Origin of the sequence: Lacibacter sp. MH-610 (assembly GCF_045780045.1) — a bacterium.
Lineage (GTDB): Bacteria > Bacteroidota > Bacteroidia > Chitinophagales > Chitinophagaceae > Lacibacter.
Map to the genome: position 1 here is coordinate 1,900,258 of NZ_CP116002.1, position 115,343 is coordinate 2,015,600.

94 protein-coding genes, 2 tRNA genes and 1 pseudogene (2 of these 97 only partly in view) are annotated in these 115,343 nt (G+C 40.4%); 67 read left to right on the top strand and 30 right to left on the bottom strand.

Going from position 1 to position 115,343, the window contains the following annotated elements; translation table 11 throughout:
- Both PDL71_RS08755 and PDL71_RS08760 read left to right on the top strand, forming a co-directional pair.
- Positions 1 to 936 carry the 3' portion of an Mrp/NBP35 family ATP-binding protein gene (locus PDL71_RS08755; protein WP_407528178.1) on the top strand. The gene continues 162 nt to the left of window position 1, outside the view, so only the last 936 of its 1,098 coding nucleotides appear in the window; its start codon lies off the left edge, out of view; its stop codon occupies positions 934 to 936.
- Between the two features lie 227 nt (positions 937 to 1,163).
- A complete protein-coding gene (locus PDL71_RS08760; protein WP_407528181.1) occupies positions 1,164 to 1,511 on the top strand; it encodes a hypothetical protein in 348 nt (115 codons plus the stop codon).
- A gap of 68 nt (positions 1,512 to 1,579) precedes the next feature.
- Here PDL71_RS08760 and PDL71_RS08765 read toward each other — a convergent pair whose 3' ends face one another.
- The 5 genes from PDL71_RS08765 to PDL71_RS08785 all read right to left on the bottom strand — a co-directional run bounded on the left by PDL71_RS08765 (position 1,580) and on the right by PDL71_RS08785 (position 7,165).
- Positions 1,580 to 2,251 carry a hypothetical protein gene (locus PDL71_RS08765; protein ID WP_407528183.1) on the bottom strand — a complete coding sequence of 224 codons (672 nt, stop codon included), beginning with the start codon at positions 2,249 to 2,251 and terminating at the stop codon, positions 1,580 to 1,582.
- 66 nt (positions 2,252 to 2,317) lie between these two features.
- Positions 2,318 to 2,863, bottom strand: a complete 546-nt coding sequence (locus PDL71_RS08770) for a transposase (protein ID WP_407528186.1) — start codon at positions 2,861 to 2,863, stop codon at positions 2,318 to 2,320.
- Positions 2,864 to 3,016: 153 nt separating this feature from the next.
- Complete coding sequence (locus PDL71_RS08775) at positions 3,017 to 3,829, bottom strand: alpha/beta hydrolase (protein WP_407528189.1); 813 nt, start codon at positions 3,827 to 3,829, stop codon at positions 3,017 to 3,019.
- Between the two features lie 421 nt (positions 3,830 to 4,250).
- Positions 4,251 to 6,569, bottom strand: a complete 2,319-nt coding sequence (locus PDL71_RS08780; protein WP_407528192.1) for a M1 family metallopeptidase — start codon at positions 6,567 to 6,569, stop codon at positions 4,251 to 4,253.
- A 17-nt stretch (positions 6,570 to 6,586) separates the two neighbouring features.
- Positions 6,587 to 7,165, bottom strand: a complete 579-nt coding sequence (locus PDL71_RS08785) for a HupE/UreJ family protein (RefSeq protein WP_407528195.1) — start codon at positions 7,163 to 7,165, stop codon at positions 6,587 to 6,589.
- A 52-nt stretch (positions 7,166 to 7,217) separates the two neighbouring features.
- On the opposite strand from PDL71_RS08785, the gene PDL71_RS08790 reads away from it, so the two are divergent.
- Positions 7,218 to 7,838, top strand: a complete 621-nt coding sequence (locus PDL71_RS08790) for a DUF6702 family protein (protein ID WP_407528198.1) — start codon at positions 7,218 to 7,220, stop codon at positions 7,836 to 7,838.
- Here the strand turns inward: PDL71_RS08790 and PDL71_RS08795 are convergent.
- Positions 7,828 to 8,148 carry a hypothetical protein gene (locus PDL71_RS08795; RefSeq protein ID WP_407528200.1) on the bottom strand — a complete coding sequence of 107 codons (321 nt, stop codon included), beginning with the start codon at positions 8,146 to 8,148 and terminating at the stop codon, positions 7,828 to 7,830. The genes PDL71_RS08790 and PDL71_RS08795 overlap by 11 nt on opposite strands.
- A gap of 4 nt (positions 8,149 to 8,152) precedes the next feature.
- A complete protein-coding gene (locus PDL71_RS08800; protein ID WP_407528203.1) occupies positions 8,153 to 9,082 on the bottom strand; it encodes a DUF2279 domain-containing protein in 930 nt (309 codons plus the stop codon).
- Between the two features lie 126 nt (positions 9,083 to 9,208).
- Here PDL71_RS08800 and PDL71_RS08805 point away from each other — a divergent pair, with 126 nt between their 5' ends.
- Positions 9,209 to 10,936 carry a phospho-sugar mutase gene (locus PDL71_RS08805; RefSeq protein ID WP_407528205.1) on the top strand — a complete coding sequence of 576 codons (1,728 nt, stop codon included), beginning with the start codon at positions 9,209 to 9,211 and terminating at the stop codon, positions 10,934 to 10,936.
- Positions 10,937 to 10,939: 3 nt separating this feature from the next.
- Here PDL71_RS08805 and PDL71_RS08810 read toward each other — a convergent pair whose 3' ends face one another.
- Positions 10,940 to 11,914, bottom strand: coding sequence for a DUF4421 family protein (locus PDL71_RS08810; protein ID WP_407528208.1), 975 nt, complete (start codon positions 11,912 to 11,914; stop codon positions 10,940 to 10,942).
- 108 nt (positions 11,915 to 12,022) lie between these two features.
- On the opposite strand from PDL71_RS08810, the gene PDL71_RS08815 reads away from it, so the two are divergent.
- Entirely contained in the window at positions 12,023 to 12,688 is a 666-nt protein-coding gene (locus tag PDL71_RS08815; protein ID WP_407528211.1) for a protein-L-isoaspartate(D-aspartate) O-methyltransferase, read from the top strand.
- A gap of 74 nt (positions 12,689 to 12,762) precedes the next feature.
- Here the strand turns inward: PDL71_RS08815 and PDL71_RS08820 are convergent, their stop codons facing one another.
- Both PDL71_RS08820 and PDL71_RS08825 read right to left on the bottom strand, forming a co-directional pair.
- The gene (locus PDL71_RS08820) at positions 12,763 to 15,390 is read right to left on the bottom strand and encodes an outer membrane beta-barrel protein (RefSeq protein WP_407528213.1); all 2,628 of its coding nucleotides are present in this window, start codon (positions 15,388 to 15,390) and stop codon (positions 12,763 to 12,765) included.
- Between the two features lie 142 nt (positions 15,391 to 15,532).
- Positions 15,533 to 16,141 carry a DUF445 domain-containing protein gene (locus tag PDL71_RS08825; protein WP_407528216.1) on the bottom strand — a complete coding sequence of 203 codons (609 nt, stop codon included), beginning with the start codon at positions 16,139 to 16,141 and terminating at the stop codon, positions 15,533 to 15,535.
- Between the two features lie 96 nt (positions 16,142 to 16,237).
- Here PDL71_RS08825 and PDL71_RS08830 point away from each other — a divergent pair.
- Positions 16,238 to 16,311 (top strand) — tRNA-His (locus tag PDL71_RS08830).
- A 64-nt stretch (positions 16,312 to 16,375) separates the two neighbouring features.
- Here the strand turns inward: PDL71_RS08830 and radC are convergent.
- The gene (gene radC, locus PDL71_RS08835; RefSeq protein ID WP_407528219.1) at positions 16,376 to 17,065 is read right to left on the bottom strand and encodes a DNA repair protein RadC; all 690 of its coding nucleotides are present in this window, start codon (positions 17,063 to 17,065) and stop codon (positions 16,376 to 16,378) included.
- 52 nt (positions 17,066 to 17,117) lie between these two features.
- On the opposite strand from radC, the gene PDL71_RS08840 reads away from it, so the two are divergent.
- The 7 genes and pseudogenes from PDL71_RS08840 to PDL71_RS08870 all read left to right on the top strand — a co-directional run bounded on the left by PDL71_RS08840 (position 17,118) and on the right by PDL71_RS08870 (position 22,728).
- Positions 17,118 to 17,333, top strand: coding sequence for a hypothetical protein (locus tag PDL71_RS08840; protein ID WP_407528222.1), 216 nt, complete (start codon positions 17,118 to 17,120; stop codon positions 17,331 to 17,333).
- Between the two features lie 132 nt (positions 17,334 to 17,465).
- Entirely contained in the window at positions 17,466 to 18,419 is a 954-nt protein-coding gene (locus PDL71_RS08845) for a ribose-phosphate pyrophosphokinase (protein WP_407528225.1), read from the top strand.
- Between the two features lie 23 nt (positions 18,420 to 18,442).
- Positions 18,443 to 19,060: a 50S ribosomal protein L25 gene (locus PDL71_RS08850; protein WP_407528227.1), complete on the top strand. Its 618-nt coding sequence runs from the start codon at positions 18,443 to 18,445 to the stop codon at positions 19,058 to 19,060.
- Positions 19,061 to 19,147: 87 nt separating this feature from the next.
- The gene (gene pth, locus PDL71_RS08855) at positions 19,148 to 19,723 is read left to right on the top strand and encodes an aminoacyl-tRNA hydrolase (protein WP_407528229.1); all 576 of its coding nucleotides are present in this window, start codon (positions 19,148 to 19,150) and stop codon (positions 19,721 to 19,723) included.
- Positions 19,724 to 19,846: 123 nt separating this feature from the next.
- Positions 19,847 to 20,458, top strand: a pseudogene (locus PDL71_RS08860) (fumarylacetoacetate hydrolase family protein).
- A 17-nt stretch (positions 20,459 to 20,475) separates the two neighbouring features.
- On the top strand, positions 20,476 to 22,614 hold the full coding sequence (locus PDL71_RS08865) for a thiamine pyrophosphate-dependent enzyme (protein WP_407528232.1): 2,139 nt from the start codon (positions 20,476 to 20,478) through the stop codon (positions 22,612 to 22,614).
- A gap of 40 nt (positions 22,615 to 22,654) precedes the next feature.
- Positions 22,655 to 22,728, top strand: a tRNA-Met gene (locus tag PDL71_RS08870).
- Positions 22,729 to 22,760: 32 nt separating this feature from the next.
- Here the strand turns inward: PDL71_RS08870 and PDL71_RS08875 are convergent.
- The gene (locus tag PDL71_RS08875) at positions 22,761 to 23,597 is read right to left on the bottom strand and encodes an AraC family transcriptional regulator (RefSeq protein WP_407528235.1); all 837 of its coding nucleotides are present in this window, start codon (positions 23,595 to 23,597) and stop codon (positions 22,761 to 22,763) included.
- 119 nt (positions 23,598 to 23,716) lie between these two features.
- On the opposite strand from PDL71_RS08875, the gene PDL71_RS08880 reads away from it, so the two are divergent.
- The 7 genes from PDL71_RS08880 (at position 23,717) to PDL71_RS08910 (ending at position 34,275) form a co-directional block, all read left to right on the top strand.
- Entirely contained in the window at positions 23,717 to 24,544 is an 828-nt protein-coding gene (locus PDL71_RS08880) for a phytanoyl-CoA dioxygenase family protein (protein ID WP_407528238.1), read from the top strand.
- 4 nt (positions 24,545 to 24,548) lie between these two features.
- Positions 24,549 to 25,379: a sugar phosphate isomerase/epimerase family protein gene (locus tag PDL71_RS08885; protein ID WP_407528241.1), complete on the top strand. Its 831-nt coding sequence runs from the start codon at positions 24,549 to 24,551 to the stop codon at positions 25,377 to 25,379.
- Positions 25,380 to 25,394: 15 nt separating this feature from the next.
- Complete coding sequence (locus PDL71_RS08890) at positions 25,395 to 26,894, top strand: MFS transporter (protein ID WP_407528243.1); 1,500 nt, start codon at positions 25,395 to 25,397, stop codon at positions 26,892 to 26,894.
- 121 nt (positions 26,895 to 27,015) lie between these two features.
- A complete protein-coding gene (locus tag PDL71_RS08895; RefSeq protein WP_407528246.1) occupies positions 27,016 to 28,698 on the top strand; it encodes a glycoside hydrolase family 13 protein in 1,683 nt (560 codons plus the stop codon).
- Between the two features lie 10 nt (positions 28,699 to 28,708).
- Positions 28,709 to 30,253, top strand: coding sequence for an alpha-amylase family glycosyl hydrolase (locus PDL71_RS08900; protein ID WP_407528249.1), 1,545 nt, complete (start codon positions 28,709 to 28,711; stop codon positions 30,251 to 30,253).
- A 6-nt stretch (positions 30,254 to 30,259) separates the two neighbouring features.
- Positions 30,260 to 32,377 carry a GH92 family glycosyl hydrolase gene (locus tag PDL71_RS08905; RefSeq protein ID WP_407528252.1) on the top strand — a complete coding sequence of 706 codons (2,118 nt, stop codon included), beginning with the start codon at positions 30,260 to 30,262 and terminating at the stop codon, positions 32,375 to 32,377.
- A gap of 32 nt (positions 32,378 to 32,409) precedes the next feature.
- A complete protein-coding gene (locus PDL71_RS08910) occupies positions 32,410 to 34,275 on the top strand; it encodes a glycoside hydrolase family 13 protein (RefSeq protein WP_407528254.1) in 1,866 nt (621 codons plus the stop codon).
- Between the two features lie 35 nt (positions 34,276 to 34,310).
- On the opposite strand, the gene PDL71_RS08915 is transcribed toward PDL71_RS08910, so the two are convergent.
- Positions 34,311 to 35,573 carry an aspartate kinase gene (locus tag PDL71_RS08915; protein ID WP_407528256.1) on the bottom strand — a complete coding sequence of 421 codons (1,263 nt, stop codon included), beginning with the start codon at positions 35,571 to 35,573 and terminating at the stop codon, positions 34,311 to 34,313.
- 89 nt (positions 35,574 to 35,662) lie between these two features.
- Positions 35,663 to 36,031, bottom strand: a complete 369-nt coding sequence (locus tag PDL71_RS08920; RefSeq protein ID WP_407528259.1) for a hypothetical protein — start codon at positions 36,029 to 36,031, stop codon at positions 35,663 to 35,665.
- On the opposite strand from PDL71_RS08920, the gene dnaK reads away from it, so the two are divergent.
- Positions 36,030 to 37,937: a molecular chaperone DnaK gene (gene dnaK / locus PDL71_RS08925; protein ID WP_407528261.1), complete on the top strand. Its 1,908-nt coding sequence runs from the start codon at positions 36,030 to 36,032 to the stop codon at positions 37,935 to 37,937. The genes PDL71_RS08920 and dnaK overlap by 2 nt on opposite strands.
- A gap of 187 nt (positions 37,938 to 38,124) precedes the next feature.
- A complete protein-coding gene (locus PDL71_RS08930; RefSeq protein ID WP_407528264.1) occupies positions 38,125 to 38,901 on the top strand; it encodes a TIR domain-containing protein in 777 nt (258 codons plus the stop codon).
- Positions 38,902 to 39,928: 1,027 nt separating this feature from the next.
- Here PDL71_RS08930 and PDL71_RS08935 read toward each other — a convergent pair.
- The gene (locus tag PDL71_RS08935; RefSeq protein ID WP_407528266.1) at positions 39,929 to 40,090 is read right to left on the bottom strand and encodes a hypothetical protein; all 162 of its coding nucleotides are present in this window, start codon (positions 40,088 to 40,090) and stop codon (positions 39,929 to 39,931) included.
- A 141-nt stretch (positions 40,091 to 40,231) separates the two neighbouring features.
- On the opposite strand from PDL71_RS08935, the gene PDL71_RS08940 reads away from it, so the two are divergent.
- The 11 genes from PDL71_RS08940 (at position 40,232) to PDL71_RS08990 (ending at position 50,515) form a co-directional block, all read left to right on the top strand.
- A complete protein-coding gene (locus PDL71_RS08940; protein ID WP_407528269.1) occupies positions 40,232 to 40,624 on the top strand; it encodes a YqaE/Pmp3 family membrane protein in 393 nt (130 codons plus the stop codon).
- 207 nt (positions 40,625 to 40,831) lie between these two features.
- Positions 40,832 to 41,662, top strand: a complete 831-nt coding sequence (locus PDL71_RS08945; protein ID WP_407528272.1) for a prephenate dehydratase — start codon at positions 40,832 to 40,834, stop codon at positions 41,660 to 41,662.
- Complete coding sequence (locus PDL71_RS08950; RefSeq protein ID WP_407528275.1) at positions 41,662 to 42,855, top strand: pyridoxal phosphate-dependent aminotransferase; 1,194 nt, start codon at positions 41,662 to 41,664, stop codon at positions 42,853 to 42,855. The genes PDL71_RS08945 and PDL71_RS08950 overlap by 1 nt, the downstream gene beginning before the upstream one ends.
- A 13-nt stretch (positions 42,856 to 42,868) precedes the next feature.
- Entirely contained in the window at positions 42,869 to 43,717 is an 849-nt protein-coding gene (locus PDL71_RS08955; RefSeq protein WP_407528278.1) for a prephenate dehydrogenase, read from the top strand.
- Positions 43,718 to 43,921: 204 nt separating this feature from the next.
- The gene (locus PDL71_RS08960) at positions 43,922 to 44,368 is read left to right on the top strand and encodes an endonuclease domain-containing protein (RefSeq protein ID WP_407528280.1); all 447 of its coding nucleotides are present in this window, start codon (positions 43,922 to 43,924) and stop codon (positions 44,366 to 44,368) included.
- 302 nt (positions 44,369 to 44,670) lie between these two features.
- Positions 44,671 to 45,759: a chorismate mutase gene (locus PDL71_RS08965; protein WP_407528282.1), complete on the top strand. Its 1,089-nt coding sequence runs from the start codon at positions 44,671 to 44,673 to the stop codon at positions 45,757 to 45,759.
- Positions 45,760 to 45,952: 193 nt separating this feature from the next.
- The gene (gene aroB, locus PDL71_RS08970; protein WP_407528285.1) at positions 45,953 to 46,969 is read left to right on the top strand and encodes a 3-dehydroquinate synthase; all 1,017 of its coding nucleotides are present in this window, start codon (positions 45,953 to 45,955) and stop codon (positions 46,967 to 46,969) included.
- Between the two features lies 1 nt (position 46,970).
- Entirely contained in the window at positions 46,971 to 47,315 is a 345-nt protein-coding gene (locus tag PDL71_RS08975; RefSeq protein WP_407528287.1) for an ADP-ribosylation/crystallin J1, read from the top strand.
- Positions 47,316 to 47,319: 4 nt separating this feature from the next.
- Positions 47,320 to 48,627: a 3-phosphoshikimate 1-carboxyvinyltransferase gene (aroA, locus tag PDL71_RS08980; RefSeq protein WP_407528290.1), complete on the top strand. Its 1,308-nt coding sequence runs from the start codon at positions 47,320 to 47,322 to the stop codon at positions 48,625 to 48,627.
- Between the two features lie 23 nt (positions 48,628 to 48,650).
- The gene (locus PDL71_RS08985; protein WP_407528293.1) at positions 48,651 to 50,132 is read left to right on the top strand and encodes a chorismate synthase; all 1,482 of its coding nucleotides are present in this window, start codon (positions 48,651 to 48,653) and stop codon (positions 50,130 to 50,132) included.
- 80 nt (positions 50,133 to 50,212) lie between these two features.
- Entirely contained in the window at positions 50,213 to 50,515 is a 303-nt protein-coding gene (locus PDL71_RS08990) for a DUF952 domain-containing protein (protein ID WP_407528295.1), read from the top strand.
- Here PDL71_RS08990 and PDL71_RS08995 read toward each other — a convergent pair.
- Positions 50,502 to 51,185: a M15 family metallopeptidase gene (locus PDL71_RS08995; RefSeq protein WP_407528298.1), complete on the bottom strand. Its 684-nt coding sequence runs from the start codon at positions 51,183 to 51,185 to the stop codon at positions 50,502 to 50,504. The two genes, PDL71_RS08990 and PDL71_RS08995, sit on opposite strands and share 14 nt — an antisense overlap.
- A gap of 111 nt (positions 51,186 to 51,296) precedes the next feature.
- Here PDL71_RS08995 and PDL71_RS09000 point away from each other — a divergent pair, with 111 nt between their 5' ends.
- From PDL71_RS09000 to PDL71_RS09010, 3 genes are all read left to right on the top strand, one after another.
- Positions 51,297 to 53,003, top strand: a complete 1,707-nt coding sequence (locus PDL71_RS09000) for a murein L,D-transpeptidase (RefSeq protein ID WP_407528301.1) — start codon at positions 51,297 to 51,299, stop codon at positions 53,001 to 53,003.
- A gap of 6 nt (positions 53,004 to 53,009) precedes the next feature.
- Entirely contained in the window at positions 53,010 to 53,432 is a 423-nt protein-coding gene (locus tag PDL71_RS09005; RefSeq protein ID WP_407528303.1) for a septal ring lytic transglycosylase RlpA family protein, read from the top strand.
- A gap of 84 nt (positions 53,433 to 53,516) precedes the next feature.
- Complete coding sequence (locus PDL71_RS09010) at positions 53,517 to 54,848, top strand: OmpA family protein (protein ID WP_407528306.1); 1,332 nt, start codon at positions 53,517 to 53,519, stop codon at positions 54,846 to 54,848.
- Between the two features lie 91 nt (positions 54,849 to 54,939).
- Here the strand turns inward: PDL71_RS09010 and PDL71_RS09015 are convergent, their stop codons facing one another.
- Both PDL71_RS09015 and PDL71_RS09020 read right to left on the bottom strand, forming a co-directional pair.
- Positions 54,940 to 57,351 (bottom strand): transglycosylase domain-containing protein, encoded by a 2,412-nt coding sequence (locus tag PDL71_RS09015; RefSeq protein ID WP_407528308.1) that lies wholly within the window; start codon positions 57,349 to 57,351, stop codon positions 54,940 to 54,942.
- Positions 57,352 to 57,532: 181 nt separating this feature from the next.
- Positions 57,533 to 60,586 (bottom strand): tetratricopeptide repeat protein, encoded by a 3,054-nt coding sequence (locus tag PDL71_RS09020; protein WP_407528311.1) that lies wholly within the window; start codon positions 60,584 to 60,586, stop codon positions 57,533 to 57,535.
- Between the two features lie 218 nt (positions 60,587 to 60,804).
- Here PDL71_RS09020 and PDL71_RS09025 point away from each other — a divergent pair, with 218 nt between their 5' ends.
- The 6 genes from PDL71_RS09025 to PDL71_RS09050 all read left to right on the top strand — a co-directional run bounded on the left by PDL71_RS09025 (position 60,805) and on the right by PDL71_RS09050 (position 66,015).
- Positions 60,805 to 61,200 (top strand): hypothetical protein, encoded by a 396-nt coding sequence (locus PDL71_RS09025; RefSeq protein ID WP_407528314.1) that lies wholly within the window; start codon positions 60,805 to 60,807, stop codon positions 61,198 to 61,200.
- 11 nt (positions 61,201 to 61,211) lie between these two features.
- The gene (locus tag PDL71_RS09030) at positions 61,212 to 61,652 is read left to right on the top strand and encodes a polymer-forming cytoskeletal protein (protein ID WP_407528317.1); all 441 of its coding nucleotides are present in this window, start codon (positions 61,212 to 61,214) and stop codon (positions 61,650 to 61,652) included.
- A 92-nt stretch (positions 61,653 to 61,744) separates the two neighbouring features.
- Positions 61,745 to 61,978, top strand: coding sequence for an AtpZ/AtpI family protein (locus PDL71_RS09035; RefSeq protein ID WP_407528320.1), 234 nt, complete (start codon positions 61,745 to 61,747; stop codon positions 61,976 to 61,978).
- Positions 61,975 to 62,370, top strand: a complete 396-nt coding sequence (locus PDL71_RS09040; RefSeq protein ID WP_407528323.1) for a hypothetical protein — start codon at positions 61,975 to 61,977, stop codon at positions 62,368 to 62,370. Before PDL71_RS09035 ends, PDL71_RS09040 begins: the two co-directional genes overlap by 4 nt.
- Positions 62,363 to 62,995: a SprT-like domain-containing protein gene (locus PDL71_RS09045; protein WP_407528326.1), complete on the top strand. Its 633-nt coding sequence runs from the start codon at positions 62,363 to 62,365 to the stop codon at positions 62,993 to 62,995. The genes PDL71_RS09040 and PDL71_RS09045 overlap by 8 nt, the downstream gene beginning before the upstream one ends.
- Positions 62,996 to 63,075: 80 nt before the next feature.
- Complete coding sequence (locus PDL71_RS09050; RefSeq protein WP_407528328.1) at positions 63,076 to 66,015, top strand: FAD-binding and (Fe-S)-binding domain-containing protein; 2,940 nt, start codon at positions 63,076 to 63,078, stop codon at positions 66,013 to 66,015.
- Between the two features lie 4 nt (positions 66,016 to 66,019).
- On the opposite strand, the gene PDL71_RS09055 is transcribed toward PDL71_RS09050, so the two are convergent.
- The 3 genes from PDL71_RS09055 to PDL71_RS09065 form a co-directional block, all read right to left on the bottom strand.
- Complete coding sequence (locus PDL71_RS09055; RefSeq protein WP_407528331.1) at positions 66,020 to 66,232, bottom strand: hypothetical protein; 213 nt, start codon at positions 66,230 to 66,232, stop codon at positions 66,020 to 66,022.
- A gap of 270 nt (positions 66,233 to 66,502) precedes the next feature.
- Positions 66,503 to 68,572, bottom strand: coding sequence for a penicillin acylase family protein (locus PDL71_RS09060; protein ID WP_407528334.1), 2,070 nt, complete (start codon positions 68,570 to 68,572; stop codon positions 66,503 to 66,505).
- Between the two features lie 193 nt (positions 68,573 to 68,765).
- Entirely contained in the window at positions 68,766 to 70,235 is a 1,470-nt protein-coding gene (locus PDL71_RS09065; RefSeq protein WP_407528337.1) for a hypothetical protein, read from the bottom strand.
- Positions 70,236 to 70,506: 271 nt separating this feature from the next.
- Between PDL71_RS09065 and PDL71_RS09070 the strand changes: the two genes are divergently transcribed.
- The 14 genes from PDL71_RS09070 to PDL71_RS09135 all read left to right on the top strand — a co-directional run bounded on the left by PDL71_RS09070 (position 70,507) and on the right by PDL71_RS09135 (position 92,892).
- Complete coding sequence (locus PDL71_RS09070) at positions 70,507 to 71,667, top strand: 2-isopropylmalate synthase (protein ID WP_407528339.1); 1,161 nt, start codon at positions 70,507 to 70,509, stop codon at positions 71,665 to 71,667.
- A gap of 3 nt (positions 71,668 to 71,670) precedes the next feature.
- Positions 71,671 to 73,071: a 3-isopropylmalate dehydratase large subunit gene (gene leuC / locus PDL71_RS09075; RefSeq protein ID WP_407528342.1), complete on the top strand. Its 1,401-nt coding sequence runs from the start codon at positions 71,671 to 71,673 to the stop codon at positions 73,069 to 73,071.
- 24 nt (positions 73,072 to 73,095) lie between these two features.
- Positions 73,096 to 73,683, top strand: a complete 588-nt coding sequence (gene leuD / locus PDL71_RS09080) for a 3-isopropylmalate dehydratase small subunit (RefSeq protein WP_407528345.1) — start codon at positions 73,096 to 73,098, stop codon at positions 73,681 to 73,683.
- A gap of 13 nt (positions 73,684 to 73,696) precedes the next feature.
- Complete coding sequence (leuB, locus tag PDL71_RS09085) at positions 73,697 to 74,812, top strand: 3-isopropylmalate dehydrogenase (RefSeq protein WP_407528348.1); 1,116 nt, start codon at positions 73,697 to 73,699, stop codon at positions 74,810 to 74,812.
- 248 nt (positions 74,813 to 75,060) lie between these two features.
- Positions 75,061 to 75,963 carry a branched-chain amino acid transaminase gene (locus PDL71_RS09090; protein ID WP_407528351.1) on the top strand — a complete coding sequence of 301 codons (903 nt, stop codon included), beginning with the start codon at positions 75,061 to 75,063 and terminating at the stop codon, positions 75,961 to 75,963.
- 189 nt (positions 75,964 to 76,152) lie between these two features.
- Complete coding sequence (ilvD, locus tag PDL71_RS09095) at positions 76,153 to 77,835, top strand: dihydroxy-acid dehydratase (RefSeq protein ID WP_407528354.1); 1,683 nt, start codon at positions 76,153 to 76,155, stop codon at positions 77,833 to 77,835.
- A 10-nt stretch (positions 77,836 to 77,845) separates the two neighbouring features.
- A complete protein-coding gene (gene ilvB, locus PDL71_RS09100; RefSeq protein ID WP_407528357.1) occupies positions 77,846 to 79,594 on the top strand; it encodes a biosynthetic-type acetolactate synthase large subunit in 1,749 nt (582 codons plus the stop codon).
- 88 nt (positions 79,595 to 79,682) lie between these two features.
- Positions 79,683 to 80,273: an acetolactate synthase small subunit gene (gene ilvN, locus PDL71_RS09105; RefSeq protein WP_407528360.1), complete on the top strand. Its 591-nt coding sequence runs from the start codon at positions 79,683 to 79,685 to the stop codon at positions 80,271 to 80,273.
- A gap of 297 nt (positions 80,274 to 80,570) precedes the next feature.
- Positions 80,571 to 82,094 (top strand): ketol-acid reductoisomerase, encoded by a 1,524-nt coding sequence (ilvC, locus tag PDL71_RS09110; protein WP_407528363.1) that lies wholly within the window; start codon positions 80,571 to 80,573, stop codon positions 82,092 to 82,094.
- Positions 82,094 to 83,350: a threonine ammonia-lyase gene (gene ilvA, locus PDL71_RS09115; RefSeq protein ID WP_407528365.1), complete on the top strand. Its 1,257-nt coding sequence runs from the start codon at positions 82,094 to 82,096 to the stop codon at positions 83,348 to 83,350. Before ilvC ends, ilvA begins: the two co-directional genes overlap by 1 nt.
- A gap of 326 nt (positions 83,351 to 83,676) precedes the next feature.
- A complete protein-coding gene (gltB, locus tag PDL71_RS09120) occupies positions 83,677 to 88,194 on the top strand; it encodes a glutamate synthase large subunit (RefSeq protein ID WP_407528367.1) in 4,518 nt (1,505 codons plus the stop codon).
- 272 nt (positions 88,195 to 88,466) lie between these two features.
- Positions 88,467 to 89,978 (top strand): glutamate synthase subunit beta, encoded by a 1,512-nt coding sequence (locus PDL71_RS09125; RefSeq protein ID WP_407528370.1) that lies wholly within the window; start codon positions 88,467 to 88,469, stop codon positions 89,976 to 89,978.
- Positions 89,979 to 90,199: 221 nt separating this feature from the next.
- Positions 90,200 to 91,603: an ammonium transporter gene (locus PDL71_RS09130; RefSeq protein ID WP_407528372.1), complete on the top strand. Its 1,404-nt coding sequence runs from the start codon at positions 90,200 to 90,202 to the stop codon at positions 91,601 to 91,603.
- A 176-nt stretch (positions 91,604 to 91,779) separates the two neighbouring features.
- Complete coding sequence (locus PDL71_RS09135; protein ID WP_407528375.1) at positions 91,780 to 92,892, top strand: outer membrane beta-barrel protein; 1,113 nt, start codon at positions 91,780 to 91,782, stop codon at positions 92,890 to 92,892.
- 377 nt (positions 92,893 to 93,269) lie between these two features.
- Here PDL71_RS09135 and PDL71_RS09140 read toward each other — a convergent pair whose 3' ends face one another.
- From PDL71_RS09140 to PDL71_RS09160, 5 genes are all read right to left on the bottom strand, one after another.
- The gene (locus PDL71_RS09140) at positions 93,270 to 93,845 is read right to left on the bottom strand and encodes a hypothetical protein (protein ID WP_407520177.1); all 576 of its coding nucleotides are present in this window, start codon (positions 93,843 to 93,845) and stop codon (positions 93,270 to 93,272) included.
- Positions 93,846 to 93,849: 4 nt separating this feature from the next.
- A complete protein-coding gene (locus PDL71_RS09145) occupies positions 93,850 to 94,290 on the bottom strand; it encodes a hypothetical protein (RefSeq protein ID WP_407520179.1) in 441 nt (146 codons plus the stop codon).
- A 243-nt stretch (positions 94,291 to 94,533) separates the two neighbouring features.
- On the bottom strand, positions 94,534 to 95,070 hold the full coding sequence (locus PDL71_RS09150; protein ID WP_407520181.1) for a hypothetical protein: 537 nt from the start codon (positions 95,068 to 95,070) through the stop codon (positions 94,534 to 94,536).
- A 215-nt stretch (positions 95,071 to 95,285) separates the two neighbouring features.
- Entirely contained in the window at positions 95,286 to 96,335 is a 1,050-nt protein-coding gene (locus PDL71_RS09155) for an agmatine/peptidylarginine deiminase (protein WP_407520183.1), read from the bottom strand.
- 67 nt (positions 96,336 to 96,402) lie between these two features.
- Complete coding sequence (locus PDL71_RS09160) at positions 96,403 to 97,278, bottom strand: carbon-nitrogen hydrolase (protein ID WP_407520185.1); 876 nt, start codon at positions 97,276 to 97,278, stop codon at positions 96,403 to 96,405.
- 576 nt (positions 97,279 to 97,854) lie between these two features.
- On the opposite strand from PDL71_RS09160, the gene PDL71_RS09165 reads away from it, so the two are divergent.
- Positions 97,855 to 98,847 (top strand): sodium:calcium antiporter, encoded by a 993-nt coding sequence (locus PDL71_RS09165; RefSeq protein WP_407520187.1) that lies wholly within the window; start codon positions 97,855 to 97,857, stop codon positions 98,845 to 98,847.
- A gap of 11 nt (positions 98,848 to 98,858) precedes the next feature.
- Here the strand turns inward: PDL71_RS09165 and PDL71_RS09170 are convergent, their stop codons facing one another.
- The 4 genes from PDL71_RS09170 to PDL71_RS09185 all read right to left on the bottom strand — a co-directional run bounded on the left by PDL71_RS09170 (position 98,859) and on the right by PDL71_RS09185 (position 103,263).
- On the bottom strand, positions 98,859 to 101,387 hold the full coding sequence (locus tag PDL71_RS09170; RefSeq protein ID WP_407520189.1) for a phosphoenolpyruvate carboxylase: 2,529 nt from the start codon (positions 101,385 to 101,387) through the stop codon (positions 98,859 to 98,861).
- Positions 101,388 to 101,537: 150 nt separating this feature from the next.
- The gene (locus PDL71_RS09175) at positions 101,538 to 101,762 is read right to left on the bottom strand and encodes a hypothetical protein (protein WP_407520191.1); all 225 of its coding nucleotides are present in this window, start codon (positions 101,760 to 101,762) and stop codon (positions 101,538 to 101,540) included.
- A gap of 177 nt (positions 101,763 to 101,939) precedes the next feature.
- Positions 101,940 to 102,503, bottom strand: a complete 564-nt coding sequence (locus PDL71_RS09180) for a GIN domain-containing protein (protein WP_407520193.1) — start codon at positions 102,501 to 102,503, stop codon at positions 101,940 to 101,942.
- A 193-nt stretch (positions 102,504 to 102,696) separates the two neighbouring features.
- Entirely contained in the window at positions 102,697 to 103,263 is a 567-nt protein-coding gene (locus PDL71_RS09185; RefSeq protein ID WP_407520195.1) for a GIN domain-containing protein, read from the bottom strand.
- 249 nt (positions 103,264 to 103,512) lie between these two features.
- Here PDL71_RS09185 and PDL71_RS09190 point away from each other — a divergent pair, with 249 nt between their 5' ends.
- The 10 genes from PDL71_RS09190 to PDL71_RS09235 all read left to right on the top strand — a co-directional run.
- Entirely contained in the window at positions 103,513 to 106,557 is a 3,045-nt protein-coding gene (locus PDL71_RS09190; protein ID WP_407520197.1) for a triple tyrosine motif-containing protein, read from the top strand.
- Between the two features lie 6 nt (positions 106,558 to 106,563).
- Positions 106,564 to 107,691 (top strand): acyltransferase family protein, encoded by a 1,128-nt coding sequence (locus tag PDL71_RS09195; protein WP_407520199.1) that lies wholly within the window; start codon positions 106,564 to 106,566, stop codon positions 107,689 to 107,691.
- A gap of 67 nt (positions 107,692 to 107,758) precedes the next feature.
- Positions 107,759 to 108,394, top strand: a complete 636-nt coding sequence (locus PDL71_RS09200; RefSeq protein ID WP_407520201.1) for a response regulator — start codon at positions 107,759 to 107,761, stop codon at positions 108,392 to 108,394.
- A gap of 134 nt (positions 108,395 to 108,528) precedes the next feature.
- Positions 108,529 to 109,242, top strand: coding sequence for a hypothetical protein (locus PDL71_RS09205; protein WP_407520203.1), 714 nt, complete (start codon positions 108,529 to 108,531; stop codon positions 109,240 to 109,242).
- Positions 109,243 to 109,359: 117 nt separating this feature from the next.
- On the top strand, positions 109,360 to 110,664 hold the full coding sequence (locus tag PDL71_RS09210; protein WP_407520205.1) for a S41 family peptidase: 1,305 nt from the start codon (positions 109,360 to 109,362) through the stop codon (positions 110,662 to 110,664).
- Positions 110,665 to 110,804: 140 nt separating this feature from the next.
- The gene (locus PDL71_RS09215) at positions 110,805 to 111,461 is read left to right on the top strand and encodes a head GIN domain-containing protein (protein ID WP_407520207.1); all 657 of its coding nucleotides are present in this window, start codon (positions 110,805 to 110,807) and stop codon (positions 111,459 to 111,461) included.
- Positions 111,462 to 111,478: 17 nt separating this feature from the next.
- Positions 111,479 to 112,177 carry a hypothetical protein gene (locus tag PDL71_RS09220; protein WP_407520209.1) on the top strand — a complete coding sequence of 233 codons (699 nt, stop codon included), beginning with the start codon at positions 111,479 to 111,481 and terminating at the stop codon, positions 112,175 to 112,177.
- 46 nt (positions 112,178 to 112,223) lie between these two features.
- Positions 112,224 to 113,006, top strand: a complete 783-nt coding sequence (locus PDL71_RS09225) for a hypothetical protein (RefSeq protein WP_407520211.1) — start codon at positions 112,224 to 112,226, stop codon at positions 113,004 to 113,006.
- Between the two features lie 200 nt (positions 113,007 to 113,206).
- Positions 113,207 to 114,646 (top strand): DUF5689 domain-containing protein, encoded by a 1,440-nt coding sequence (locus tag PDL71_RS09230; protein ID WP_407520213.1) that lies wholly within the window; start codon positions 113,207 to 113,209, stop codon positions 114,644 to 114,646.
- Positions 114,647 to 114,685: 39 nt separating this feature from the next.
- Positions 114,686 to 115,343, top strand: partial view of a hypothetical protein gene (locus PDL71_RS09235; RefSeq protein WP_407520215.1) — the 5' portion only. It continues 263 nt past the right edge of the window; 658 of the gene's 921 nt are visible here — the first part of the coding sequence; the start codon lies at positions 114,686 to 114,688; its stop codon lies off the right edge, out of view.

A 115,343-nucleotide genomic window follows, 5' to 3' on the forward strand; every position in this document is an offset into this window, starting at 1 on the left:
ATGGCTACTGCTGCTACCAATGCCGTAAAGCTGATGGTGAACAAAGAAGCCAATGTATATATTCATTTTGCATCCAATACCAGCAGCAACCGCAAAGATCCCAAACAGGTATTGCCGCAGGTAAAAAATATTATTGCAGTGGTAAGTGGTAAAGGTGGTGTAGGTAAAAGCACGGTGAGCGCTAACCTCGCCATTGCATTGGCACAAAGCGGTGCAAAAGTAGGATTGATGGATGCTGATATTTACGGACCCAGCGTGCCTATTATGTTTGGTGTGCGGGGCGAGCGTCCGCTCATGAAAGAAGTAAACGGCAAAGGAATGATTGTGCCGATGGAGAAATACGGTATCCAGTTTATGAGCATCGGTTTGCTGGTTAATGAAAAAGATGCCATTGTGTGGCGTGGGCCCATGGCCAGCAGCGCCATCAAACAATTTGTTACTGATGTAGCCTGGGGCGAACTGGATTATCTTGTGATTGATATGCCGCCCGGCACCGGCGATATTCATTTAACACTGGTGCAAACGGTTCCTGTTACAGGAGCTGTAGTTGTAACCACGCCGCAGGATATTGCATTGGCTGATGCCAAAAAAGCGGTGGCCATGTTCGGACAAACGCAGATTAAAGTGCCCATCATCGGCCTGGTGGAAAACATGGCTTACTTTACGCCGGCTGAGTTGCCCAATAACAAGTATTACATTTTTGGTAAAGATGGCGGCAAGCGTTTGGCAGAAGAGTTTGAATTGAATTTCCTGGGCCAGATTCCTATTGTACAAAGCATACGTGAAGGTGGCGACAGTGGCAAGCCCGTGATGGTAAGCGATGATGCCATTACTAAAAAAGCCTTTGCTGAAGTTACGGCCAATGCAGTACGAAGTATTGCCATGCGTAATGCGGAGTTACCGGCAACTGAGTTATTGACGACGGTAGCGGGCTAAAAGGCAGGACTAAGAGGTGAAGGAGAAAAGGAGGAAAAGAGAAATACATTTCATGAAATGTGCAGAGGAGTTTCATGGCATCAGTGTTGTGTCACTCACTTCATCGTTCTGTTACAATGGCAGCGATGGGTTGTCGTTTGAAGTGTTTTAGTAAAGGTTACAGTACGAGTGTTGAAGATAAAAGAGGAGGGTGGGCTTTGCCCACCCTGTTTTTTATTTCTTATTGATTGGCAGGAAAGAAAGAAACTTTTATTTTAACAGCCATGAAAAGTTTTACAAACGTCAATAGTAAAGTATTTATAGGTTCGTTCGTTCTTATAGTTCTATATACATTTTTAGGTTATTGGGCTGCTATTATAATTGATGATAAAGCTTCTGAAATTTCTATCATAAATTTTTCAGGCAAAAACTTTGATGTATTTGCAAGGTATCCGTTATTAGTATTTTTTATTCCAATACAATCTGGTTCTCTAATGCTTTTCTATTCATTAGTTGATTTTGTAATTTGGGCTTTTTTGATGGAAAGAATTATTTATGTTATTAGAGTAATATTAAAAAAGAATAGAACTTTATAGATTGCCGTATCGGTTGGTGGGGACACCAGCCGATAAGAAACCGATAAGAAAAAACCCAATGTTATGCGTTAGCCATTCTGTCCACTAAGGTATTTTTCAAAATCAAAACTTCCATCGTTAACGTCGTCCACAAATTGTTTAATTGATTTGTTTATTAATTCGATTTTAAAAGGGTCGTGAATTAGTCCGAACACCTGTCCTTTATTGTCAATTGCAATAAAGTTGCCGTCTTCTAAATCCTTTATCTGGTAGTAGCATTTGCCATCAACTTCAAACTCGCTAAGGTTGTACAGGTCTAAATTTGTTGAGGATAGCCCACTAACTAGTTTTTCAATTTTACTGTCAGCTGCAAACTTGCTTTTGTCTTTGCGAAGCTGTGATAAGTCAAAATGGAAATCAGTGAAGTCTAAAATATTTTTCTCAATCTCAAGTCCAACCCAAAGCCCTTCATAAACGGTCAAATTAAGAGAAAACCTGTTGCTATTTTGAATAACTAATATGTTCTGTAATTCAAATTGGTTTCCCTTTACCATCGACTTGTCCGATTGTGAAGGGTCAAAGCTAATTGAGTAATGGTGTCCTTTCAGTGCATGATTTACAGAGAATCTTCTGTAAAGCCCTTTGTGAAGACCGTCTGATAAGAAATGAAATTCACTTGGCAACTGTTTGAATAGTTTGTCAAAAAAGTCAAACGCTCTGCCGTCAATTTTCCAACTTGTCTTTTTGAATAGTCCGAACATCTTAAGGGGTTTTATGGTTGCCTTATCGGTTGGTGTCCCCACCAACCGAAAGAATAAAAGTATGAATCAATCATCATAGTGCGTTAAAATGCCAAATTCATCGTTTCCTGTTAAATAAAAAGAAGCGCTGCTCCATCTGTAATTTTCCGGAGCATCCGCCAGTTGCCATTTTTCCTGTAAAGGGTTGTTATGGATATATTCTAACTTTTGAAAAAATGCTTTTTTGCTCGTAATCGGTATAGCCAACGGGTCCCTTATCCAGAATTGATAGGAACGGTCTTTTTTGTCTGATTGATATTGATTCAATAGTTCCTGATTGGTACTGCGTAAATGCTTTTGAAACTGGTGGGCTGTAAATTTAGCAAAACTGCCTGCGGGACTTTCTTTGCCGTTGAGGCCTTTCATCATCCAGAGCAGATGCAGATGATTCGGCATTATGACATATCCGTAAATTGTTATTAAGTCTTTATCTTTTAAATATTTCAGTGACTGAATACAGGTTAGTTTAAATAAGTCGTCAGCCAATAAATGTTTAAATTCCTGAATGGTATCAGTATAGAAGTAGCATAGTTCGGTATCCATTTGACCTTGCCGGCCATGAATCAGGTGCATAGATTAAAGATACTTCTTTTGAAATTTCGGTTGGTGGGGACACCAACCGATAAGAAAAATTTAAAAAACGTTTTTGAAAAGCCATCTTGTCACTGTTCAACTATTTGTACCTGCCTTCGGGCAGGGAGGTCGTTGTTAGTACAATCCGCTTTTTCATTTATCCTCAAACCCCTTTTTAAAAAACAGCAACTGATAATCAATGGCATTGCTCCAGTAAGCCTTATCGTGTTTGCCGGGTCGTTCAATATAATCATGGTCAATGTTCATGCGTAATAGCTTTTGATGCAGGGCACGGTTTACCTCCAGGAAAAAATCACCCAGACCGCAATCAATAATCAACCTTAGTTCTTTGTTCTTTAATCCGTCTGCAATATTCAGTACTGTATGTTGCTCCCAGTTTTGCCGGCAGCAGGCAGTATCACCCAATCGTTTTTTCAGATCCCAGTTATCGGGGAAGGGCCGTATGTCTACACCTCCGCAAACAGAACCGGCAGCACCAAATACTTCTTTGTTCTTTATGCTCAGGTACAAAGCTCCATGCCCGCCCATACTTAAACCGCTGATGGCCCTGTACTTTTTTTGAGCCGTTGTTTTATAATGCGCATCTATGTAAGGCACCAGTTCCTTTATCATGAAGGTTTCATATTTGAAAGTACTGTCAACCGGGCTATCCAGGTACCAGCTGCCATAGCCGCCATCCGGGCAAACAAAAATCAGTTGCAGTTCATCTGCCTTTTGTTTCAACTGCGGTGCATGATTGATCCATTGGGCATAATTGCCGCTGTAACCATGCAGCAGGTACACCACCGGGAAATTTGATTTGCTTTTTTTGTAAGTATCCGGTGTAATGATGACGCATTTGATTTCTTTTTTCATGCTGTTGCTGTAAACGGCAATGGTATCAACCTTTGAAGCTGAGAGATCAAAAGAGGAAAGAAGAAAAAGAAGCAGGAGGTATGATTTCATTGGTTCAAGTTAATTGAAAATGATGAAAAAAATATTGGATTGCTGATTTGTCATTCATTCAAGTATATCTCCATTTCAGGAGATTTCTCACTTCGCCGCAAGCTGATTATTCTTTGAAGCGTATAATGGCTTCGTTCGAAATGACGTACTAAATGACAAATGATTGGTGACAGCTTCAGGATACAGGAGCCCGATGCTTAATAAATCAATTAATGTTAAACTATAAAACTCCCGTCATGTCGACGTAAGGAGACATCCCTCAAGTATAATGCAGGTTCGGATATCTAGTTCGTCTGAAAGTTATTTGAATTGTATAGGTCACCTCCCGAAATTATTCATAGCAGTGAAAAATCCTGCGTATGATATATAAAAAAAGCACAGAGCATATGCCCTGTGCTTTTAGTTGAATCAATTCGTGCTATTACTGCTTTTGCGCACGCTGCATAGAGTTGCCACCGCCGCTTTGTCCACGGGCTCCGCCACCACCGGTACGGAATAAATCAAAACGGGAAGGCATTTCTTTCAACGGCCACAAACCATTTTCTTCATTAATATCTGCAGTTTCACGCATCGGATCCAAACGGATGCTGGCTACTTCTTTATCCTTAACAAATACTTTGGTCACCTGCTTTTCATTCAGCTTCCAGATGCCTGCAGGAATACGGTCAACTTCCTTCGTGCCATCTTTGAATGTAAACTCAACAATAATAGGCATTACCATACCGCCAAGATTGTTGAAGGTTAATTCATAAAAATTCTTATTGGCCCATTGTGTTGCATTTTCTTTATCTGCATTGGCTGCTATTCCGTTTTCACGTTGCTGTTGTGCATAAATAGCATCTGCATTACGGTTGTAGTAATAAAAATCACGCAGACTGGTATCAGCATCTGTAGCAAACGTAATGCTCTTATCATCCTTGTTACGTTGTTTGCCGATTTGTTCAAACGGTTGTACACGGAACAACGCAGCATTTTGTGCATTGTTCATCTTATACCATTTTACAGTGTCTAATGAAATATCTACAGGATCAGTTCCGTAATACCATCCACGCCAGAACCAGTCTAAGTCCACACCACTGGCATCTTCCATCGTACGGAACAGATCAGCAGGCGTAGGATGTTTGAAAGCCCAGCGGCGTGCATATTCACGGAAGGCAAAATCAAAGAGCTCTCTGCCCATGATCGTTTCACGCAGAATGTTTAAACCGGTAGCTGCTTTGGCATACGCATTGGCACCTACATTCACCACGTTATCACCCATGGTCATAATGGGCTCCAGTTGATCTTTGGGCAAACGCATATAATCAGTAATGAGATGTGCAGGTCCACGACGGCTGGGATAGTTGTTATCAAACTCCTGCTCGGTTAAGAATTGAGTGAAGGTATTTAAACCTTCATCCATCCACCAGTATTGACGTTCATCACTGTTTACTATCATAGGGAAGAAGTTATGACCCACTTCATGAATCACCACACCAATCATTCCGTACTTGGTAGCTTCACTGTAGGTTCCGTCTTTTTCACAACGTCCGAAGTTGATGGCCAGCATCGGGTACTCCATACCTTGTGAACCTTCTACACTTATCGCAACAGGATAAGGATAAGGTGTTGTATGCTTTGAATATACTTTGAGTGTGTGTGCTGTAACTTTTGTAGAGTATTTTCTCCATAGGTTATAAGCCTCTTTAGGATAATAACTCATCGCCATTACTTTTTTGCCGTTCACAAAAGTGGGCATGGCATCCCAAATCAACTTACGGCTGGTTACCCAGGCCACATCACGCACATTTTCTGCTGTGTAGTTCCAGGTTTTTTTATCAGTACTCTTATCTTTTTCGTTGGCAATGGCTTCATTCAATGTTACAATTTCCATTACATCAGTTGCAGTTTGCACTTTGTTCCAGCGCTCCAGTTGTGCAGGCGTTAATACCTGCTTGTAGTTCTGGCATTCTCCGGTAGAAGACACAATGAAATCAGATGGAACAGTGAGCTTCATATTAAAGTTGCCGAAGTTGAGTGCAAACTCAGCACCACCGGTAAACTGCAAATGCTGCCATCCCTGGAAATCGCTATACACGGCCATGCGTGGATACCACTGAGTCATACAGAATACTTTATTTTCATCTTCACCCACAATTTCATAACCACTGCGGCCACCATCTTCACCACGATTCGGAATTTTATAATTCCAGTCGATACTGAAAATAAATTTCTGACCGGGTTTCAAAGCCACAGGCAAATCAATACGCATCATGGTTTTGTTGATGGTATAAGGCAAAGCTTTGCCGGCTGCATCTACCACTTTCGTGATTTTTACACCGAGACCCAGTTCTTTAGCGTTGCGCCAGGGTTCAATACGTTTGAGCTGACTGTTGGTCATGCTTGGGCTCATGCGGCTGCGGTTGGTGAACATTACATCAGCACCTGCTTCCTGGTAGTTGCCATCTAATTGCAACCACAAATAGCTCAACGCATCAGGTGAGTTGTTGGTATAGGTAATGGTTTCGCTGCCGGTTAAAAGCAATTTAGATTCATCCAGTTCTGCAGTGATGTTGTAATCTGCACGCTGCTGCCAGTATTTAGGACCGGGAGCGCCGCTGGCAGTACGGTACTCATTGGGGCTTTGTAATAAATAGCCCAGTTGTTCAAAACGGTTGCCATGGTTGCTGCCGGGATTGCTTAACGGCGGCTGGGCCATTAATCCTGAACTTAACAACAGGCAAAGAAGCAATAAACGCATATTCATAATTAAGAATTTTAAAAAGGTAAACGTTCTAAGACCATTACAAACGATAATCCGAAAATGCCGCCACTCACAAACAGGTTCCATTCTCTCCGTTTTACATTCAAAAACTGAATCACTATAAACGAAAGCAGTACAACAAGTGCTACGATTAAAAGTTGACCTGCTTCCAAACCAATATTAAATGCCAGCAGTTGGGTGATGATGCTTTCATCTTTGCCCAACATACTCTTTAAATAATTGCTGAACCCCATGCCATGAATAAGTCCAAAGATAAGGGCTGAAATATAGCGCCGGCGTGCATGCAACTGATCTGTGCTCTTAGAAGATAAATTTTCCAAGGCGGTAATAAGAATGGTGATGGGGATTAAAAACTCAATCCACGAACTGCTGATGAGAATTTTATTAAACACACTTAAAGCCAGTGTAATACTGTGGCCAATGGTAAAGGCGGTTACGAGAATCAAAATCTGTTTCCAGTCTTTGAGCAGGTAGGGCAGGCATAAAGCCATTACAAAAAGGATATGATCATAACCTTTCCAATCGGTAATGTGATGCATTCCTTCTTTAAAATAAAAGCCAAAATCGCCCATTAAAATACAGTTGGTGATTGAAGGTTGGAAAATATGTCAGAAGTTTGTGTTGATGAAATTTAATGTACGAATTGAGCGAAAATTACACGAACGGCAGGCAATGCAACCGGTAGCCGGTCATAATGAGTCCTTAGCAGGAAAAAAGAGGCAATGGGTTATGAATAAGAAAATGAAAACTATTTGCAGCATACTGGTGTTTTCGGCTATCAGTATATGGCTCACAGCATTTACGGTGCATCCCTATTACATGAGTGTAACGGATATTGAATACCGCCCCGCACAAAAAGAAATACAGATTGCCTGTAAAATTTTTACAGATGACCTGGAAGACGCCCTTAAAGCTGAAACAAAAAAGCCTGTATCGCTAACTGATGGTAAGGATAAAGCTGCCAAACTGGAATTACTACGTAGTTATTTGCAAACTCATTTAAAGCTGGTGATAGATGGAAAAGCAGTGGCTTATGAATTGATCGGTTTTGAAAATGAGCAGGAAGCCACCTGGAATTATTTACTCATCAAAAATGTTTCGGCCTTTAAAGCTGTAACGGTTTATAATGATCTTCTGTTTCAATTACGCACGGGTCAGATTAACATCATTCACTTTAAACATAAAGGAGAAACAAAGAGTTACAGGCTTACGGCTCCTGAGGCACAGCATACTTTTAGCTGGTAAACAGATCCAGGTAAAGTCGTGCAAATAAGAAGAGAATCACAAAGAGGCTTGCCCACAGCAAAAAATAATATACTTCACATTTGATTTGAAAGCGCTGGTGTACTTTGTAATCATATCCCTTTGGTTCCAGTCTGCGTTGCATGAGTGGTTTGAAGGAGATTAATTTGCGCAACAGATCATTTATCATTTGACCGGCATATTCTCTTTTGCTCGGATATTTAAAATGTTCGTAGCCCACCATTAACACTGCACGAAGCAGGTAGATAATCAGAAAAAAGCCAATGGCAATGGCAAACAGTTTTTCCAGCATAGTATCAAAATTGTAGTACGTGCAATTTAATCTTTCCCTGCGAATTAACTTCCACTGCGGGAGCCGGTGTTTTCAAATATTGCAGAAAGTAAATGGGCACACTTGCTGCCGGTGAAGTCTCCAGCCTGGAGAATTGTACATCCGGCGCCAGGTAAAACTGTCGGCTGCGGGTGAACGAAGGGATTTTTTTGCCGCCAATGGAATCAGGATTGTTACGGGCGCCAATCATACCATCGGCACCATAGCCGGCTGCTGCATTGAGCCAAACAGGAAACTTACTGTCTGTTGGTAAAAAGGAGCGGATGCTTACAGAAAGCCAATAGGTTTGACCGTTGTAATCTTTCATTAACCGGCTGGACCAGTTATTACCCAGCAGTTTGGGGTTGTATTTAGCAAAAGGTGTAAAGCTGGCGGAAACTCTCAGGTTAATACGTTGCTCTCCCCACCAATGCTGCTGGGCAGCAAATAAAGCCGCACCGGAAATATTGGCCAGCATATCTCCTTTTGAAAATCCCCAGTCTCTTGAAAATCCATCCAGTACTTCAATAATACTCAGGTAGGCCAGTGATGTTAGGGCGCCGGTAGCGATAGCTGTACTTGATTTTACACCACTCCATCGCATGAGGTCGTGTTGCATAGTGGCAATTGAATAGGCGGTAGTAGCATGACCCATTTTATCAATACCAAACCATTCCCTGTTGTCATTAATAAAATGAAAACGGCTTTTAGGAAATTTTTTGTACCACAGGTAATACAACCCAACAGAAGTAACAACGAATAAAACCGTTTCACCTACCACTACCTTACGTAAGCGTTCCGGTCGGTACACATCACTGGGTGGTAAAAAAGCAGGTTGAGCTTTTACATGTTGCAGGAGCAATGTAAAAAAGCAAAAAAAGAAAACAAGCTTTAGCAGTCTGTTTTTTGAACCCATAGGTAGTTGCAAAATACGGAATTGTAGCCGCCTGCCCTTCATTGTTTTCATGCAGTAAAATAGTAAGCCGGTGTTGATGGAAACAAAGCAGCAGATTAATATATTTGGTTTCTTAAACTAATTGTTATGCAAGCAACGATCCAGGCGAATGTAGAAAAATGGCTCTCCGGTAATTTTGATGAAGCTACAAAAGAACAAATCAAACAACTGCAAACAGCTAATCCTGATGAACTGGCCGATTCTTTTTACCGGAATCTTGAGTTTGGAACCGGTGGTTTGCGTGGTATTATGGGCATTGGTACTAACCGGATGAATAAGTACACAGTTGGAATGGCTACACAGGGTTATGCCAATTATCTGAAAAAAAGTTTTCCGGGTGAAGAAATAAAAGTAGTGGTGGGGCATGACAGCCGTAACAACAGCCGCCTGTTTGCAGAGATTGTTGCGAATGTGATGGGTGCCAATGGTATTAAAGTATTATTGTTTGAAGCCCTGCGTCCTACTCCTGAAATTTCTTATGCCATTCGTTTTCATAAAGGAAAAGGTGGAGTGGTTTGTACTGCTTCTCATAATCCTAAAGAATACAATGGTTACAAAGCCTATTGGGATGATGGGGCACAATTGGTGCCGCCTCATGATAAAAATGTAATTGCAGAAGTAGATCAGATCCATTCAGTGGATGATGTAAAGTGGAGTGGTGGGGAAAGTAACATCACCATCATTGGAAAGGATATGGATGAAGAATATATTAAGATGGTGAAAAGTTTGAGTGTATATCCTGAAGTGATTGCAAGACAACATGATCTCAAAATTGTTTATACACCTATTCATGGTACGGGTATTATGCTGGCGCCACAAGTACTGAATAGTTTTGGCTTTACCAATGTTACCATAGTGGAAGAACAGAGTAAACCCGATGGCAATTTTCCAACAGTAGTTTATCCTAATCCTGAAGAGAAAGAAGCCATGAGCATTGGTTTGAAAAAAGCGCAGGAACTGGATGCAGATATTCTGTTAGGTACTGATCCTGATAGCGACAGGGTAGGCATCGGCATTAAAGACAATCATGGCAACTGGGTGCTCATGAACGGTAACCAAACCGCTGTGCTGGCGTTCAACTATATGATTGAAGCACGCAAGGCCAAAGGCATTGCACAGCCCAATGATATGGTGATCAAAACCATTGTAACTACTGAAATGATTGATGCAATCGCCAAACAAAACAGTGTTGCCTGTTACAATGTGCTGACGGGTTTTAAATGGATATCTTCCATGATTAAAGCAGAAGAAGGAAAGCAGAACTATATTATTGGTGGTGAAGAAAGTTTTGGGTTGATGATTGGCGACCAGGTGCGTGATAAAGATGCCATCAGTGCCGTAGCATTACTCTGTGAAATGGCAGCGTATGAAAAAGACAAAGGCCGTTCACTATTCAGCAAATTGATTGATTTATATGTACAGTATGGTTTTTACCTCGAAGATTTGATTTCCATCACTAAAAAAGGAATGAATGGTCAGAAGGAAATTGCTGAGATGATGGAAGGATACCGCAGCAATCCACCCAAAACCATCAATGGAAGTGCAGTAGTAAAATTGCTGGACTATGAATTGAAGATTGGTAAAAATCTTCAAACCGGCGAAAGCTGGACGATTGACCTGCCCAAGTCAAATGTGCTGCAGTTCATCCTCGCAGATGGGAGTAAAATCTCTGCAAGGCCCAGTGGTACAGAACCTAAGATCAAATTTTATTTCAGTGTGAATGCGCCTTTGCCTTCTGCTGATGACTTTGATAAGGTAATGGCTGAGTTAAAAGCAAAAATCAATGGCATTATCAGTGATATGAAATTGAGATAGGAGTTAAAACCGAAAGCCGAAATTAACCGAGCATTCTCTGTAAGTATTTTTAGCGATGGATTGGTACAGGTAAGATCTTGTATGATCTGTTAAGAATTCCACTGTAGCAAAATATTTGACACTGTTATATCCTGCAGTTGCTTTAAAGCGATAGCCGATATTTAAATTAAAACCATTTTGTTGCTTTCCTGCCTGTTGCAATAAATGATAATCTGCCCCGGCACCTGCAAAAACGGAGGGCGCTGCAAAAAAATAACTGTTTTTAAAAACATAGTTATAGGCATAGCCGGGTTTTAGTTGCAGGGAGAGTAATTGTATTTGTTTTGTTGCAGTCATGTCTCCACGAAAGTGGTACTTGCTTTTTTCAACAGGAATAATACTCTCCGGTGTTTTTATAAGCCTGAAGGAAGGAGTTACTTTTACAATAAAACTACCTGCCCGTTTCAACTGCAACATTTGCTGGCTGTTTGCTGCAATGAATGAAAATTTTGAAGCATTAAATATTCTGTAGAAATGTGCACCGGCATTATAGCTTCTCATGTCAGACCGGGAGTTGTACATCATTCCCATAGTTTCAATCCGCATTAATAAACCCCTGTTGTATCCGGCAAATCCTGTTACGCCCCATTTTGGTTTGAAATAGGAAAGAAAAAAAGAGAAAGCTCTTACATCTGATTCCCTTCTGTTTACTTTATTAAGAAGAGGCAGTGCCACATCACCGTAAAGCGTAATTTTTTTATAACCCAAAACAAAACCACAAAAGGCCGAAGAATTAGGCGAGTAGTTTATTTCAGGAACCTGCCGTTGTTTATTTGATGAAATAAAATCTATGGAGCGTGAAAAACTACCGGCATAAAGCTGCAGAAAATCTTTTTGAGGAAGTGATTTGATAAACGAAGTATCAATCTGCGTACAGGCTGTTCCCGGCCATAATAAGCAACAATATAAAATGAGTATGCCGGGAATGAGTTTTTTCACAATTTAAAAGTAACTGATTCAGCAAGTATGTTTTGGTCGCAGGAATGACAATTTATCTATGTGGTGTTTTGTAATTCTAAATCCTGAGTGCTTATCTTGCATTCGCTTATGAGACGATTTGAAGATACGTACCGTCATAAAGGACTTCGTAAAAAGTTAGTAGAAGTGTTGCGCAGCAAAGGCATTACAGATGAGCAGGTGCTGGAAGCCATCAACAACATTCCACGTCATTATTTCCTGGATACAGCGTTTGATGAAATTGCATACGAAGACCGGGCTTTTCCTATCGGGGAAGGTCAAACCATTTCACAGCCTTATACCGTAGCGTATCAAACACAATTGCTGGAAATAAAACCTTATGACAAGGTGTTGGAAATCGGTACCGGAAGTGCGTACCAGGCATGTGTGTTAGGCGAAATGAAAGCCAATGTTTACACCATTGAACGGCAGAAAAAATTATTTGATTTCAATAAAGCATCTTTTCCATTTTTAAAAAAGTATCTCAACATCAAATTCTTTTTTGGTGATGGATTTGAAGGCTTGCCCACGTTTGCACCTTTTGACAAAGTAATTATTACAGCTGCCGCACCTTTTGTGCCGCCCAAATTAATGAAGCAATTAAAAACAGGCGGTAAGATGGTGATTCCTGTAGATGAAGGCGAGCATCAGCGGATGAAACGGTTAACCAAACGGGACGATGGTGGTTATGATGAAGAAGTATTTGATGCGTTTTCGTTTGTACCCATGCTGGGTGGTAAGCAAAACGGGAAGTAATCTGATCAGCACAATTAGTCAAAAAATAAAAAAACCTGCAACTTCAGTTGCAGGTTTTTCTTTATGGAAAGATGTTAAGGTCTTTGTTGCGGACCCATATCATCCATTTCAACACGGTTGTTCTTACGTTTGAAAAGAGAAGCGTCAAACTTTCCAAAACGATAACTGAAGTTCAAACGCACAAAGGTCGGGTCTCTTCTTCTCCAGCTGTTTTGAGAAAGGGTGGGTGATGTAGCAAATACAATATTCTGACGGGTGCTGAAAACATCACTCCAGTTTAGTGAAACAGAAGCTGTATTTGTTTTCTTGATTTTAAATTCTTTTCTGATGCCCAAATCAACATAATAGTTGGCATCTATATAACCTTGCGTAGTAGCAATCTGGCCACCGCCAAATCCACCGCCACCTCCGAATCCGCCACGGCCACCTCCGCCGCCTCTTCCGCCACCACCACTTGATACAGGAAGAATAGAACGGCTGTTATAGTCGCCGCTTAATTGTGCTGTCCATCCTTTACCAATGCGGAATGTATTGTTGAATTTGATAAAGAAACTGTTTCGCTCGTTTTCAAGTCCGGGTATAGAGTCAACGCCATTGATTTTTGAATAGTAAAAATTAGCATTGTAATTTATTTCCCACCACTTGGTAATAGTGTTTCTGAATACTAATTCAAGACCTGCTGCATAGGCAGTAGTAGCATTTAAGAATGTTGAAATCTGGCGAACTGTATCAGTATTACCCAGTTTTTCAGGTCTGATATAACGTGCAATCAGGTTTTCGGTTTGCTTACCGAATACGGTTAAAAGGAATGTGTTATTCTTTTCACCATACGTTTTTTGATAACTTAACTCCAATGAATTGGTAAATTCCGGTATAAGGTTAGGATTACCTGTTTGTAAGTTAAATGGATCGCTGAAGTCAGTATTGGGTAACAACTGGAAAAAGCTGGGACGGTTTACCCTTCTTGTATAGTTTAACTGTAAATCCTGTTTTCCTTTAAACGTTTTTGAAATAAAGGCGCTTGGAAATAATGCAAGTGGAAACTCATTCTTAAAACGACCGGCCTTGCCTATCTGTTCTCCATCGTAACTTGAACTCTCAACTCTTAAACCAAGCTGGTAGTTAAAGTTTGCTTTTTTGATTTTTTGAGAATAGTTTACATACGCTGCATGTACGTAATCAATGTACTTGAATTGATTGCTTAATCTTGACAGAAACACTCCGTTAAAGGAATTAAACTGAAAGCTTTCAAACCAGCGTACCTGGGAACGGGCACCAGCTTCCCACTTCATATTTTCATTAATGGGGTTTGCAAAATCAACCTGTCCAACAAGCAATTCATTATTTCCTCCACCATCAACACCTTGAGATCCCTTCTTGTTAAGTGGAACCCATGCCGCATTAAATTGTTCAAAGTTGATATTCTGATCATTTTCACTACGGCCTTTGTTGAAGTTGATATCTGCTGTTAATTCTTTCCCGGGCTTTGGGAAATTGTGCTTATAACCTATCTGTCCACCCAGGCTTCTGAATTTATTGATGCCGTTAGCCGTTCTGTATTCATTTGTTATTGCAGATAATGTATCGTAACGGATATTATTCTGATCAAAGAAATCAAAATTACCACCACCAAAGTTGGTTGATATACTGATCGTGTTTCTGTTGTTAACAAAGAAATCAAAACCAGCACGCCCAAAAGCAAAAGTGCCATCACTCGTATTTCTGTTTCTTGTAAAGGCTTTGTTTGCAGGCGTATTACTGAAAGCGGTTTCTTGTCTGTCAGTTTCACCAAAAGAGATGGAGCGTCTTTGATTCACCCCCACATTTGCAAAAAAGTTAATCTTGCCTTGCCTCACATTAAAATCAAATCCTCCATTCAATCTGCCTCGCATATCAACACCGGCACGTACACCGCCGCTATAACCCACTCTTCTGTTTTTCTTTAATACTACATTTATGATGGCACTTTGTCCGCCGCTGGCATCAAACTTAGCTGATGGGTTGGTGATTAATTCAATACTTTGAATTGCATCTGCAGGAATCTGATCGAGTGTTAACACGGTAGGGCGTCCATCCACAAATAATTGCGGCGCATTATTACGCAGTGTAACATTTCCATCCACATCCACACTTACGGTGGGGACATTCCGCATTACATCTACACCGGTACCGCCTTGCGAAACAATGTTTTTATCAACATTAAAAATTTTGCGGTCAATGCCTAATTGCAAAGTTGGTTTTTCACCTGTTACCACTACTTCACCTAATTCTTTTACATCAGCTTCCAGTTTCAGGTTGCCCAGGTCTTTATCAATATTGTTGAGCATCTGGCTCATATCGCCGCCATTCATGTTCAAGCTGAAACTAACTTTCTGTTCAATGGCTTTATAACCGATAGCAGAAATTTTGAGCTTGTATTGCGCCATAATGTTCAACCCTTCCAGGCTGAATTCTCCGTTTGCTTTTGTAAGCTGACCGTTAACAACCACATCTTTTCTTGTTTTGGAAACACTGTCAAATTTGTTTTGGGTGAGTGTTACCGTTGCAGCATCGATGGGTTTACCTGATTTAGTGTCAATGATTTTACCGTAAAAACGGCCCATGTTCATTTGCTGGCCGCCGCCACCGGGTCTTCCACCACCGGGGATTTGTGCATAGGTTGTTGCAGAAATAAGGATGAATAAAATGGTTAGAAATCTCATATCGCTTTTATTGTTGTAAAAATTGGACGCAAATTTCTCTGGTCCATTGTGTGAAATTGGTTTGTTTGGTATGAACGGTATCTATAACCTATTTACGGAAAAAAGGTTGTGTAGATGCGGTTTGATTCTGGATGAGCGGAATTTATGCAGTAAGAAGGGTGATGGCTACCTGCACCAGGCCAATTAAAAAGCCCAGCACACCGCCAATGATTTCAACAAACTTAAATTCCCGGGCCATTACCTGGTACAAAATATCCTCCAGTTGATCTGATGAAAAGTTTTTCACCTTCTCAGTTACTATCTGCTCCAGGTCCAGTTCCTGGCGAAGGGAAGAAGTATAGTTTTTGATAAGTGCCGGAAAAAGTGATTCGAGTTCATTTGTGATGGCTGTCTTTAATTTTTCGATGGTTTTATCGCCAATGAACATACTGATCATGGGCATCGTATCCGCCAGTTTGATACGTAAAAAGTCATCAATCTTTTGTTCTACCATCGGCATCATCTTTTGCAGGTTGGCAGGATTGGTAAGTTTTGATTCAATATCATTAAAAGATAGCAGTTGTTCACTTACTAACTTACCCAGCTTTACAGCAAACTGGTCTTGCCGCTTAGGAAATATTCCCTGGAACGTAATGCCTAACACCTTTACAGGTTGCTTCGGATGAAACAACATTTTAATTGCTACCCAGTTGGTAACCCAGCCAATAAATGCACTTATAACAGGGATCAGTAGTAACCAGTAATTCATCATGTTTTAAAAATTGGCGCAAATGTCGTTGAAATAATTTTGATGCACACTGATTTGTTCAACAATCAGAATTGCCATATTTTTGCAGCCCTGTTTACGGAGACCGTAGCTCAGTTGGTTAGAGCATCAGATTGTGGTTCTGAGGGTCGAGGGTTCGAAACCCTTCGGTCTCCCATCAATTAAACCCGCTTTAGTGCGGGTTTTTATTTTTATAAAATCCACGGCTATTTAACATCATTACAAAAGTCCTTCATCAGCAAAACTGTAATAGCCTTCTTCGCTTACAATTACATGATCTAGCACTGTCATATCAAGCAGGCGTGCTGCTTCTTTTATTTTTTGAGTGAGTTGTTCATCTGCTTTGCTGGGTTTTAAATTGCCGCTGGGATGGTTATGGCATAGTACCATATTTACAGCGTGATGTTCAATTGCTTTTTTCAAAATCACACGTGGGTCAGCCACAGTACCTGTAATGCCACCCTGGCTGATCATTTCAGTGTGTACAATTTTATTAGAACGGTTGAGGTAAGCTACCAGGAACACTTCGTGGTTTTTGTCGGCCAATTGTGCCTGCAGGTAATGGGCAATATCAGCGCTGGACTGAATAACCGGCCGTATAGCTTCTGTAGCCTGGCGGCGACGGCCCAGTTCAAGAGCAGCAGCAATGGTAATGGCCCTCGCTTGGCCAATACCATCTACCTTCATATAATCATGCAGGTTTAATTTGCCCAGTTTGTTGAGATTGTTTTCTGCCAGGTCCAGTACTTCTTTGGCCACCTCTATGGCGCTCTTGGTTTTAGTGCCTGAACCCAGTAAAATGGCCAGTAATTCTGAGTTGCTGAGGGCTGAAGATCCTTTGGTGAGTAGTTTTTCCCGGGGCCGGTCATCAGGCGCCCAATCTTTGATGCTCTTCTTTGGCTGTTGCATCTTCTAATTTAACTACCTAAATTTAATTATCCAATATCCAAAACCAGAAACCATGAATCCCAACCCACAAACCACAGGCGGTTTTTTAAAATCGTCTTTATTTGCCGCACTTATTTTTATTAACTACATCGTATCTATTGCTTTTATTGTTGTAATGCTGTTTCATGCTGTTTACAGCACGCCTTCTTTAAAGGAAGATGCTATTGGCCAAAACCCTTTACAGCAAAGCGTTTCAGGCGAAGCATCCGTGCAGGCTACCTATGAGTAACGATTGATTATTCCAGCGTTCATCCACGGCTTTTCAACAATCAGGCAGCTGAAAAAAACTTAATGGAGGCAGAGCGAAACTGAAAACTTATCTTCGCCGCTCCAAAACGTTTTACCTGCTCAAATTGAAACAATGATGAATCCCGGTATCAAAATTTTCTCGGGCTCCGGCTCCCAATATTTAGCCGAACAGATAGCGAAAAAATACGGTGTACCCCTCGGAAAGTGCGTAACTCAGAAATTTTCTGATGGTGAAATTCAGCCCGCTTTCCAGGAAAGCATCAGGGGCGATATGGTGTTTCTGGTGCAAAGTACATTTGCCCCCTCTGATAATATCCTGGAGCTTCTTCTCATGATTGATGCAGCCCGCAGGGCCAGCGCTTATAAAGTAATTGCAGTGATGCCTTACTATGGGTATGCCCGCCAGGACCGGAAAGATAAACCCCGTGTAGCCATTGGTTCTAAATTGATAGCCAATATGTTAGAGGCAGCCGGTGCCGACCGTGTGATTACTATGGACCTCCATGCCGCCCAGATTCAGGGCTATTTTGAAATACCGGTTGACCATTTGGAATCCTCCTCAATTTTTATCCCTTACATTGAAAGTCTGAAACTGGAAAACCTTACCTTTGCGGCCCCCGACGTAGGGAGTGCCAATCGCATTCGTGAAATTGCCAGTTTTTTTGAAGCAGAAATGGTGATTTGCGATAAGCACAGGAAGCGGGCAAATGAAATTGCCAGCATGGTGGTGATAGGGGATGTAACAGACCGGGACGTTGTGTTAATTGATGATATCTGTGATACAGGTGGAACACTGGCCAAGTCTGCAGCTCTTTTAAAGGAAAAAGGTGCACGCAGTGTAAGAGCTTTATGTACACACCCTGTACTGAGCGGCAAGGCATATGAGAATATTGAAAACAGTGTACTGGAAGAACTGGTAGTGTGTGATACCATTCCGATCAGGCAGCAGAGTTCAAAGATTAAAGTGGTGAGTGTGGCTGAGTTGTTTGCAGTTGCTATCCGCAATGCTTACGAAAATAAAAGTATTACCAGCCTGTTCATGCACGCACAAAGAAGAAACAGTTAAGTAAACAATAAACAATCATAAAAATGAAAACAATTCACATCGAGGGTCACCTGAGGACCGAAAACGGGAAGAAAGCCACCCGTCAACTTCGCTCTCAAGGTAATGTGCCTGGTGTAATTTACGGAGGCTCAGAAGAAGTAAATTTTTACGCACCGGCATCTGCATTCAAATCATTTGTGTACACACCTGATTTCCAGATAGCAGAAGTAAAGGTTGGTGGTAAAACCTACCGCACTATTTTAAAAGATCTGCAGTTTGATAAAGTAACGGATACGTTAGCGCATATTGATCTGCTGGAACTGGTAGAAGACAAAAAAGTAGTTGCTACTATTCCTTTGAAATTTACAGGTTCTTCAAAAGGTGTTAAAGATGGTGGTAAACTCATCACTAAAATGAAAGCTTTAAAAATCAAAACTTATCCTAAGTATTTGAAAGCTGCTATTGAAGTAGATTTAACGCCTTTGGAGTTAAATGGGAATATTCGTGTGGAAGATGTAAAAGCTGAGAATTACGAAGTGATGAACTCACCCCGTATTCCTATTGCATCAGTTGTATTAACCCGTCAGTTAAAACAGGAAGAAGCTGCTGCTGCACCTGCTGCAAAAGCTGCCGCTCCTGCTGCTGCGGCTGCAAAAAAATAATCATTCAAAAAATGATGAAACGTATAAATCCCCCTGTATTGGGGGATTTTTGTTAGTAATGGTTTCGTGCAGATATTTGTGAGCGTTATGAAATATTTAATTGCCGGTTTGGGAAATATTGGTGAAGAGTATGCGCATACCCGTCATAACATTGGTTTTGATGTGGTAGATGCATTGGTAACAAAGCATAACGGCACGTGGCGTACTGACCGGTTAGCAGCAGTAGCCGAAATAAAAATTAAAGGTAAAATACTGGTTTGCATAAAACCTACTACCTATATGAACCTGAGTGGTAAGGCCGTGAAATACTGGTTAGATAAAGAAAAAATACCCGTACATCATTTACTGGTGATCATGGATGAACTGGCTATACCTGTTTCAAAGATTCGGTTACGCCCCGGTGGTAGTGATGGCGGTCATAACGGTCTTACCAGCATCCAGGAAAGTTTGCAATCAACTCAATATGCACGACTGCGGTTTGGTATCGGTAATGATTTTCCTAAAGGTGCACAGGTGGATTATGTTTTGGGTAAATGGTTTCCTGAACAAAAGGAAATTGTTAACCGGAAAATTACAGCCTGTGTTGAAGTAATTGAGGATTTTGTATTTGCCGGACTTGAACGCACCATGAACAAGGCGAATAAAATTGAGATATCACTTTAAATTTCAAGCTTCAAGCAGTAACTTCGTCTTATAACGGGATGTAAATTATTTCCCTGATAAATCCAGTTTCCGCAGGAAGAACCGCACCAAACTGTCATTATAAACCAACAAAACGACAACCAAATGAAAATCTTCTGCGTTGGACGAAACTACGCCGAGCATGCCAAAGAATTGGGGAATGATGTACCTGATGAACCGGTCATTTTTCTGAAACCAAAAAGTGCCCTGCTGCAGCCTCACATGCCTTTTTATTATCCTGAGTTTACTAATAAACTGCATTATGAGGCAGAGATTGTACTCCGTGTTTCTAAAAACGGGAAATACATTCAGGAAAAGCATGCTAATAAATACTACAATGCTTATACCATCGGGATTGATTTTACTGCACGTGATGTACAGAATGAATTAAAGTCAAAAGGATTGCCCTGGGAAAAAGCAAAAGCATGGGATAACTCTGCCGTGGTTGGTAAGTTTATTGACATTGGTGAAAAGTTTGACGCTAATAACATCAACTTCTGCCTGTACAATAACAAACAAATTGTACAGTAGGGAAATACCGGGCAGATGATTTTTACTTTCAATGAAATTGTATCAAATATTTCACAATACTTCTCTTTAAATATCGGCGATCTTATTTTTACAGGAACGCCGGCCGGTGTAGGTGAATGTGTTGTAGGTGATGAACTGGAAGGTTTTATTGAAGATGACAGTTTGCTGGAAGTGTCGATTAAGTAATAATTTTCAATTGTATTTTGAAACCACCTCTACTTGCAGGTGGTTTTTTATTTTACATCCCTTTACTTTGCAAACAATTGTTTGCCCGTAAAATGAATCATGAACTCTTATTAAAAGGCTGGAAACTCATGTGCTATGCACAGCATATGGCTGTTACTTATGAAAACAACCGCAGCATCTGCAAATACGTACATTCTACTTCCCGTGGGCATGAAGCCATACAACTGGCAACTGCCTTTCAACTGAAGCATATTGATTGGGTAAGTCCTTATTACCGTGATGAAAGTTTACTGTTGGGCGTAGGTTTTGAACCATACGAGCTCATGCTTCAATTACTGGCAAAAGCCGATGATCCTTTCACCGGCGGCAGAGAGTATTATAGTCATCCAAACTACAGGGGAAACGACAATCCTAATATTATTCATCAAAGCAGTGCAACAGGTATGCAGGTGATACCTACAACCGGTATTGCACAGGGCTTGAAGTATCTCAAAGAAATCAAATCAAGTCAACTTTCAACTGATGAGAATGGGGAATTGCCTGTTGTAGTTTGCTCTCTCGGCGATGCCAGTATTACAGAAGGAGAGGTGAGCGAAGCTTTACAATTTGCAGTATTAAAAAAGTTGCCTGTCATTTACCTGGTGCAGGATAATAACTGGGGTATCAGTGTAAGTGCAGAGGAAGCAAGAGCGATGGATGCGTATGAATATGCCATGGGTTTTCCCGGTTTGAACCATATCCGTTGTGATGGCAGCGATTTTAAAGAAGCCTATGAAACGATGGAGCATGTGGTGAATTATGTACGCACCCATCAGCAGCCCTATCTGGTACAGGCTTATGTTCCCTTGTTGAACCATCATACTAGTGGTGTACGAAAAGAATTTTACCGAAGCAAGGAAGACCTCGATAAACATTTTGCGGATGATCCTTTTCCCAAATTGAAACAGCTCTGCTTACAGCATGGCATAGGCGAAGAAATTCTTGGAGCCATTGAAGATGAAGCGAAAGAAAAGGTAGCAGATGATTTTGCAAAAGCGAGTGCAGCACCTGAGCCGGATGCATCAAGAGTGGAAGAGCATGTTTTTGTACCCACACCTGTTACAGAAGAAACAGGAGAGCGCTCACCTGCAGGTAATGAAAAAGTATTGATGGTAGATGCCGCTTTATTTGCTATTCGTGAAATCATGGAAGAATACCCCGAAGCATTGTTATATGGCCAGGATGTGGGAAGAAGGTTGGGCGGTGTGTTTCGGGAGGCGGCAACATTAGCGGAGCAGTTTGGTGATCACCGGGTTTTTAATACCGCCATCCAGGAAGCATATATAATTGGTTCCACCGTGGGCATGAGTGCAGTAGGAGCAAAGCCCATTGTGGAAGTACAGTTTGCTGATTATATCTATCCCGGCTTTAATCAACTGGTAACAGAAATTTCTAAATCTTCTTACTTAAGCTGCGGTAAGTTTCCTGTACAAACGCTTATACGTGTTCCTATTGGTGCATATGGAGGTGGCGGTCCCTACCACAGCGGAAGTGTGGAATCAACTTTATTAAGTATTAAAGGAATTAAAGTAGTGTATCCCAGCAATGCAGCGGATATGAAAGGATTGATGAAAGCAGCTTTCCTTGATCCCAATCCGGTAGTGATGCTGGAACATAAAGGTTTGTACTGGAGCAAAGTGCCGGGAACTGAAGATGCAAAATGTATTGAGCCATCAAGGGATTATATTTTACCGTTGGGAAAAGCAAACATTGTTGTTGCGGCTGATGATGAGATGGTTGATGAAGGCGAAAGCTGCTGCATCATTACTTATGGCATGGGTGTGTATTGGGCCAAAGCTGCTGAAAAATATTTTCCCGGTCAGGTTGAGATTGTTGATTTACGAACCTTGTTTCCCTTAGATGAAGAACTTGTTTTTGAAACAGTTAAAAAGCATGGCAAATGTTTGGTGCTTACAGAAGAACAGCAAAACAATTCATTTGCAGAGGCATTGGCGCATCGCATATCCTATGATTGTTTTCAATGGCTGGATATGCCGGTGGAAGTACTGGGTGCTTTGAATCTGCCTGCAGTTCCTATGAATATGGGGTTGGAAGCAGCCATGCTACCCAATGCGGAGAAAGTTCGGGAGCGGGTAAAAAAGCTGCTTTTTTCATGAACAACAAAAGCCTTCAATCCTTATCTTTGCCGCCCAAAATGGCGAGGTAGCTCAGCTGGTTAGAGCGTCGGATTCATAACCCGAAGGTCGGCAGTTCAAGTCTGCTCCTCGCTACAAAAAGGTTCATGAAGCTTCATGAACCTTTTTTATTTTTTACGAAATTGGGATGGTTTGCATTTGTTTTTCTTCAAAAAAACCCGGTTGAAGTAACTAATGTTTTCAAATCCGCACTGGTAAGCAATGGACTGTATGCTCAGTTCTGTTTCAAGCAAAAGCATCATCGCATGTGTTATTCTCAATTCATTTACGTAATCAGAAAACGTTTTACCCATAGCACGTTTAAAGTATTTGCAAAATGCGCTTTCTGATAAATGAATAACTGCTGCTGCTTTTTTTAAGCGGATGTGTGTTGTATAATGTTCCTGTACATATTTAAGCACATTGCTGATGCGGCTGGATTGCTGTAGTGAGGATGGCTGGTAAGCAGATGAGGCCAGCGTTTTTATTTTCAGCTTGCTGATGGTTTGAAACAATTGTAAAAATCCGGTAATAGCTGTAGTGTTGGTATGTTGTGTTAAATACAGTAACTGTTGCAACATGCCTGAAGACGATGTATGTGAAATTTTCAAACCCCTGGAAGCCTGTTTAAAAACTTTACCCAATTCTTCCAGTTCCGGTAAGCTAAGCAGCGTGTCAGCCAGCGTTTTTGGAAACTGAAGTACAATAGCATGGCAGTGCTGCTTTCTCTTTTCTTCACTCACCCAGGTATGCGGTACCTGCGGGCCAATCAATATAAGATCACCTTCTCTGAAGCTTTCAATACAATCACCCACCAACCGCTTACCCCTTCCTTTTATGATATATGTTAGCTCATACTCCGGATGAAAATGCCAGAAAAAATCAAAGCTGGATATTTTTAATTCATAGCATATGAATGATTTGCCGGAATGTAATTGTTGCAGGTTTTGCAGCTTTGCTCTCATAGCATATTTCTTTTTTTATTGTATTTTGTCTTTTAAATGGCAATATAGTATTAAAATAAGACTGAAAGATGTTATTTTCTTACTGAAGCCTGTTCGATTTTTGCTGAAAATATTTATTTATGCATGCCATTCCTTCAACCATTGCGGCTTTTTTACAGAAGCCTTATTCACTCACCGCTGAACAAATTGAATTTTACCAGGAAAACCGTTTTATCAAATTGAAACAGGTGCTTGATGATGCCACTATTTCCTTTTTTAATGATGCCATCAGCAAGCGTGTTGCGATTATGAACAGTGATATAAAACCATTGGAAGAACGAAGCACCTATGGTAAGGCCTTTCTCCAATTGTTCAATTTATGGAGAGAAGATGAAGTGGTGAAAGAGTTGGTTTTAAGTAAACGACTGGCAAAAATAGCATCTGATTTAATGCAGGTTGACGGTGTGCGTATTTATCATGATCAGGCTTTGTTTAAAGAGGGAGGCGGGGGCATCACTCCCTGGCATGCAGACCAATATTACTGGCCTCTTGAAACGGATAAAACAGTTACGGCATGGATTCCTTTGCAGGCTACACCATTGGAACTGGGCCCTTTGGAGTTTAGCGCCGGCAGCCATCAAATAGTGGAGGGACGTGAACTGGAAATCAGTGATGAAAGCGAAGCAGCTATTCAGCAAAAATTAAGAGTCACTGATTTTAAACATGTAATTGAAGCATTTGATTTGGGTGAAGTGAGTTTTCACAGCGGCTGGGTGTTTCACCGTGCAGGTGCCAACACCACCAACCAAATGCGGAAAGTGATGACGGTGATTTATATGGATAAAGATATGAGGCTGAAACAACCTGACAATAAAAATCAAATCAATGATTGGAATACCTGGTGCCCGGGAGCTCAAGTGGGTGAAGTGATTAATACACCGATCAATCCCATCATTTATCAAAACTAAAAATTTGCAGGTAAAATACTGTTGCACTCACTGGGGTTGTGAAAAAGACAAACCCGACATATTTGTTGACAAAGTATTGTCGGCAGGATATGAAGGGATTGAAATTTTTATGCCTTCAACACCGAATGACTTTGCATCGTTATTTATAAAAGAACTTGAAGATGTGAAGCGTATCAATCCTGATTTTATTTTCATTACACAACAACTTACAGTTCCGGATAATGATACAGTTCATGATTATATCAGCAGGATGGAGAAAAGTTTATATGAACTGGCAGCGCTGCAACCCTGTTTTATCAACTCACATACAGGTAAAGATTATTATTCTTTTGATGACAATTGTAGAGTGATTGAAGCCGCTTTAACTATCAGCAGCAAAACAGGAGTTCGTATTCTGCATGAAACACATCGGGGCAGGTTTTCTTTTCATGCATCTTCATTGATTCCATATCTTAAAAAATTTCCAGAACTGGAATTGGTGGGTGACTTCTCTCATTTCTGTACGGTTTCAGAAAGTATGCTTCAGGATCAGGCAGCAATAATTGAAGAGATTATTCCACATGTGTCACATTTACATGCCAGGATTGGACATGAACAAGCGCCACAGGTAAATAATCCGTTTGCCCCTGAATGGGAACATCATTTTGCACATTTTGAAGAATGGTGGTATCGAATTATTGATTACAAAAAACAAAAAGGAGATAAGACTTTTTCTATTACACCTGAGTTTGGTCCTGCGCCTTACATGCCCGCATTACCGTTTACCCGGCAACCTGTAGGAAACCAATGGGAAATAAATAGAAAAATGATGGACTTTCTCAAATCAAAACTTTAAACCTATTAAAGCTAAATGCTTGCCATTCAAAAAAAACTAACAAATTCATTCTATGCATTGCTTAGCTTGCCTGCAACAGCCGTTGGCTTTTGCTTGTCTACGCAGGTAGCAACACTAAGCTGGATATTGAGTTCGAAGTATAACTTACATATTGAAGATGTGGCGCTCGTTTGGCTTGCCGGCCCTTTATCAGGGATAATTGCACAACCCATCGTGGGTATGATGAGTGATAAAAGCTGGTTCATGGGTGGCAGAAGAAAACCATACATTGTCATTGGAGGAATATTGGGTGCAGCCATGTTGTTGGCATTACCACAACTCGGCTTTATCAGTAAGTCAACAGGTGCCACCGTTTTTGTGGTGGCTGTTGTTGTGTCTTTGTTGTTAGACATGAGCATCAATGTAACCTTCAATCCGGCTAGGGCAATTATTGCTGATGTTACACCTGCAGGTAATGAACGCACCAAAGGATATTCGTGGATGCAGGTGGTAAGCGGCACTTTTGGTATTGGTGCTTATTTTATTTCCATGTCGTTTGGCAATATGGCTTTGATTTATGCGGCAGCAGTGGTGGTGCTGTTGTTCTCCATTGTTCCGGTATTATTTGTAAAAGAACCAAGGGTATTACAAATAGCACAAACAACACCCAAAGAAATCAAAAGCACTTCATCATTGATGGATGGTATTAAACTGTTATTGCCGCTTTATGGCTTTATTGTGTTTGGTTTGTTTGTAGTAATCAATAAAATGATTTTACAGGGCGGATGGGATAATATACAAACCAAAGTAATGTATGCCTGTCTTATCGCTACTTTATTGCTGGGTGCATTCACCATCCGCAAAGGGAAGCGGCAACCATCAGACAGCAATGATTTTCAAAAAATATTACTGGCACATTCATTTAGCTGGCTGGGCATACAAAGCATGTTTGTAATGAGTTATTTCTTTATCAGGGAAAAAATGATGCCCGTTCTTGATACATCTGATGTGTTTGCAGATACCTTCTCAAAATTTTTTACAGGTGCGGAGCAAACCAATGAACAGTCTGCCGGCAATATTTTGTCACTGGGATTTTTGCTGTTAAATTTTGTGGGTGCTTTACTTCCGGTATTGGTACTGGAACCTTTAAGTAAAAAAATAGGTAAAGTAAAAATTTATACCATTGCCATTGCCTGTATGGTAGCTGGTTATTTTCTTTTATACCTGGCAGGTACCCGGGAAATTATTTTTTATCTCGGTATGATTATTTGTGGTATTGGGTGGTCGGCTGTTATTTCTATTGTGTTTGCTATTATGACGGAGAAAGTGAATGCCAATAAAATGGGTATGTTTATGGGGGTGTTTAATTTCAGCATTGTGTTACCTGCAATGATGACGCCGGGAGTTTCTAAGCTGGTGAATGATACAGGAGATTATGCCGTATTGTTTCTCATTATCACCATTTGTTTACTGGTTTCGTTTGTATGCTGGTTATTTGTAAACGAGGTAAAACAGGAAAAGATGAATCCGGCATGATTATCCATTTTTAAATATCCGCAACAATAAGGTATATGATTCTATATCGCACAACAGCACAAGCCTATAATAAAAATAAATTACAATAACAGTTCTGCGGGTACAAAGAAATACTGAATATATGCAACATGATATCAACAGACAATGGTGGAAAGAAGTGGTGGTGTACCAAGTGTATCCCAGAAGTTTTAAGGATACGGATGGCGATGGCATTGGCGATTTAAAAGGCATCATTGAAAAACTGGATTATATTAAAAGTTTGGGTGTTGATGTGGTGTGGCTAAATCCGGTATATGAATCGCCTAATGATGATATGGGCTATGATATTTCTGATTACAGAGCTATCATGAAAGAATTTGGCACAATGGAAGATTTTGATATGCTGCTGGAAGGATTGCATGCAAGAGGCATCAAATTAATCATGGACTTAGTGGTGAACCATACCAGTGATGAGCATTACTGGTTTAAGGAAAGCAAAAAATCAAGAAACAATCCATACCGTAATTATTATCATTGGTGGGATGCTGAAAGAGGAAAGCCTCCTTATCGCTGGAGTATTTTTGACCATGAAAGCAATGCATGGAAGTATGATGAAACGACAAACAGTTACTACTTTCATATTTTTAGTCACAAGCAGCCCGATCTGAACTGGGAAAACCCTGACGTAAGAAGAGAAGTATACGAAATGATGAAATGGTGGATGGAAAAAGGTGTAGATGGTTTTCGGCTTGATGTTATCACCTGCATTTCAAAGGATACTTCATTTCCGGTGTTGCCGGAAACAATGCCGGTTGGCGATTGGTTTCCCTATTATGCAAAGGGCCCCAACCTGCATCGTTACTTACAGGAAATGTATGAAGAAGTGTTTTCAAAGTACGATTGCATGAATGTAGGAGAAGCATCAGGCGTAAATATTAATGATGCATTGCTGTTTGTTGATGAAGACCGCAGGGAGCTTCAAACATTCTATCATTTTGACCACACCGGTTTTGGTATCAGTAAGGAAAATTTTATGTATGCTGATGATAACAACAGAGATTTAGTGGAATGGAAAAAGATATTTAACAGGTGGGATAAAGTATTTGAAGAAAAGGGATGGGGTACTATTTACCTGGGCAATCATGATATGAGCAGAATGACAAGCCGTTTTGGAAACGACAGTCATGAATTCAGGGAACTGTCTGCAAAAATGCTGCATACATTTTTGTTGAGCATGCGGGCTACATCGTATATCTACAATGGTGATGAAATTGGTATGGTAAACACCAATCATACCAGTATAGAAAAATACCAAGACCTTTATACCATTAACTACTATCATCAACTAAAGCAAAAAGGGGAAGATTGTCAGGCATTTTTAGCTTCTCATTCCAAGATAAGCAGGGATAACGGCAGAACTCCTTTACAGTGGGATGATTCATACCAGGCAGGCTTTACCTCAGGTAATCCATGGCTTGCTTTAAATGAAAACTACCAGGTGCTCAATGTAGCAGAACAGGAAGCCCGTCCGGATTCTGTATTGCATTACTTCAGGAGCATGATTCAACTGCGGAAAAAAAATAAAACACTGATTTATGGCGCCTTTGAGCTTGTAGATGAGCACAACCGTCAACTCTTTGCTTACACAAGGCATTTAGGCAGCCAGAAGCTATTGGTAGTACTTAATTTCTCCGGGGAAGAAGCTTCGTTGGATACAGAAATTGATCTGACGCACTGTAATATTTTAATTAGTAATTATAGCATGCCCTCTCGAAATAAATTATACAATCCTTTTGAAGCAGTGATTTATGAAATTGAAAGTTAAACTTCGGAAAATGAATATAAAAATAATTGTAGCCTCCCTTCTGCTCATAAGCAGCTTTGAAAGCCCTGCGCAGAAAAAGGCATCGGGAAATAAAGGAGAAATTATCTATCATGTTTTTCAGCGCAGTTTTTATGATGGAAACGGTGATAAGCAAGGCGACCTGAATGGTTTGAAAGAAAAATTACCCTATCTGCAAGACCTGGGTGTTACTTCAATTCTGCTGTTGCCATTATATGCGGCTGATTGTTATCACAACTATTTCGCTAATGATTTTGAAACGATCGATGCTGAGTTTGGTACGATGCAAGATTATATTTCACTTGTAAAGGAGATACACAAACAGGGAATGAAAGTGTATATTGATATGGAAACACAGTATGTAGCTGAAAAACATCTGTGGTGGAAAGATGCTGTGGCAAACCTTAACTCACCTTACAGTGATTACATTTTATTTGAAGATAGCCAGCACCTGATTCCTTCAACTATGGTGTTTGATTTGCGTCAACTTAACAGTTACGATGGTTCTTTTATTAAAGTAACGACCGTGAACCTTCTAAACAGAAATGTGCTTGATTACAATAAGAAGTTATTTTCTTTTTTTGTGGATCCCAATAAGGATGGAAAATTTGATGATGGCGTAGATGGTTTCAGATTAGATCATGCAATGGATCATTTAGACGGGAAACCGGAACTCATGGACTTGTTTACTCGTTTCTGGAAACCTTTATTAACACATTTGAAACAGCTCAATCCAAAACTTAAAAATGTAGCCGAACAATCTGATTGGAGAGATTATGGATTTAGCTATTTTGAAAAAGCAAATGTGGACAGAATGTTTGGCTTTGGTTTGCAAAGAGCAATTCTGTCATTTGATAAACAACAGTTAATACAAAATGCAGATACCATTTTAGCTAAGTGTCCCGCAGGAAAAGATCAAATCATTTTCTTAGAGAATCATGATATGGACAGGTTTGCTTCTTTGGAGCCAAATAGCAAAAAGCAAAAGCTGGCCGCTGCATTACTGCTGCTCATTGGCGGTATTCCATCTATTTACTATGGTCAGGAAATTGGCATGAAAGGAAAAATTGGTTCCTGGGGAAATACAGATGGCAATGATATTCCACGCCGTGCTGCATTTGATTGGTATGCTTCCGGTACTGGTAAGGGAATGGCCATCTGGTACGAACATACAGGAGGATGGTGGGATAATAACCTGCTTATACCCAATGATGGAATTTCTGCAGAGGAGCAAACGAGTAACGATAGTTCCCTGTTCAATTATTATAAAAAGCTCATACGCCTCAAACAAAGCAACCCGGCATTGGCAAACGGGTCATACGAAAATGTCATTAATGACAACAGCCATGTATTTAGCTTTTTGAGAATAAATAAAAACAATAAAGTATTAGTGGCTGTCAATCTTTCAGGTGAAGTACAAACAGCCGGATTTAAAGATTTGTATAAAAACTACGCTGTATTATTTGGCAAGAGCCAGTTCCATCACAAAACAATTCAGTTGAATTCATACGAGGTAGCGGTATTTGAAATAAAATAAAAGTAAATGAAAGTAATAGTAGCTGTAATGGTGATCCTGCTGGCGAACTCCTGTGCATCTCCGGAGCGTACGGATTACACACAATATGTGAATCCTTTCATTGGTACAGAAGGAACAGGTCATACGTTTCCCGGCCCCTGTATGCCATTTGGTATGGTACAACCCGGACCTGATAATGTTGACAAAGGATGGGACTACACCAGTGGCTATCAATACAAGGACAGTATTATTCTCGGGTTTTCACAAACAAGAGCAAATGGCACCGGCATCAACGAATTTGGCGATGTGCTGCTGCAACCTTTTACAGGGGATAAGAAAGAAGATTTTGGTGAAACGTATTTGAAAAAAACAGAAAAAGCATCACCGGGATATTACACTGTTACATTACGTAACAAAGTAAAAGTGGAGTTAACCTGTACAGAAAGAGTAGCACTTCATCAATACACTTATCCTTCAGCAAATGCAAAACTGCTGGTTGATTTGCAACATGGACTTCGATTCCTTACTGATTCATTGGTTTTGGATAGTGAGGTGAAGATAGAAGACAATAAAACCATGAGCGGTTATTGCCATACAAAAAACTGGGTGGAGCGGAAATATTTTTTTACCATTCAATTCAATGAGCCATTCATCACTTCTTTTCAACTGCCACGAAAGGAAAAGGAAGCAGCACCACGTTATGTGCTGAGTTTTGACTTGAAAGATAAAGTCCTGAAAACAAAGATTGCTTTATCAACGGTGAGTGTTGAAGGAGCAAAAAAGAATTTACAAAAAGAGTTGCCCGATTGGAATTTTGATGCTGTTGTTACCAATGCAAAAAAAGTCTGGAACAGTTATTTAAGCCGAATTAAGATAGAAGCACCTCAAAAGCAAAAAGAAATATTTTACAGTTGCATGTATCGTCTCTTTATTCAACCTTCCAACATTGCAGATGTAGACGGTCAATATCGTGGCGCCAATGACTCTATCAGAACAGCAAAGAATGGCGAATATTATTCAACGCTTTCATTGTGGGATACCTACCGTGCTGCCCATCCTTTATACACATTGATTGCTCCAGAAAGAGTGAATGGTTTTATTAATACTATGATTGAGCATAGCAAAACTGCAGGCTTCCTGCCCATATGGACTGCCTGGGGCAAAGACAATTACTGTATGATTGGCAACCATGCCATTCCTGTAATTGCAGATGCATATTTGAAAGGCTTCAACGGATTTGATGCAGAAGAAGCACTACAGCAAATGATAAAATCAACAACAGAAAATCATATCAACAGTAATTGGACTTTATTAAACAAGTATGGATATAACCCTTTTGACAGTTTGGACAACGAAGCGGTATCAAGAACACTGGAACATGGAGTGGATGATTACTGCATTGCATTGTTGGCTGAGAAAATGGGAAAGAAAGATATTGCTGCTACTTATTACAAACGGGCCAGCTATTATAAAAATGTATACGACAGCAGTACCAAACAAATGCGTGGTAAAGACAGCAGAGGAAACTGGCGCACACCTTTCAATCCATTAATGGCAACATCACCTATGAACAACCCCGGTGATTACACCGAAGCCAATGCCTGGCAATATTTCTGGACACCGGCACAGTATGATGTAGAAGGCATGATACAATTATTGGGCGGAAAGAAAAATTTTACTGCACAGTTAGACAGTTTCTTTACCATCAAAGCAATGAATCCAAATAAACATTTGGGCCAGGAAGCCATGATTGGCCAATATGCACATGGCAATGAACCGAGCCATCATATCGTTTATCTCTATGCCTGGTCAGATAAACCGCATCGTACGGGCGAACTGGTGACTCAAATCTGTTCTGAATTTTATAATAATACAACCACAGGTATGATTGGTAATGATGATTGCGGACAAATGAGCGCCTGGTATATTTTTTCAACACTGGGGTTCTATCCTGTGAATCCTTCAACCGGAGAATATGTAGTTGGTAAACCACAGGTAAAGCATGCAGTTGTTTCTTTGAGTGACGGGAAAATGCTGGAAATTAAAAACAGCAACAGCAAAACGATATTGCTGAACAACAGAGCAATCAATCGTTTTAACATAAACTATAAAGAAATTTCTGCAGGCGGGCTTTTAAATTTCTAAATTGCATCTATTCCATCAACGAATATTACATTATGAAGATGATAAAACTGTTTTCCTCTTTGATGCTGGCCAATTTGATTTGCACAACTGCAGTTACTCAAATCAATCATGTAGAACCCCTCAACTGGTGGGTGGGTATGAAAAATCCCAACCTTCAGTTGCTGATTAACGGCAACAACATTGGCGAAACAACACCTGTAATTAATTATCCCGGAGTCACAATTAAAAAAGTCAGCAAAGGCGACAGTAAAAATTATTTATTTATTGATATACTCATCGCCAAAACTGCAAAGCCCGGCATCGTTGGAATCAGTTTTAAAAAGGGTGCAAAAGAAGTGTACAGTTACCGTTACCAGTTAAAAAAAAGAGAGCAGGATGCAGCAGCATTCAAAGGGTTTAATTCTTCTGATGCGGTTTTTTTAGTAGTGCCGGATCGTTTTGCCAATGGAGATTATACCAATGATGTGGTGGAAGGATTAAAAGAAAATAAGATTGACAGAAATTTTGCAGGTGGAAGACATGGCGGCGATATACGTGGCCTCATCAATCATCTGGATTATATAAAGGACATGGGCTTTACTGCCATCTGGCCCACACCCATGCTGGAGAATGATATGGAAAGGTATTCCTATCATGGTTATTCCATTACCAATCATTACAAAGTGGATCCACGATATGGAACATTGGATGAATACAAAGAACTGTCAGCCAAAATGCGGCAGCGTGGAATGAAATTAATATTTGATGAAGTGCTCAATCATACCGGCAGTAATTACTGGTGGATGAAAGATTTGCCTTTCAAAGACTGGATCAACTTTCCACCTCCTCATCCATATACCGGTTCCAATCACCGCCGTACTGTAAACCAGGATTTATATGCATCTGATTACGACAAAAAATTATGGGTTGAAGGATGGTTTGATAAAACAATGCCTGATATGAACGGAAAAAATCCTTTCATGGCAAACTATCTTATTCAAAACACTATCTGGTGGATTGAAACATTGCAATTAGGTGGCGTAAGACAGGACACCTATGGTTACAGCGATAAAACCTTTTTAAAGAACTGGAGTTGTGCAATCATGAATGAATATCCCAACTTCAGTATTGTAGGTGAGGAGTGGAGTACCAACCCTTTAATTACTTCTTACTGGCAAAGCGGAAAGAAAAATCATGATGGATATACCGGGTGCCTGAACACGATTATGGATTTTCCATTACAGGCTGCGTTGGTTCAATCATTAAATGGTGAAGAAGCAGAATCCTATCATACACCTTTTACAAGATTATATGAAGGACTCGCCAATGATTTTGTTTATCCCAATCCCAATCAAATGCTGTTGTTTGTAGATAATCATGACATGGATCGACTGTTTATGCAGTTAAAGCAGGATGTGGCTTTAACCAAAATGGCATTAACCTATTTATCAACCACCCGTGGCATTCCGCAAATCTTTTATGGTACAGAAATATTGATGGATAATACACCTCATCATAAAAACGATGGCCTCATACGTTCTGATTTCCCCGGCGGATGGAAAGATGATAAAGCCAATGGATTTACCGGAGAAGGGTTGAATGCAAATCAGCAATCTGTTCAGGCGTATTTGAAACAATTATTAAACTGGAGAAAAAATAATCCTGTTATTGCCAATGGACAAACAATGCACTTTGCACCTTTTGATGGACTGTATGTTTACTTCCGTTGCAACAAAGAAAAAACAGTGATGGTGGTAATGAATAAGAATGAGAAAGAAACGAATGTGGATACGAAACGCTTTGCAGAAATATTAAAAGGCAAATCAAGTGCTGTAAATATTATAACAGGAGAAACGATTGATGTTGCCAATTCATTTGCTGTACCGGGGAAAAGTGCATTGGTGCTGGAGATAAAGTAATGATAGTAGTCTGGCTACATTGAATGGTCTGACAATTATTTCATCACCACCTGTACCGTTTCCGGGCTTTGCTGTTTGAGTTCAATGATTTTTCCGGAGGTCATCTTTTCCAATAAATCATTATTGTAATGACGAATGCTCAGCAGTGTTAATCCCCTCTCCACCTGCACATCAAAACTTTGGGAAGCGGCCAGCGCCAGTTTTTCGATTTTATCACTTCTGTCATCCATGCACAACTGCAGACTTACTGCATGTGTTTGAATGAGGTTCGGTTTTACTTTCAACTTCGCCATCATCTCGTACAGATCGCTCATCGGTTGCTCACCAATAAATGAGAAATCTTTGGTGTGCAGTTGCAGTAACACCTGGTTTTGCTTCACCACAATAATTGGCGGAAGATTTTTGACTGACTCATTATGGATCACTGTACCGGGCAATGAAGCATCGGCAAAACATTTTACATACAGGGGAATGTCTTTATTCTGCAACGGCTTGATGGTTTTGGGGTGAATCACCTGTGCACCATAGTAAGCCATTTCAATCACTTCATCATAGTTGAGTTCGCTGATGTATTGTGCATCAGCAAACTGTTTGGGGTCGGCATTCATCACGCCTTTCACATCTTTCCAGATACTCAAACTTTCTGCATCCAGCATATTGGCAAAAAGAGCGGCGGAGTAATCACTTCCTTCTCTTCCCAGTGTAGTGCTTTCATTTTCATCCGTACAACCAATAAAACCCTGTGTAATGACAATATCTACATCATCAAATAATGGTTTCACCTGTGCGGTTACCTGCTGTTGTGTAAAGTTGAAATCAATCGTTGCATCACGGAAGTTATCATCAGTGCGGAAAATATCACGAACATCCAGCCACTCATTCTTCAAACCAATTTCATTCAGATAAGCACTTACAATGGCAGTACTCATCAGTTCACCTGTACATACAATCTGGTCGTAGTAATAATCATAATCACGAACGGGTTTATCATGCAGCAGCCATTCCACCTCAGTAAAAAAATCATTGAGCTGCACCATCAACGGATTGAAATGTGTCACCAGTAAAAACTTGGCTTCATCCAGGTGCTGGAGTTTTACAGCACGGTACAATTCCAATGCTTCTTCTTTTTTACCGGCATAAAATGCTTCAGCTACTTTTTCCAGTGCATTGGTGGTTTTGCCCATGGCAGAAATAACGACCATGATTTTTTGATTGGGGAAATGCTGTATGATTTCACCAACGTTTTTGATTTTTTCATAGTTGCTTACACTGGCGCCGCCGAATTTGAAAACCAACATGAGTTGTAATTAATAATTAATAATTGGGTAATGGATGATGCGGGGCAAAGATAGGTGGGGAAGAGAGTTTCACGCAAAGGAGATAAAGTTCACAGACGGGAAAACCATATCACGCCCGCCTGTTCCATTCGGGCAGGCAAAGGCGCAAAGCAGCGGAGGCGCAAAGTAATTGTTGAATCATGTTTCATTTGCTCACGGGCTGCCCCGCTTAGACGTAAATGACCGCTTTTGTTTTGCGGGCATTGAAGGCGGGCGGGGGAAATAGTTGATACCGTTTTGGATGACGAAAGCCCCAAATACAAAAGAAGAACCCAATAGCAGGAACCGAAATCAAAAACCGGAGCCCCCAATAACCCAATACTCATTAACTCAATAACTGTTCCTCTCTGCCAATTTTTCACCTTCACGCCCCATGGCACTATCATTGAGTAATACGGTTGAACAAAAACTTGAATCATGGGAAAGATTATAGGAATTGACCTCGGAACTACCAACAGTTGCGTATCCGTTATGGAAGGCAGCGAGCCGGTAGTAATTGCCAATGATGAAGGCCGCCGTACCACGCCTTCCATTGTAGCATTTTTGAAAAACGGCGAACGTAAAGTGGGTGATCCTGCCAAGCGCCAGGCCATCACCAATCCGCACAACACCATCATGAGTGTGAAGCGTTTTATGGGCCGCCGCTTTGATGAAGTAAATGAAGAAAAAAGCCACTGGAGCTATAAAGTAGCACAGGGTGACAATAATACCGTTCGTATTGACATAGATGGCAGACTTTACACGCCACAGGAAATTTCGGCTATGGTGCTTCAGAAAATGAAGAAAACCGCTGAAGATTACCTCGGCCAGGAAGTAACAGAAGCAGTGATCACCGTGCCTGCTTACTTTAACGATGCACAACGCCAGGCTACCAAAGAAGCCGGTGAAATTGCAGGCTTGAACGTTCGCCGTATTGTGAACGAACCAACCGCCGCAGCCCTTGCGTATGGTTTGGATAAAAAACACAAAGACCAGAAGATCGCTGTGTTTGACCTGGGTGGTGGTACGTTTGATATCTCCATTCTGGAACTGGGTGATGGCGTGTTTGAAGTAAAATCAACCAACGGTGATACACACCTGGGCGGTGATGATTTTGATAAAGTAATTATTGACTGGCTGGCTGCTGAATTTAAAGCACAGGAAAATATTGACCTGCGCAAAGACCCGATGGCTTTACAGCGTTTGAAAGAAGCGGCTGAAAAAGCAAAAGTGGAATTGAGTTCTTCTTCTGAAACAGAAATCAACCTGCCTTACATCACAGCGGTGGATGGAGTACCCAAACACTTAGTATTAAAACTCACACGTGCCAAATTTGAAGCATTGGCTGATAATTTGTTTGAACGTTGTTTGCGCCCATGCGAAGCAGCATTGAAAGATGCAGGCATGAGCATCAGCGAAATTGATGAAGTGATTTTGGTGGGTGGTAGTACACGTATCCCCAAAGTGCAGGAGATTGTAGAAAAGTTCTTTGGTAAAAAACCAAATCGTGGTGTGAACCCTGATGAGGTGGTGGCTGTTGGTGCGGCTATACAAGGTGCGGTATTAACCGGTGAAGTAAAAGATGTGTTGTTGCTGGACGTAACTCCGCTGAGCTTGGGTATTGAAACACTCGGTGGTGTAATGACAACGTTGATCGCCAGCAATACCACGATTCCTTCTAAAAAATCAGAAGTGTTCAGTACGGCTGCCGATAATCAACCTGGTGTACAGATTCATGTTTTGCAGGGTGAGCGCCCGATGGCGAAGGATAACAAGAGCCTGGGTATGTTTTACCTCGATGGTATTCCACCGGCTCCACGTGGTGTGCCCCAGGTAGAAGTGACGTTTGATATTGATGCCAACGGTATTTTGCATGTAAGTGCAAAAGACAAAGGCACCGGTAAAGAACAAAAGATCCGTATTGAAGCAGGCAGTGGTTTGAGTAAAGATGAAATTGAAAAGATGAAGAATGAAGCCAAAGCCAATGAAGCGGCTGATAAAGCGGAGAAAGAAAAAGTAGAAAAGATCAATATGGCCGACAGTTTGATTTTCCAAACGGAGAAGCAGTTGAAAGAATATGGTGATAAGATTGGTGCTGATAAAAAAGCGCCGATTGAAGCAGCGCTCACCAAATTGAAAGATGCACACAAATCACAAGACCTTGCAGCGATTGATGCTGCTACTGCAGAAATGAATACGGCATGGACAGCAGCGAGTGAAGAAATGTACAAAGCCACTCAAAACGCAGAAGCCAATGCAGGTGCCGAGCCAAGTGCCGAAGGTGCCGCCGCAGGCGGTACAAAGGGAGATAATGTGGAGGATGCGCAGTTTGAGGAAGTGAAGTAAGAAGATGAATTATAAAGAGAGCCCTGACGAAAGTTGGGGCTTTTGATTTGTTGTTACGAAATTAGCTTTTTCATGGCGGCGTTTTTGCGTCGCACTCTTGTGCGTTCAGTTTTCTATGGCGACAAAAATTAGAGGCTTGTGATTTTCTTTGAACCTCATCGTAAAAGATATTCGAAATTGAGAAAAAATGATAATAAAAGAACTTCAACTACTATCTGAAGCCTTATGGGAGAGCGTTAAATCTGACCTTAAGTTTTTTTCGCCGATTCAGGTATTTGTAAAAAAGCTTTCTGATATTGATTTCAGCGAACGGTCAAATTTAGATGACATTAAAATGTACGCAGAAAAAATTGAGGAGTTTTTTAATCGTTATCGACCACGTCAAAATAGTGATACAATTTATTTCCCGCCACCTCAAGTTTCAACTAATGATAATACAGTAAAAAGAATTTATAAACTAGTTCAAGAACTATGGAGTTTAGAAGAATCTAAAAAAATTAAAGAGTTTGAAAATGCGAAACCTAATCCACAAAAGAAATCGACAGGAATGGGGCATGTTTTTATAGGACATGGAAGAAGCAAGTTGTGGGCAAGGGTTCAAATTTTTCTAAATGAAGATTTAAGTATAAAAACACTCACATTTGAAGATGAATCACGAACTAGTGAAACCATAGTAAACGTGTTAACTGAGTTTTTAGAAAAGTCCTCATTTGCAATTTTAGTAATGACGGCTGAAGATGAAACAAGTGATGGAAAATATCGAGCCAGACAGAATGTAATTCATGAGGCTGGATTGTTTCAAGGTCGTTTGGGTTTTGACAAAGTCATAATCTTAAAACAAGATGGAGTTGAAGAGTTCTCTAACGTTGCGGGGTTGCAATATATTCCGTTTTCTGGTGATAACATTGAACAATGCTTTTATGAACTACAACGAAAGTTTAAAAAGCTAGGGCTTGTAAAATAGGTTTTTTCGCCTCTGTTGGTATTCCCTAGCTAACTTTAGTCTTTCTTTCAATTTTAAAGTTTCCATCATAGCTGCGTAGAAATAAAAAACTGAAAGCTATCCCCCCGTTCCGTTACGTATAAAGCAGTCTTAGTCATTGATTGCAGGCAGTTTGTCATTAGATTTGTCAACAACTAAAGCTTTCCGGATATTGACGTAATAATGCGTGCAACAAAAATCATATTAATAGTCAATTTTATCGGCCTTTTAATTTTCACAATAGGCTCGTTATGGGGTTTGATATCTATGGTTCAAGAAGAGGGAGGACTTATTGAATTCTTTGGAATCTTCTTTTACTTTTTTTTGTTTCTCTTTTTCGTAGGGTTGTTTATTTTGAATTTTGTTATTTATATGTCAGTTGTTAAGTATGGTGGTCGTTCTACAGCTTTGCTCAGAAACTCTGTAATTATATTGATTTTAGGTATAGTTCTTCCTGTTTTATATTTAATGCTTGTACTATATCTCTCTGGCGCAGGTCTCCCGACCTGATGCCTACATGTTACTTGTATTGAAAAGTAGGTAATTGTAAGATAAGTAACGTCTATGCACAGGTCAGAGACTTTTTAATTAAAAAATATTTTTCGCCCCTGTTGGTATTCCAGTTGAAAAAAAGCACACCGCCGTTGTTGTGTCTTTTGACCAACAACGACCGCAGAGAACCACAGTTAAATTGCAACACTTCAACCCATCTTCATTTCCAGCGATTTTTCGTTTCGCATCATCATTGTACAAATGAGCAACATTCAGCAAGCTTCACTCAAAATGACGGTGTGAGCGTAAGATGAATAGCAATGAGTTTGAGTAGCTGAGCAGCGTCTTAAACGGCATCGTTCACGCACCACATCGGACTGACGTCATGTCGACGAAGGAGATATCTCTGAAAATTAGGAAAGTGAAAAAGTGGTTAAGGAAGCGATACTGCAAATTTGTTTGCAAAAAAATACCCGTCCTGTAAAAGGAACGGGTAAACTATATAAAGCCGTACAGCTTAGATCAGATCCAGCGCTTTGGCAAAATAATAAACGATAAAAGGCAGAGTAGCTGTAATGTAGTTAGCAAAAGAATCAGAAAAATACATTACTACGGTTAATGCTACGAACAGAAAGAATAAAAGCCAGCTGATGGCGGTTGATTTTTTTGTTGTTTCCATTCCTTGAAATTTTTTGCGAAGATAGGGGAACTGCTCCAAAAAAAAAGCTCCGTTTTAAGCAATCGGAACGATTTTTGACAAATCAGCAACTGTAAAAATTGCATTGTAAATTGCAGTATTCGTTAACCAAAACCTTATACAATGAAAAAATTGATTGCCCCTTTTGTTACTTTCTCTCTTTTAATGTTACTGGCTGTTTCGGGTACCGCATCGGTGCCGGTAATAACCCCGGAGGAAACCATCCGCCAGGAGGCCATGAAAGAGTGGAATTCGCTTTCCGCTAAGCAGAAAAGAGAGCGGTATAAAGCGGTGAAACAGGAAATTAAAAAGTATAGAAAAGAAAAACGCAGAACCGGTGCAGCCGATACCGATACATTATTACTGGTAATCCTTGCTATCATACTGCCACCACTGGCTATTTACCTGCACCAGGGTGAAATCAATAATAAATTCTGGTTAGGTTTAATCCTTACCTTGCTGTTTTGGGTGCCGGGCATTATTTATGCGTTAATTGTAATTCTCGGTAATGGGTAATTTCAATTTTTTTTGAGCTAACACTTGTTTTATCAAAATGCTTCTCTATTTTTATCCCATGTTACAAAACAAAGGATATCGTTGGTTTTATTTTTACTTCTTTTATTTTAGAATGAAGCCGGGATTCCTTTGGTTGAAAAAATAGATTTTACAAAACAATCAACATAAAGAGTCCCGGCCAAATGGTCGGGATTCTTGTTTTAAGCCATGGCAAAAGTTACGATACAGGGTTATGAAGGCAGTTTTCACCAGGAAGCAGCACGCAAATTTTTTGGTAAAACAGTGGAAGTGATTCCCTGTGCTACATTCAGAGAGGTGGTGAAGATTGGTGCCAATAAAAAAGAAAGTGATGGCGCTGTAATGGCGATTGAAAATTCTATCGCCGGAAGTATCCTTGCCAATTACAATTTATTGCAAAAAAGCAATTTGAAGGTGGTGGGCGAAGTGTATTTGCACATCAAACAAAATCTACTGGTGAATCATGGCGTAAAACTGGAAGATATCAAAGAAGTACATTCTCATACCATGGCCCTGCAGCAATGCTATGATTTTCTGGATAAGTACAAATGGAAACTGGTGGAAACAGAAGACACCGCTCTCAGCGCCAAACACATTGCCCAGCATAAAAGCAAGCACATTGCGGCCATCGCCAGTAAACTGGCGGGTGAGTTGTACAATCTGCACTTGATTGCCCCCGCTATTCAAACCATGAAAAACAATTACACCCGTTTTTTGATTTTGCAAAGAGAAGACATGGCTCCAAGTATTCAGGATGCTAATAAAGCTTCTGTAAATTTTGTAACTGATCACAGCAAAGGAAGTTTGGCCCGAGTGCTTACCACTATTGCTGAAGGAGGTGTCAATTTAAGCAAGCTGCAAAGTTTTCCTATTCCTGGAAGCGATTTTAAATACAGTTTTCATGCGGATATGGAGTTTGATTCAATGGCGCAGTTTCAAAATGTAATCGAAGCAATCAAGCCTGCTACCGTAACATTGAAAATTTATGGTATTTACAAAAATGGAAAATCAGACAAGTAATGCAAACAGCAAAACGATTAGAAGGAATAGGTGAGTATTATTTTTCGCAGAAGCTGCGGGAGATTGATGAATTGAACAAGCAGGGAAAAAACATCATCAATCTTGGTATCGGCAGTCCTGATCTGCCACCGCACCCTGATGTGATTAAAGTTTTACAGGAAGAAAGTGCGAAGCCCAATGTACATGCATATCAATCATACAAAGGTTCACCTGTGTTGCGCAATGCTATGCGTGACTGGTATCAAAAATGGTACAATGTTGAACTAAATGCTGATGCCGAAATATTACCCTTGATTGGTAGCAAAGAAGGTATCATGCACATTTGTATGACCTACCTGGATGCAGGTGATGAAGCATTGGTTCCTAATCCCGGCTATCCCACTTATATGAGTGCGGTAAAACTGGCAGGAGGTACGGTGAAGCATTATGAATTGAAAGAAGAAAATGATTGGCATCCTTCATTTGATGACCTGAATGCAATGGATTTGAGCAGAGTGAAGCTCATGTTTGTGAATTATCCGCACATGCCCACGGGTAAATTGCCCGATGCTGATTTTTTTAAACAGTTGATTGCTTTTGCAAAACAGCATCATATTTTAATTGTTCATGATAACCCGTATAGTTTTATTTTGAATGAACATCCTACCAGTTTATTAAGTACGGAAGGTGCTAAAGAAGTGGTGCTGGAATTAAATTCACTCAGCAAGAGTCAGAATATGGCGGGTTGGAGAGTAGGCATGTTGTGTGCGGCTAAAGAACGTATTGATGAAGTGCTCAAGTTTAAAAGTAATATGGACAGCGGTATGTTCTTGCCTTTGCAACTGGCTGCTGCCAAAGCATTGAGTCTGGAGAAAGATTGGTACGATAGTGTGAATGCTGTGTACCGCAAGCGAAGAGAAAAAGTTTTTCAATTGCTGGATTTATTGCAATGCAGTTATTCCAAAGAACAGGTGGGCATGTTTGTGTGGGCAAAAACCTCGCCCCAAACCCCTCTCCAAAGGAGAGGGGCTTTAGAACCTCATCCTATTGGCAGAGGCGGTGTATTGAGTGATGAAGTGTTGTACAACAGTAATGTGTTTATTACACCCGGCGGCATCTTCGGAACTGCCGGTGATGGATTTGTGAGAGTGAGTTTGTGCAGTACGGTAGAGAAACTGGAAGAAGCGAAACAAAGAATAATTAATAATGAATAATTCATAATTGATAATGGAAAGAAAGCGAATATCCATAGTAGGAATTGGTTTGATTGGGGGTTCTCTTGCTATTCAATTGCATGAAAAGAAGATTTCATCAAAGTTGATGGGTGTTGATGCCAGTAAAGAACATGAAGCCAAAGCATTGGAACTGGAATTGGTGGATGAAGTGTTGCCTTTAGATGAAGCCATTGAACAAAGCGATGTTGTTGTACTTGCCATTCCTGTTGATTTGATGACTGATTTATTACCGAAAGTTTTGGATAAAGTAACGCATCAGATTGTTTTGGATTTAGGTTCTACCAAATCACAATTGATTGAAGCAGTAAAAGCGCATCCTAAACGTGGAAGATATGTAGCCACACATCCTATGTGGGGTACAGAGTACAGTGGTCCGGCTGCTGCTGTACGTGGTGCATTTGAAAATAAAGCCGTTATTATTTGCAACGAAGAAGAAAGCGATGCCGATGCTGTAGCATGGGTGAAACAGATGTATAAAAAAATCGGGATGCATTTGTTGGGCATGGAAGCAAGGGCGCATGACTTGCATGCAGCCTATGTGAGCCATATTTCACACATTACTTCTTTTGCATTAGCTAATACAGTACTAGAAAAAGAAAAAGAAGACCAGGCGATTTTTGAATTGGCAAGTGCGGGTTTTGCCAGTACGGTTCGTCTGGCCAAAAGTAATCCTGCCATGTGGGTGCCCATCTTCTTACAAAACAAAGAACATGTGCTGGATGTGCTGGATGAACATATTGCGCAATTAAAGAAATTCAGAACAAGTATTGCAGAAGAGAAAAGTAGTGAATTGAAAGGATTGATTGAACATGCGAATGAGATAAGGAGGATATTGAAATGAGTTCTGTCTATCCCCTCCCGGGAGGGGATAGCCCGGCAGTTGAAAAAAATCAGCAATTAAAAAGTTCTTTTACCATATACGGGATTGAATAAACATTGACAAGCAAATAAATATCAATCATGAACCTGTTTATCCCCTCCTTGGAGGGGTGGCGGAGGCTAAAACTTTTAAGATGATGAAATGGGGTGGGTGAAAATGTTACTTATGAATAGAAAAGTAATTCCATACACACAACAGGCATTGGCTCATGCTAAAAAGCTCCGTCAAAACATGACGTACTCTGAAGTAAAATTGTGGATGGAATTACGAAACGGTGGAATGATGGGTTATGATTTTGACAGGCAGAAGCCCATGCTGAACTATATTGTTGACTTTTATTGCAAAGATGTAATGCTGGCTATTGAAGTGGATGGTATTACACATGATGATGAGGAAGTGATTGCTAAAGATGAAATAAGACAAGAAGAAATTGAAATCTATGGTGTTTCTTTTCTACGCTTCAATGCTTTGGATGTGGTGCATGATATGAAGAATGTCTTAAGGACTATTGAAAATTGGCTATTGGAGTATGAAGAAAAGAATGGGTTGAATGAATTTGTAAAAAGAAAAAGGGAGGCACTGAAGTTTCCGAAAGACAGGAAACGAATGTAACCCACCCCAAACCCCTCCCGGGAGGGGATAGCCCAACAGTTGAAAATATTTTGACTTTTGGAATAAGTTCTTTTAACTGTAAAATATAATTGAACAAAAGTTCAAAAGTTGTGAAGTTCTTTTTTAAACAACGGGTAAGTCTATCCCCTCTTTGGCGGGGTGGCGGAGTCTTAAATATTAGTGATGATTGATAGGGGTGGGTGCTGAATAGAATTACTGAACGTACAAGCGAGCGTGGCAACAGAAGCTCAATAGTAGTAATAACGATGACAACATAAAACTTAACTTTACAAACAATAACAATGCAAACTCTCGAAACGACTATGAAAGTAAAAGTTCAGGAATTGTGGGGCAAGCGACCGCTCATCATCAGCGGTCCCTGCAGCGCCGAAACCGAAGAACAACTGGTGGCAACCGCACAACGGTTAGCTGCAACCGAAAAGGTAGACCTGCTGCGTGCCGGCATCTGGAAACCCAGAACCAAACCCGGCATGTTTGAAGGAATCGGCGCCAAAGGATTGCCGTGGCTGCAAAAAGCAAAAGCCGTAACAGGTTTACCAACAACAGTGGAAGTAGCCACAGGTAAGCAGGTACAGGACGCACTCACTTTTGATGTGGATGTATTGTGGATTGGTGCACGTACTACGGTAAATCCGTTCAGCGTACAGGAAATTGCAGATGCATTGCGTGGCGTGGATATTCCTGTGTTGATTAAAAATCCCATTAATCCTGATTTGGAATTATGGAGTGGCGCTGTAGAGCGTGTAGCAAGAGCGGGTATAAAAAATATTGGATTAATCCATCGTGGATTTTCTTCTTATGGCAATACGGAATATCGCAACGCACCTATGTGGCATTTAGCGATTGAAATGAAACGTCGCAATCCTGAGTTGTTATTGATCAATGACCCATCTCATATTTGCGGACGCAGAGATATTTTGCAGGAGACGGCACAGAAAGCAATTGATTTGGATTTTGATGGCTTGATGATTGAAAGTCACATTGACCCTGATAATGCATGGAGCGATGCCAAACAACAAATTACACCCGAACGCTTAGGCGAAATGATGGGTAAAATTGTTTGGCGCAAGGAAGATGCAGCATCAGCAGAGTTTCATGCAGCATTGGAAAAACTGCGTCAGCAAATCAATCAACTGGACGATGAGTTGATGCAGATACTCGGTCAGCGTATGAAGATTGCCGAGCAGATTGGTACGTATAAAAAAGAAAACAACATTACCATTTTACAAACCAATCGGTGGAATGAAATATTAGAACGTGCCTTTAAAGAGGGTGAACGCAAAGGGTTGAGCAAAGAATTCATTACCCGTTATTTTGATGCAGTGCACATGGAAAGTATTAATCATCAGAAGAGGGTGTTGGATAGTTAAGGCACCTCATCCTCCAACTCCTTCTCCCAAGGCTAAGGAGCGGTACAAATGAATTTGGCCAAGCTGTTTGTCATCCAAATCATATTTGGTGCAATTCAGAACAGATGTTGAAATGCTTAATTACAAAAGTCAAATAGAAAAATAAAAGCCCGGCCTCCCTCTGCCTTTGGAGAGGGAGTGAGGGTGAGGTGTTATGAAAAAAACATATACATTTTCCAACTCATCAGTTGACTATTACTTTGCTTATGGCATCAGTCATCTCAAAGAAATAGTTGACGGCAGTAATACCATTCTCATTACTGATGAGAATATTTTCAATGCACACACCAAACGGTTTAAGAATTGGAACACCATTGTACTAAAGCCGGGCGAAGAATATAAAGTTCAAACTACTGTAGATGCAGTAATTGAGCAGTTGATTGAAATGGGTGCTGATAGAAAAACAACTTTGGTAGGAGTGGGAGGCGGTGTTATAACTGACATTACAGGTTACATTGCATCTGTGTATATGCGTGGTGTGAAGTTTGGTTTTATCCCTACTTCTATTTTAGCAATGGTGGATGCAAGTATTGGAGGTAAGAACGGCATTGATGTAGGAGTTTATAAGAATATGGTGGGAGTTATCCGTCAGCCGGCATTTATTCTGCATGATATGGCATTGGTGAATTCATTGCCGGAAGCGGAATGGCAAAACGGTTTTGCTGAAATCATCAAGCATGCCTGCATTAAAGATGTAAAGATGTTTCAGGAGCTGGAAGCCAACTCGTTGAAAAAATACCAAAGCAAAAAAGTCTTGTTGTGTGAATTGATTCAGCGTAATGCATTGCTCAAAACAAAAGTGGTGCAGCAGGATGAGTTTGAAAGTGGCGACAGAAAGCTGCTCAACTTTGGTCATACGCTGGGACATGCCATTGAGAATATGTATGAATTGTCACATGGCCAGGCTATTTCTATTGGTATGACCTATGCCTGTCATATTTCAGAAAAGCTGAGTGACTTTAAACAAACGGAAAGAGTTACTGCATTGCTCAGCAAATATGGATTGCCCACATATGCTGATTTTGATAAAGTCAAAGCTTTTGAAATTCTGCAAAAAGATAAAAAGAAAGCCAAGCTTGAAATGAGTTATTTGCTGCTGGAAAAAATTGGTAAAGGTGTAGTGAAGAATATTCCATTAACAGATTTGAAAACGATTATTGAAAGTTTATAACGTGAATACAACTATACTTTATCGTCCTGTAAATCAAAAAGAATTGGATTTGATTGAAGCATCGGGATGGAAAGAATTTCCTCCACGCTTACCGGAGCAGCCAATATTTTATCCTGTAATGAATGAAGAATATGCAATTCAAATAACAGTTCAATGGAATGTTCCTGCTTACGGCTCAGGATTTGTAACAAGATTTTTTATCGATTCGGATTATGTAAAGAAGTTTAGAGTGGAAAATGCAGGAGGTGAAATACATAATGAATTGTGGGTTCCTTCTGAAGAATTGGAAGAATTTAATAAACATATCGTTGGTAGTATTGAAGTAGTTAAGAGTTTTTATCAGTAATAATATGAATGTAACAATAGCTCCTTCCACCTTATCAGGTATCATACAAAGCAATGCATCCAAAAGTTCCATGCAGCGTGCATGTGCAGCAGCCCTGGTTGCAAAAGGAACATGCATTATTAAAAATCCCGGCAACAGCAATGATGATAAGGCAGCCATGGATATTATTCAAAAGCTGGGAGCAAAACTGGAAATCGAAAATGAGAAGTTGAAAATTGAAAGTAAGGGTGTGCAGCCTTTATCTAATGAAATCAATTGTGGTGAAAGTGGTTTGAGCATCCGCATGTTTACACCACTGGTTGCGTTGAGTGATAAAGAAATTACGATTAATGGTTCCGGCAGTTTGGTTACAAGGCCTATGGATTTCTTTGATGAAATTTTGCCACTGTTGGGTGTACAAATAAAAAGTAGCGGAGGCAAGTTGCCTTTGGTGATTCAAGGTCCCATACAACCGGCAACTATTGAAATTGATGGTTCCTTAAGTTCCCAGTTTCTCACCGGGTTATTGTTAGCTTACGCAGCAAGCAATGCAAGTGATGTAGCAATCAAGGTCATCAATCTTAAAAGCAAACCCTATATTGATTTGACGCTGGATGTAATGAAGCAGTTTGGATTGAAAGTGCCGGAGAATAAAAATTATGAAGAGTTTTATTTCAGTAATTCGGATTTCGACTACGCTCAATCCTCCTACACCGCTTCTTCGACTACGCTCAGGGTCTATACCGTTGAAGGCGATTGGAGTGGTGCGGCATTCTTATTAGTTGCAGGAGCAGTTGCAGGTAACATTATTGTAAAAGGATTGGATGTATTTTCAACGCAGGCTGATAAAGCTGTGTTACAGGCCTTAATGGATTGCGGATGTAAATTGTCTGTACAGGCTGAGCAGATTGAAATTGGTAAAGCATCATTACAACCTTTTCACTTCAATGCCACCGAATGTCCTGATTTATTTCCGCCATTGGTTGCACTTGCAGCAAACTGCAATGGCAAATCCGTAATAGAAGGTACAAGCCGGTTAACACATAAAGAAAGCAACCGTGCTATTACTTTGCAGGAAGAATTTGCTAAGCTGGGTATTCAGATAGACTTGCAGGATGATTTAATGATTGTGCATGGCGGCACAGACATTAAAGCATCAACAGTGCATTCCCGTCACGACCATAGAATAGCCATGGCTTGTGCAGTTGCTGCATTAAATGCAACCGGCGAAGTGGTGATTGAAGAAGCAGAAGCCATCAACAAATCCTATCCTGATTTTTATGAGCATTTGAAATTGCTGGGCGCCAACGTATCTTTACCAATAACGAATTAACTTAATAACTCAATAACTGTTCAGTGAACTCATTCGGAAAATTATTTCGTGTACACATCTTTGGAGAATCGCATGGCGAAAGCGTGGGCATTGTGATTGACGGTTGCCCTGCAGGTTTATCCTTAACGGAAGATGATTTGCTTGCTGATTTAGAAAGAAGAAAAGGCGGCAAACAAAAAGGAACCACACCTCGGCAGGAAGCTGATTATCCCTTCTTCAAAAGCGGAATTTTCAATGGAAAAACAACCGGCTTTCCCATTACGATACTTTTTGAAAATAATAATACACGCAGCGAAGATTATAATAAACAAAGAAGCATTCCACGTCCCGGACATGCTGATTGGGTGGCGCATCAAAAATTTGGTGGCCATGAAGATTACAGAGGCGGCGGCCATTTCAGCGCACGTTTAACGACAGGATTGGTGGCAGCAGGAGCTATTGCAAAAAAGTTGATGAACCACCTCACCCCTAACCCCTCTCCAAAGGAGAGGGAAAATAAACCCTCCGATAATTTTGAATACGTAACCGATACAACAGGGAACTATCATTTCTTAAAAGATTTTGCAAAGGCAAACAGAAAAAATCCAACGTCTTCAGAAGAAGCTTTATGGAATGAAGTGAGAAACAGAAATATTGATGGCTATAAATTCAGAAGGCAACATCCTGTTGCAGGGTTTATTCCTGATTTTGTTTGTTTGGATGCAAAGCTGATTGTTGAAGTTGATGGTGAATATCACTCTAAAGAACAGCAACAGCAATATGATGAAGCAAGAACTCAATGGCTTAATGAACACAAATACAGACTTCTTCGGTTTTCAAATGAAGAAGTAATGGCTGATATTAATCTTGTTGTTAGAAAAATACGAGAAGCGCTTTCCGAAAATGTAGTTCAGTTAATTCAATCGGAGGCAGGCTCTCCTTCTCCTTTGGAGAGGGAGTTGGAGGGTGAGGTGGTAATTGCAGCACGTGTTACTGAAATCGGCGGCGAAACTGATTTGGAAAAAGGATTGCAAAGAGCCATTGATGCAAAAGATTCTGTTGGAGGTATTGTGGAGTGTCGTGTTTCAGGTGTGCCTGTTGGTTTGGGTGAGCCTTATTTTGAATCAGTAGAATCACTCATAGCACAAATGATGTTTACCATTCCTGCGGTACGTGGTGTGGAGTTTGGTACCGGTTTCCCGGCGGCCAAAATGTTTGGCAGTGAGCACAATGATGCTATTGAAGATATGAGCGGTAAAACAACTACCAATCATGCAGGAGGTATTGTAGGTGGTATTACTAACGGAAATGAAATTGTATTTCGCATTGCCATCAAACCTACTTCTTCCACTCCCAAAGAGCAAACAAGTTTGAATTGGGATACGGAGCAACAGGAAGCATTCAGCATCAAAGGTCGTCATGATTTATGTGTGGCACTTCGTGCACCTGTAATTGTAGAAGCAGCTACCGCTATTGTGTTAGCCGATTTAATGTTGCAGGAGCAACATATAAAAAGAGTTTTGTAACCAACAATAAATCTTTTCTCAACGGCGGTTGTGTCACTCACTTGTACATTCTTAATTCTATTCATCAAATCACCGATTGTATGCCCATCATCTATCATATCACAACTTCAGCAGCCTGGAACATTGCGCAACAAAATGGATTTTATGAAGCACCTTCTTTAAAAGACGAAGGATTCATTCATTGTTCACAAGATCATCAGGTAGCAGGAGTGCTGGAGCGTTACTATAAAAACCAAACTGATCTGGTAAAACTGGTAATTGATTCAGATAAACTCACCGGTAAATTTATTTTTGAGTGGAGCCCTTCAACGGCTGACACATTTCCACATGTGTACGGAGTAATCAATACGGAGGCAGTGATTGATGTTGTTAAAGTTGCTTAGTCAAACGATATAATTTCTCAAAACTAAAATCCAGTACTTCATAATTTCTATCGTTTGGCCAGCTGTAATGCCACCACTCGGTTTCAAATAATTTAAAACCATGTTTGAGCATTACGTCTTTCAATAACTTTCTGTTTTGCAAAACAGTTTCAGGTAAAGCTGTAAAAGTATGATGAGCCGTATCGGTAAAATTATCAAAGCCGGTACCCATATCCAGCTCTTTGCCAGTAGTCAAATCAATGATGGTTAAGTCAACAGCCAGGCCTCTGTTATGCCCGCTGCCTTTGGAGGGATTGGCTACGTAACGTTCATCTTTTATTAACTCCCAGAATTTTAAAGTAACAGAGTAGGGGCGGTATGCATCAAATATTTTCAAGCCTAATCCTTTTTGTGCAAGTTCTTTCTGCACGTTTGCTAAAGCATTAGCAGCAGGTAATCGCAGGAAAGTAACACTTGTAAAACGGGGATAGAGCGGTTGCTTTACAAAATTATCTTTGGTACTGTATCGTAAATCATAAACTATAGATGGGATTACTGATTTTAGTTCAATCATTCTTTTATTGCTGTCTGTTTTGCAGGTACTTTTATAAGTACCGGCTTGCCGTATCGTTGCTACCCCGTATTTACCGGTGTGTAACTCTTGAGCAGATACGGTAAATGGCAGAATCAAAAAAAAGCAGAACCTGATTCTTGCTATGTGCAACTGATTTACTATTTTGAATATCTGAAAAGCATCCATTACTTCCTGTGTTGGTGATGGCTGGATAAATGTAATACAAGCATGCGCTACCTTCCAAATATCAGTTATCGGCAGTTAATAACCCTGGTGGTATGGGTTGTTTTATTTACTGCATGTGATAATAATGTTGTACAGGAATCTGAAATTATAGAAGAACCTGAAAAAATGGAAGATGCTGTTGCCCGTAATCTCCGTTCTTTTTTAAACTATGCAACTGACCATGAAGGGAAGCTGGATGATTCACTGCAACTCCATTCCATTGCTTCAGTAAAAGAGTATTACAGTAATACTCAATACAAAAGTTTGTGGAGCCGCCAGGAGCAATTATTACCATTGGCAGATTCTCTGATACAATTGATTGAACAAGCAAGGCTCTATGGTTTGTTTCCGCAAAACTATCATCAGCAACCATTAAAGCAGCTGCAATACCTGTTTGCAAAAGATACAGCAGCACAAACTTCCAGGCGGGATGCGGTTTTGTGGACCCGTGCCGACCTTTTGCTTACGGATGCTTTTTTAACTATCGCCAGGCATTTACACAAGGGGCGTTTGCATACCGACAGCATTTATAAAAATTTTGATTCTACACTTGGCCCTTCTTTTTATCATGCATATCTCAACAAAGCATTTGAGCAGGGCAGGGTTGCAGATCTATTAACCCAGCTGGAACCGAGGCACAAAGCATACCATGAGCTAAAAGCTGCTATCGGCTCATTTCTGGATAGTGCTGATTTTACAAAGCAATACACTTATCTCTCATATCCCTATAAAGACTCAGTAAGTTTTGTGAAAGCATTGGTGAAAAGATTAAAAGAAGACGGTTACATAGATAGTTCTGTTACCCGGCTGGACTCTGCTGCTTTGGCTCAAGTACTTGTAAAAGTGCAAAAGCAAAGAAAGTTAACGGTGGATGGAAAGTTTGGAAACCAATTGGTGTCCTCCCTCAATAATTCTGATATTGAAAAGTTCAATCGTATAGCCATCAATCTTGATCGTTATAAACTGATGCCTGATACTTTGCCCCAGCGCTACATCTGGGTCAACCTTCCTTCTTATTATCTCCAGGTAATGGACACAGATACGGTTGTGTTTGAATCAAAAGTTGTGGTGGGTAAAACCAAAACAAGAACACCTCTCCTCAGCAGCCATATCAGTGATATGGTTACCTATCCGCAGTGGACGATTCCCAACAGCATTATTATTAAAGAAATTCTTCCGGCACTTCGCAAAAACCCCGGCTACCTGGCCCGAAAAGGGTATCACCTGGCCAAATGGGATGGAGAAATGGTGGATCCTTACACAGTAGACTGGACAAAATATACAAAGGGCATTCCCTATAAAATTTTTCAGGGCAGTGGTGACGATAATGCATTGGGCATTATGAAGTTTAATTTCCCCAATAAATATTCAGTTTACCTGCATGATACGAATCAGCGTTACTTGTTTAAAAACGACAACCGCTCTCTCAGTCATGGTTGCGTACGGGTGCAGGAGTGGGAAAAACTGGTTTGGTATATTTACGGGCTTGATAGTACTGGAGCTGTAAAAAACAATGCTAAAACGCTGCCATCAGACTCCATTCGCAGCTGGCTGGTGCGAAAAGAACGGCATGTTATCCCCGTTCGTACCAAACTTCCGGTTTATTTCCGTTATTTTACCGTTGGTGTTAAAAAAGGGAAGCTGGTTTTTTATGCTGATATCTACAATGAAGACCGGCTGGCGAGGGAAGCTTATTTTTCAAGTAAATAATACCAGATGCATCATACAAAAAGCATCTTACTTTTTTTTATTGCACTTGCTTGCTTCCTGCAAAACAGTTTTGCCCAGGATTCAGCAACGGTAAAGAAAACGACCGGGAAGGTTAAAGTGCAGTATGGTATTGCCAGTTTTTATTCCAATAAATTCAATGGGCGAAAAACAGCCAACGGAGAAATCTTCAGCCAGCAAAAGTTAACAGCCGCACACAATTCTTTACCGCTGGGTACTTATGTACGTGTTACCAATCTCCGCAATAAAAGAACCGTAATCGTAAAAATCAACGACCGTCTACATGCCCGTAACAAAAGATTAATAGACCTTACCCGGGCTGCCGCACAAAAGCTGGGTTTTATAAAGAGTGGATTAACAAGGGTTAAGATTGAAGTTTTAGGTAAAAAGCCCCCGGTAAATACTAAGTGAAGCAGGGCCCGCCAAAATTGTGGGTAAATAATTTCATGGGTACCGCCTGTAACTTTATTTTTGCCCCATCCAAAACATTCATTTATGAAAAGATTGTTGATTCTTATGTTAGTGCTGGCCGCAGTTTTGCCTGCTTCAGCACAAAATGACGACCGTAAAAAGCTGCCTCAGTTAGGGTTTCATTTTTCCGGTATTGATTTTCAAACTGCTACTGACTTTCGTGAGAAATCTGTTGCACAGGTTCTGAGATTAGGTAACTGGAAATCTTTAAATCGCTTAAACCCGGCGCTTACCCTCAGTTACACACAAGGTTTAAATAATAACCTTGACTTTATGGGACGTCTTACCGGTTCTTTTTTATCTTATCCTTTCCGTGATATTCCTAACGATGCAACAAATCGTTTTCATATTGAAGCCGATGCGAATGTAAACGTTAAGTTATTGCCTGACAATTTTGCTGTTGTGCCTTACCTCCAGGCTGGTGCCGGTATTGGAACTACCAATAATAAATTAGTTAGCTATATACCCCTTGGTGCCGGATTGCAGTTTAATCTATGGAATGATGCGTTCCTGCACCTCTCTACAAACTATCGTGTTCCTGTTAGTCGTTCAGCTAATTACAGCATTTTCCATTCATTGGGAATTACTTTCCCGGTAGCACAACGTAAAGTAGTTGCTCCTCCTCCACCTCCAACACCTCCACCGCCACCGGATCGTGATGGTGATGGAATCCTGGATGCAAATGATGCTTGTCCTGATGAAGCAGGAATTGCAGCCCTCAATGGATGCCCTGATAAAGACAAGGATGGAATTGCTGATAAAGATGATAAATGCGTGGATGTACCCGGTTTAGCTAAGTACCAAGGTTGTCCTATTCCTGACACAGACAAAGACGGCATTAACGACGAAAACGATAAATGTCCTACTGTTGCCGGTGTTGCCCGTTATGAAGGTTGTCCCATTCCTGATGGTGATGGAGATGGTATCAATGATGAGGAAGATAAATGCCCGGCTGTTCCCGGTGTAGCTTCAAATGGCGGATGCCCTGAAATTAAGGAAGAAGTAAAGCAGAAAGTGGAATACGCTGCCAAGAACATTTTCTTTAACACAGGTAGCGCCCAATTATTGAAAAAGTCTTTCAAACCATTGGATGAAGTAGTAACAATTCTCAACGAAAACCCAACACTTTTGCTGGATATTGAAGGCCACACTGATAATACCGGTAAACCTGAAAAGAACCAGGCCTTATCTGAGGCTCGTGCTAATGCAGTAAAAGCATACCTCACTTCAAAAGGTATTGATGCAGGTCGTTTAACTGCTGCCGGTTACGGTTCTGACCGCCCGGTTGCTGATAACAAAACAACTGCCGGCCGTGCTAAAAACCGCCGCAGTGAATTGAAGTTGCGCAGCTTCTAATAAAATTATTGCAGAATAAAATAAATCCCCCGTTACTCCGGGGGATTTTTATTATTAGTCTGTTTTGTTTACAAAGAATTTTAAGTTTAAACTATGCACCCGGACTTCCCGGTTTAGCTTCCGGTTTCTTCTTTTTAAAGAGGTTATTCAGGATGCCTTTCTTTTCTTTTTCGGGTTTCTTTTCTTCCGGTTTGGGTTCAGGTTTCTTTTCTTCCGGTTTGGCAGAGGGTTCTTTTTTAGCTTCCTGTAAAATTTTTTGTTCGTCTTTGCTCAGTTGGGATTCAGGTCCTATGTTTTGTTCGGGGCTGTACTGCATCTGGTCAAAATCTGAGGAAGTGCCGCTTCCTGCATCCGGGTTTTCTGCATCCGGTTCGTTTCTGTATTTCTCTGCAAAATTCTCGTAGTCCATAAAGGTTTCCACCTTCATACTTTCAGGTTGTACAAACACTGCATCTTTCGAAATGGCCAGCGTTTTATCATTCAGCACACTGCTCATAAAATAACCCCAGATAGGGAGGGCGGTTCGGTTACCTTCTCCCACCATTTTCAAAAAAGGATCATCACAACCTACCCAGCCGCCGGCCAGCAGTTGAGGTGTAAACCCAATAAACCAGGTATCCGTATTATCGTTGGTAGTTCCTGTTTTACCTGCAATTTCGTTGCTCAGGCCCATGCCACGTAAACGTCGTCCTGTACCAAAATCAACAACACCTTTCATCATCTTGGTCATAGTGTAAGCGCTGGCCTCACTCAATACCATTTTTTGTGCAGGTGCATAAGATTCCAGTATGTTTCCGTTTTTGTCTTCTATACGGCTGATAAAAATCGGTTCGGTACTCATACCATTCGTAGGAAACATACTGTAAGCCTGCAGCATTTCATACACACTTATTTCAGCCGCACCCAAGGCCAATGATGGGAATGGTTGCAGTTTGCTTTTGATGCCGGCAGTTTGAGCAAATGTTATCACCGGCTTCACACCAAATTGATTCATAAGATAAGCAGCACCGGGATTTTTAGAATAGGCCAGGCAAACCGCCATCGGCCCGCCACTACCTGTAATGATTTTGCCGCCCAGGTTGATAGGGCCGCTGGGTAATGGTGTTTCCGGGGTAAATCCATTTTCTACAGCATAGGCATATAAAATAGGCTTGAAAGTAGAACCCACCTGCCGCTTGGTATTTAAATTAACGTGATCGTATTTAAAGGTTTTAAAGTTTACACCACCAACCCATGCCTTTACTTCGCCGGTAAATGGATCCATTGCCATGAAACCTGTTTGAATGATCATCTTGTGATAACGTATAGAGTCAAACGGAGTCATGAGTGTATCTGTTTCCCTTTTGTTGTTCCAGGCAAATACCTTCATTCTTGTTTTGGTTTGAAACGATTTGCGGATATCTTCTTCCGCAATACCTTCAGCTTCCATATTCTTCCAGCGATCACTTTCCTTCATGCCACGCTCCAGAATTTTTTCATGTCCTTTCCAAATGCTGTTGGTTTTAATCCACGGAAGCGTCCAGTAGCTTTTTTGAAGCGCACTGAGGTGTTTAGCTACAGCCTCTTCTGCATACAACTGCATACGTGGGTTGATGGTAGTATAAATTTTTAAACCATCCTGGTAAATATTGTAGTTATCACCATTTGCTTTCTTATGTTCCTTGCACCATTTCTTCATATAATCCCGCACCACATCTCTGAAGTAAGGAGCAATACCTGTACTTTCATCCAGCTTTTTATAATTAAGGGGGATGGGTTCTGCTTTTATTTTTTCTGCTTCGGCTAATGCAATAAAATTGTTCTTCACCATTTGATCAATAACCACGTTCCGGCGCATTTGAGAGCGACGGGCATCCCTGCGGGGATTGTAAATGGTATTGCCTTTAAGCATACCAACTAAAACTGCGGCTTCATTAACCGTAAGAAGCGATGGTTCTTTTTGAAAAAATGTTCTGGAGGCGTTGCGGATGCCGTACACATTATCACCAAAGGGAACGGTGTTGAAATACAACGCAACAATTTCATCTTTGGTAAAGTTGCGTTCCAGCTTTACCGCTATGATCCATTCTTTCAGTTTCTGAAGAATGCGTTTTACTATGTTTTTTGTAGAGGCATTATCAGTAAAAAGATTTTTAGCTAACTGTTGCGTAATGGTACTTCCGCCACCATCAGAGCCCAGTTTACCAATAGCCCGTGCAAGAGCCCATCCATCAATACCTGAATGGGTGTAAAAACGCTCGTCTTCTGTTGCAATTAATGCATTAACGGCGTTTTTGGAAATGTCTTTAAATTCTACATTGCTGCGATCCTGCAGGTAAAATTTACCCATTACAGTACCATCGCTGGCAATTACTTCGCTGGCAAGCGAAGCAGAGGGGTTTTCCAACTCCTGCAATGAAGGCATTTTGCCGAATACACCGAAGTTGGCAAGCAATAATATGATTAAAAAGATACCTGCTCCAATAAAAAAGAAACGCCACAGTAATTGAACTGATTTTTTCATACAGTAAAAATATTTTATTTCAAGGCATTCGCATCCGGATAAAATGAGTGCCGGGTTCTGTTGATTCTTTTGCTTTTTTTCTGATTAATGGCAGTGCGTTTAACCAAAACGCAGCATTGAGCTGCAAATTCAATGCCCAACAAATCTAAAACAAATAAGGGTGGGGTAAAGCGAAGAAATCTTAAAATTTATCCTTGATATACTGACGGATAAACAGTTTGTATTCCTCCAGGTTTTTCCTGGTTTTCAGTAGTTCAAGATTCTGTTCTGAAATAACTAAAAACTGGTACTTGGCCGCAGGCAACCAGGGTACAATCTGTTTGGCATTGGCTTTTAATTCATCAAAATAACCCAGCACAGAAGCCACATCAGGGTAGGGGCCTAAATCCAGCCAGCTGTATTCTTCGGCTGCACCTTCGTAAATATTGATACGGATTGTTTCAGCAGCATGTGCTGAGTTGTTATAACGTTGAAATGCAATTTTAGATTCAGAAATATAAACCGGGTCCACTTTATCAAACACCATTAATACCACATAAGGTTCATTGGCATTATACACATAGGCCATTTCTACCTTGGTGTCTTTTAGTGGTTTAATACGGGTGCTGTCAACAGCAGGTTTATTGGTGATGGAAGGTTTAGGCGCTCCTTTATCTTTTGGATCAATTCCGGTTTTCTGTACAACTGGTTTTGGTTTTTCGATAGCGGTTACCTGTGCCGGTTTGTTTTGGATCACCACTTTTGTATCCGGCTGTTGTTTTACCTGTTGATCAGTTTTGTTCACCTTAGGACCTTCATCAAAAGGAATCACCACTTCATCATTTTCACGTACAATATTTGTTTTGGTGAGATAGTCTTCTATTTCTGCACGACGGAGCAGGACGTCTTTTAATATAGCTGCCTTTTCTGCCATAGCAGATCCGGCAAAATTCATTTGCAGTTCAGTAAGCGTATTGATGGCAGCACTGTCATTTCGTTGTCTTACAAAATAAAGTGCTTCTATGTACAGTAGCTGCGGAGTCCAGTAAGATTTACCGTATATGGAATCTGCTTTTGCTTTACGTGTCAATGCCTCTGTAAAATTGCCTTCTATAAAAAGAGTATAGATTTCCTCGTAGGTTCTGTTTTTAAGTTCTTCAGCTGCACTGGGCTTACCATTGGATGTAATCATTAACTCATACTGGCTGTCAGCAAACTTTTCTTTCAGCTTTGAATGGAAGAATTCAGATTTCTCCGGGTTGCCTGCTTTTTTATAGCAGTAGTATAACTCAAATAAAGTTTGTTCTTCCTGCGGATAGTTACTGAAGCGTTTCCAGATTTCTTCAAAAACAGCGGCTGCTTTTGTATAATCTTCTAACTGGTTTTTATAAATCTGGCCTTGTGTAAATAAAGCATCAAGAATCGCTGTGTTTGATTGCTTGAGTTTATCTTCCGTAAGCGGCAGTCGCTCTTTTAATCCTTCAATTGTTAAAGCCTGTTCTTCAGGATTGCTTCCTGTTTCTTCACCTGTTTTAGTTACGGATGGATTGCTGTTGTTAGCAGCAGGTTGATTGGCAATTAAAGCAACAGCTGATTCCCTGCGCCAATTGTCAACGTTTGGCCGTTTGCCCCATCTTGCTATAAACTCATTATACCCTTTGGATTTTTGTACCGCATTATTAAAATACCAGGCATTGCCGGAGCCGGTTGTAGCAAGCACCGGTTGATCATCAGTAAGTGTATTGCCGCCACCTGTTGATGTATAAGCAGCTTCCTCTTCTTTCAATCCACGTTGTTTTCTCAGTTTTTTCAGCAATGTTTTTAAATAAGCGTCCAGTTCTTTTTCCGGCATTTTGGCAATGGCTTGCAGACTGTCCTGTTGTTGTACTGTTTTTATATTCTTTACCAGTTCTTTTAAAATCGTTCTGCGCAGTTCCAGTTTTGCTGCCTGGTAAGCCAATGATTCATCCTGCAGGTTCAGGCTATCATAACAGGCGGCTGCATATTCATAATCAGCTTGCCCATAGGCAATAGTAGCCAGCTTCAGAAACGCTTTATTCTTAAGCGATGCGTGTTCAGTATTATAACGGTTACTTTTTTGATATAGGATTTTGGCACGGGCAGAGTCTTTTAACTGAAGGGCCATACCGCCTGCCGCATAAAACAGTACATCTTCATAGCCATCAAAGCGCTCTCTTTTGGACATTTTTTCAAGATCATTCAATGCTGTTTGCACTGAATTGCCTTCTTCATTCATCACCAGTTGCGATTCGTATATACGGGCATGAATGTAAAGAACGGGGTCGGTTGTATTGGACTTGGCTTTATTGAACCATCGGGAAGCTGCTTCCGGTTGTTTCAACACAGAATATAATTGACCCAGGAGGTATTGCCATCGGGCCAACTCCGTTTTGTTTTCTGCATTCACTAATGCCTTTTCAAGGTAAAAAGCAGTGCTGTCCCATATTCCCTGTTGATAGAACACATAGGCATTTACTTCATCCAGTTGGGTGTGCAGGCGTTTGGGAAACTGAGGATCGCTACGCAGCAGTTTGGTTAAACTCAATGCTTCAGCATATAAACTGTCTTCGGCATAAGTTTTAGCCAGCCAGAAAAGGGCTTCGTTACGGCTGGGTGGTTGGGAAAAGGCTCTATGTACAAGGTTCTTATTTTCTTTAGTGGCAATTTTCAGTTGACCATTTGCCGCATTTTCATTGGCACCAACTACAATGATGTATTCATCTTTTCCTTTGGGGAAATAATTGTAATTAATGAACTGAAAGATGCGGTGGGCACTGTCAAACTTTCGCCAGTAGAAATAACTCTTGCCGATCAGCTGGTAAAGATTATCTACATAACTGTTACGGGTATCATGCAGTACAATACCAGCCGTGGCTTTGTATAAAATGCTGTCCAGTTCAGCCGAGTCGCCTGCAGTTATTTGTGTAGAGAAATTATAAAACGGTAACAGTTCTGTATAATCATCCTTGTGTGCCAGTTTGGCCCGTTCTACAATTTCATTGATTTTACGATTGGCATTATAATAGTAGTTGTAATGCGTTATCATGCCCTGGAACAGGCGGCGGGGGAGTGTAAATTTTTTGGCATCTGTTCTTTCTGCCCCCAGTTCTTTATTACGGTATTTTTCGGGTTTGTTGAGGGGAAGGGTAAAATCAGGTTGGGCCGACGCCGAAAAACAGCTCAGAAGCAGCAGAAAAAATATCCATTTTGGCTGTAACACAAGGGCTTGATGCATCGGGCACCGGTGATTTTTACTATTAACTCAATTCGGCCAAAAATATTTTAATTCATGGGGACTATTATATTTTTTTTGCCACATAGAACTCCCAAACTAAATATTCAATGTTACAGGAGGCTGAATGAACATTTATTTTGGCTCAATTAAGTATAAAATCAAGAAAGATTTTCACATTCAACACTGATTAACCCTTAAATTCGACATTCGCATCCAGTATGGCACGATTATTTGACCCGAACAGTACGCTTAAAAGGCTCCGCAACCGCTACCGCCTGGTTATCATGAATGATGATACCTACGAGGAAGTGGTAACCTTTAAACTGAGCCGTTTAAGTGTGTATATAACCTTCAGTACCATGTTTGTACTGCTGGTAGGTTTAACGGTGGCATTGATAACCTTTACCAACCTTAAATACTACCTGCCCGGTTATGGTACACAAAGCCAGCGGAAGGAACTGATTTTATACAAAACAAAGATTGATTCATTAGAAAGAGCAATGCAGTATAAAGACCAATATCTTGACAACTTGAAAAAGGTATTAAGCGGTGAAATGAAAGCCCTTGATACAGCAACCCTTGAAATACCTCAAGTAGAAAAATCAACGAACTAAACTGAAACCATATGTTTACCAACAAAAGTAACGGAACCGCTAAAGAAGGTTCTACAGGGCTTGCCACCATTATTGCTCCGGGTACGGAAATCACAGGAAACATAGACAGCAAAGGCGACATCAGGGTAGATGGAGTGCTTAACGGTAATATCTCTACAACCGGCAAAGTCATTATCGGCACCGCCGGAAAAGTAAAAGGCGATGTGCAGGCCAATACCGCCGACGTTTTGGGCCAGGTAAATGGCAACGTAACCGTAACTGAACTGCTCTACCTGAAAGGCGAGTGTGAAGTGAACGGTAACATTTATACCGGGCAATTGCAGGTAGATGCTGCTGCCAGGTTTAACGGTGAATGCCATATGGGTGCTGCCGCTGTGGCTAAAAGCACCGCAACGGCCAGCGTGGTAGCTATCAAAAATGAACCCGTGCATGCCGTAGCCAACGATCTGTAACTTAGCTACTGGTTTTGTCAGGGTTTTCCAGGCGGTATTTGTGTTGAAAGCAGTACCAGCTTTGGCAAACTTGTAGTCTGTTCAGTTGATTCATGGAACCATCATCCCATAACAAAAAGCCTTTCCGCAGTAATAAATCCTATTTAATGGAATATGCCGGGCTGGCATCACAACTCATGGCAGCGTTGGGTCTGGGTGTTTTTATCGGATACAAATTGGATGGATGGCTTTCGATTTCTTTTCCCGTTTTTATATGGGTGCTGCCGCTTGTGTTTTTAATGGCTATGTTTGTGAAAATTTTTAAAGACACATCCAGAAAGAAATGAATCGCAAGCGTTTTCTTCCCTTATTAGGTTTGTTTATTGCCGTTACTTCTTTTGCCAATCTTTTCCGTGGTTTTCTGAGTGGAAAAGGCATTGATGCCGATGTGCTGGTAATTGGCAATGCTTTGATCTTTTTGATTTCACTGCTCTCTCTTTATTTTCATATTAAAGGATTCCTGGATAAAAATGTACAGGTGTTTTTGAGGAGTGTGTATGGATCGCTCATGATTAAAATGTTTGGACTGGCTGCTATAGCTGCCGTTTATATTTTAGTGATGAAAAAAGAAGTGAACAAACCGGCTTTGTTTATCTGCATGGGTTTGTATGTTCTTTACACCATCATTGAAATCCGCCAGGTGTTTCACTTGTTGAAAGAGAAAAAGAACAATGGCTAAAAAGGAAGTTCCTTTACATGCATTGGCAGCGTACATGCCCAAAGAAGCACTGGAGCCCGTGCTGCACTACCTGCATCAATACAAAATTCATTTAACCATTACAAGAGAACGCAACAGTGTGTTGGGTGATTACCGGCATGCGGTTGATACAAAAAATCACCGTATCAGTGTAAACGGTAATCTTAATCAATATGCATTCTTAGTTACATTGCTTCATGAAATAGCACACCTGCTTACGTTTGAACAGTTTGGCAACCGCATAGCACCGCATGGCAAAGAGTGGAAGAATGAATACAGTAAGATATTAGCCCGGTTTTTATTGAAGAAAGTATTTCCTGCTGATGTGGAAAAAGCATTGCTGCGTTCCATACAGAATCCATCAGCCACCAGTTGCGGTGAGGAGCATTTGATACGGGTGTTGAAAAACTATGATGAACGAAAGCCGCATGAAGTATTGGTGGAAGAATTAACGACCGGCCAGTTGTTCAAACTCAAAGATGGCCGTGTGTTTCAAAAAGGAGAAAAACTACGTAAACGGCATAAAGCAGTGGATGTAAAAACCGGTGCCGTGTATTTGTTTAGCGGTGTGTATGAAGTGGAGCGGGTGGAAAAGAAAGTTGAATAGTTTTTAGCCAATAGTTGTTAGCCCCTGCGATCTTATCTTCGTGCTGCAATGATGTAAATTTGGAGTGAATTAAAATAGGAATGAAAGCGCAACTGCAACAATTAGCACAAACATTAGAAGGCGAATTATTTACTGATACTACCATCCGTACTTTGTATGCTACGGATGCGTCTGCTTACCGTGAAATGCCTTTGGCAGTTGCTATTCCCAAAACAAAAGATGATATTCTTCAGCTCATTCAATTCGCAAAAACCAATCATACATCCCTCATTCCACGTACGGCAGGTACCTCACTGGCAGGCCAGGTGGTGGGTAACGGCATTGTAGTAGATGTATCCAAGCATTTCACACAAATCATTGAAATCAACAAGGAAGAAAAATGGGTGCGTGTGCAACCGGGAGTGATTCGTGATGAATTGAACCTGTTTCTCAAGCCACATGGTTTGTATTTCGGTCCTGAAACATCTACTGCTAACCGGGCCATGATTGGTGGTATGGTGGGTAATAATTCCTGCGGTTCCAATTCAGTTGTTTATAAAAGTACAAGGGAGCACACAATTGAAGTCACTGCTTTTTTAAGCGATGGGAGTGAAGTGGTGTTTAAAGAATTGAACTTGGATGACTTTCATGCAAAATGTGAGCAACCAAATTTAGAAGGTGCTATTTATAAAAACATCCGCAGCCTGTTAGGTAATTACGATAACCAACTTGAAATTCGTAAACAGTTTCCCAAACAAACGATTGAACGCCGTAACACCGGTTATGCCATTGATCTGTTGCTGGAAACAGCTCCGTTCACCGCAGGGAAAAAAGATTTTAATTTCTGCAAATTGATTGCAGGGAGCGAAGGTACATTAGCCTTCATCACTGAAATCAAATTGAATGTAGTACCACTGCCGCCAAAAGAAACAGGATTGTTATGTGTGCATTTCAATACGATTGATGAATCCCTGCGTGCCAATCTCATTGGTTTGAAATATCAACCCAGCGCCAGTGAGTTGATTGATCATTATATTTTAGAATGCACCAAGAACAATATTGAGCAGCAGAAGAATCGTTTTTTTGTACAAGGCGATCCGGGGGCCATCCTGGTGATTGAATTTGCAAGAGATACAAGGGAAGAAATTGAAGCAATCTGCAAAGAAGTAGAAGCAGAGATGCGAGCTGCAGGTTTAGGCTATCATTTTCCATTATTGTTTGGTGCAGATACAAAGAAGATATGGACGCTTCGTAAAGCTGGTCTGGGCTTACTCGGTAATTTACCGGGTGATGAAAAAGCGGTACCGGTAATTGAAGACACGGCTGTTGATGTAAATGATTTACCTGCTTACATTGCAGAATTCAATGAAGTGCTCAAAAAACGTGGATTGTACAGTGTACATTACGCACACGCCGGAAGTGGTGAATTGCATTTGCGACCCATCATCAATTTAAAAACAGAAGAAGGCAATCAGCTTTTCAGAACCATTGCAGAAGATGTAGCAACGCTGGTAAAAAAATATGATGGTTCTTTAAGTGGTGAACATGGCGACGGACGATTAAGAGGTGAATTTATTGAGCAGATGATTGGTAACAAAAATTATCAATTGCTTAAACAGATCAAAAACACCTGGGATCCGCAGTATATTTTCAATCCCAATAAGATCGTTGATACACCTCCCATGAATAGTATGCTGCGGTATGTACCGGGACAGCAAACACCGGAGTTCAAAACCATTTTCCGTTTTCAAAACCAGGATGTATTGCAGCATGCTGAGCAATGTAACGGCAGCGGAGATTGCCGTAAAACACATTTGAGCGGTGGTACTATGTGCCCGTCGTTTATGGCTACACGCAATGAAAAAGATACCACAAGGGCAAGAGCGAATATTTTACGGGAATTCCTCACCAACAGTAATAAACTGAACCGTTTTGATCATAAAGAAATTTATGAGGTGATGGATCTGTGTTTGAGCTGCAAAGGTTGTAAAAGTGAATGTCCCAGTAACGTAGATGTTGCCAAACTGAAAGCAGAATTTTTGCAACACTACTATGATGCTAATGGTGTGCCCATGCGTTCAAAGATGATTGCCAACTTTACTGCAAGTGCCAGGCTGGGTTCAATTGCACCGGGCTTGTATAATTTTTTTATGAATAATGCAGTAACCGGGACACTTATAAAGAAAGTAGTAGGCTTTGCAACACAGCGTCCTGTTCCTGAATTATCCAAGCGAACATTTAGAAACTGGTTTAAACAGCATGTATCTCAAAAAAAGAAGACTGTTGCTAATCCCCCTTCAGGGGATAGGGGCAAAGTGTATTTGTTTTGTGATGAGTTTACGAATTACAATGATGCGCATATAGGTAAAACAGCCGTATTACTTTTAGAGAAATTAGGTTATACGGTTGAACTGCCCCAGCATTTGGAAAGTGCACGTACATGGTTAAGTAAAGGATTGTTACGTAAGGCAAAAGAAATTGCCAATAAGAATATTGAGTTGCTGAGCAAAATAGTGAATGAAGAAACCCCGCTGCTGGGTATTGAACCATCAGCCATACTTACTTTCAGAGATGAATATCCTGACCTGGCGACAGATGAAAACCTCGCCGCTGCACAATCATTGGCCAGACATGCTATGATGATTGATGAGTTTCTTGAAAAAGAAATAGCCAAGGGCCATATCCGGAAAGAACAATTTACAAATGCTCCGCAATTGATTCAGTTGCATGGACATTGTCAGCAGAAAGCAGTGGGGTCAGTAAGTGCTACGGCTACCATGCTTTCTTTTCCTCAAAATTATAAAGTAGAAACCATCCCTTCCGGCTGTTGTGGTATGGCCGGTTCATTTGGTTATGAAGCGGAACATTATGAAGTGAGCATGAAAATAGGAGAGCTCGTGTTATTTCCTGCTGTGCGTAGTAAAGCGGATAATGTAATAGTTGCAGCCCCCGGTACCAGTTGCCGTCATCAGATTAAAGATGGTACGGGCAAACAGGCTTTACACCCGGTGGAAGTGTTGTACAATGCGCTGCATAAATAAATGCTCATCTCACATTCCACATAATCTTACGGAATTCTGTTACGCCTTCTTTAAAATCTTTTGGATTGTTTGCATGTTTGATGCAGGCTGAATACAATTGCAGCATAAACAAAAGGTCTTTTGCGTTGCTCCTGCTTCGTTTGGCCCGGTAATAAACAGCTTTAGTAGCTTTCGGCGCTCCGGCGCTTAAATTTCTGTGTAGATGTTTTGATTCCATTGTTTCCTGTTTGTACGGTGAGGAATAGTGGTAATCAAAGGACGTGGAAAAGTTGCGTGCAACTTATTTGTTCTTCAAACAGGAATTGAATTAATGATTTTGATTTTGGGTACGGCTTTTACAGGAAGGATGTTAGCTTTATAGTACAAGATTACGCTGACTGTTTTTTCGCTGCAAACAGAATAAGACAATTTTATACACATTGTCAAATTGTGTATTCGGAAAACTACGATTTCGGAAATACTGGCAGGTAGAATTACGAGGATGAGTTTATTCTCCCGGATGATACACCCGTTCTGCTTTTTTAAATACTTCTTCTTTATTCAGTGTCATCTGCTTTGTTTTTTGAAAGCGATAGAGTTCCACCTGGTCATCAAAATGTTTGTTGCCCGGTCTTGCACTGGCACCGTACATGTTTACTGTTTCAATTTGTGGTAATCCGTCTTTTGCAAAACGAATAAACATAATCAATCCGTCACCGCCAACAGATTTGCGTTGGCCATTCTTATACGATTCTGTCCATTGTGGTGATAGCAAATCCGGAAAGCCCCACAACGGATACTCTTTATTGCCACGAACTAATTTCTGTACATCACCTAATACAAGATCATCTCTTTTAAAATACTTCATCATATAATCATATACAGCCTGGTAAGTAGCTACACATTCAGCTTTGGTGAGCGTACGTGCATCCTGTCCATCCATCAGTTGCTTTACATGTTCATACGTAAGCAGGAAGATAGCTGCTCCTTTACTGCTGCTGTCGCCTTTCCGATCCCATTGCTGAAAATGTTTGATGATGTTTTTTAATAAAGGATAATCATCTGCTTTTAACAGGAGCATGGTGTCAATACTATAAGGATACGCTAATTGTTTCGGCAGTTGTTTATCAAATTTCAGTTGCTTAAACCGGTCATAGCTCAGCTTTTCATTATTCAGCATTTCATACATGCGTATGCTTCTGTTGTTGTGATAGAGTTCCCATCCATCCACTTTTGGAAATAAATTAGGATTCAAATTGTCATTCTTTCCACTGGCAGCAAAAGAAGAATGATTGGTATTAAAAAGAATACCGCTTTTGGGATTGATGTATTGCGGCAGTTGTGTAAAGTTTCTGAATTGTGTCCACAGTGTTGCAGAAGAGTTTCCGGGAACTGTTTTTCTCCAATCGTATTGTGGCGCTGCATCACGAACCGGCATCAGGGCGTTGTTTACATAAAATACAGTATCATATTTATCAGCATACATAATATTAAACATGGAAAGCCGCTGATCTTTTATCGCATTATAAAACTTAGTAAAGTTTTTTGCTTTATTCATGTCGTACCATTGTTCCAGTGCACGGATGTCCATATTGGCTCCGAGGCGCATGGAAAAAACACCTTGCTTGTTTTTCATAGTAGCGCCATACTTACTCCAGTACACGGTTCTGGATATGGCAACAGGAACACCTTTGATACGAAGTTTGATTTTCTTTTGCTCCAGGTTCATCCACTGTCCGTCAAATCTGTATTGATTTTTATTTTCAGGATTTATTTCCAGTTGAAATACATCTACACGGTCGCAATAGTTTACCGTATGTGCCCAGCCAAGATGTTCATTCACTCCATGTAAAATGCAGGGGCCACCTGCTAATAATCCTCCGGTTACATTCAAACCTTCTTCACTGCAAATATGGGCTTCGTAAAATGCTTGTGAGCCGGTATTGGGTTGATGTGCATTCACCAGCAAAAAAGCTTCGCCTGTGGTGGTTTTTGATGGATGCACACTCATGGAATTACTTCCTTTGTTGGTGTTGTTGATACCCGGAGCCAGCCAGATTTTATTGGCATAAATCCTTCGCAGCATATCATCAGCACCATTAAAAACAGTGAGCGCTAAAACAGAAGATGCGATGTAATCTTCTGTAGTAATAGGAAAAAGATCTTTGTGCAACCATTCGTTTTTGTGGGATGCAGCATAATCATTGATGCCCTGCACATAGCCTTCAATCAACTTGATAAAAGCGGGTGAGAGTGTATGCCATTTTTCTTTGGTGATTTCCCGGCAGCGGAATAATGCAAACGCATAATCACCGGCTGCACCTGCTTTGCCCAGTACTCTACCCATGAATCCTTTTGCGGGTAACACTACATCCTGCAGACTTTTAAAATCATCTTCTGCCTGTGCCCAGGCCAGGCCGTAAGAAACTTCCGCATCTGATTTGGCGAAAATGTGCGGCACACCAAAACTGTCACGGACAATAGTAATGTTTTTGGGATTGATGGGTGATTGTGATTTCAGGTTTAATACCGGGACAGTAGTGAATACTATAATTAAAAACAAAAGCGGATGTTTCATATTACAAAAGACTTTTAAAAGTTAGTTGCTTATCACTAAAACAGTAAAAAAGGATTTTTTGTTTACGATGTCGACGAATAAGTGCGTCTTGTCGATTTTAAATATTTAATTTACCAGTTTCTATAATTTTACGTCATAGGTGTTTTTCATAGGTTAGCAACGGCTGTCTTTGTCTAAGGATGGCCTATTTTTTTTAATGCTTTAAGCTTTTATTTCTGAATTTCTGACGGATCACATCCTGCACTTTTACGTCTTCAATTTTGCTTTCCAACCAGCTGATAATATCTAAGTACAAAAAGGCCCTTGTTTCAAAGCGGTTGCCTTCATACTTACGGATGCGTTGCAATAATTTTTCAAACGCAGGTTTAAACTTATCAGGCGATAATTTGAATGACTGACGAAGAAAGCTGAATATCTCTTCCTCAACAGCAGTAAGATTCTGCATTTTACCCATAAAACGATAGACGGATTTGATGAGATATTCCAGCAGATCATAATTACCCAGTTCATAATGTGCAATCAGGTGCAGCAGACGTGCATAACACTGAAGGTCTGTACGCAAATCCACTTTCCAGTGAATGATTTTGTTGAGATACTCCACTGCTTTTTCATTATTTCCGCTGCCGAAATACAAACAGGCAATCTTATAATAAAAGACGAGGATCCGATGTCGGTCTAAGTACAATTCGTATTCATCCAGTTTCTCTTCAATATGGGGTACAAGGCGTAACCCTTCTGTAAAAGTTCCTTCGAGGAAATGTTTGTTGATCTTGGCAATGTACAAATACACAAAACACAACATGCGGTAGTTTTCATTTTGCTGTACAACTTTCCGCTGTGTGAATTTTTCAAACTGAAGAATGGCTTCGTTCAGTTTGCTTTCATTTTGCAAATCAAAATGGGCTCCCATCAGATTATGCATTCCTTTGATGTAGTGTGCTGTTTCCGCTTCCAGCATGCCTTCATATTTCTCAAATAAGTCAACCCACTTTTGTGTATAACGATAAAACAGCAAATAATCCTGGCGAATGAATGCCACCCAGCAATACGATTGATACAGGTATAACTGTTCATAAAATCCAACCAAATGATCAGCATGGGGTGGTACATGGGCCTCAAAATATTTTTTTACATCATTTGCCTCTTTTTCATTCCTGGCCACACCGTTTTTGATATACCAACTGTACAATTGGAGTGACAGATCCGAAAGTTGATTGATGAAGTTGATGCGTTCACCTGTGTTTTCAGATTCAGCAGTTAATTCGTCCGCCCTGTTCTGCATACTCCGGGTGATGTACAGGGCTTCAATCTTTTTTTCAAAAAACAATATCTGCTGCAGGTAGGTGAATTGCTGATAGGCTTTTGCCTGTTCCTTCATCTTATCCAGCACTTTCAGACTTTGGAGGTACAATCCTTTATTATACAGGATGCGGGCAAAATCCATTTGCTCATGCAACTGGATGGTAATATTATCCTCCTGCTTAATCAATCGAAGACTGGAAAGAATGAGTTTGTACAGATGGGCCTTTAAATTGGACAGTTGCTGCTTCTTGATGCTTCGGTTTTTGGTGAGAAGGGTAGCTTCGTCATAGTCATTCATTTTGTCCATGGCATCAAAAAGCTGAATCACTTTTAAATCTGCGGAAGCAGAGTTCCTTTTCATGTACAGCTTAAAATTCCGTTTCTCACTCTTTTCCAGTGATTTCACCAGTTGAAAAGTCGTATCTGTGCTTTTGTTGGGCATCGTAAATCAAATCAGCTCAAATCCTTTGCTGGCAATGGTTTCAATAAATGTAAGCGTGGTTATCTGCCGTAAAATACACACAATTATGGTTTGATGCGGGGACGGTATCAAATTAATTTCGGGCAGATAGAGATTTCTTGTTCTTAGCAAACGATTGTAAGCGTTTTCTGCCAATTATTAAACAATCATTATGTCTTCAAAAAAGGTACACATTTTTGACACAACGCTCCGTGATGGTGAGCAGGTACCCGGCTGTAAACTCAACACCAAAGAAAAAGTAGAACTGGCTCTTCAATTGGAAGAACTGGGTGTTGATATTATTGAAGCAGGATTTCCCATTTCAAGTCCGGGTGATTTTGAAAGTGTTTTCCAGATTGCATCGAAAATAAAAGATGCAACAGTTTGCGGTTTAACCCGTGCTGTTCAAAAAGATATTGAAGTAGCCGCAAATGCATTAAAGCCGGCTGTGCGCCCACGCATCCACACAGGCATTGGTTCCAGTGATAATCACATCAAATACAAATTCAATTCTACACGAGAAGAAATACTGGAACGTGCCATTGCGGCGGTTAAGCTTGCCCGTAACTATGTGGATGATGTGGAGTTTTATGCTGAAGATGCCGGCCGTGCTGATCTTGAATTTTTAGCACGTTTAACAGAAGCTGTTATCAAAGCAGGTGCAACAGTGGTGAACATTCCTGATACAACCGGATTTTGTTTACCGCATCAATATGCGGAGAAGATGAGTTATCTTATGAATCATGTTCCCAATATTGATAAAGCGATCCTTTCCTGTCATTGTCACAATGATCTGGGTTTGGCAACTGCCAACTCCATTGCAGGCGCTATTGCAGGTGCCCGACAAATTGAATGTACGATCAATGGAATTGGTGAACGTGCCGGTAATACATCACTGGAAGAAGTGGTGATGACCATTCGCAAACATCCTGAACTTGATTTGTACACTGATATCAATCCCAAATTATTATTGCCCATGAGCCGTTTGGTAAGCGATACCATGCGTATGGTGGTGCAGCCGAACAAAGCAGTAGTGGGTGATAATGCATTTTCCCATTCCAGCGGTATTCACCAGGATGGATTTTTGAAAGAAGCCACTACGTACGAGATCATTGCCCCGGAAGAAGTGGGTGCTGATACTTCTAAAATTGTACTAACGGCACGGAGTGGTCGTAGTGCATTGGCTTATCGTTTCAAAAACCTGGGCTATGGTTTTGACCGCAACCAGGTGGATGAACTTTATGAAAAATTCTTAAAGATTGCTGATTCTAAAAAAGAAGTGGAAGATGCTGATTTAAAAGTATTGGCAGATTCAATCACTGTAGCTGTATAAAATATGGGTCAAACATTATTTGAAAAGATATGGAACAAGCACGTTGTTAAAACAATTGACGGCGGTCCTTCTGTATTGTATATCGACAAACACTTTATTCACGAAGTAACAAGTCCGCAGGCTTTTAATGGATTGAATAAAAGAGGCATTAAAGTTTTTCGTCCGCAACAAACGGTGGCAACGGCTGATCATAATGTGCCAACGCTCAATCAACATTTGCCTATTAAAGAAGAGCTTAGCCGAAAGCAAGTGGAAGCATTGATCAAAAACTGTGCAGAGCATGGTGTTGAGTTGTATGGATTAGGTCATCCATTCCAGGGTATTGTACATGTGATAGGCCCTGAGTTGGGTATTACACAACCGGGTATGACTATTGTATGTGGTGATAGTCACACATCAACCCATGGTGCGTTTGGTGCTATTGCATTTGGTATTGGTACCAGTGAAGTGGAAATGGTATTGAGCACACAGTGTTTGTTGCAAAGCAAACCAAAATTGATGCGCATTAATGTTGATGGCGTTTTGAATAAAGGTGTGGTTTCAAAAGATATTGTGTTATACATCCTTTCTAAAATTTCTGCCAGTGGTGCCACAGGTTATGCAGTGGAGTTTGCAGGAAGTGCTATCCGTTCATTAAGTATGGAAGCCCGCATGACCATTTGTAATATGAGTATTGAAATGGGTGGTCGTTGCGGATTGATTGCACCTGATGAAACAACATTCAGTTACATCAAGGGAAGAAAGTTTGCTCCACAAGGCGAAGCATGGGAACAAAAGTTGAACGAATGGAAAGCTCTGTTTAGTGATGCTGATGCAGCGTTTGATAAAGAATATCATTTTGATGCGGCCGATATTCAACCCATGATCACTTACGGAACAAACCCGGGCATGGGTATTCCTGTTACAGGAACGATTCCTACAACTGAAACCATCAATGAAAATGATAAAAGCGGTTTGAATAAATCACTTGCCTATATGGGATTGGAACAAGGTGCGCCCATCAAAGGACAAAAAGTTGATTATGTATTTATCGGCAGTTGCACCAATTCAAGAATTGAAGACTTAAGAATGGTGGCCTCTTTTGTAAAAGGCAAACAAAAAGCAAGTGATGTGGAAGTATGGATTGTTCCCGGAAGTAAACAGGTGGAAGCACAGGCAAAAGCTGAAGGCATTGATAAAATATTTGAAGAAGCCGGTTTTATGTTGCGTCAGCCCGGTTGCAGTGCTTGTCTGGGTATGAATGAAGATAAAATTCCTGCAGGCAAATATTGCATCTCTACTTCCAACAGAAATTTTGAAGGAAGACAAGGTGCAGGTGCCAGAACATTACTGGCAAGTCCGTTAACGGCAGCAGCTGCAGCTGTAACAGGAGTTGTAACGGATGTAAGAGAATTGTTGAATTGATAACCGGTTAATTGAAAATTAATAATGGCGAAAGCATTTACAACTATAACATCAAGATTTGTTCCGCTTAATATTGAGAATGTGGATACGGATCAGATCATTCCTGCACGTTTCCTGAAAGCAACCACCAGGGACGGGTTTGGGAAAAACTTATTCCGTGACTGGCGTTATACAAATGATGATGAGCAGCAACCCAAAGCTGAGTTTGTATTAAATCAACCGCAGTACAGTGGAGAGATTTTAGTTGCTGCCAAAAATTTCGGTTGCGGTTCCTCACGTGAGCATGCTGCATGGGCGATTGCTGATTATGGTTTTCGTGCAGTGGTCAGCAGCTTCTTTGCTGATATTTTCAAAAACAATTCACTTAACAACGGGTTGCTTCCTGTAACTGTGAGTGAATCTTTTCTGCAGAAAATATTTGCACTGGGCAATGATGCAACAATCACTATCAATTTAGAAGCACAAACCATTACCATTGATGCCACAGGTGAAAGCGAAAGCTTTGAGATCAATGCGTATAAAAAAACATGTATGCTCAATGGGTATGATGATATTGATTACCTGTTAAGCATTAAATCAGATATTGAACAATTTGAATCGATAGAAAAATAAACCTGAAAAATTAATGAACAAGAAGATTGCCATATTAAACGGAGACGGGATCGGGCCTGAAGTAACTGCTCAATCAATTAAGATATTGAAAGCAATTGCAGCACAGTACAATCATGAATTTACATTTCATGAAGCATTGATTGGTGCTGATGCCATAGATAAAACCGGTAGTGCTCTTCCTGAAGAAACAATTGATACGTGTTTAGACAGCGATGCCGTATTGTTTGGCGCTGTTGGTCATCCAAAGTATGATAATGATCCTTCCGCAAAAGTTCGTCCTGAGCAGGGAATACTGGGTATTCGTAAAGCCTTGCAGTTGTTTGCCAATATTCGCCCCATCACAACTTATCCTTCATTACAGCATTTATCACCACTCAAAGCCAAGCAACTGGAAGGTGTTGATTGCATTATCTTCCGTGAGTTAACCGGTGGTATTTATTTTGGTAAAAAGCAAACCAGTGAAGATGGTACTTATGCAAGTGATGAATGCAGTTACAGCAAAGAAGAAATTGAACGTATTGCACACCTTGCTTTTCAATACGCACAAAAACGAAAAAAGAAAGTAACCATGGTGGATAAAGCCAATGTTTTGGATACTTCACGTTTGTGGCGTAAAACGGTGCAGGCCATTGCACTACAGTACGGTGATGTAACGGTTGATTATATGTTTGTTGATAATGCGGCTATGCAGCTCATACTTAATCCCAAACAATTTGATGTTATTCTTACTGAAAATATGTTTGGTGATATCATCAGCGATGAAGCAAGTGTATTGAGTGGTTCATTGGGCATGTTGCCATCTGCTTCCGTTGGAAACGGTACAGCGTTATTCGAACCCATTCATGGTTCTTATCCGCAGGCAGCAGGTAAGGATATTGCTAATCCCCTTGGTTCTATTTTAAGTGCTGCCATGATGCTCGATCATTTTGGTTTGACTGAAGAAGCAAAAGTGATCCGTGATGCAGCTGACTGGACATTACAGAACAATTTTGTTACAAAAGATATTGACCCCGTTAATTTTTATTTCACAAGCACCATTGGTGATTTGATCGCTGATTATGTGAGTGGAAAAATTCCGGGCAGTGTAAAAAAGGAGAATATCGAACTCCGCAAATCAACCATTATTTAACAACGGTTGTTAGCGGTTGAAAAATATTTTTTGAAAGTTCTTTGTATTAATTCAAATTAAGGCGGTATATTCGTTTTAACAACGACACTTAATGTTGAACAACAAATTATATAATATGATTCTTTCCACAGTGATTATTATTGTGGTTGTCATTATTATTCCTGCATTCAACGGAGGTGGAAATTGTATATAAAACGAATTCAAACAAATCATACAGACCCGCCTCCAACGAGGCGGGTTTTTTATTTATGGCAACATACTACAACAACGAAACGATTCTTTTTCTCAATGGAGAATTTGTAAAGGCAGCAGATGCAAAGATGGACTTCTACAGTCAGTCTTTACATTATGGCTACAGTGTATTTGAAGGCATTCGCTCTTACAAAACGGTAAAGGGTGAAACAAAGATCTTCAAAGCAGTAGAGCATTATGAACGTTTGAAAAATTCAGCCGCTGCATTGAATTTGCCTTATCTGTGGACTGCAGATGAATTGATTGCAGCTACTTATGAAACATTGAGTAGAAATAATTTTCAGGATGCTTATATACGCCCCGTTGTATATGCGCCTGCCAATATGAGCTTTGTAAAAAATGAACAATCATTTATTGTGATTGAAGTGTGGGAGATGCAACCTTTTCTCGGCGATAATTTATTAAGAGTGATGACATCTTCTTTTCAACGTCCTAATCCAAAAGCATTTCATATACATGCGAAAGCAGCGGGTCATTATGTGAATTCACTTTTGGCAAGTCAGGAAGCAAAAGCAAAAGGCTATGATGAAGCATTGTTACTGGATATGAACGGATATGCTGCAGAAGCACCGGGCGCAAATTTGTTTTATGAAAAAGATGGAAAATTAGTAACGCCTTCACTGGGTAATATTTTGCCTGGTATTACAAGAGCAACGGTATTGGAGCTCTGTGCTGAGTTGGGAATTGAAGCAGAAGAAAAATTATTTACGTTGGAAGAATTAAAAACTGCTGATGCGGCTTTCTACTGCGGTACTGCAGCAGAAGTGATAGGAATAAAAAGTGTTGATGCATATGAGTTTCCCAAACCATGGAACGATACTGTAAGCAGGAAAATACAAACAGCCTATAAGTGCAGAGTAACAGAAAAGGAATACAAACAAGAACCGGAATTAGTATGAATTGAATAATGTTTATCCCCTCCCGGGAGGGGCGGCAGAGACTTCAACAATCAGGATGATTAAAAGGGGTGGGTTGCGGAATAGAATTACAGAAAGTACAAGAGTGCGACGCAACAGAAGATAAATAGTAGTACAACAGCTAAGTACATAATCCACCTTCGCTAAAGCTATGGCGGATAAAAAATAAAAATGGCAGAACTAAACAAATATTCAAAAGTATTAACGCAGGATGAAACACAACCTGCCGCACAGGCGATGCTGTATGGTATTGGTTTAACAGAAGAAGATTTAAAGAAGCCGCAAATTGGTGTGTGCAGTATGGGCTATGATGGCAATACCTGCAACATGCATCTGAACGATTTGGCAAAAGATGTGAAGAAAGGAGTGTGGGATCAAGAAATGGTGGGGCTCATCTTTAATACCATTGGCATCAGTGATGGTATCAGCAACGGTACAGATGGTATGCGTTATTCATTGGTGAGCCGTGATATTATTGCTGATAGTATTGAAGCTGTTTGTGGTGGTTTTTATTATGATGGCTTAATCGCCATTCCCGGTTGTGATAAAAATATGCCCGGAGCTGTAATGGCAATGGGAAGATTGAATCGTCCTTCAATTATGGTATATGGTGGTACCATTGCTGCCGGTCATTATAAAGGCGAAGAATTAAACATCATTTCAGCATTTGAAGCATTGGGTCAAAAATTAGCAGGCACAATTACGCCTGAAGATTTTAAAGAAGTAGTGAAACATAGTTGTCCGGGTGCAGGTGCATGCGGAGGTATGTACACAGCTAACACCATGGCCAGTGCGATTGAAGCATTGGGAATGAGTTTGCCTTATTCATCATCCAATCCTGCCATGAGTGAAGAGAAGAAACAGGAATGTCTGGATGCAGGCAAGGCGATTAAAGTATTACTCGAAAAAGATATTAAGCCAAAAGACATCATGACGAAGAAGGCATTTGAAAATGCCATTACTCTTATCATGATCCTCGGCGGAAGCACAAATGCTGTTCTGCATTTGATTGCTATGGCAAAAAGTGTGGATGTGGATCTGAGTATTCATGATTTTCAACGCATCAGTGATACAACACCTGTGCTGGCAGATTTCAAACCCAGCGGAAAATTCTTAATGCAGGAATTACATAAACATGGTGGTGTACCTGGGGTGATGAAATATTTATTTAACAAAGGATTGCTGCATGGTGATTGTGTAACCGTTACCGGAAAAACGGTTGCTGAGAATTTAAAAGACATTAAGCCGATTGATTTTGAACAGCAGAAAATCATTTATCCATTAGAGCACCCGCTAAAAGCAACGGGACACCTGCAAATTCTCTTTGGCAATTTAGCTGAGAAAGGAAGTGTGGCCAAGATCAGCGGTAAAGAGGGAGAACGTTTTGAAGGGCCCGCCCGTGTATTTGATGGTGAAAAGGATTTGGTTGCAGGTATTGCGAATGGAAGAGTGAAGAAAGGTGATGTTGTAGTGATTCGTTACGAAGGCCCCAAAGGTGCACCGGGAATGCCTGAAATGTTGAAACCAACAAGTGCGATCATGGGTGCCGGCCTGGGAAAAGATGTTGCGTTGATCACTGATGGAAGATTCAGCGGTGGCAGTCATGGGTTTGTAGTTGGGCATATTACTCCGGAAGCATTTGATGGTGGTACCATCGCTTTGGTAGAAGATAATGATGTGATAGAACTGGATGCCACCAAAAGAACCATCACTTTAAAAGTAAGTAATGAGGTACTTGCTGAAAGAAGAAGAAAATGGCAGCAACCAAAATTGAAAGAAACAAAAGGTGTATTGTATAAATATGCGATGTGTGTAAAAGATGCATCACATGGTTGTGTAACTGACGAAGCTTAAAATCATTTTCATGGAGACACTTGAATTGAAACAACAACAAACAGAAACCAGTAAAACGGTTTCCATCTCCGGCAGCGAAGCTGTACTCGAAGCATTGATCTCTGAAGGTGTAACTACTTTATTTGGTTATCCCGGCGGAGCCATCATGCCTATTTATGATGCATTGTATGATTATTGTGATAAACTTGATCATATACTGGTGCGTCATGAACAGGGAGGTATTCATGCAGCGCAGGGTTTTGCAAGAGCCAGTGGTAAAACAGGCGTAGTGTTTGCAACAAGCGGACCCGGAGCTACCAACCTTGTTACAGGTTTGGCAGATGCGATGATTGATTCAACACCTCTTGTGTGTATCACCGGTCAGGTGTTTGCTCATTTGCTGGGAACGGATGCTTTCCAGGAAACAGATGTGATCAACATTACAACGCCTGTTACCAAATGGAATTACCAGGTAACGGATGCAACTGAAATTCCGCATGTATTAGCCAAAGCATTTTACATCGCAGGTAGTGGAAGACCCGGTCCTGTGTTAATCGATATTACCAAGAATGCACAATTGCAGAAGTTTGATTATGAGGGCTACAAAAAATGTGATCATATCAGAAGCTATCGTCCCAAACCGATTGTTCGTAAAGAATATATTGAAGAAGCAGCAAAGTTGATCAATGAAGCAGAACGTCCATTTGTGATTTTTGGCCAGGGTGTGATACTGGGTAAAGCGGAGAAAGAATTCAAAGCATTTATTGAAAAGGGTGGATTGCCTGCTGCATGGACCATCATGGGGATGAGTGCCATTCCTACTGATCATCCATTAGGAGTTGGTATGTTGGGCATGCATGGCAATTATGGTCCGAATGTATTAACGAATGAATGCGATGTGTTGATTGCTGTGGGAATGCGTTTTGATGACCGTGTAACAGGAAGACTGGATAAATATGCCAAGCAGGCGAAAGTGATTCATCTGGATATTGATCCTGCTGAGATCGATAAGAATGTAAAAGCAACCGTTGGTGTTTGGGGTGATTGTAAAGAAACATTGCCATTGCTCACTGAGTTATTGCAACAAAAAGTATATCCAAGCTGGTTGCAGAAGTTTCATGATTACATGGAGAAAGAGAAAGTAACATGTATAGAACCGGAAATGAATCCTTCCGGTGAAGTGCTTTCGATGGGTGAAGTGATCAAAACATTGAATGAGTTAACAAATGGTGATGCCATTATAGTTACGGATGTTGGTCAGCACCAAATGGTAGCATGCCGTTATGCTAAATATAATCAAAGCAAAAGTAATATTACGAGCGGTGGCTTAGGTACGATGGGTTATGCATTGCCTGCGGCAATTGGTGCTGCTTACGGTGATCCGTCTCGTACAACCGTTGCTATCATTGGTGATGGTGGCTTTCAAATGACGATACAGGAGTTGGGTACCATCATGCAGTTCAAACCCAATGTAAAAATATTAATTCTCAATAACCAGTTTTTAGGAATGGTGCGTCAATGGCAGCAGCTGTTTCATGAAAAACGTTATTCGTTTGTAGATATCCAGAGTCCGGATTTTGTACAGGTGGCTAAGGGTTACGGTATTGAAGGACAAAGTGTAAGTGAAAGAAGTAAATTGAAAGATGCTTTGAAAGCCATGCTTCAATCTAAAGAGAGTTACTTGCTGGAAGTAATGGTAGGAAAAGAAAACAATGTATTCCCTATGGTGCCGCAGGGAAGAGGCGTGGCGGAATGTGTATTGAGTAAGGAAGAAATTTAGGTTTCACACGAAGCAACAACGAATACAACGAAACAAAGACTTTGTGTACTTGGTATCCTTTGTTTCGTTGTGTGAAATAAAAATAAATATGACTAAGAAAGAATTTACGATTACGGTTTACACTGAAAACCAGGTTGGGCTGCTCAACCGCATCGCTATTATTTTTTCCAAGCGAAAAATTAATATCGAAAGTTTGAATACTTCACCCAGTGAAGTGGACAGTGTACATCGGTTCACCATTGTGATTAATGAAACGGAAGAAGTGGTGCGTAAACTCTGCCGTCAAATTGAAAAACAAGTAGAAGTATTAAAAGCGTATTACAATACGAATGACGAAATCATCTGGCAGGAGCTTGCAATGTACAAAGTGCCAACAGATGTAATTGCAGAGCAGGTAAAAGTAGAACGATTGCTAAGTCAGCATGGTGCAAAAGCGGTGGTGATAAGAAAAGACTATACCGTTTTTGAAGTAGCTGGTCAGCGTGAAGAAACGGATAATTTAATTAAGGTTCTGGAACCCTACGGACTGATCGAGTTTGTACGCAGTGCAAGAGTAGCAATTATTAAAAACAGTGAAGGATTTCATAAAAAGCTCAAAGAGTTTGAATACAGTGAACCCGGTGAAGAGGTGATCGAGAATGAGTATTTGAGTGAGAATGAGAAAGTGTTCAGCATGTAAATAGCACCTCACCCTTAATCCCTCTCCGAAGGAGAGGGAAAAGCTTGGCGCAGCCCATGCTTGTTTAAGGGCAAAGTAAAATTTGAGAGTTTGATATGTGGTGATAAGAGAACAAATGAAGATGTGATAGTTAAATAGAATGTAAGAGAGGTGTAGAACCGTCCTTCTCTTTCGGAGAAGGATAAGAGGATGAGGTTGATGAGTAGAACTCAAAACGTACAAGAGTGCGACGCAACAGCAGCTTAATTGATGCTCCGTCGCAGGTAACATAAAAAATAAAAATTTAAAAAAATAACAATGGCAAACTATTTCAATTCTTTACCGCTTCGTGAGCAACTCAATCAATTAGGTGTATGTGAATTTATGGACCGCAGTGCATTTGCGGATGGTGTAAATGTACTCAAGGGAAAAAAGATTGTGATCGTTGGTTGCGGTGCACAGGGTTTGAACCAGGGTTTGAATATGCGTGACAGTGGTTTGGATATTTCTTATGCATTGCGTAAGGAGGCAATAGAAGAAAAAAGAGCTTCCTGGAAAAATGCAACGGAAAATGGTTTTGAAGTAGGTACTTACGAAGAGTTGATTCCTGAAGCAGATTTGGTATTGAATCTTACGCCTGATAAACAACATACGGCTGTGATCAATGCAGTGATGCCCTTGATGAAAAAATATGCAACACTTTCTTATAGCCATGGTTTCAATATTGTGGAAGAAGGTATGCAGATCAGAAAAGATATTACGGTGATCATGGTAGCGCCTAAATGCCCGGGTACGGAAGTGCGTGAAGAATACAAAAGAGGTTTTGGTGTACCTACCTTGATTGCTGTGCATCCTGAAAATGATCCGGAGGGAAAAGGATTGGCACAGGCAAAAGCGTATGCAGTTGCAACCGGCGGTCATCGTGCAGGTGTATTACGTTCATCTTTTGTTGCCGAAGTAAAAAGTGATTTGATGGGTGAGCAAACCATTTTGTGTGGTGTATTGCAAACAGGGTCTATTCTTTGTTTTGATAAAATGGTTCAGCAAGGTGTGGAGCCATCTTATGCTGCTAAGTTGATTCAGTATGGTTGGGAAACCATTACTGAAGCATTGAAACACGGTGGTGTTACTGCTATGATGGATCGTTTGAGTAATCCTGCTAAGTTGAAAGCATATGAGTTGTCAACTGAGTTGAAAACTATTTTACGTCCGCTGTTTCAAAAACACCAGGATGATATCATGAGCGGTCATTTCTCCAAAACGATGATGGAAGATTGGGCCAATGATGATGTGAACTTACTTACATGGCGCAAGGCAACCGGTGAAACTGCGTTTGAAAAAACGACACCTACTGACAGACCTATTGCCGAGCAGGAATACTTTGATCATGGCTTATTAATGGTTGCTTTTGTTCGTGCCGGTGTGGAATTAGCATTTGAAACCATGGTGGAAGCAGGTATTAAAGAAGAAAGCGCTTACTATGAATCTTTGCATGAAACACCGTTGATCGCTAATACTATTGCACGTAAGAAGTTGTATGAAATGAACCGTGTTATTTCTGACACGGCTGAATATGGATGCTATTTGTTTGATCATGCTGCCAAACCATTGCTCAAAGAATTTATGAGTACGGTGAACAAAGATGTGATCGGTACCAACTTCAATGCAGGCAAAGATAATGGTGTTGATAACCGTGCTATCATCGAAGTAAACAAGATCATCCGAAACCATCCTGTAGAAAAAGTAGGAGAGAAGTTGCGGGCTGCAATGACCGAGATGAAAGCCATCACAACAGCAACTAATGAAGTAAAGAAGAAAAAAGCAGAACCTGTTTTAAACTAATGGATACAGCAACACATACCAAACCAGAGCTTCATTTTCACAAAGCTGCTTTGAATTTAAAAAAAGTAGTGGTGAGAACACCTTTGCAGTTGAATCCCAATCTCAGCCGTAAATACCAATGTAATGTGTATTTGAAGCGTGAAGACCTGCAGGTAGTACGCAGTTATAAACTTCGTGGTGCTTATAATATGATGAGCAGTTTATCACTGGAACAATTGCAAAAAGGGGTGGTATGTGCCAGTGCCGGCAATCATGCACAGGGATTTGCATATAGTTGCAAAAAATTGAATGTAAAAGGCGTGGTGTTTATGCCTGTGATCACTCCCAAGCAAAAGATCAATCAAACAAAAATGTTTGGAGATGGTGCCATTGAAGTGCAATTAGTTGGTGATACGTTTGATGATTGTGCCGCAGCTGCAAAAAAGTATACAGAAGAAAATGAGATGACTTTTATCCCGCCATTTGATGATTACAGGATCATTGAGGGACAGGGAACTGTTGGATTGGAAATCTTAGAAGAACAAAGTGATATTGATTATGTATTTGTTTCTGTTGGTGGTGGTGGATTAAGCGCAGGAGTTGGTACGTATTTCAAAACCTATTCACCCAAAACAAAAATCATCGGCCTCGAACCCGAAGGAGCACCTTCCATGAAACGGGCACTGGAAGCAGGTGAGCCTGTTACATTAGAAAGCATTGATCGTTTTGTAGATGGTGCTGCTGTGAAAAGAGTAGGCGAGATTACTTTTTCTGTTTGCAAAGAAGTGCTGGACGAGATGCATTTGGTGGCTGAAGGAAAAGTATGCACTACCATTTTGAAATTGTACAATGAAGATGCCGTGGTGGTAGAACCAGCCGGTGCACTCAGTATTGCAGCATTGGATGATTATGCAGATGAGATCAAAGGAAAAAATATTGTTTGCATCATCGGCGGCGGTAATAATGATATTGACCGCATGCAGGAAATCAAAGAGCGTTCACTTCAATATGAGGGATTGAAACATTATTTCCTGATTCGCTTTGCTCAACGTCCGGGAGCCTTAAAAGAATTTGTGAATTATGTATTAGGCCCCTATGATGATATTGTTCGGTTCGAATACATGCAAAAGCATAATAAGGAAACGGGTCCGGCATTGGTGGGTATTGAATTGAAACAGCGTGAAGATTATGATGCTTTATTGGAGAATATGCAACGTTTTCAAATCAATTATACGGAACTGAAAAACGATGATAACGCATTTGGTTATCTCGTGTGAAGCCCACCTCACCCTTACTCCCTCTCCTAAGGAGAGGGAAAAGCCTGGCACAGCCCACGCTTGTTTATGAGTTTAAGGAAAATGAGTGAGGTTGCTATGTGTTGATAAAAGCGTATAAGATGAAGTGGTAGTTAAATAGAATGGAATAATGATACAGCACCGTCCTTCTCCTTGGGAGAAGGATGAGAGGATGACGTGAGAAAGAGGTGGAGAAAGGGGCTTGTGTTTGAACACCTGTTAGTTGAATAATTCGGTAATTTCCGAACGATTGCCTGCCATATCAGACGTTGTCTGTAACAATATTTATTATTAAACTCTACGAATAAATGGAGAGCAATCAGGGCTTATACAATCCTTCGTTTGAACATGATGCATGCGGTATTGGTTTTGTTGCAAGCATCAAAGGTTACAAATCTCATCAGCATATCAGTGATGCATTGACCGTGTTGGAAAACATGGAACATCGTGGTGCCTGCGGTTGTGAAAACAATACAGGTGATGGTGCCGGTATCATGATTCAAACACCGCATGAATTCTTTTTTGAAGAGTGTTTGAAGATGGGTGTTCACCTTCCCTCTTTTGGTAAATATGGGGTGGGTGTTATTTTCTTACCCAAGGAAATTAAACTTCGGGAAGAATGCCGGGATATTTTCAACCGTACTGCTGAAAAGCTGGGATTGGAAATTCTTACTTACAGAAAGGTTCCTGTAAACCCTGATGGTATTGGCCCAACAGCATTGAGTGTGGAGCCGGAGATGGAACATGTGTTTGTTGCCTGTCCTGATCATATCAACAATCCAGATGAGTTTGAACGTAAGTTGTTTGTATTGCGGAATCATGCAACTCATCTCATCAACAGTACTGTAAAGAAGGATGCAATTGGTTTTTACATTGCATCGCTTTCCTATAAAACAGTTGTGTATAAAGGACAATTAACCAGCGGCCAGGTTCGTGGTTATTTTCCTGATTTGAATAATAAGTGTGTGGTGAGTGCTTTTGGTTTGGTACACAGTCGTTTTGCTACCAACACTTTTCCATCATGGAAGCTGGCACAACCATTCCGATACATTGCACATAACGGTGAGATCAATACACTGCAGGGAAATTTGAACTGGTTGAAATCAAGCGAACATGGTTTTACATCGCCCAACTTTTCTAAAGAGGAAATGGAAATGTTGCTGCCGATTGTAACAAGCGGTCAGAGTGATTCAGCCTGTTTGGATAACATGATTGAATTGCTTACCATGACCGGAAGAAGTCTGCCGCATGTAATGATGATGCTCATTCCTGAAGCATGGGACGGTAATGATCAAATGGATCCGGTGAAAAAAGCATTCTATGAATATCATGCGTCCATTATGGAACCTTGGGATGGGCCGGCCTCTATTTCCTTTACTGATGGTAAAATGATCGGAGCTACACTTGATCGAAATGGTCTTCGTCCATCACGTTATTGCATCACGAATGATGATCGAGTGATCATGGCGAGTGAAAGTGGTGTGCTGCCTGTTGATCCTTCAACCGTTATAAAACGTGGTCGTCTGCACCCGGGTAAAATGTTTGTGGTGGATATGGAGCAGGGTAGAATTATCAGTGATGAAGAATTGAAAGAGAAGATATGTTCCCAAAAACCATATGGCGACTGGCTGAATCAAAATAAAATTCGTTTGGAAGAATTGCCTGAGCCACGTGTTGCTTTTACACACCTGAGTGATGAAAGTATTTTGAAATATCAAAAAGCATTCGGTTACTCAACAGAAGATATTGAAACCATCATCAAACCCATGGCATTGGATGGGAAAGAACCTATTGGTTCTATGGGCACTGATATTCCGTTGGCTGTATTAAGTGATCAGCCTCAGCATTTGTCTTCTTACTTCAAGCAATTGTTTGCACAGGTAACCAATCCGCCCATTGATCCTATTCGTGAACGGATGGTGATGAGTTTGGCAGCATTTGTTGGTAATAACGGAAACCTTTTGCAGGAAGATCCAATGCATTGTCATACAGTAGCATTGAAACATCCGATTCTTACAAGTACTGAACTTGAAAAAATACGAAGCATTGATACAGGTAAGTTCCAGGCAAAGACATTGCAAACGTATTTCCGTGCAGATGGTAAACCTGATTCCTTAAAGAAAGGGTTGGAGCGCTTGTGTCGTTACGCAGAAGATGCGGTGCATGATGGTTTTGAAGTGTTGATTTTGTGTGACCGTGCTGTTGACAGCGATCATGCAAATATTCCATCATTGCTTGCAACTGCGGCTGTTCATCATCATTTAATCCGAAAAGGATTGCGTGGCGAAGTAGGAATAGTAGTGGAAGCTGGTGATGTGTGGGAAGTGCATCACTTCGCCTGTTTGATCGCATTTGGTGCAACTGCTATCAATCCTTATTTGGCATTGGCCAGCATTCGTAATATGAAAGTGAATGGCCAATTACAAACAGATCTTCAATGGGATGAACTGCGATATAATTATATCAAAGCTGTTTGTGATGGAATGCTGAAAGTATTCAGCAAGATGGGCATCTCCACTTTGCAATCTTACCAGGGTGCACAGATATTTGAGATACTTGGTTTGAACCAGGAAGTAGTAGATAAATATTTCACAGGTGCAACAAGTCGTATACAAGGTATAGGACTGGAAGAAATTGCCAAAGAAGCATTGGTAAAGCATTGGTTTGCGTTCAGCAGAAAAGATATTCCGGTGAATCGTTTGCCGGTAGGTGGAATCTATCAATGGAAACGTAAAGGTGAGTTTCATTTATTCAATCCCACCACAATTCACCTGTTGCAATATTCAACAAGAATGAATGACTACGTTACGTTTAAAAAATATTCCAAAGCAGTTAATGACCAGAGTGAAAAAGCAGCTACACTCAGAAGTTTGCTGGAATTCAAACGGAACCGTCCATCTATTTCGATTGACGAAGTAGAACCTGCTGAAAATATTTACAAGCGTTTTGCAACAGGTGCTATGAGTTTTGGTTCCATCAGTTGGGAAGCACATACAACATTGGCGATTGCTATGAATCGTCTCGGTGGTAAAAGCAATACAGGTGAAGGAGGTGAAGATGAACGCCGTTATGAAAAAATGGAGAATGGCGATAGCATGCGTAGTGCTATCAAACAGGTTGCTTCAGCACGTTTTGGTGTTACTAGTTTATACTTAACAGAAGCAGATGAATTGCAAATTAAAATGGCACAGGGTGCAAAGCCGGGCGAAGGTGGACAATTGCCCGGTCATAAAGTAGATGAGTGGATTGGTAAAACAAGACATAGTACACCGGGAGTTGGTTTGATCTCACCACCACCACATCATGATATTTATTCCATTGAAGATCTGGCACAATTGATTTTTGATCTGAAGAATGCCAACCGTGCTGCACGCATCAATGTAAAACTGGTGAGTAAAGCAGGAGTTGGAACGATTGCTGCCGGTGTTACCAAAGCAAAAGCTGATGTGGTATTGATCAGCGGTCATGATGGTGGTACAGGTGCATCACCTGTTTCATCTATCAAGCATGCTGGCTTGCCATGGGAATTAGGTTTGGCAGAAACACATCAAACATTGGTGAAAAATAAATTGAGAAGCAGGGTAGTAGTGCAGGCAGATGGACAAATGAAAACAGGAAGGGATATTGCCATTGCAGCATTGCTTGGTGCTGAAGAGTGGGGTGTTGCCACGGCTGCATTGGTGGTGGAAGGTTGTATCATGATGCGTAAGTGTCATTTGAATACTTGTCCTGTTGGTGTAGCAACGCAAGATCCTGAATTGAGAAAACGTTTTACCGGTAATGCAGATCATGTGGTGAACTTTTTCAGATTCCTTGTTGCAGAGTTGAGAGAGATCATGGCAGAACTTGGTTTCAGAACAGTCAATGAAATGATTGGCCAAGTAGAATGTTTGGAAGTGAGAGAAAATATTCAACACTGGAAATTCAGCAAGCTGGATTTATCGCCGATACTTTACAAAGAACCTGCATCACTTTACACACCTTTGTACAATTGTGAAGAGCAGGACCATGAGTTAACAAAAGTGCTGGATTGGAAATTATTAGAAGCTGCACAACCTGCATTGCAAAGCAGACAAAAAGTGTCAGCTTCGTTCAATATCATTAATACCGATCGTACTACAGGTACAATCCTTTCAAATGAAATCACCAAGATTTATCGTGGAGAAGGATTGCCTGATGATACGATTCATTTCAAATTCAAAGGCACAGCTGGGCAAAGTTTTGCAGCCTTCAATACAAAAGGAATTACACATGAGCTGGAAGGTGATGCCAATGATTATTTCGGCAAGGGATTAAGTGGTGCCAAGCTCATCATCTATCCTGATAAATCGGCAACTTATAATCCTGAAGAAAATATCATCATTGGCAATGTGGCGTTCTATGGCGCTACCAGTGGTGAAGCATTCATTCGTGGCAAAGCAGGTGAACGTTTTGCAGTACGCAACTCCGGCGCCAATGTAGTGGTGGAAAGTGTGGGCGACCATGGTTGTGAATACATGACCGGTGGAACTGTTGTGGTGCTGGGTGATACCGGACGAAATTTTGCAGCAGGTATGAGCGGCGGTATTGCTTATGTGTATGATGTAAAAGGAAAGTTTGCAACCAACTGCAACAAAGAAATGGTTGACCTTGACCCCGTGAGTGAGGAAGATGCAGTGCTGTTAAAACAGATGATTGAAAAACATTTGCAATACACAGGAAGCGCTGTTGCAAAATTTGTTTTGAATGATTTTGAAAATCAATTGCAGCATTTTGTAAAAGTGTTTCCAAGAGATTATAAAAAAGTGGTGCAAGCAAAGGGAAGTGGTGTGAAAGCAAAAGTGTAAAGCCTCCCCAAACCCCTCCGAAGGGGGGCTTTAGAGCTTGAAAGTTTTGATTGATTGATTAAATAATGCGGATTAATGAAGTGAGATTAAAATTGAAAGCAAGTTTATCCCCTCCCTGGAGGGGCGGCAGGGTCTTAAACATGGAGAATGATTGATAGGGGTGGGTGCTCAATAGAATTACTGAACGATGAAGTGAGTGACACAACATAAGTTTAATAGCAGCAATAACGCTGGTAACAAAAAACAAAAAGCTTTAAACGATAAACTTTTTCATGGGTAAACCAACCGGATTTTTAGAATTCACTAGAGAACTTCCTTCCAAAAGAAGTGTGGAAGAGCGTGTTAACGATTATAAGGAATTTATACATCGTTACTCTGATGAAAAATTAAATCAACAGAGTGGACGTTGTATGAACTGCGGTGTTCCGTTTTGTCATAGCGGTTGTCCGCTGGGTAATGTAATACCTGAGTTCAATGATGCAGTGTATCGTAAGGAATGGAAAGAAGCCTATGAAATTCTTTCATCCACCAATAACTTTCCTGAGTTTACCGGAAGAATATGTCCGGCTCCTTGCGAAACAGCCTGTGTGCTGGGCATCAATCAGCCTGCAATTGCTATTGAAGAAATCGAAAAGCACATTATTGAAATCGCTTTTGATAAAGGATTGGTGCAGCCACGCAAGATCAACAAACGTACGGGAAAGAAAGTAGCAGTGGTGGGTAGTGGACCTGCAGGATTAGCGGCTGCTGCACAATTGAATTATGCCGGTCATACCGTAACAGTATTTGAACGTGATGAGCAGCCTGGTGGATTGTTGCGTTATGGTATTCCTGATTTTAAATTAGAGAAATGGGTAGTTGACAGACGAATAAAGTTGATGGAAGAAGAGGGTGTTACATTTAAGTGTCATGCAAACGTAGGTGTGAATGTAAGTGTCAATGATCTGTTACGTGAATTTCATGCGATTGTTTTAGCCGGTGGTTCAACCGTGCCCAGGGATTTGAATATACCTGGCAGAGAATTAAAGGGTGTTCATTTTGCCATGGAGTTTTTAAAGCAGCAAAACAAACGGAATGCGAATTCAGATCCATTCGCCAATGCCAATATTGAAAGCAATGTTTTCAGTGAAGATATTTTAGCAACCAATAAACATGTAGTGGTGATTGGTGGTGGTGATACCGGCAGCGATTGTGTAGGTACCAGCAACCGTCATAAAGCAGCAAGTGTAACACAGTTTGAATTGTTACCAATGCCGCCCAAAGACCGAACTGCTTTTATGCCATGGCCATCTTATCCGATGACGTTGAAAACATCCTCATCACATGAAGAAGGTGCAGACAGAAAATGGGCTGTTGCCACCAAAGAATTTATCGGGGATGAAAACGGACATTTGAAAGCGTTAAAGATTGTGGACCTGGAATGGAAGAGCAGTGAAGATGACCGACCTTCTTCTTTTGTGGAGCGGGAGGGAAGTGAACGTATCATACCCTGTGAGCTGGCATTACTGGCCATGGGTTTTACCAATCCACAGATCAACGGGTTATTGGAGCAGTTAGGTGTTGAGTTAGATGAGCGGAAAAATGTAAAAGCCTCCGAAAAAGAATATAAAACTTCCATTAATAAAGTGTTTGTTGCCGGCGATATGCGCCGTGGCCAAAGCCTGGTGGTATGGGCCATCAGCGAAGGCCGTGAATGTGCCCGAAAAGTAGATGAGTATTTGAGCGGCAGTTCTTTACTTGAAGCCAAAGAGGCTGCCACCCATTTGAGCCTTCAGGAAATTTAGTTTTCTTATTTCTGTTTTCATTCTATCCAAAGTCAGTGATTGTTCATAAATCACTGACTTTCTTGCTTTTAGGTGAGTATGTGTAATTATTTTCAGATAAATATTAATTACTGTAATGTGTAATAAAAGTGAATTAATCTAAAATTAATATTCATATTTTGCTATTGCATTTATTTATTATAAAAAATTAAATGTAAACGACCACTAAAAACTTACCAACTATGATTAAGAAAATTTCAGCAAGACAAATTGCGCCATTTCTGATTCTGGCGGGTGTTGCAATCGCTTCACTATTCATTCCGGCAGCATCTAATTTCGAAGACAAAGCAGGAGTTTACAACTCAGCAGATATTGCGTGGATTATTGTAGCCACAGCTCTTGTATTTTTAATGACTCCCGGACTGGCCTTCTTTTACGGAGGTATGGTGCACCGCAAAAACGTAATCTCAACCATGATGAAGAGCGTGGTTGCTGCCGGTATTGTGGGTGTACTTTGGGTAGTAGTCGGTTTTAGCCTGGCTTTTGGAAAATCTGTGGGCGGTTTTATAGGAGATCCTTCTACGTTCCTGTTCTTTAAAGATGTTACGTCAGGAGCTCCATGGAGTTTAGCACCTTCCATACCACTGGCCTTGTTTGCATTGTTCCAGATGATGTTTGCAATCATCACACCCGGTCTTGTAGTGGGTGCTGTAGCAGAGCGTATCCGTTTTACTTCGTATATCCTTTTTACTGTAATGTTCAGTTTGCTGGTGTATGCACCTTTAGCACACTGGAGCTGGCATCCTGATGGCTTCCTGTTTAAGTGGGGTGTTCTTGATTTTGCCGGTGGAACCGTAGTACATATTTCTGCAGGTTGTGCAGCACTCGCAGGGGCTCTTGTATTAAAGCGCCGTATTGTTCATAAAGAACAAAAGGAAATTCCTCCTGCCAATGTACCTTATGTATTAATCGGTACCGGTCTTTTATGGTTTGGATGGTTTGGTTTTAATGCAGGTTCCTCTTTAGGTGCCAATGCACTTTCAGTTTCTGCTTTTGCTACAACCAATACTGCCGCAGCCGCAGCCGGTTTAAGCTGGATGTTCTTTGATGTTTTGCGTGGTAAAAAACCTTCTGTACTTGGCTTTTGTATCGGCGCAGTAGTTGGATTGGTTGCAATTACACCGGCTGCCGGTTTTGTAGCGATTCCTCAAAGTATATTTGTGGGTGTTGTTGCTGCTATCATTTCCAATATAGCCGTGTACTACAAACAAAAATCAAAATTAGACGATACATTGGATGTATTCCCCTGTCATGGTATTGGTGGTATGGTAGGGATGCTCATGACCGGTTTATTAGCTACCAAAGCAGTAAACGCTGCAGGTAACGATGGCTGGTTCTACGGTAATTTTGAATTCTTCTTTACACAGGTAAAAGCATTGCTCATTGTGGTTTCTTACAGTTTTGCAATGAGCTACGGTATCTTCCGGTTCATCAACTTTATACTGCCATTGCGTGTAACTGAAGAAGAAGAAGTACTTGGCCTGGATGCTACACAACACAATGAAAAGTATTTACAGGGAACATTGCTGGTGGCAAAGAATGGTCAGATGAAAGAAGAAGAAGCCAGCGAGCTCATTTCTGAGTAAAATTTCAAAACAACAATCTTACATTTCAGCAATTACTTATAATCACTGTCCTGGCGGGCAAGTGGTTGCTGAAATTTTATTTTCCAAACATTCTTAATAAAAAAGGTACAGCATTATGATGAGTTGTTGGCGCAACACATCTGCTGTACCCTTATTAACACTTAAAATCTATTACAATGTTACAAAAAATCTTTGCAACAGGATTCGCCCTGTGCACAACTCTCTTCGTTTATTCGCAGGAAAACAGCGTAGCATCAAACCAAACAGTTGCTCCTCCCACAGAAGAAAAAACGGAAACACCCCCTGAAGAAAAAAAACCGGCGCTCACCATTTCCGGTTCGGCTGATGTGTATTACCGTTATGATTTTAAAAAACAGGCCGGTAACAACAGAACCAGTTTTACCAATAGTCAAAATGCATTTTCATTAGGTATGGCTTCTGTCAAACTAGAGCATACAGGTTCTAAAGTAGGCGCTGTGCTTGATCTTGGATTTGGTACACGTGCTACAGAATTCTCTTATAATGAAACAGGCATTTTTGCTGCTGTTAAACAGGCGTATGTAAGTTATTCTCCAGCCAAAGATTTAAAATTCACCGCAGGTGCCTGGGCTACGCATGTGGGTTATGAGCTGGTAGATCCGCAACTGAACCGTAACTACAGCATGAGCTATATGTTCACCAACGGTCCGTTCACACATACAGGTTTGAAGGCTGAATATGCTAAAGGTAAGAGCACCTTTATGGTGGGTGTGAGCAATGCGACTGATTTCCGCATTCCTCCCACTGATCAAATCAATAAAAAGTTTTTAATTGCCCAATACAGCATTGCGCCTACTGATAAACTGAAATTCTATCTCAACTATGTGGGTGGTAAAGCTCCTGATACTTCCATTGTAAACCAGTTTGACCTGGTAGGTACTTATGCCGTAAGCAGCAAATTCAATATCGGCATCAATGGTACGCTCAATCGTTCACAGGGTTGGGATGGCGATAAGAATGCAGATGGACAAAGCTGGTATGGTTTTGCCGGTTACTTCAACTATGACCCCACTGCTGCTTTTGGTTTAACACTCCGCAGCGAATATTTTAATGATGATAAAGGTGTGAAAGGCTTGGGAACCGGAATTTTAGCCAACACCCTTTCTGCCAACTTTAAAGTAGAAGGCTTTACCATTATTCCCGAACTGAGATATGAAAGTGCTGCAGACCCTGTTTATTTTGATTCAAAGGGAATTTTAAATCAAAAAAGTGCTGTGAGTTTTATTCTTGCGGTAGTGTACAAATTTTAATCAATACGTTTTTTTGTTCCCGATATACATAAAGCAATCAATCGTAAACCCTCTGTTTTTACAGAGGGTTTTTTGTAAGAGGTTGCGTAAGTCTGTGGGCTAAATATTTTGTAGTTATAATAGTAATTTAAAGTGACGGGCCTAAGCAGCATGTATTATTTATAACGAGCAGGTATTGCCGATGGTGGGGAATTTTATGTTCGTCCGCCGGAACCGCTGCCTGGCTTTTTGATAAAGTTAAATATTAAGAACTAAAGCCAGGCTTTATTCGTCAAGCCCCGAACCACAGTACAGCAGAATTACCGCTGCTGATTGCTCCAATGTCCAGCCCCACTATTGGCAATACCAATGTTAGGCACAGTAGTTCAATGCTGCCCTTACTGATTTATTCTGTTATAAAGAGTGCCAGTTGAATCAAAATACTGAATGATTGTTTTACTTCCTTGTCGTAAGTATTTGTACTTTATCTGTGAGGATGTGTCGCACTTCTTTTTTTGCAGGCTGTCAACTTTTATTTCTAAATCAAATATTTTAATTCTGTTCAAAGAATCGGAAAGATGCAATTGCAATAGCTGTTTTTCCAAGGAGTCAACTTTGTTTTTTAAGCCATCATCTTTTTCTTTTCCGAAGAAAACACTGAAAATAAAAAGTACAATTCCTAATAAGCAAAATAATGCTTGTCTATTAAAATAGCTTTTTGTATTTGCCAAATTCCAATTGCTGGCAAATCCATCTTTTCTTGCTTTGTCAATCCCTTTGCCACCTAAAAAAATACTAATTACAAATGAAAAGAATGCTCCACCAGCGATTAAATAATAACCCCATCCAACATTTCTTTTATCTATCACAAACGCAGCAAATGTTCCCACAACAGCTATCATAGCTAATGACGCTGCAATAAGTTGAGTACTCAAAGTAACTCCAATGTTTACTGCATCTTTTTTATCGCTCATATTATTACCCCCAGATGTCAAATGCTGTTGTTTTTAATTGTTTCCAAATGCGGTCAATTGTTGCCATAATTTGATGTCCACTTATCTGATTTTCATTTGTATTTAATTCAGGTCCTCCATTTTCTATACTTGTGTTTACAATGGTTTGTATGTCTGATTCTATTGCTTGTTCCAAACTAATTAAATTTCTCTCAGGTTCAACAGAGCCACGATATGTATTACTTTCAATCATCGGTCTAACAATGAGATGATGAAAATTGACAAGGAGAAAATATTTTGCATCAGGTCTTAACAGTCCTCTTGAGTCTGCACGGTCTATAGCTCTCCGAATAATTCTTGCTAAGTCGAATTCATTATATCTTAATGGGCGGCGTCGACGAATATCGGTGTCATAAAGATAGTCGGCAAAAAGGTTGTCATAAATTTGGTTAAATTCTTGTCTCATAAAAGTTGTTTTGAAACGTGATGGTCTTTACTATTGTGCCTAACGTTAAAGCATTTGTGTTTGTGGCGGAATTTGAAATCCGTCTGCCTGGTACAAATGCTGATGTAAAATACAAAAGTTCATTGTTTATTCAATCGCTCAATTTATAACGTCGGACTGGGGCAGAAGCTGATAGTAGCACACAGTTGAAGCGGCGTTATCAGTCCGCCGACATAACACAAATGCATTTGTTGGTGGCATGTGCTATTGCTTCTTTAGACGTCTATAAAGTATTCCGTTAAGTAATAGTGTGCTTGGGCTTTGTGTTTTCTCAAGCAACATAGCTTTATATTTTATGTAGGTATTTTCAATCATTGGCGGCTCAACTATGGTCGTCACTGTGTCAGAAAAATTCGTTTGTGTTGAGTCGGGGTCTTTCACAAGTTTAGGAGGAATGAATTTTATAAATTGATTTGGGCAGTAGTCACACGATAAAAGTGTCAAGTCTGCAAATGTGTGTCCTTTATAAATTCTGAGTTTCCCAGCGTAAGAATAAAAGCCACCATCTGATGCTGAAAATATTGTGTCGTTTTTGTATATGGCAATAGGTGATTGCTCTAAGTAAACACTGTCGCCCTTAAATGTCAACTCTGATAAATGATACCATTTATATTGCGGTTTGTCCGGACTACAACAGTGGGTCATAGGTACTGCTCCAATGAATGTTCCTTTTGGTTTAAGCTGTCCAAAAACCTGTGTCAAAAATAAAGATATAAATACTGTCAGAATAAGTTTAGCCATATTAGGGTGTGTCAAACAGCATTGCCACCAACACTAAATTATGCGCCACTCCCTACATTTCCAAATTTTACAAATCATTGATTCTCATGTTATGTCATGTCGCCTTTTCAGATTGTAATGTTACAAAAGGCGACATGTCGCTTTTGCTTTTCATGTCGCCTTTCCCCAAAAAATCGCCAAACTTCGTCTTTATATTCCATCACAATTCCATTTGCTCACACCATCGGCTCCTGCTGGCTTAAGCAATGAAAACTACCCAATCCCCAAATGATTTCAGTGGAGTCAATACCCACCACTTCCCGTTCAGGAAAACATTGCTGAATGATTTGTAAAGCTTTATCGTCTTTGTCGCAACGGAAGGTTGGAACGATCACAGATTGATTGGCAATGTAAAAATTAGCATAAGAGCAGGGGAGGCGCTGGTCTTCATATACTAATTCATCCGGCATTGGTAATTCAAAAATATTCAATTGTTTGCCGTTGCTGAGGCGCATTTCTTTCAACTGCTTTAAATTGTGTTGAAGCAACTCGTAATTCTCATCATTTTTATTTTCTTCAATCACTGTTAATACGGTGTCTTCGTTTACAAAACGAACGGTATCGTCAATATGTCCGTCAGTATCATCTCCTACGATGCCTTCATCAATCCATAAAATTTGCTCCACTCCGTAATAGTTCATCAGGTATTCTTCTATCTGCGATTGATTCAAGTGTGGATTGCGGTTGGGGTTTAACAAACAGGCTGTTGAAGTCATTAAAGTTCCCTTTCCGTTAAACTCCACCGAGCCACCTTCCATTACAATGCCGGGATGGTACACTGGAATGTTGTAATGCTTACCAATCAATGTAGGAATCACATCGTCCAGATCAAAAGGTGGATACTTGCCGCCCCATGCATTGTAACCCCAATCCACAATTACTTTCTTTTGCTCCGCATTGGGGTTAATCAGAAATGCAGGTCCATGATCACGACACCAGGCATCGTTGGTGGGATGAAAAAAGAATTCAACCTTACTCAGATCCACTTCTGCTTTTTGCAGATGTGTCAATGCAAATTGTTTCATGGCTTCATCCGCCACATTAATACGCACCAGTTCTCCTTTGGTTAATTCTTTTACAAACTGAGCATAGTAAGGAAAAATGGTATGAATCTTTCCCGGCCAGCTTGCTTCTTTGTGCGGCCAGCTGAGCCAGGTGGCAACATGCGGTGCAAATTCAGCGGGGAAATAGTAGCCTGATTGTTTGGGAGTAAGTTTTGAGTTCATAGTGAATAGTTCATGGTTCATAGTTTATTGGTGATGATTGATGGTATTGCTATCAACCATGAACATTTCAATCTTCATCAATAAATCGTTTGGTAATGGGTTGATAGGAATCAATTCTTCTGTCTCTCAAAAACGGCCAGTGTGTACGATAGCGGTCGCTTTTGGTAAGATCCAGTTCTTCTACATGCACTTCTTCTGCATCATGTGAACCTTTATAAAGTAATGTGCCGAAGGGATTACTTACAAACGAGCCACCCCAGAATTTCATAGCACCGTTTTGTTCAAGGCCCACACGGTTTACACTTACCACATGCACACCGTTAGCTACGGCATGACTGCGTTGAATGGTTTGCCAGGCATTGTATTGCTCTGTATTGGTTGCTTCATCCTGCGATGTAGCCCAGCCGATGGCGGTGGGATAAAATAAAATCTCCGCACCCATGAGTGAAGTAATGCGTGCCGCTTCAGGATACCATTGATCCCAGCAAATTAAAATGCCGATGGTTGCAAATTTTGTTTTGAATACTTTGTATCCCAAATCACCGGGTGTAAAGTAAAATTTTTCGTAGTACGCCGGGTCATCCGGAATATGCATTTTGCGGTATTTGCCGAGATAGGTTCCATCAGCATCCAGCACAGCGGTGGTATTGTGGTATAAACCCTGTGTACGTTTTTCAAACAGGGAAGCAATGATTACCACGCCGAGTTCTTTGGCAACTACACTTAATGCATCTGTACTTGGACCGGGGATGGCTTCTGCCAGCAGAAAGTTGTCATAATTCTCTTCATCGCAGAAATAGAGCGAAGTAAAGAGTTCCTGCAGGCAAACGATCTGTGCACCTTTAGCTGCTGCTTCTCTTGTTTTTGTAATTGCTTTTTGCAGGTTCTCTTCTTTATTAGCGGTACAACTCATTTGCACCAGGCCTACTTTAACTTTACTCATGGGTGAAAATTGAGGGGCAAAAATAAGTTTTCTTGTTGTCACTTTTTGTTTGCCAAAAAAGTAACCAAAAAGGGCCCCGAAAACCAATATACAGCCAGGTTTTCGGATTGAGCCTTGATAGGGCTTTTGTACTACTGTGATGAATTGCAGATGAATTTTTTTGTGCATCTTATGTGCCACAGTATGATGAAATGCGGTTTTTATAATTTTTATAAAACTTGGCCATTCCTAAATTTATGAGATGTCTCCTTCCTCGATATGACGACACTCTGGTTATTTGAGAGGTATCGAAAGTGAAAGTGTGAAGAATCCTATGCGCAGGAGCTTTTCATAATGCCCAGCCGTCATTTTGAACGAAGCCATAGTTCTCTTTCAAAGAGTTTGCTGTAACGGCGGAGTGAAAAATCCCGGAAGGATAAGAGAGAATGAGTTTAATTAACTTGTTTACTTAAAGTGAGAGGTAGTTCGTGGGGACACGAACCATGGCGATGGGCTCGTTGAGTTGTAATCATTGATAAATTATTAGATGATCGTCTTTAGCAGCCATATGCTATCTTTAAAGTAAACAGCTGCATTATGTTGATGGTATCTGGTTTTATTCTCTGTGCTATCGTTATTTTTTTAGCCGGTAAAAGACTTACTTTTTATGGGGATGTACTGGCTGAAAAAACCGGGCTTAGTAAAGGATGGATCGGTTTGATATTAATGGCTTCTGTAACATCCTTGCCGGAACTTATGGTTGGAATCAGTTCGTCTGCAATTGTTCAATCTCCGGATCTGGCAGCAGGTGATGTTTTTGGAAGTTGTGCATTTAATTTGGGCATTCTGGCTATGCTGGATGCATTTATTCCCGGAAAAAAATCACTTTCCGGTGTTGCATCACCTACACATATGCTTAATGCAGCATTAGGAATTGTGTTAATTGCACTTGCAGGCTTAGCGCTGTTTCTTCCGGACGATATCTATCTTGCGCCGTGGATTGGTTTTTCAAGTATTGTTTTCATCCTTGTATATTTTGCGTCTGTAAGAATCATTTACAAAAATGAACAGCATCATCTGTCAGATTCTGTACAGAGTATGCATTTTGTTAAAAGTTCATTAACCCTTCGTGCTGTAGTTGCACGTTACCTGTTTCTTGCTTTGGTTATCATTGCTGCAGCTTTGGCTTTGCCCTACTTTGCAGAGCATATTGCAGAAATGAGTGGATTAAAAGCATCCTTTGTAGGAACTTTTTTTCTGGCGCTGTCCACATCTTTACCTGAAGTGGCAGTTTCTATTGCTGCAGTCCGTTCCGGCTCTATTGATATGGCGGTAGGCAATCTGCTAGGTAGTAACATATTTAATGTGTTTATCCTGGCAGTCGATGATTTGTTTTATACCAAGGGTTTGTTGTTAAAAGATGCCTCAGATATTCACCTTGTATCTGCCTTTAGTGTTATACTCATGACGGCAGTTGTTATCATCGGGTTGAGCTATAAGGCCAGGGGAAAACGCTTTTTACTTGCCTGGGATGCTTTTTTGATTTTTATCATTTATATGCTCAATCTGCTGTTACTTTCTTTTTTATAATTGGTTTATCCCTACGCCGAGTTTCTTGCTGCATTAATAATTCCAAAGCTGCAACGCATGATTAATTTTTCATACACCTGCTGCTGTGGTGAGTTAATGAGTTGCTCCTGCATTTGCCGCAGTGTAGCAATGGCATACTGCTGTATGGTGAGCAGTGGTAATACAATCCGTTCCCGCATTTGTACGGAAAGTTGTTCTACAGGATATTCTTCCATCAGTTCTGTATGTCCGCTCAGTTGCAATACCATTTGCCGGGTGAGTTGATACTCATCATGAATCATGTTCCAGATTTCACCATGCTGCGGATGGTTCATTAAATGGGCCGTAAGCGGAAAGAAACATTTTTTGAGCGACATTTCGCAATTGCCCAGCAAGGTGCGTATGAACAGACTTTCCTTATACAGTTTTTGTAACTCGGGCCAATATCCCTGCTCCTGCATGGCTTTAAGTGCTGTGCCCACGCCATAATAACCCGTAACGTTTTGTTTGAGTTGTGCCCAACTGCCCACATAAGGAATGGCACGCAGGTCTTTTAATGTTAACCTGGAGCCGCTGCTTCGTTTAGCGGGCCTGGAACCGATATTGGTATCGCTGTAATAACGCAAAGGACTTACATGACTGAGATAGTCCATAAAGCCGGGATGATTTTTTAAAGCGGCATATTTATCATAGCTCACACTTGCTAATTGATAAAGCAGTTTTTCTTCCGCTTCAGTAAGAATGGTTTTATGACTGTTGTATAATTGATTGGTGATGCCTGCATTAATCAATTGCTCCATATTGTACTGCGCCGCATCTATAGTGCCGTAGTTGCTGCTCACCGTTTGTCCCTGTACGGTTAATTGAATTTCGTTACCGCTGATGTTACGGCCCATACTTGCATAAAACTTATGCGTTTTACCACCGCCACGGGAAGGAGGGCCACCACGGCCGTCAAAAAACACCACTTCAATATTGTATTGCTCTGCCACTGCACTGAGCTCTTCTTTGGCTTTATAAATACTCCAGTTGGCCATGAGATAACCACCATCTTTTGTGCCATCACTAAAGCCGAGCATGATCGTTTGCTTGTTTTTTCTTTTAAGCAGGTGGGAGCGATACGCAGGATGTGTATATAATGCATGCATCACTTTGCCTGCATTGCGTAAATCGTCAATTGTTTCAAACAGCGGAACAATATCAATATTCAGTTCGTCTTTGTTCCATCCGCTTTGCAGAAACAGTTCCATTACTTCCAATACATTTTCAGCCGTCTGGCATTGACTGATGATGTACCGATGGCAACCCTGCTCACCGTTGTGCTGCTGAATGGTTTTGATGGCAGCAATGGTATCTAACGTATCTTTTACCGTTGCATCTTCTGCTGCTTCTGTTTTAAGATAGTCTTCTGTTTTGAGTAGTTGCAGTTGATGCCCTTTGTTAAGGAGTGCATGTAAAACCTTTCCGTGTACACTGCTTTCCTGTCTTACATCTAATGTGGCAAAATGTAAACCAAAGGTTTCTACTTTGGTTATTAAGCTTTCTACAAGATGTACAAACAAGCTATTGTGATGGTAAATGATGGTTTGGCGTATCTGTTGCAGTGTTTCTATAATTTCTTCTTTGGTTAAACCGGTGCGTTGTCCCGGAATAAAGATGTTGTTGTATAATTTCTTTTCCAGTTCAACCAATGGCTGTTCCACTCCTTCAAATGTTAACCGGCGTTTGAGCCTGCGCACATCCATGTAATAACACTTGATGATGGAACTGCGGAGTGCATCGGCCACACTTAAGGTTATACTGCTTGTTACAAACGGGTTACCATCTTTATCTCCGCCCGGCCAGAAACCTAATTGTACTACGGGATGATGGTTGAGCAGTTCTTCATTATTTTTTTTGAGATAGCTGATCACCCTTCCTGTGGCAGCATAAAATACATTTTCAAGATACCAGATGAGGCTGATGGCTTCATCATAAGGTGTGGGCTTTTGTTTTTTAAGAAAAGGCGTTTTACCCAACTGCTGCAGGTACTGATTAATGGCTGTGATATTATCATCAGCAATTGCTTTAGCAAGATCGTTGATGATGCCCAGTACACTGCCGGGGTAAAATTGTGTGGGATGAGCCGTGAGTACAATGCGTATGCAGAACTGACGGAGTTTTTCCAGCATGTCTTTATCAAAGTTGTTTTTCTGCAGCTCTACTGAAAGTTGTTTTAAAGTGCCGCTGCCCTGCATATCATTCACCTGTGTAAAAGCAGCATCTTCTAAAGCATCAAACAATACAACCTGCCGTTCTACATATTGAACAAATCTAAAAAGCAGGTCCAGCTTTTCCTCTTCACGGATGTACTCTGTATGTTTTGAAAAAAAATCGTCAATGATTTGTGAGGGGCTTTGTTTTTTACGGAAGCCTTCCTCACAGTTATTTAAAAGAAGCGACAACAGTATCCCCGTTTTTTCAATACGATGAAAGGGGAGTGATGTAAATAAACTGTTATACAGTTGGAATTTGAGTCCAACCAGATCGTTGAATTGCTTAAAACCTGCTGATGTGGGCATAAACTAATAAATGTTTGTAGCAGGCAACCGTTAAAGAGGCTGAAAGATAAGTAAAAAAAGAAAAGCCGCCTTACGGGGCGGCCTGTTGTTGCCATTTTAAGAGAGAGAAATTATAGAAGAATGATAAGGAGTTTATGATTAATGATGAATTTACAAAGCCATTAAAGGGTACATCATTGAATCGAAAATTTCTGCTGTTGTTTGCTGCATTTCGTTTTTACTCTGCCTGGTGGCTGCAACTTGTTTTTGCTGTATGTTCTTGCTGCTGCCTCCAACAATTTTATAAGTTTTATAGCAAGGCATTGCCACAGCTGCATCCTTATAAGCGATGGTAAACAGCGCAGTAAATGTGAGTGATAATGCCAGTACTTTCATTGTTTTTAATTATGATGTAAAGATAAAACCTGCATTTCCTGCTGCAATCACATAACTATGTGAATTGCTTTTTTTATTTATTGAATGGTGTATAAAAGCGGATGAATTGAAATGCAAAAACCGGCTTTACGGAGCCGGTTTTCTGAGAATGAAAGGTGATCTGTTTCCTGCTTGCTGTTAAATGTTTTTCCGGAGCATTGCATCCATCTGCAGATCTGCTTCGTGGAGTGAAGCGCTGTCAATATGTAATGGAAGCACATGCTGTTTGTTTTGCTCTTCAAAGTTTACATCAATACTTTCGTCAGCTTCTACGAGGATTTTTCCAAAGCTTCTGATGTCAAATTTTGCTTCCCCGTTAACTACAACTTTCAGTAAACGGCTGCTGAGTGTACCATTGCTGGTTACGGTGGAGTTGCCGTTAATTTCAACCAGTTGTAAATGGCTTACAGGAACATGTACGGTTACTTTTCCTTTAAGGGAGCCGCTTTTACTTTGAATGTAAAGAATTCCTTTTTTAACAAAGTAGGATACCGCTGCGATGTCTTTTTTATCACCTGCAACATAAATTTCTGCATCCGGGCACTCTGTAAGTACCACATCAATATCATTATTGATAACGATGCTTTGAAAGCTGTGTTTTGCTTTAATAATGTGCCTGTACATACAATTGTCAACACTGCCGGCACCGGCTGTTATGTTGAAGCTGAGCAGACTAACTGCTATGATGATTAATTGTTTCATGACTGATAAGGTTTTTGTTTGAGTGTTGTTTTATGATGCAAAGATATTGTGCCGTTGGCCGGTGTACAATCGCATAAGTATGTGAATTGTTATTGTTGTTATGTCAATGGTTGATTTTGCCGTATTGGTTGAAAAATAAAAAAGCCGGTCTTGCAGGACCGGCCGATTTTTTCAAGGATAACTGATAAGGTGCTCAGGCTTGCGGGTGTATCATTAAAGAATCCATAGCTGCGTCGGCGTTATTCAGGGAACTGCTGTCAATGATGGCAGCAGGCTGGGGTTGTTCTCCAATCCACTTTTCAAAATTCAGATCAATATCTTCATCGGATTCAAAAATGATTTGACCATTATTTTTTAAATCAAATTTTGCTTCGCCGTTAACAATTACTTTCAGGTTTTTGCTGTTTAAGCTGCCTTGTGATACAATCTTTGATTTGCCGTTCACTTCCAGTTTCTTAAGACCGGAAACAGAAATATAAACAGTGGCTTTACCTTTCAGCGAGCCCATTTTGCTGCTGATGGTAAGTACGCCTCTTTTTACATGGTGTTTTACAAGGCTTACACTTTCTTCTTCGCCGGTAACCATAATTTCATTAACGGGTGATTCGGTAAGTACTACATCAATGTCGTTATTTACAACAATCATTTCATACACCACGCCTTTAGCAAGAACAGTGGAGATTATTTTATTGTCGGTACCGGCAATTGTGTTGGCAGTAAGAGCAATCAAGCTAACTGCAAGGATGAATAATTTTTTCATTGTGATAAGGTTTGCGGGAGTTAACCTCCCTGTTTGATGATTTGTTTAACAGTACAAAGATGCTTTCGTTTCCGGTGCAAAACAATCGCATGAATGTGTGAAATTGCATCACCGCTTTTAGTGGTTGAGTCATGTAAACGGTAAAATGCGGCGTTAAACGGATGTTGCATCAAACCCCATCACATAAATATGTGGTTTTGCAAACATCTTTCCTGTTTTTCAAATACGATGTTTAGATTTGTTTAACACATGAGATACCTGTTAACCATCGCTGTTTTGTTTTGCTGTTTAAATGCAGAATCGCAAACGGCTTTTGCATTTAATCATATCGCTTCAGAGGATGGTGTTGGCCTTAACTCAGATGTGGTGTACACCACCTACCAGGATGAAAAAGGATTTATCTGGATTGGTACCTCTAACGGATTACAACGTTTTGATGGCGCCAGGTTTACAAGTTTTTCATCAGCCAGTGACAAGGGTGATTTACCTGTAAGTGACCTTGTAAAAATTATAAGTGTTCAGAAAAATCAACTCTGGCTTCATTTCCAGAACCGTGGCGAAGTTGGGGTGTTTAACACGGTTAATTTTCAATACAGAAAAGTGAACATTCTGCCTGCACGACCTTTACCCTTACGAAGAGAAGTGAAATTGTGGAAGGACAGTAAAGGAGGGGTTTATTTATCAGTATGGCTGTATGGCATCTTAAAGTACAATGCTCAAAAGGATGCATTTATTGATTTTGACGGTTTTCATTTGCCTGAAGGGTGGAAGCCAACTGCCCATTTGTATGAAGATACAGTTACCCATCGTTTTTGGTTTCCTTGTGCAGATAGTGGATTAGCTATGTATGATGTGGCAACCGGCAAAACCTATACACAAAAGTTTAACCCCATTCGGCATCCCATTCTTGAACGTTACGCCCAAAACCCGTCTACATCCGAAATTTATATTGACAGCAAGCGCAGGTACTGGATTTTTCATTGGGATACAGCACATCACCGTCTGTGTTATTCAGAAGATGGCGCAATGTTAAAAGATACGGCCGGTTTGTCAGAAAACGACGGTTACCAGGAACTCAGGCACTTCTTTGAATCAAGAAGAAAGGAACTTTGGTTATACGGCCCCAACTCACTATACACTTATGATAATGATTTGAACCGGTTCTTCTTTTCCAAAGGAAGCAACCGCCAGGTTGACTTTATACAATACGGTACTGTTTATCAAATGATGGAAGACCGTGATGGCGGCATATGGTTAGCTACAGATAACGGTTTGTATTTTCTTAACAGCGGAGGACGCAGCTGGGATGTTAAAAATTATTTTCTTTCTCCCAAAGAAGGGGCAGCTTATGAAATCACTGATATTCTTCAATTGCAAACAGGTGAATACTGGTTATCCTCATGGGGCAATGGTGTGCTTACATTGGACCGTAAATTTCAGCGATATGAAGCTGGGATCTATTCCCGCATTCCTGATTTTAACAGAATCCGTAATAACCAGTACCGTCAAACCTGGACTTTGCATCAGCAGGCAAATGGTTTAATCTGGATCGGTTGCCAGGCGGGTAATTATATTCTCCATAATCCTGCCACCAGAACCTCCACGTTTCATCAACTCAGTGAAGCTGAAAATGCCACCATTCGTTTTATTACTGCGGGCACAGGAAACAGTTTGTGGATTGGTACACAACGTGGCCACCTGATAAAACATGATGGGGCTACGTTTACAACCGTTCAGAAATTCAATACTATTGTTCGTAAAGTTTTTATTGATAAGCAGGGGTTAATATGGGTAGCACTGGAAGGAGACGGCTTGTATTGTTTAAATGAAACGGGAGAGAAAATCCTGCATCACTATGCAGCCGGTAATGAAGATGGTGATCATCTTTTTCAGAATAATGCTTTTGATATTGAGCAGTTAAACGACAGTGTCATTATTTGTGCAGCCGGTGCCATGAATTTTATTTATAAAAAAACCGGCAAGGTAAAATGGTTAACGGTTGAAGATGGTTTGCCCGGAAATACATTAATGCGCATACGGAGAGATCATATGGGTTATATGTGGATGATTACTGCCAATGGTCTTTGCCGTTATAACCCGGTGAATCACCGCATTACTCCTTATGGCAGAAAAGATGCGGTAACAGTTGCAAGAATTACACGTGAGGCAGATTATCTGAGTGCTGATAATCATTTAATGTTTGCCGGTGGTGCTAACCTGCTCGTGTTCAAGGGTGGTACTGATGAAATAGATAACCGGCCTCCGGATGTTCTTATTACTGATTTTAAATTGTTTAACAGGTATCTTCCGGTTGATTCTTTATTGGAACAACCTTATATGCGGTTGAAAAACGATCAGAATTCATTCACCATCAATTTCAGCTCGCTCAGTTACCTGCAACGGGAAAAACTTGTTTACTATTACCGGATGAAAGGCATCAGTGATGATTGGATAAAAGCAGATGGTGCGGGCTCAGTAAGTTTTACATTACTACCCCCGGGAAAATATACTTTTGAAGTGTATTGCGAAAATATTGATGGGGTTCGTTCTAAAAACATTGCCTCTATTTCCATCCATATTCAACCGCCTTTCTGGAGAACTGCCTGGTTTGTTTCAACCTTGCTCACCATTGTGGCTATTATAGCTTATTCTATGCACCGCCTTCGGATCAAACGCATACTGGCAGTAGAAAAAATCCGGAACAGGGTAGCAAGAGATCTGCATGATGATATGGGAAGCACGCTCAGCACCATTAACATTCTCAGCTCAATGGCGAAAGCCAAACTCAATACCGATGTTCAGAAAACCGGTGAGTACATCAACAAAATCAGCGATAACTCACAACGTATGATGGAAGCGATGGATGATATTGTATGGGCTATAAAACCGGCAAATGACAGTATGCATAAAGTAGTAGGCCGTATGCGGGAGTTTGCCACCAATGTTTTTGAAGCAAAAGATATTGAGCTGGAATTTATAGCTGAAGAAGCAGTGAATAATGTAAACATAAACATGGAAGCCCGCCGGGATTTCTTCCTGGTTTTTAAAGAAGCTGTTAATAATGCAGCTAAATATTCAAAGTGCGACAGGGCGGTGGTTGAAATAAATGTAGATCATCATAAACTCATTTTGCAGGTAAAAGATAATGGAATTGGATTTGATGTGAAGGCAGCAGATGGAGGCAATGGTCTTGGTAATATGCAAAAAAGAGCAGATGCACTAAGGGGTAAGATCCAGATTCAATCCCTGCCCGGTGAAGGAACCACCGTAACACTTACTGTTCCTTTAAACTAATTCATTATGACCCGTTCGCTCAGCCAGAAGTTCCGCTTTTTTACGTTTGTGTGTATTGCACTGCTGGCTTATGTGCATGGGTATAACCTGCGTGATACCTATCTCAACCCTTTCAGTACTGTTGATGAGCCATTAACCTTTACTGCTTTTTTTGAATATCTATTTGCAAATGGATTGCTCCGGTTTCGTATTCCAATGCTTTTTCTTATTTCGGGCTACCTGTATGCTTTGTATGATCATCGCCCTTACAGTCAGCAGGTAAAAGGCAGATTCAGAACTTTGATAATACCTTTTTTAATCTGGAGCGCTTTTGGATTGCTGATGACCTTTTTGCTGCAGCAGATTCCTTATACAGCAAATATTCTCGTAAAAGCAAATCTTGATCAATTAGGTGATAACCGACCCTATACTGAAATAGGTTGGGTTGGAATCATTAAGCGATGGCTTACTGCTCCTATTGCTTACCAACTTTGGTTTCTCACTACACTATTTGTGTTTAATCTTATTTACCCCGGCATCCGTTGGTTGGTTGTTAAGATTCCCTATATATGGTTGCCGCTGGCATTCTTCTATTTTTTCTTCATATTTAATCTTCCCTTTATTGATTCAAGGGGCTTATTCTTTTTTTCAGCCGGTGTATGGATTCAAAAGAAGAATTTTTCTGTTGAAGTACAGCCTAAATGGTTTAGTCTTGGATTGTGTTTAATAACCTTCATTGGATTATCTGTTATAAAAACCTTTATGGCTTTTGAACTGGAGCCATTTGATTTCAGAACGGCAAAAACGCCCACCTCAACTGCAGTTATATTAACAGTGTTATATCAGTTTTCCATTATTGCCGGCATCTTATCAATGTGGTTTGGTGCAGACAGGGTTATCAATAGAATCATGAACAAAGAATGGTTTCATAATGTGAGTGGGTTTTCATTTTTTATTTTTGGTATGCATGTGCCGTTGTTGCCATATGTAATGACCTGGGCCATGCTTACTTTCAGCTTCCTGCCATTTCACCGTCTCATTTTATACCTGCTGGTACCCTTTCTTGTACTTTTAGTTTGTATTTGGACGGCCGGAGCAGTAAGGAGGTTAGCGCCTAAGTTGTATTCAGTCCTAACCGGGGGCAGGGGGTTTTAAACAAACACATAAATATGTGATTGGGAGGGAATTGTCAAATATTAATTTTACATAAAAATAATAACCCATGATAAAAGTGCTGTTGTATGAAGATAATCCGCAGTTGCGTGAAGGTTTAACCATGTTAATTGATGGCAGTGATGGTTTTTGTGTGCAGGCGGCCTATAAAAATTGTGACAATGTAAAAGATGAAGTGGATGCATGGAAGCCCGATGTCATTCTGATGGATATTGATATGCCCGGCACCAATGGTATTGAAGGTTTAAAATTAATACGTTCGGTAAATCACGACGTGAAAATCCTGATGCTTACCGTTTTTGACGACAATAAAAATGTATTTGAGGCTATTAAAGGCGGGGCAAATGGCTATGTGCTTAAAAAAACACCTCCTTCCAAATTGCTGGAATACATCCAGGAAGCTGCAAGCGGTGGTGCGCCAATGACTGCCAGTATAGCTACACAGGTTTTAAAAATGTTCTCTCAAATTGAAATGAGCAAGCAAAATGAAGATTATAACCTGAGTGATCGTGAAAAGCAGGTGCTGCAACTGCTGGTTGATGGCTACAGTTATAAAATGATTGCTTCTGAAATGTTTATTTCTATTGATACTGTTCGCAGCCATATTAAAAAGATTTACGAAAAACTGCATGTGAATTCCAAATCTGAAGCAGTAGCCAAGGCTTTTAAGGATAGACTTGTGTAAGACTTTACACAAGAAGCTTGTCCTGTATTTCATAGTAGGCTATTCAATACATCTTCTCTTTGAGTAACACAAGAATTGTTTTGGATGTGTAACTATTTCATGTGGTAAACGTTTTATTTCAAAAAAAATATACAATGGATACAGAGTTACAGCAGTTAAAAAACCAAATCAATTGGATGCGTTGGTATGTTTTTATTTCATCCGGCGTCATCCTTGCATTTTTTATTTCTTCATTCACAAGACCGGAGCAAAAATTTGGGATTCTCCGTGCCAAAGGAATTGTAATAGAAGACAGTGCAGGCCGTGACCGTATTTTAATAGGTTCGCCCATCCCTTTTTCAAAACATCGTGTAAGAACGGATACCAATCTTGTGCGTAAATATTGGGCGCCCCGTTTTGAGGAACAGGCAGATCAGTACATGAAATGGTATAAGGATTATTACAATGGCGCTGAAGGAATTGTTGTAATGAATGAAAAGGGATTCGATCGTGTACTGTTAGGCGATAAACTGGCAGATCCCAATACCGGGAAACGGATGTTTCAAAGCGCCGGTATATTATGGAATGATAAAGAAGGATGGGAACTCGGTGGTGCAGGTGTAAATACAACAAAAGATGGAAAAGCAAGGTCAGTGATGGGAGTTGATGATAAGGATGGTGAAGCAGTACATATCATTGCTCTTGAAGATGGCACCAAAGGATTGGTAATTGGCGGTGAAAACGGAAGGCTTTTAATTGGCATGTCTAAAAAAGACGGGCAATGGTTTCAAAATAAAGAAATATTTACAGGGGTTAAATATTTTGATAGTAATGGAAAGTTGGTTTGGCAGCAACAAATGAATCAATAATACCTTAAGGAATTAAATTCAGCCGCCTGCATCAATAAGGCGGCTTCTTATTTCACATGATTATGTGGTTGTTTTGTTTTCTGTTGATAGTGATGTTTGTAGTATCAAAACCTTATCATGAAACAACTCATTACTTTATCAGCACTGCTATTATTATTGACTGCATCCGCAAGTGCCCAGTTTACTTTCAAACAAAAGGCAGAAACCATTGATAGTATTAGTGCTGTTCTTGAACGAAATTATGTTTTTCCTGAAACAGCTAAGCAACTGGGTGTTTACCTGCGTACACAATTAAAGAACAAAGCCTATGATACAATCAACTCCGGTGCTGTATTTGCAGAATTTGTAAGTGCTGATTTAAAGCGTGTAGGTAATGACAGGCATTTGCGGCTGCATTATTTTGATGATGTTTTGCCGCCCCAGGTAACGGATCCTTTAGAGCTTTCTCCCGAGGACAGAAAAGGTTATACACAATGGCTTTTGGCAGAAAACTATGGTATTACTTCTTTAAAAGTATTACCAGGGAATATTGGGTATGTAGATTTTAAATGGTTCTGTGATCCTGAATTTGCCGGGGAAACATATACTGCCATGATGAATTATTTGGAGCATACAGATGCTTTGATTATTGATTTGCGAAATAGCCAGGGGGCTATGTCAACCGAAGTGATTCCTTTTCTTTCCAGTTACTTTTTTGAAAAACCTGTTCACTTAAATGATTATTATTGGCGTAAAGGTAACCGTACCATACAGGCATGGACTTATAGTATGGTGCCCGGTAAAAAATATCTCAAAAAGCCTGTTTATATATTAACCAGTGGAAAAACATTTTCAGGAGCTGAGGAACTGGCTTATAACTTTAAAAACCTGAAACGTGCCACACTTATTGGAGAGTCAACCGGTGGCGGGGCCAATGGTGGTGGTACCATCAGGGTTAGCGATCACTTTAATATGTTTGTACCTCTTGGTCGATCTATCAATCCGGTTACTAATACAAACTGGGAAGGTGTAGGAGTACAGCCTGATACAGTAATCAAAAGTAACAGGGCCTTACATAAAGCTCAATTGACTGCTTTAGAATTCCTCGTCAAAAAATTTAAGGATGATGCTAACTGGAAAGGTTACATCAGTAGTCAATTAGAAGAAATAAAAAAATCAACCCCGGTTTTTTTGAAACACACATTTGCATTAGCAGGATTTGAAGATGCAAAAGAAGTGTATGTAGCCGGCTCTTTCAATAACTGGTCTCCAAAAACAGACAAGTTGCAGCGTAAAGGAACGATCTGGATTACCGATGTAGAAGCAGAACCGGGTAAACATACATATAAGTTTATTTTAGACGGCCGCTGGATACTTGATCCTAATAATCCGGAAAAGTTGAAGGAGGGAGAGTATGAGAATTCTGTAATTATTATTAAATAGGAAAAAAGCAGCCCTGTTTTTAATACGACTTGCAAGCCCAACTCATACTGAAAAATGGAACTATCAAGCATCTGTCAAATAAATTTAGTATATATTAAAACTTTGTCAACCTTATCATTTCAAATTAAATAAAACATCTCATGAAAAAGTTTCAATTCTTTTTTGTCGCATTTGCAATGTTAGCCGTAGTTTCCTGTAAAAAGGATTCAATAAGGGGAAGCGGGCCGGTTGTTACACGTACCCTTTCTATCCCTGCTTTCAGTTCAGTAGAAGCGCATTATGATATCGATGCAGTTATTACTTATGGCAATATTGCGGAGGTAAAAGTAACGGGTTATGAAAACCTGCTCAACATACTGGAAACGGAAATAGATAACGGTGTGCTGAAATTAAAATACAACAAACAGTACAATACGATTCGTAACGGGAATGTTCGTTTTGAAATTATTATCCCACGTATTGAGAAAACAGGTATTTACGGAAGTGGTGATATCCAGGTAAAAGGATTTCTTACCGGTACACAGTTTACAGCAGGCATTTACGGAAGTGGTTCTGTAACGGTAGAAAATTCAAATTATCAATTAGCCACCCTGGATATTTATGGCAGTGGAAAAATTGAAGCACAAGGGCTGCAGGTAAAAAATGCATTGGCAAACATTTATGGTAGCGGTCATTCCTATATTTCAGTTTCAGAACGACTGGTTACAAAAATATTTGGAAGTGGCAATGTTTATTACTGGGGCAACCCACTACTTGAAACAACACAGAATGGTAGCGGCCGGGTTATTAAACGATAAGTAAATAATTGCATTTTATGCTTTTAAAAAAATACAAACATGAACTTCTGGCAGCTGTACTTTTATTTGCAGTTGTAATTGTCACTATTATTTATGGTAGTGCCTTGAGTAATAGTGGAATCAGCATCAGGCAGTGGTCCTGGAATAATTTATTAATTGTATTGCCTTTGCTTCCATTACTTTTTCTGCAGCAAAAGGCTTCATTACCGGCAGTACAGACCATTAATGAAAAAAAGAACGGATGGGTTGCTACGTTTGGTATAGGAATAGTTTTTGGTTTGCTGGATGTGTTGGTGATTAAGCTTATTTTACACCCGGAGCCTTACACTGAACTTCCTCCTTTTTTGCAGCCATTTCCTTACAGTACTTTTCTGTACACTTCCGGTGCAATAGAAATTGAATTGTACTATCGAATGATTCCTCTTACCGTTTTTCTGTTTTTGAATACAATGCTTTTGAAAGGGCGGGGGAAGAATATGTTCATTATTGTTCTTGGTGTTTTAACAAGCATTATTGAGCCTGTTCAGCAATTTCCTGACGATGCCTGGTGGTTTATTGTATATGCAACACTCAGCGGCATAGCCATGAATGCGTGGCAGTTCAGAAGTTATTTGAAATATGGATTTGTGGCTTCGCTGGCGGTTAGGTTGGGTCATTATTTGATCTGGCATGTACTGCTGGGTATTTATGTGGAGTTTTTTGAATTAGCAACATGAAAATATATAAGGGTTTGATATTGTATTTACTCTCAAAAAAAATAGTATGAAGTTTATTAAATATTTATTTATTCTGTTAACCAGTAGTGTTTATTTGAATAGTTATGGTCAAACACAAGATACGGTTCTTATTACTCCTGATAATATCAATATTTCTCAGCTCAAATCAGGCACAAGCAGGTATCTTGTATATTTTAAAATGAACCCCGGTGCTTCACGCACCAATACTCAATTCTGGACCCGTACTACAGAACGGGGTTTTGATAACGGTAAACCTGTATTTATAGTCACACAGGTTTGGGAGGATAAAGATTCAATTATGCATACTACAAAATCTGTTGCAGATGCATCGACATTTCAAACCATTTCTCATGAAAGCTGGTGGAAACAAAGAGGAAGTTCAAGATTTGATTTTACAAAGAAAGAAGGATACCTTAATGGATCTGCTTTGTCTGATGCGGATACTTCATTGCAGAAGAAACGGGTATGGGAGGCTTATAAAAAATCATGGGAGATTTTCACCCTTAACTGGCATCTTGACCTGGAAGTGTTTTCTTTATTACCCTATAAAGATAAAGTCACTTTTTTAATTCCTTATTACGATCCCGGATCTATAGCGACGCAGAATGTTGCTTATACAGTAACTGGTACAGCACAACTGGAGGGATATGACAACCGTAAAATTGACTGTTGGCTTTTAGTGCACGAAGAAAAAGGAAATAAAGAGGTTTTCTGGATCAGCAAAAAAACAAACGAAGTGTTGAAACTCGAGCAGGAGATTAACGGGAAAATGTGGCGGTATAAAATAAAATTATCATATAGTAATTAATATTTTCAGATTTGCTGAAGTTTAAAGGAAAAGATCAAACAAATTTTAGATGAGTAAAATACCGGGTTTTCACACGCCCGGTCTTTTTTTTGACATAAATATGTGATGGTCTCCCCCTTGTTCATTGCGTCTTTCACATCATCATGTGGTAAAAAAAGGAGGTTCTGCAGCGCATCTTTGCACCACTAAAACAAATCATCATGTTATCATCAACCTTAAACCTTATCACAAAAAAGTTTTCAAATTTCGGAATTGCATTTTTAGTATTAACCTCCTGCTCCAAAAAGGATGACCTGCCGCAAAACCCCGGCAATCCTAATCAGCCGGCAGTAGTTACAACCCAGTTTAGTAATGCAGAGTATTCATTAACAGAAAATGCCGGCGAAACGAGTTACGAACTTCGTTTTTCATCTGCTACTTCCAAAGCTGAGTCCGTTGTTATGAATATTACTTCTGCTACCGCCCAATACGGCCGTGATTTCACAACGCAACCTGAAGCAGTGAACGGCAAACTCCGGTTAAACGTAGAAGCAGGAAAACAGTTAACAACATTTAAACTTATTCCTGTAAATAACAATTTAAAGGACGGTATTCGTGAAATTCAGTTTACCATCACCTCAGAAGGAGGAATTAAACCTGATGCCAGAAGCACAGCAAAAATTGTTATTACAGACGATGAAACTAAGGCGTCGCTTTCTTTTGCACAGGCTAATGCATCCGTAGTAGAATCCAATACTGACGGCTATACAGCCCAGGTGCTTATTACACCTATGGCTTTTTCTAACGGATTTGCTGATGTTACTTTTACTTCTGCCAATGCAACTTACGGCACTCATTTTACAACAGAACCTGCTATGGTGAATGGTAAACTGCGGATTCCCGTTTTACAGGGACAGGCTACTGTAAGTTTTAAAATCAAACCGGTAAATGATGCCGTGCAAACTGCTATGCGTTCTGTTACCTTCGGCATAAGCACAACATCTGAAGACCTGGAAGCAGGTATGCAAAACCAGTTAAACTTTACGATTGCAGATGATGATCATCCTTTGCCAACCGGTACGCCCATTCAAACCATCCGTAGTACTTATATGGGTACAGATACGTATCTGTGGACCCAAACGTTCATTGCCGGGTTAGTGACTTCTGTAAACGATAATATTGATCCTGCTATAGCCTATATTGAAGATGGTACAGGAGGTATTGCTGTAAGGTTTACATCAAATAACACACTTACTTATGGGGAAAGAGTTATAATCAATATTCAAGGTTCGGTGATAACAGAACGTAACGGAGCGCTTGAAATTAAGCAGGTAGATAATAACGCCGTTATCAGAACAGGATGGGATATTTATGTAATTCCAACTTACTCTGTATCTGATTTGTATCAATCAGCAACTTCAATGGAAGGCAGGGTAGTATCGCTTAGTAATGTATCGTTTACCCAGGCTAATGGAGTTGCAACTTTACAGGGCGATCGCACTATTACTGACGGAAAGAAAACAGCCATCGTACGTACAGAATCATTTGCCAGTTTCCGTAACAGGATTATCCCGCAGGGAAAGGTAACGGTAGTAGGCATATTGGTAGAGCAAAACGGGCAATATATTATACTTCCACTTAACGGTGAGTCAATTTATTAAAACTTCATTTGTTTAGAATAAAAAAGTGCGGAGTTTTATATGCAAAGCGTAAAGAATATTTTTATTACAGTCATCTTCTTCTTATCCTGGCAATCCTTACAAGCGCAGGAATTGCATGAAGGTGTAGTTTATCAATCACCCGTTCTTTTAACAAACTCAATGATGGAACAGCATGCGCTGCTTGTTCAAAAATTGCTGGATGTTACTTATACTCCACAACAAAAGGAAAAGCATTTCCGGTTAATTAAAGATTACTGGGTTAGGCGTGATTATAATGGCATGCAAAACATTACCAATAATCTGCAGTATGCACAGCAATTGTTTAATTATAGCGAAGCAGAACTGCAGGCTATAATCAAACAGATTCGCTCTGCTCTCATCATTGACTTAATTGAAGACGGTAAAAAAGCTGAAGATAGTCGTTGGTATTTACAAACCTATTTTGCTGCCCATCCACCACTATTAACCGGTGAAATTCCATTTATAAAAGAAACGGCTGATGCTTTACTGGATTGTGAGTTCTTTATCAACAGGGAATTGAAGGGTCAAAAAGTAATAGCTCTCAACAAAGAGCAACGGGAAGCGGCTTATAAAGAGTTGTCTGCTCAATGGTTGAAACTAGATAATGAAAAAAAGAAAATCCTCATGCGGGGTGTTAGCAATATGGGACTGGTGGAGTGGCGCTGGACGAAGATGA

Excerpts from the sequence above, each read along its gene's own strand:
- PDL71_RS08930 (WP_407528264.1), top strand. The coding sequence starts at position 38,125 with ATGATAATAAAAGAACTTCAACTACTATCTGAAGCCTTATGGGAGAGC.
- PDL71_RS08890 (WP_407528243.1), top strand. The coding sequence starts at position 25,395 with ATGCTTGCCATTCAAAAAAAACTAACAAATTCATTCTATGCATTGCTT.
- PDL71_RS08990 (WP_407528295.1), top strand. The coding sequence starts at position 50,213 with ATGCCCATCATCTATCATATCACAACTTCAGCAGCCTGGAACATTGCG.
- ilvC (WP_407528363.1), top strand. The coding sequence starts at position 80,571 with ATGGCAAACTATTTCAATTCTTTACCGCTTCGTGAGCAACTCAATCAA.
- aroA (WP_407528290.1), top strand. The coding sequence starts at position 47,320 with ATGAATGTAACAATAGCTCCTTCCACCTTATCAGGTATCATACAAAGC.
- PDL71_RS09150 (WP_407520181.1), bottom strand. The coding sequence starts at position 95,070 with ATGGCTAAACTTATTCTGACAGTATTTATATCTTTATTTTTGACACAG.
- PDL71_RS09215 (WP_407520207.1), top strand. The coding sequence starts at position 110,805 with ATGAAAAAGTTTCAATTCTTTTTTGTCGCATTTGCAATGTTAGCCGTA.
- dnaK (WP_407528261.1), top strand. The coding sequence starts at position 36,030 with ATGGGAAAGATTATAGGAATTGACCTCGGAACTACCAACAGTTGCGTA.
- PDL71_RS08895 (WP_407528246.1), top strand. The coding sequence starts at position 27,016 with ATGCAACATGATATCAACAGACAATGGTGGAAAGAAGTGGTGGTGTAC.
- PDL71_RS09140 (WP_407520177.1), bottom strand. The coding sequence starts at position 93,845 with ATGAGCGATAAAAAAGATGCAGTAAACATTGGAGTTACTTTGAGTACT.
- PDL71_RS08845 (WP_407528225.1), top strand. The coding sequence starts at position 17,466 with ATGATGAATCCCGGTATCAAAATTTTCTCGGGCTCCGGCTCCCAATAT.
- PDL71_RS08850 (WP_407528227.1), top strand. The coding sequence starts at position 18,443 with ATGAAAACAATTCACATCGAGGGTCACCTGAGGACCGAAAACGGGAAG.
- PDL71_RS09055 (WP_407528331.1), bottom strand. The coding sequence starts at position 66,232 with ATGGAATCAAAACATCTACACAGAAATTTAAGCGCCGGAGCGCCGAAA.
- PDL71_RS09180 (WP_407520193.1), bottom strand. The coding sequence starts at position 102,503 with ATGAAACAATTAATCATCATAGCAGTTAGTCTGCTCAGCTTCAACATA.
- PDL71_RS08950 (WP_407528275.1), top strand. The coding sequence starts at position 41,662 with ATGCAAACAGCAAAACGATTAGAAGGAATAGGTGAGTATTATTTTTCG.
- PDL71_RS08915 (WP_407528256.1), bottom strand. The coding sequence starts at position 35,573 with ATGTTGGTTTTCAAATTCGGCGGCGCCAGTGTAAGCAACTATGAAAAA.
- PDL71_RS09130 (WP_407528372.1), top strand. The coding sequence starts at position 90,200 with ATGATTAAGAAAATTTCAGCAAGACAAATTGCGCCATTTCTGATTCTG.
- PDL71_RS09210 (WP_407520205.1), top strand. The coding sequence starts at position 109,360 with ATGAAACAACTCATTACTTTATCAGCACTGCTATTATTATTGACTGCA.
- PDL71_RS09185 (WP_407520195.1), bottom strand. The coding sequence starts at position 103,263 with ATGAAAAAATTATTCATCCTTGCAGTTAGCTTGATTGCTCTTACTGCC.
- PDL71_RS08940 (WP_407528269.1), top strand. The coding sequence starts at position 40,232 with ATGAAAAAATTGATTGCCCCTTTTGTTACTTTCTCTCTTTTAATGTTA.
- PDL71_RS09125 (WP_407528370.1), top strand. The coding sequence starts at position 88,467 with ATGGGTAAACCAACCGGATTTTTAGAATTCACTAGAGAACTTCCTTCC.
- PDL71_RS08820 (WP_407528213.1), bottom strand. The coding sequence starts at position 15,390 with ATGAGATTTCTAACCATTTTATTCATCCTTATTTCTGCAACAACCTAT.
- PDL71_RS09040 (WP_407528323.1), top strand. The coding sequence starts at position 61,975 with ATGAATCGCAAGCGTTTTCTTCCCTTATTAGGTTTGTTTATTGCCGTT.
- PDL71_RS09230 (WP_407520213.1), top strand. The coding sequence starts at position 113,207 with ATGTTATCATCAACCTTAAACCTTATCACAAAAAAGTTTTCAAATTTC.
- PDL71_RS09005 (WP_407528303.1), top strand. The coding sequence starts at position 53,010 with ATGCATCATACAAAAAGCATCTTACTTTTTTTTATTGCACTTGCTTGC.
- PDL71_RS09175 (WP_407520191.1), bottom strand. The coding sequence starts at position 101,762 with ATGAAAGTACTGGCATTATCACTCACATTTACTGCGCTGTTTACCATC.
- PDL71_RS08805 (WP_407528205.1), top strand. The coding sequence starts at position 9,209 with ATGCAAGCAACGATCCAGGCGAATGTAGAAAAATGGCTCTCCGGTAAT.
- ilvD (WP_407528354.1), top strand. The coding sequence starts at position 76,153 with ATGGCAGAACTAAACAAATATTCAAAAGTATTAACGCAGGATGAAACA.
- PDL71_RS08910 (WP_407528254.1), top strand. The coding sequence starts at position 32,410 with ATGAAGATGATAAAACTGTTTTCCTCTTTGATGCTGGCCAATTTGATT.
- ilvA (WP_407528365.1), top strand. The coding sequence starts at position 82,094 with ATGGATACAGCAACACATACCAAACCAGAGCTTCATTTTCACAAAGCT.
- PDL71_RS08785 (WP_407528195.1), bottom strand. The coding sequence starts at position 7,165 with ATGGGCGATTTTGGCTTTTATTTTAAAGAAGGAATGCATCACATTACC.
- PDL71_RS08780 (WP_407528192.1), bottom strand. The coding sequence starts at position 6,569 with ATGCGTTTATTGCTTCTTTGCCTGTTGTTAAGTTCAGGATTAATGGCC.
- PDL71_RS08920 (WP_407528259.1), bottom strand. The coding sequence starts at position 36,031 with ATGATTCAAGTTTTTGTTCAACCGTATTACTCAATGATAGTGCCATGG.
- PDL71_RS09000 (WP_407528301.1), top strand. The coding sequence starts at position 51,297 with ATGCGCTACCTTCCAAATATCAGTTATCGGCAGTTAATAACCCTGGTG.
- PDL71_RS09045 (WP_407528326.1), top strand. The coding sequence starts at position 62,363 with ATGGCTAAAAAGGAAGTTCCTTTACATGCATTGGCAGCGTACATGCCC.
- PDL71_RS09190 (WP_407520197.1), top strand. The coding sequence starts at position 103,513 with ATGAGATACCTGTTAACCATCGCTGTTTTGTTTTGCTGTTTAAATGCA.
- PDL71_RS08945 (WP_407528272.1), top strand. The coding sequence starts at position 40,832 with ATGGCAAAAGTTACGATACAGGGTTATGAAGGCAGTTTTCACCAGGAA.
- PDL71_RS08825 (WP_407528216.1), bottom strand. The coding sequence starts at position 16,141 with ATGATGAATTACTGGTTACTACTGATCCCTGTTATAAGTGCATTTATT.
- PDL71_RS09170 (WP_407520189.1), bottom strand. The coding sequence starts at position 101,387 with ATGCCCACATCAGCAGGTTTTAAGCAATTCAACGATCTGGTTGGACTC.
- PDL71_RS08965 (WP_407528282.1), top strand. The coding sequence starts at position 44,671 with ATGCAAACTCTCGAAACGACTATGAAAGTAAAAGTTCAGGAATTGTGG.
- pth (WP_407528229.1), top strand. The coding sequence starts at position 19,148 with ATGAAATATTTAATTGCCGGTTTGGGAAATATTGGTGAAGAGTATGCG.
- PDL71_RS09035 (WP_407528320.1), top strand. The coding sequence starts at position 61,745 with ATGGAACCATCATCCCATAACAAAAAGCCTTTCCGCAGTAATAAATCC.
- PDL71_RS09015 (WP_407528308.1), bottom strand. The coding sequence starts at position 57,351 with ATGAAAAAATCAGTTCAATTACTGTGGCGTTTCTTTTTTATTGGAGCA.
- ilvB (WP_407528357.1), top strand. The coding sequence starts at position 77,846 with ATGGAGACACTTGAATTGAAACAACAACAAACAGAAACCAGTAAAACG.
- PDL71_RS09205 (WP_407520203.1), top strand. The coding sequence starts at position 108,529 with ATGGATACAGAGTTACAGCAGTTAAAAAACCAAATCAATTGGATGCGT.
- PDL71_RS09030 (WP_407528317.1), top strand. The coding sequence starts at position 61,212 with ATGTTTACCAACAAAAGTAACGGAACCGCTAAAGAAGGTTCTACAGGG.
- PDL71_RS09195 (WP_407520199.1), top strand. The coding sequence starts at position 106,564 with ATGACCCGTTCGCTCAGCCAGAAGTTCCGCTTTTTTACGTTTGTGTGT.
- PDL71_RS09220 (WP_407520209.1), top strand. The coding sequence starts at position 111,479 with ATGCTTTTAAAAAAATACAAACATGAACTTCTGGCAGCTGTACTTTTA.
- leuB (WP_407528348.1), top strand. The coding sequence starts at position 73,697 with ATGAACAAGAAGATTGCCATATTAAACGGAGACGGGATCGGGCCTGAA.
- PDL71_RS08880 (WP_407528238.1), top strand. The coding sequence starts at position 23,717 with ATGCATGCCATTCCTTCAACCATTGCGGCTTTTTTACAGAAGCCTTAT.
- PDL71_RS08900 (WP_407528249.1), top strand. The coding sequence starts at position 28,709 with ATGAATATAAAAATAATTGTAGCCTCCCTTCTGCTCATAAGCAGCTTT.
- PDL71_RS08795 (WP_407528200.1), bottom strand. The coding sequence starts at position 8,148 with ATGCTGGAAAAACTGTTTGCCATTGCCATTGGCTTTTTTCTGATTATC.
- PDL71_RS08960 (WP_407528280.1), top strand. The coding sequence starts at position 43,922 with ATGAATAGAAAAGTAATTCCATACACACAACAGGCATTGGCTCATGCT.
- PDL71_RS09135 (WP_407528375.1), top strand. The coding sequence starts at position 91,780 with ATGTTACAAAAAATCTTTGCAACAGGATTCGCCCTGTGCACAACTCTC.
- PDL71_RS09065 (WP_407528337.1), bottom strand. The coding sequence starts at position 70,235 with ATGAAAAGGAACTCTGCTTCCGCAGATTTAAAAGTGATTCAGCTTTTT.
- PDL71_RS09145 (WP_407520179.1), bottom strand. The coding sequence starts at position 94,290 with ATGAGACAAGAATTTAACCAAATTTATGACAACCTTTTTGCCGACTAT.
- PDL71_RS08875 (WP_407528235.1), bottom strand. The coding sequence starts at position 23,597 with ATGAGAGCAAAGCTGCAAAACCTGCAACAATTACATTCCGGCAAATCA.
- PDL71_RS09200 (WP_407520201.1), top strand. The coding sequence starts at position 107,759 with ATGATAAAAGTGCTGTTGTATGAAGATAATCCGCAGTTGCGTGAAGGT.
- PDL71_RS08765 (WP_407528183.1), bottom strand. The coding sequence starts at position 2,251 with ATGTTCGGACTATTCAAAAAGACAAGTTGGAAAATTGACGGCAGAGCG.
- PDL71_RS09160 (WP_407520185.1), bottom strand. The coding sequence starts at position 97,278 with ATGAGTAAAGTTAAAGTAGGCCTGGTGCAAATGAGTTGTACCGCTAAT.
- ilvN (WP_407528360.1), top strand. The coding sequence starts at position 79,683 with ATGACTAAGAAAGAATTTACGATTACGGTTTACACTGAAAACCAGGTT.
- leuD (WP_407528345.1), top strand. The coding sequence starts at position 73,096 with ATGGCGAAAGCATTTACAACTATAACATCAAGATTTGTTCCGCTTAAT.
- PDL71_RS09010 (WP_407528306.1), top strand. The coding sequence starts at position 53,517 with ATGAAAAGATTGTTGATTCTTATGTTAGTGCTGGCCGCAGTTTTGCCT.
- PDL71_RS09165 (WP_407520187.1), top strand. The coding sequence starts at position 97,855 with ATGTTGATGGTATCTGGTTTTATTCTCTGTGCTATCGTTATTTTTTTA.
- PDL71_RS08935 (WP_407528266.1), bottom strand. The coding sequence starts at position 40,090 with ATGGAAACAACAAAAAAATCAACCGCCATCAGCTGGCTTTTATTCTTT.
- PDL71_RS08770 (WP_407528186.1), bottom strand. The coding sequence starts at position 2,863 with ATGCACCTGATTCATGGCCGGCAAGGTCAAATGGATACCGAACTATGC.
- radC (WP_407528219.1), bottom strand. The coding sequence starts at position 17,065 with ATGCAACAGCCAAAGAAGAGCATCAAAGATTGGGCGCCTGATGACCGG.
- PDL71_RS08955 (WP_407528278.1), top strand. The coding sequence starts at position 42,869 with ATGGAAAGAAAGCGAATATCCATAGTAGGAATTGGTTTGATTGGGGGT.
- PDL71_RS09070 (WP_407528339.1), top strand. The coding sequence starts at position 70,507 with ATGTCTTCAAAAAAGGTACACATTTTTGACACAACGCTCCGTGATGGT.
- PDL71_RS09155 (WP_407520183.1), bottom strand. The coding sequence starts at position 96,335 with ATGAACTCAAAACTTACTCCCAAACAATCAGGCTACTATTTCCCCGCT.
- PDL71_RS09225 (WP_407520211.1), top strand. The coding sequence starts at position 112,224 with ATGAAGTTTATTAAATATTTATTTATTCTGTTAACCAGTAGTGTTTAT.
- PDL71_RS08800 (WP_407528203.1), bottom strand. The coding sequence starts at position 9,082 with ATGGGTTCAAAAAACAGACTGCTAAAGCTTGTTTTCTTTTTTTGCTTT.
- PDL71_RS08775 (WP_407528189.1), bottom strand. The coding sequence starts at position 3,829 with ATGAAATCATACCTCCTGCTTCTTTTTCTTCTTTCCTCTTTTGATCTC.
- PDL71_RS08790 (WP_407528198.1), top strand. The coding sequence starts at position 7,218 with ATGAAATTTAATGTACGAATTGAGCGAAAATTACACGAACGGCAGGCA.
- gltB (WP_407528367.1), top strand. The coding sequence starts at position 83,677 with ATGGAGAGCAATCAGGGCTTATACAATCCTTCGTTTGAACATGATGCA.
- leuC (WP_407528342.1), top strand. The coding sequence starts at position 71,671 with ATGGGTCAAACATTATTTGAAAAGATATGGAACAAGCACGTTGTTAAA.
- PDL71_RS09090 (WP_407528351.1), top strand. The coding sequence starts at position 75,061 with ATGGCAACATACTACAACAACGAAACGATTCTTTTTCTCAATGGAGAA.
- aroB (WP_407528285.1), top strand. The coding sequence starts at position 45,953 with ATGAAAAAAACATATACATTTTCCAACTCATCAGTTGACTATTACTTT.
- PDL71_RS09060 (WP_407528334.1), bottom strand. The coding sequence starts at position 68,572 with ATGAAACATCCGCTTTTGTTTTTAATTATAGTATTCACTACTGTCCCG.
- PDL71_RS09020 (WP_407528311.1), bottom strand. The coding sequence starts at position 60,586 with ATGCATCAAGCCCTTGTGTTACAGCCAAAATGGATATTTTTTCTGCTG.
- PDL71_RS09025 (WP_407528314.1), top strand. The coding sequence starts at position 60,805 with ATGGCACGATTATTTGACCCGAACAGTACGCTTAAAAGGCTCCGCAAC.
- PDL71_RS08840 (WP_407528222.1), top strand. The coding sequence starts at position 17,118 with ATGAATCCCAACCCACAAACCACAGGCGGTTTTTTAAAATCGTCTTTA.
- PDL71_RS08815 (WP_407528211.1), top strand. The coding sequence starts at position 12,023 with ATGAGACGATTTGAAGATACGTACCGTCATAAAGGACTTCGTAAAAAG.
- PDL71_RS08905 (WP_407528252.1), top strand. The coding sequence starts at position 30,260 with ATGAAAGTAATAGTAGCTGTAATGGTGATCCTGCTGGCGAACTCCTGT.
- PDL71_RS09050 (WP_407528328.1), top strand. The coding sequence starts at position 63,076 with ATGAAAGCGCAACTGCAACAATTAGCACAAACATTAGAAGGCGAATTA.